The 112,782-nt window shown below is 60.4% G+C and carries 106 protein-coding genes, 2 tRNA genes, 1 pseudogene and 1 riboswitch (1 of these 110 running past the window's edge); of the genes and pseudogenes, 68 read left to right on the top strand and 41 right to left on the bottom strand.

All coding sequences use genetic code 11. From position 1 onward, the window contains the following. The 4 genes from AC07NR_RS17225 to gap all read right to left on the bottom strand — a co-directional run. A protein-coding gene (locus tag AC07NR_RS17225) for a TonB-dependent receptor (protein ID WP_495079031.1) crosses the window boundary here: on the bottom strand, nt 1–397 show its beginning. Its footprint begins 2,189 nt before the window's first position; the window shows 397 of its 2,586 coding nt (coding positions 1–397); it begins with the start codon at nt 395–397; the stop codon falls past the left edge of the window. A 122-nt stretch (nt 398–519) separates the two neighbouring features. Next, nucleotides 520–1,485, bottom strand: a complete 966-nt coding sequence (locus AC07NR_RS17220) for a FecR family protein (RefSeq protein WP_495079030.1) — start codon at nt 1,483–1,485, stop codon at nt 520–522. Nucleotides 1,486–1,609: 124 nt separating this feature from the next. Then, on the bottom strand, nt 1,610–2,128 hold the full coding sequence (locus AC07NR_RS17215) for an RNA polymerase sigma factor (protein ID WP_495079029.1): 519 nt from the start codon (nt 2,126–2,128) through the stop codon (nt 1,610–1,612). A 119-nt stretch (nt 2,129–2,247) separates the two neighbouring features. After that, nucleotides 2,248–3,249 carry a type I glyceraldehyde-3-phosphate dehydrogenase gene (gap, locus tag AC07NR_RS17210; protein ID WP_085709648.1) on the bottom strand — a complete coding sequence of 334 codons (1,002 nt, stop codon included), beginning with the start codon at nt 3,247–3,249 and terminating at the stop codon, nt 2,248–2,250. 221 nt (nt 3,250–3,470) lie between these two features. Here gap and edd point away from each other — a divergent pair, with 221 nt between their 5' ends. The 11 genes from edd (at nt 3,471) to AC07NR_RS17155 (ending at nt 16,724) form a co-directional block, all read left to right on the top strand. Continuing rightward, nucleotides 3,471–5,297, top strand: coding sequence for a phosphogluconate dehydratase (edd, locus tag AC07NR_RS17205; protein ID WP_064598951.1), 1,827 nt, complete (start codon nt 3,471–3,473; stop codon nt 5,295–5,297). Further along, on the top strand, nt 5,294–6,250 hold the full coding sequence (locus AC07NR_RS17200; protein ID WP_408986061.1) for a glucokinase: 957 nt from the start codon (nt 5,294–5,296) through the stop codon (nt 6,248–6,250). The genes edd and AC07NR_RS17200 overlap by 4 nt, the downstream gene beginning before the upstream one ends. A 79-nt stretch (nt 6,251–6,329) precedes the next feature. After that, nucleotides 6,330–7,061 (top strand): response regulator, encoded by a 732-nt coding sequence (locus tag AC07NR_RS17195; protein ID WP_025112821.1) that lies wholly within the window; start codon nt 6,330–6,332, stop codon nt 7,059–7,061. 31 nt (nt 7,062–7,092) lie between these two features. After that, complete coding sequence (locus AC07NR_RS17190) at nt 7,093–8,520, top strand: ATP-binding protein (RefSeq protein ID WP_162803532.1); 1,428 nt, start codon at nt 7,093–7,095, stop codon at nt 8,518–8,520. Between the two features lie 105 nt (nt 8,521–8,625). Continuing rightward, nucleotides 8,626–9,885, top strand: coding sequence for a D-mannose isomerase (locus AC07NR_RS17185; RefSeq protein WP_495079028.1), 1,260 nt, complete (start codon nt 8,626–8,628; stop codon nt 9,883–9,885). Between the two features lie 118 nt (nt 9,886–10,003). Then, the gene (locus AC07NR_RS17180) at nt 10,004–11,305 is read left to right on the top strand and encodes an ABC transporter substrate-binding protein (protein ID WP_085709652.1); all 1,302 of its coding nucleotides are present in this window, start codon (nt 10,004–10,006) and stop codon (nt 11,303–11,305) included. A 93-nt stretch (nt 11,306–11,398) separates the two neighbouring features. Continuing rightward, complete coding sequence (locus AC07NR_RS17175; RefSeq protein ID WP_085709653.1) at nt 11,399–12,307, top strand: carbohydrate ABC transporter permease; 909 nt, start codon at nt 11,399–11,401, stop codon at nt 12,305–12,307. Further along, nucleotides 12,300–13,145 (top strand): carbohydrate ABC transporter permease, encoded by an 846-nt coding sequence (locus AC07NR_RS17170; RefSeq protein WP_085709654.1) that lies wholly within the window; start codon nt 12,300–12,302, stop codon nt 13,143–13,145. The genes AC07NR_RS17175 and AC07NR_RS17170 overlap by 8 nt, the downstream gene beginning before the upstream one ends. Nucleotides 13,146–13,147: 2 nt before the next feature. Next, nucleotides 13,148–14,308 (top strand): ABC transporter ATP-binding protein, encoded by a 1,161-nt coding sequence (locus AC07NR_RS17165; RefSeq protein ID WP_495079027.1) that lies wholly within the window; start codon nt 13,148–13,150, stop codon nt 14,306–14,308. 95 nt (nt 14,309–14,403) lie between these two features. Then, nucleotides 14,404–15,753 (top strand): carbohydrate porin, encoded by a 1,350-nt coding sequence (locus AC07NR_RS17160; RefSeq protein WP_085709656.1) that lies wholly within the window; start codon nt 14,404–14,406, stop codon nt 15,751–15,753. A gap of 116 nt (nt 15,754–15,869) precedes the next feature. Continuing rightward, complete coding sequence (locus tag AC07NR_RS17155) at nt 15,870–16,724, top strand: D-hexose-6-phosphate mutarotase (RefSeq protein WP_119427879.1); 855 nt, start codon at nt 15,870–15,872, stop codon at nt 16,722–16,724. Between the two features lie 41 nt (nt 16,725–16,765). Here the strand turns inward: AC07NR_RS17155 and AC07NR_RS17150 are convergent, their stop codons facing one another. Next, on the bottom strand, nt 16,766–17,626 hold the full coding sequence (locus tag AC07NR_RS17150) for a MurR/RpiR family transcriptional regulator (RefSeq protein ID WP_169842436.1): 861 nt from the start codon (nt 17,624–17,626) through the stop codon (nt 16,766–16,768). A gap of 226 nt (nt 17,627–17,852) precedes the next feature. Here AC07NR_RS17150 and zwf point away from each other — a divergent pair, with 226 nt between their 5' ends. The 4 genes from zwf to AC07NR_RS17130 all read left to right on the top strand — a co-directional run bounded on the left by zwf (nt 17,853) and on the right by AC07NR_RS17130 (nt 21,618). Next, a complete protein-coding gene (gene zwf / locus AC07NR_RS17145; RefSeq protein WP_085709658.1) occupies nt 17,853–19,319 on the top strand; it encodes a glucose-6-phosphate dehydrogenase in 1,467 nt (488 codons plus the stop codon). Beyond that, entirely contained in the window at nt 19,306–20,019 is a 714-nt protein-coding gene (gene pgl / locus AC07NR_RS17140; RefSeq protein ID WP_495079026.1) for a 6-phosphogluconolactonase, read from the top strand. Before zwf ends, pgl begins: the two co-directional genes overlap by 14 nt. Before the next feature lie 17 nt (nt 20,020–20,036). Next, nucleotides 20,037–20,702, top strand: coding sequence for a bifunctional 4-hydroxy-2-oxoglutarate aldolase/2-dehydro-3-deoxy-phosphogluconate aldolase (locus AC07NR_RS17135; RefSeq protein WP_495079025.1), 666 nt, complete (start codon nt 20,037–20,039; stop codon nt 20,700–20,702). 199 nt (nt 20,703–20,901) lie between these two features. Next, on the top strand, nt 20,902–21,618 hold the full coding sequence (locus AC07NR_RS17130; RefSeq protein ID WP_495079024.1) for an intradiol ring-cleavage dioxygenase: 717 nt from the start codon (nt 20,902–20,904) through the stop codon (nt 21,616–21,618). Here AC07NR_RS17130 and AC07NR_RS17125 read toward each other — a convergent pair. Next, nucleotides 21,615–22,796, bottom strand: coding sequence for an aminotransferase class V-fold PLP-dependent enzyme (locus tag AC07NR_RS17125; protein WP_495079023.1), 1,182 nt, complete (start codon nt 22,794–22,796; stop codon nt 21,615–21,617). The two genes, AC07NR_RS17130 and AC07NR_RS17125, sit on opposite strands and share 4 nt — an antisense overlap. A gap of 24 nt (nt 22,797–22,820) precedes the next feature. Next, on the bottom strand, nt 22,821–23,057 hold the full coding sequence (locus AC07NR_RS17120) for a DUF3820 family protein (protein ID WP_032891009.1): 237 nt from the start codon (nt 23,055–23,057) through the stop codon (nt 22,821–22,823). A 204-nt stretch (nt 23,058–23,261) separates the two neighbouring features. Here AC07NR_RS17120 and AC07NR_RS17115 point away from each other — a divergent pair, with 204 nt between their 5' ends. Further along, nucleotides 23,262–23,729: a ferritin-like domain-containing protein gene (locus AC07NR_RS17115; RefSeq protein WP_085709662.1), complete on the top strand. Its 468-nt coding sequence runs from the start codon at nt 23,262–23,264 to the stop codon at nt 23,727–23,729. A 57-nt stretch (nt 23,730–23,786) separates the two neighbouring features. Here the strand turns inward: AC07NR_RS17115 and AC07NR_RS17110 are convergent, their stop codons facing one another. Then, nucleotides 23,787–24,257 (bottom strand): MaoC family dehydratase, encoded by a 471-nt coding sequence (locus AC07NR_RS17110; protein ID WP_003227420.1) that lies wholly within the window; start codon nt 24,255–24,257, stop codon nt 23,787–23,789. 42 nt (nt 24,258–24,299) lie between these two features. Then, nucleotides 24,300–25,244, bottom strand: coding sequence for an alpha/beta hydrolase (locus tag AC07NR_RS17105; RefSeq protein WP_495079022.1), 945 nt, complete (start codon nt 25,242–25,244; stop codon nt 24,300–24,302). A gap of 249 nt (nt 25,245–25,493) precedes the next feature. Here AC07NR_RS17105 and fadD2 point away from each other — a divergent pair, with 249 nt between their 5' ends. Both fadD2 and fadD1 read left to right on the top strand, forming a co-directional pair. Continuing rightward, complete coding sequence (gene fadD2, locus AC07NR_RS17100; protein ID WP_423204158.1) at nt 25,494–27,182, top strand: long-chain-fatty-acid--CoA ligase FadD2; 1,689 nt, start codon at nt 25,494–25,496, stop codon at nt 27,180–27,182. A gap of 345 nt (nt 27,183–27,527) precedes the next feature. Continuing rightward, nucleotides 27,528–29,225 carry a long-chain-fatty-acid--CoA ligase FadD1 gene (fadD1, locus tag AC07NR_RS17095; protein ID WP_114885024.1) on the top strand — a complete coding sequence of 566 codons (1,698 nt, stop codon included), beginning with the start codon at nt 27,528–27,530 and terminating at the stop codon, nt 29,223–29,225. Nucleotides 29,226–29,273: 48 nt separating this feature from the next. Here fadD1 and AC07NR_RS17090 read toward each other — a convergent pair whose 3' ends face one another. After that, nucleotides 29,274–29,651, bottom strand: a complete 378-nt coding sequence (locus AC07NR_RS17090) for a hypothetical protein (RefSeq protein ID WP_007951149.1) — start codon at nt 29,649–29,651, stop codon at nt 29,274–29,276. A gap of 198 nt (nt 29,652–29,849) precedes the next feature. Between AC07NR_RS17090 and AC07NR_RS17085 the strand changes: the two genes are divergently transcribed. The 3 genes from AC07NR_RS17085 (at nt 29,850) to def (ending at nt 31,710) form a co-directional block, all read left to right on the top strand. Continuing rightward, a complete protein-coding gene (locus AC07NR_RS17085; RefSeq protein ID WP_114885023.1) occupies nt 29,850–30,041 on the top strand; it encodes a CsbD family protein in 192 nt (63 codons plus the stop codon). A gap of 176 nt (nt 30,042–30,217) precedes the next feature. Beyond that, nucleotides 30,218–31,168 carry a YihY/virulence factor BrkB family protein gene (locus AC07NR_RS17080; RefSeq protein ID WP_085709666.1) on the top strand — a complete coding sequence of 317 codons (951 nt, stop codon included), beginning with the start codon at nt 30,218–30,220 and terminating at the stop codon, nt 31,166–31,168. Between the two features lie 2 nt (nt 31,169–31,170). Next, on the top strand, nt 31,171–31,710 hold the full coding sequence (gene def / locus AC07NR_RS17075) for a peptide deformylase (protein WP_114885021.1): 540 nt from the start codon (nt 31,171–31,173) through the stop codon (nt 31,708–31,710). On the opposite strand, the gene AC07NR_RS17070 is transcribed toward def, so the two are convergent. Then, the gene (locus tag AC07NR_RS17070; RefSeq protein WP_134827864.1) at nt 31,711–32,130 is read right to left on the bottom strand and encodes a GNAT family N-acetyltransferase; all 420 of its coding nucleotides are present in this window, start codon (nt 32,128–32,130) and stop codon (nt 31,711–31,713) included. Nucleotides 32,131–32,455: 325 nt separating this feature from the next. On the opposite strand from AC07NR_RS17070, the gene AC07NR_RS17065 reads away from it, so the two are divergent. The 6 genes and pseudogenes from AC07NR_RS17065 to AC07NR_RS17040 all read left to right on the top strand — a co-directional run bounded on the left by AC07NR_RS17065 (nt 32,456) and on the right by AC07NR_RS17040 (nt 37,717). Further along, nucleotides 32,456–33,397, top strand: a complete 942-nt coding sequence (locus AC07NR_RS17065) for a fatty acid desaturase (RefSeq protein WP_495079021.1) — start codon at nt 32,456–32,458, stop codon at nt 33,395–33,397. Between the two features lie 7 nt (nt 33,398–33,404). Beyond that, nucleotides 33,405–34,196, top strand: a complete 792-nt coding sequence (locus AC07NR_RS17060; RefSeq protein ID WP_495079020.1) for a phosphate/phosphite/phosphonate ABC transporter substrate-binding protein — start codon at nt 33,405–33,407, stop codon at nt 34,194–34,196. 127 nt (nt 34,197–34,323) lie between these two features. Continuing rightward, complete coding sequence (locus tag AC07NR_RS17055; protein WP_495079019.1) at nt 34,324–34,869, top strand: sigma-70 family RNA polymerase sigma factor; 546 nt, start codon at nt 34,324–34,326, stop codon at nt 34,867–34,869. Beyond that, nucleotides 34,866–35,879 carry an ABC transporter substrate-binding protein gene (locus AC07NR_RS17050; RefSeq protein ID WP_495079018.1) on the top strand — a complete coding sequence of 338 codons (1,014 nt, stop codon included), beginning with the start codon at nt 34,866–34,868 and terminating at the stop codon, nt 35,877–35,879. Before AC07NR_RS17055 ends, AC07NR_RS17050 begins: the two co-directional genes overlap by 4 nt. Before the next feature lie 518 nt (nt 35,880–36,397). Beyond that, nucleotides 36,398–37,168, top strand: a pseudogene (locus tag AC07NR_RS17045) (PAS domain-containing protein); the annotation flags it as partial. Between the two features lie 9 nt (nt 37,169–37,177). Further along, nucleotides 37,178–37,717, top strand: coding sequence for a methyl-accepting chemotaxis protein (locus AC07NR_RS17040; RefSeq protein WP_371320920.1), 540 nt, complete (start codon nt 37,178–37,180; stop codon nt 37,715–37,717). A gap of 59 nt (nt 37,718–37,776) precedes the next feature. Here AC07NR_RS17040 and AC07NR_RS17035 read toward each other — a convergent pair whose 3' ends face one another. The 3 genes from AC07NR_RS17035 to AC07NR_RS17025 all read right to left on the bottom strand — a co-directional run bounded on the left by AC07NR_RS17035 (nt 37,777) and on the right by AC07NR_RS17025 (nt 40,486). Next, entirely contained in the window at nt 37,777–38,343 is a 567-nt protein-coding gene (locus AC07NR_RS17035; protein ID WP_495079017.1) for a hypothetical protein, read from the bottom strand. Nucleotides 38,344–38,495: 152 nt separating this feature from the next. After that, nucleotides 38,496–39,920 carry an MFS transporter gene (locus AC07NR_RS17030; RefSeq protein ID WP_495079016.1) on the bottom strand — a complete coding sequence of 475 codons (1,425 nt, stop codon included), beginning with the start codon at nt 39,918–39,920 and terminating at the stop codon, nt 38,496–38,498. 125 nt (nt 39,921–40,045) lie between these two features. Next, nucleotides 40,046–40,486 (bottom strand): PACE efflux transporter, encoded by a 441-nt coding sequence (locus tag AC07NR_RS17025; RefSeq protein ID WP_085709676.1) that lies wholly within the window; start codon nt 40,484–40,486, stop codon nt 40,046–40,048. Nucleotides 40,487–40,607: 121 nt separating this feature from the next. Here AC07NR_RS17025 and AC07NR_RS17020 point away from each other — a divergent pair, with 121 nt between their 5' ends. Next, on the top strand, nt 40,608–41,480 hold the full coding sequence (locus AC07NR_RS17020) for a LysR family transcriptional regulator (RefSeq protein ID WP_495079015.1): 873 nt from the start codon (nt 40,608–40,610) through the stop codon (nt 41,478–41,480). 118 nt (nt 41,481–41,598) lie between these two features. Here AC07NR_RS17020 and AC07NR_RS17015 read toward each other — a convergent pair whose 3' ends face one another. Next, on the bottom strand, nt 41,599–42,003 hold the full coding sequence (locus AC07NR_RS17015; RefSeq protein WP_495079014.1) for a hypothetical protein: 405 nt from the start codon (nt 42,001–42,003) through the stop codon (nt 41,599–41,601). A gap of 110 nt (nt 42,004–42,113) precedes the next feature. Next, complete coding sequence (gene gntR, locus AC07NR_RS17010) at nt 42,114–43,145, bottom strand: HTH-type transcriptional regulator GntR (protein ID WP_065259320.1); 1,032 nt, start codon at nt 43,143–43,145, stop codon at nt 42,114–42,116. A gap of 216 nt (nt 43,146–43,361) precedes the next feature. On the opposite strand from gntR, the gene AC07NR_RS17005 reads away from it, so the two are divergent. Then, on the top strand, nt 43,362–43,895 hold the full coding sequence (locus AC07NR_RS17005) for a gluconokinase (protein ID WP_085730316.1): 534 nt from the start codon (nt 43,362–43,364) through the stop codon (nt 43,893–43,895). Between the two features lie 82 nt (nt 43,896–43,977). After that, on the top strand, nt 43,978–45,330 hold the full coding sequence (locus AC07NR_RS17000) for a GntP family permease (RefSeq protein ID WP_119427898.1): 1,353 nt from the start codon (nt 43,978–43,980) through the stop codon (nt 45,328–45,330). Between the two features lie 63 nt (nt 45,331–45,393). Here AC07NR_RS17000 and alaC read toward each other — a convergent pair whose 3' ends face one another. After that, the gene (gene alaC, locus AC07NR_RS16995) at nt 45,394–46,602 is read right to left on the bottom strand and encodes an alanine transaminase (RefSeq protein ID WP_114885004.1); all 1,209 of its coding nucleotides are present in this window, start codon (nt 46,600–46,602) and stop codon (nt 45,394–45,396) included. Nucleotides 46,603–46,741: 139 nt separating this feature from the next. Between alaC and AC07NR_RS16990 the strand changes: the two genes are divergently transcribed. The 3 genes from AC07NR_RS16990 to AC07NR_RS16980 all read left to right on the top strand — a co-directional run bounded on the left by AC07NR_RS16990 (nt 46,742) and on the right by AC07NR_RS16980 (nt 48,774). Next, the gene (locus AC07NR_RS16990; RefSeq protein ID WP_495079013.1) at nt 46,742–47,404 is read left to right on the top strand and encodes a LysE family translocator; all 663 of its coding nucleotides are present in this window, start codon (nt 46,742–46,744) and stop codon (nt 47,402–47,404) included. Nucleotides 47,405–47,473: 69 nt separating this feature from the next. Next, nucleotides 47,474–47,968 (top strand): GyrI-like domain-containing protein, encoded by a 495-nt coding sequence (locus AC07NR_RS16985; RefSeq protein WP_096818199.1) that lies wholly within the window; start codon nt 47,474–47,476, stop codon nt 47,966–47,968. Nucleotides 47,969–48,285: 317 nt separating this feature from the next. Continuing rightward, nucleotides 48,286–48,774, top strand: a complete 489-nt coding sequence (locus AC07NR_RS16980; protein WP_085709682.1) for a GNAT family N-acetyltransferase — start codon at nt 48,286–48,288, stop codon at nt 48,772–48,774. 5 nt (nt 48,775–48,779) lie between these two features. On the opposite strand, the gene AC07NR_RS16975 is transcribed toward AC07NR_RS16980, so the two are convergent. Both AC07NR_RS16975 and AC07NR_RS16970 read right to left on the bottom strand, forming a co-directional pair. Then, nucleotides 48,780–49,385, bottom strand: a complete 606-nt coding sequence (locus tag AC07NR_RS16975; RefSeq protein WP_495079012.1) for a pyridoxamine 5'-phosphate oxidase family protein — start codon at nt 49,383–49,385, stop codon at nt 48,780–48,782. A 17-nt stretch (nt 49,386–49,402) separates the two neighbouring features. Further along, entirely contained in the window at nt 49,403–49,888 is a 486-nt protein-coding gene (locus tag AC07NR_RS16970; protein WP_114884996.1) for a GNAT family N-acetyltransferase, read from the bottom strand. Between the two features lie 142 nt (nt 49,889–50,030). On the opposite strand from AC07NR_RS16970, the gene AC07NR_RS16965 reads away from it, so the two are divergent. Genes AC07NR_RS16965 through AC07NR_RS16955 form a run of 3 tightly spaced genes read left to right on the top strand, consistent with a single transcriptional unit; the run spans nt 50,031 to nt 52,078 of the window. Beyond that, complete coding sequence (locus AC07NR_RS16965) at nt 50,031–50,456, top strand: YybH family protein (RefSeq protein ID WP_114884994.1); 426 nt, start codon at nt 50,031–50,033, stop codon at nt 50,454–50,456. A 40-nt stretch (nt 50,457–50,496) separates the two neighbouring features. Then, nucleotides 50,497–50,841, top strand: a complete 345-nt coding sequence (locus AC07NR_RS16960; protein ID WP_007951101.1) for a YciI family protein — start codon at nt 50,497–50,499, stop codon at nt 50,839–50,841. Next, a complete protein-coding gene (locus AC07NR_RS16955) occupies nt 50,834–52,078 on the top strand; it encodes an RNA polymerase sigma factor (protein WP_495079011.1) in 1,245 nt (414 codons plus the stop codon). Before AC07NR_RS16960 ends, AC07NR_RS16955 begins: the two co-directional genes overlap by 8 nt. Before the next feature lie 10 nt (nt 52,079–52,088). Here the strand turns inward: AC07NR_RS16955 and AC07NR_RS16950 are convergent, their stop codons facing one another. Next, nucleotides 52,089–52,814, bottom strand: coding sequence for an SDR family oxidoreductase (locus AC07NR_RS16950; RefSeq protein ID WP_495079010.1), 726 nt, complete (start codon nt 52,812–52,814; stop codon nt 52,089–52,091). A gap of 111 nt (nt 52,815–52,925) precedes the next feature. Here AC07NR_RS16950 and AC07NR_RS16945 point away from each other — a divergent pair, with 111 nt between their 5' ends. Then, nucleotides 52,926–53,762 (top strand): LysR family transcriptional regulator, encoded by an 837-nt coding sequence (locus AC07NR_RS16945; protein ID WP_495079009.1) that lies wholly within the window; start codon nt 52,926–52,928, stop codon nt 53,760–53,762. Nucleotides 53,763–53,857: 95 nt separating this feature from the next. Here AC07NR_RS16945 and AC07NR_RS16940 read toward each other — a convergent pair whose 3' ends face one another. Next, nucleotides 53,858–54,712 (bottom strand): LysR family transcriptional regulator, encoded by an 855-nt coding sequence (locus AC07NR_RS16940; protein WP_495079008.1) that lies wholly within the window; start codon nt 54,710–54,712, stop codon nt 53,858–53,860. A gap of 88 nt (nt 54,713–54,800) precedes the next feature. Between AC07NR_RS16940 and AC07NR_RS16935 the strand changes: the two genes are divergently transcribed. Then, nucleotides 54,801–55,238: a multidrug/biocide efflux PACE transporter gene (locus AC07NR_RS16935; protein WP_495079007.1), complete on the top strand. Its 438-nt coding sequence runs from the start codon at nt 54,801–54,803 to the stop codon at nt 55,236–55,238. A 59-nt stretch (nt 55,239–55,297) separates the two neighbouring features. On the opposite strand, the gene AC07NR_RS16930 is transcribed toward AC07NR_RS16935, so the two are convergent. Further along, nucleotides 55,298–56,053, bottom strand: coding sequence for an SDR family NAD(P)-dependent oxidoreductase (locus AC07NR_RS16930; RefSeq protein WP_114884982.1), 756 nt, complete (start codon nt 56,051–56,053; stop codon nt 55,298–55,300). A gap of 120 nt (nt 56,054–56,173) precedes the next feature. On the opposite strand from AC07NR_RS16930, the gene AC07NR_RS16925 reads away from it, so the two are divergent. Then, nucleotides 56,174–57,070 (top strand): LysR family transcriptional regulator, encoded by an 897-nt coding sequence (locus tag AC07NR_RS16925; protein ID WP_495079006.1) that lies wholly within the window; start codon nt 56,174–56,176, stop codon nt 57,068–57,070. A gap of 53 nt (nt 57,071–57,123) precedes the next feature. On the opposite strand, the gene AC07NR_RS16920 is transcribed toward AC07NR_RS16925, so the two are convergent. Further along, on the bottom strand, nt 57,124–58,737 hold the full coding sequence (locus AC07NR_RS16920) for an inorganic phosphate transporter (RefSeq protein WP_134827847.1): 1,614 nt from the start codon (nt 58,735–58,737) through the stop codon (nt 57,124–57,126). A 108-nt stretch (nt 58,738–58,845) separates the two neighbouring features. Further along, nucleotides 58,846–59,868 (bottom strand): transporter, encoded by a 1,023-nt coding sequence (locus AC07NR_RS16915; RefSeq protein ID WP_305833414.1) that lies wholly within the window; start codon nt 59,866–59,868, stop codon nt 58,846–58,848. A gap of 276 nt (nt 59,869–60,144) precedes the next feature. Here AC07NR_RS16915 and AC07NR_RS16910 point away from each other — a divergent pair, with 276 nt between their 5' ends. After that, on the top strand, nt 60,145–61,767 hold the full coding sequence (locus AC07NR_RS16910; protein ID WP_495079005.1) for a methyl-accepting chemotaxis protein: 1,623 nt from the start codon (nt 60,145–60,147) through the stop codon (nt 61,765–61,767). A gap of 112 nt (nt 61,768–61,879) precedes the next feature. After that, entirely contained in the window at nt 61,880–62,323 is a 444-nt protein-coding gene (locus tag AC07NR_RS16905) for a hypothetical protein (protein WP_495079004.1), read from the top strand. A gap of 60 nt (nt 62,324–62,383) precedes the next feature. On the opposite strand, the gene AC07NR_RS16900 is transcribed toward AC07NR_RS16905, so the two are convergent. Then, nucleotides 62,384–62,689, bottom strand: a complete 306-nt coding sequence (locus AC07NR_RS16900; RefSeq protein WP_065259299.1) for a PepSY domain-containing protein — start codon at nt 62,687–62,689, stop codon at nt 62,384–62,386. Between the two features lie 153 nt (nt 62,690–62,842). On the opposite strand from AC07NR_RS16900, the gene AC07NR_RS16895 reads away from it, so the two are divergent. Further along, complete coding sequence (locus AC07NR_RS16895) at nt 62,843–63,721, top strand: sterol desaturase family protein (protein ID WP_495079003.1); 879 nt, start codon at nt 62,843–62,845, stop codon at nt 63,719–63,721. A 1-nt stretch (nt 63,722) separates the two neighbouring features. Here AC07NR_RS16895 and AC07NR_RS16890 read toward each other — a convergent pair whose 3' ends face one another. Continuing rightward, nucleotides 63,723–64,406 carry a helix-turn-helix domain-containing protein gene (locus AC07NR_RS16890; RefSeq protein WP_305833411.1) on the bottom strand — a complete coding sequence of 228 codons (684 nt, stop codon included), beginning with the start codon at nt 64,404–64,406 and terminating at the stop codon, nt 63,723–63,725. Further along, nucleotides 64,406–65,533: a glycerophosphodiester phosphodiesterase gene (locus tag AC07NR_RS16885; RefSeq protein ID WP_495079002.1), complete on the bottom strand. Its 1,128-nt coding sequence runs from the start codon at nt 65,531–65,533 to the stop codon at nt 64,406–64,408. The genes AC07NR_RS16890 and AC07NR_RS16885 overlap by 1 nt, the downstream gene beginning before the upstream one ends. A 215-nt stretch (nt 65,534–65,748) precedes the next feature. Here AC07NR_RS16885 and AC07NR_RS16880 point away from each other — a divergent pair, with 215 nt between their 5' ends. Then, complete coding sequence (locus AC07NR_RS16880; RefSeq protein ID WP_495079001.1) at nt 65,749–66,075, top strand: DUF2025 family protein; 327 nt, start codon at nt 65,749–65,751, stop codon at nt 66,073–66,075. A 62-nt stretch (nt 66,076–66,137) separates the two neighbouring features. Here AC07NR_RS16880 and AC07NR_RS16875 read toward each other — a convergent pair whose 3' ends face one another. Both AC07NR_RS16875 and AC07NR_RS16870 read right to left on the bottom strand, forming a co-directional pair. Further along, on the bottom strand, nt 66,138–66,452 hold the full coding sequence (locus tag AC07NR_RS16875) for an antibiotic biosynthesis monooxygenase family protein (RefSeq protein WP_305833410.1): 315 nt from the start codon (nt 66,450–66,452) through the stop codon (nt 66,138–66,140). After that, nucleotides 66,449–67,156, bottom strand: coding sequence for a CTP synthase C-terminal region-related (seleno)protein (locus tag AC07NR_RS16870; protein ID WP_305833409.1), 708 nt, complete (start codon nt 67,154–67,156; stop codon nt 66,449–66,451). The genes AC07NR_RS16875 and AC07NR_RS16870 overlap by 4 nt, the downstream gene beginning before the upstream one ends. 15 nt (nt 67,157–67,171) lie before the next feature. Between AC07NR_RS16870 and AC07NR_RS16865 the strand changes: the two genes are divergently transcribed. After that, nucleotides 67,172–68,113 (top strand): LysR family transcriptional regulator, encoded by a 942-nt coding sequence (locus AC07NR_RS16865; RefSeq protein ID WP_495079000.1) that lies wholly within the window; start codon nt 67,172–67,174, stop codon nt 68,111–68,113. On the opposite strand, the gene AC07NR_RS16860 is transcribed toward AC07NR_RS16865, so the two are convergent. The 4 genes from AC07NR_RS16860 to AC07NR_RS16845 form a co-directional block, all read right to left on the bottom strand. Then, nucleotides 68,114–68,644 (bottom strand): DUF1003 domain-containing protein, encoded by a 531-nt coding sequence (locus AC07NR_RS16860; protein ID WP_495078999.1) that lies wholly within the window; start codon nt 68,642–68,644, stop codon nt 68,114–68,116. It lies immediately after the preceding gene. A 60-nt stretch (nt 68,645–68,704) separates the two neighbouring features. After that, a complete protein-coding gene (locus AC07NR_RS16855) occupies nt 68,705–70,024 on the bottom strand; it encodes a methyl-accepting chemotaxis protein (protein ID WP_192552220.1) in 1,320 nt (439 codons plus the stop codon). 184 nt (nt 70,025–70,208) lie between these two features. Then, on the bottom strand, nt 70,209–71,261 hold the full coding sequence (locus AC07NR_RS16850; protein ID WP_495079203.1) for a diguanylate cyclase: 1,053 nt from the start codon (nt 71,259–71,261) through the stop codon (nt 70,209–70,211). Nucleotides 71,262–71,406: 145 nt separating this feature from the next. Continuing rightward, nucleotides 71,407–72,015: a TetR/AcrR family transcriptional regulator gene (locus AC07NR_RS16845; RefSeq protein ID WP_085709705.1), complete on the bottom strand. Its 609-nt coding sequence runs from the start codon at nt 72,013–72,015 to the stop codon at nt 71,407–71,409. Between the two features lie 215 nt (nt 72,016–72,230). On the opposite strand from AC07NR_RS16845, the gene AC07NR_RS16840 reads away from it, so the two are divergent. Further along, nucleotides 72,231–73,283: an MBL fold metallo-hydrolase gene (locus AC07NR_RS16840; protein WP_495078998.1), complete on the top strand. Its 1,053-nt coding sequence runs from the start codon at nt 72,231–72,233 to the stop codon at nt 73,281–73,283. A 37-nt stretch (nt 73,284–73,320) separates the two neighbouring features. On the opposite strand, the gene AC07NR_RS16835 is transcribed toward AC07NR_RS16840, so the two are convergent. Together AC07NR_RS16835 and AC07NR_RS16830 are read right to left on the bottom strand one after the other, a co-directional pair. Continuing rightward, a complete protein-coding gene (locus tag AC07NR_RS16835; RefSeq protein WP_495078997.1) occupies nt 73,321–73,632 on the bottom strand; it encodes a helix-turn-helix domain-containing protein in 312 nt (103 codons plus the stop codon). Between the two features lie 93 nt (nt 73,633–73,725). Beyond that, the gene (locus tag AC07NR_RS16830; RefSeq protein WP_495078996.1) at nt 73,726–74,493 is read right to left on the bottom strand and encodes an AraC family transcriptional regulator; all 768 of its coding nucleotides are present in this window, start codon (nt 74,491–74,493) and stop codon (nt 73,726–73,728) included. A gap of 112 nt (nt 74,494–74,605) precedes the next feature. Here AC07NR_RS16830 and AC07NR_RS16825 point away from each other — a divergent pair, with 112 nt between their 5' ends. Together AC07NR_RS16825 and AC07NR_RS16820 are read left to right on the top strand one after the other, a co-directional pair. After that, complete coding sequence (locus AC07NR_RS16825; RefSeq protein WP_495078995.1) at nt 74,606–75,421, top strand: sulfite exporter TauE/SafE family protein; 816 nt, start codon at nt 74,606–74,608, stop codon at nt 75,419–75,421. A 102-nt stretch (nt 75,422–75,523) separates the two neighbouring features. Continuing rightward, nucleotides 75,524–76,660 (top strand): hypothetical protein, encoded by a 1,137-nt coding sequence (locus AC07NR_RS16820; RefSeq protein ID WP_423204139.1) that lies wholly within the window; start codon nt 75,524–75,526, stop codon nt 76,658–76,660. A gap of 3 nt (nt 76,661–76,663) precedes the next feature. Here the strand turns inward: AC07NR_RS16820 and AC07NR_RS16815 are convergent, their stop codons facing one another. After that, a complete protein-coding gene (locus AC07NR_RS16815; RefSeq protein ID WP_495078994.1) occupies nt 76,664–77,650 on the bottom strand; it encodes a hypothetical protein in 987 nt (328 codons plus the stop codon). A 175-nt stretch (nt 77,651–77,825) separates the two neighbouring features. On the opposite strand from AC07NR_RS16815, the gene AC07NR_RS16810 reads away from it, so the two are divergent. Next, complete coding sequence (locus AC07NR_RS16810) at nt 77,826–78,917, top strand: HNH endonuclease (RefSeq protein ID WP_248742496.1); 1,092 nt, start codon at nt 77,826–77,828, stop codon at nt 78,915–78,917. Nucleotides 78,918–79,054: 137 nt separating this feature from the next. Here the strand turns inward: AC07NR_RS16810 and AC07NR_RS16805 are convergent, their stop codons facing one another. From AC07NR_RS16805 to AC07NR_RS16795, 3 genes are all read right to left on the bottom strand, one after another. Then, nucleotides 79,055–79,588: a BRO-N domain-containing protein gene (locus tag AC07NR_RS16805; protein ID WP_248742752.1), complete on the bottom strand. Its 534-nt coding sequence runs from the start codon at nt 79,586–79,588 to the stop codon at nt 79,055–79,057. Nucleotides 79,589–79,935: 347 nt separating this feature from the next. Beyond that, nucleotides 79,936–81,183 (bottom strand): ribonucleotide-diphosphate reductase subunit beta, encoded by a 1,248-nt coding sequence (locus tag AC07NR_RS16800; RefSeq protein WP_085709714.1) that lies wholly within the window; start codon nt 81,181–81,183, stop codon nt 79,936–79,938. Nucleotides 81,184–81,725: 542 nt separating this feature from the next. Continuing rightward, nucleotides 81,726–81,986: a DUF2790 domain-containing protein gene (locus tag AC07NR_RS16795; RefSeq protein ID WP_085709715.1), complete on the bottom strand. Its 261-nt coding sequence runs from the start codon at nt 81,984–81,986 to the stop codon at nt 81,726–81,728. 393 nt (nt 81,987–82,379) lie between these two features. On the opposite strand from AC07NR_RS16795, the gene acs reads away from it, so the two are divergent. The 7 genes from acs (at nt 82,380) to argR (ending at nt 90,136) form a co-directional block, all read left to right on the top strand. After that, nucleotides 82,380–84,335 carry an acetate--CoA ligase gene (acs, locus tag AC07NR_RS16790; RefSeq protein WP_119427931.1) on the top strand — a complete coding sequence of 652 codons (1,956 nt, stop codon included), beginning with the start codon at nt 82,380–82,382 and terminating at the stop codon, nt 84,333–84,335. A 557-nt stretch (nt 84,336–84,892) separates the two neighbouring features. Next, complete coding sequence (locus tag AC07NR_RS16785) at nt 84,893–85,666, top strand: ABC transporter substrate-binding protein (protein ID WP_065261786.1); 774 nt, start codon at nt 84,893–84,895, stop codon at nt 85,664–85,666. 91 nt (nt 85,667–85,757) lie between these two features. Beyond that, nucleotides 85,758–86,447, top strand: coding sequence for an ABC transporter permease (locus AC07NR_RS16780; RefSeq protein ID WP_065261785.1), 690 nt, complete (start codon nt 85,758–85,760; stop codon nt 86,445–86,447). Beyond that, a complete protein-coding gene (locus AC07NR_RS16775) occupies nt 86,444–87,142 on the top strand; it encodes an ABC transporter permease (protein WP_085709717.1) in 699 nt (232 codons plus the stop codon). The genes AC07NR_RS16780 and AC07NR_RS16775 overlap by 4 nt, the downstream gene beginning before the upstream one ends. A 1-nt stretch (nt 87,143) precedes the next feature. Further along, nucleotides 87,144–88,256, top strand: a complete 1,113-nt coding sequence (locus AC07NR_RS16770) for a succinylglutamate desuccinylase/aspartoacylase family protein (RefSeq protein WP_248739131.1) — start codon at nt 87,144–87,146, stop codon at nt 88,254–88,256. A 23-nt stretch (nt 88,257–88,279) separates the two neighbouring features. After that, complete coding sequence (locus tag AC07NR_RS16765; protein ID WP_003227281.1) at nt 88,280–89,044, top strand: ABC transporter ATP-binding protein; 765 nt, start codon at nt 88,280–88,282, stop codon at nt 89,042–89,044. Nucleotides 89,045–89,155: 111 nt separating this feature from the next. Continuing rightward, on the top strand, nt 89,156–90,136 hold the full coding sequence (gene argR / locus AC07NR_RS16760; RefSeq protein WP_085709719.1) for a transcriptional regulator ArgR: 981 nt from the start codon (nt 89,156–89,158) through the stop codon (nt 90,134–90,136). A gap of 50 nt (nt 90,137–90,186) precedes the next feature. Here the strand turns inward: argR and AC07NR_RS16755 are convergent, their stop codons facing one another. Beyond that, entirely contained in the window at nt 90,187–97,929 is a 7,743-nt protein-coding gene (locus AC07NR_RS16755; RefSeq protein ID WP_495078993.1) for a dermonecrotic toxin domain-containing protein, read from the bottom strand. Between the two features lie 304 nt (nt 97,930–98,233). Here AC07NR_RS16755 and AC07NR_RS16750 point away from each other — a divergent pair, with 304 nt between their 5' ends. The 7 genes from AC07NR_RS16750 to astE all read left to right on the top strand — a co-directional run bounded on the left by AC07NR_RS16750 (nt 98,234) and on the right by astE (nt 105,941). Continuing rightward, nucleotides 98,234–99,454, top strand: coding sequence for an aspartate aminotransferase family protein (locus AC07NR_RS16750; protein WP_085709721.1), 1,221 nt, complete (start codon nt 98,234–98,236; stop codon nt 99,452–99,454). Nucleotides 99,455–99,585: 131 nt separating this feature from the next. Beyond that, entirely contained in the window at nt 99,586–100,605 is a 1,020-nt protein-coding gene (aruF, locus tag AC07NR_RS16745; RefSeq protein WP_059404897.1) for an arginine/ornithine succinyltransferase subunit alpha, read from the top strand. Nucleotides 100,606–100,656: 51 nt separating this feature from the next. Further along, a complete protein-coding gene (astA, locus tag AC07NR_RS16740) occupies nt 100,657–101,682 on the top strand; it encodes an arginine N-succinyltransferase (protein WP_027612638.1) in 1,026 nt (341 codons plus the stop codon). After that, a complete protein-coding gene (gene astD, locus AC07NR_RS16735) occupies nt 101,679–103,148 on the top strand; it encodes a succinylglutamate-semialdehyde dehydrogenase (RefSeq protein WP_495079202.1) in 1,470 nt (489 codons plus the stop codon). The genes astA and astD overlap by 4 nt, the downstream gene beginning before the upstream one ends. 73 nt (nt 103,149–103,221) lie before the next feature. Then, nucleotides 103,222–104,568, top strand: coding sequence for an N-succinylarginine dihydrolase (astB, locus tag AC07NR_RS16730; RefSeq protein ID WP_305833393.1), 1,347 nt, complete (start codon nt 103,222–103,224; stop codon nt 104,566–104,568). 59 nt (nt 104,569–104,627) lie between these two features. After that, nucleotides 104,628–104,918, top strand: a complete 291-nt coding sequence (locus AC07NR_RS16725; RefSeq protein ID WP_011335531.1) for a hypothetical protein — start codon at nt 104,628–104,630, stop codon at nt 104,916–104,918. Nucleotides 104,919–104,930: 12 nt separating this feature from the next. Then, entirely contained in the window at nt 104,931–105,941 is a 1,011-nt protein-coding gene (gene astE, locus AC07NR_RS16720; RefSeq protein WP_305833392.1) for a succinylglutamate desuccinylase, read from the top strand. A gap of 45 nt (nt 105,942–105,986) precedes the next feature. Here the strand turns inward: astE and AC07NR_RS16715 are convergent, their stop codons facing one another. Then, nucleotides 105,987–106,496, bottom strand: coding sequence for a 6,7-dimethyl-8-ribityllumazine synthase (locus tag AC07NR_RS16715; protein WP_305833391.1), 510 nt, complete (start codon nt 106,494–106,496; stop codon nt 105,987–105,989). A 102-nt stretch (nt 106,497–106,598) separates the two neighbouring features. Further along, nucleotides 106,599–106,770, bottom strand: a riboswitch (FMN riboswitch). Nucleotides 106,771–106,967: 197 nt separating this feature from the next. On the opposite strand from AC07NR_RS16715, the gene ltaE reads away from it, so the two are divergent. The 6 genes from ltaE (at nt 106,968) to AC07NR_RS16685 (ending at nt 112,782) form a co-directional block, all read left to right on the top strand. After that, on the top strand, nt 106,968–107,972 hold the full coding sequence (gene ltaE, locus AC07NR_RS16710; protein ID WP_248739128.1) for a low-specificity L-threonine aldolase: 1,005 nt from the start codon (nt 106,968–106,970) through the stop codon (nt 107,970–107,972). Between the two features lie 146 nt (nt 107,973–108,118). Next, nucleotides 108,119–110,743 carry an alanine--tRNA ligase gene (gene alaS / locus AC07NR_RS16705; RefSeq protein ID WP_495078992.1) on the top strand — a complete coding sequence of 875 codons (2,625 nt, stop codon included), beginning with the start codon at nt 108,119–108,121 and terminating at the stop codon, nt 110,741–110,743. A gap of 90 nt (nt 110,744–110,833) precedes the next feature. After that, nucleotides 110,834–112,075, top strand: a complete 1,242-nt coding sequence (locus AC07NR_RS16700) for an aspartate kinase (protein ID WP_007951048.1) — start codon at nt 110,834–110,836, stop codon at nt 112,073–112,075. Between the two features lie 187 nt (nt 112,076–112,262). Next, entirely contained in the window at nt 112,263–112,451 is a 189-nt protein-coding gene (gene csrA / locus AC07NR_RS16695) for a carbon storage regulator CsrA (protein WP_002554426.1), read from the top strand. 62 nt (nt 112,452–112,513) lie between these two features. Then, a tRNA-Ser gene (locus AC07NR_RS16690) sits at nt 112,514–112,604 on the top strand. A 107-nt stretch (nt 112,605–112,711) separates the two neighbouring features. Beyond that, nucleotides 112,712–112,782, top strand: a tRNA-Arg gene (locus AC07NR_RS16685).

Raw genomic sequence — 112,782 nt, 5'->3', positions numbered from 1 at the left:
CGCTGATGGTCACCTGGTCGAGGTTGAGTGCGCCGCTGTTGTTGCGTTTTTCCAGCACGACGTTGTTGTTGCTCAGCTTGCGGAAGCTCAGGTTGGTCCCCACCAACAGGCGCTCCAGAGCTTTTTCCGGTGGCAGCGAGCCGCGCACGCCCGGCGACGACACGCCTTGACCCAGTTCTGCCGGCAAGCCCACCTGCCAGCCCGTGACGGTGGTAAACGCGTTGAGTGCCGACACCAGCGGTTGCTGGCCGATGGCGAACGAGTAATCGCCCATGTTGCGTGCCGGCTGCTCGGTGGCGGCCATCAACGGCGCAGTGCCGGCCATCAGGATGGCGGCGGTCAGCAACGACAGTACGCGGGAAGGGGAAGAAGTCTGGCGGGTAAGGCGTGAGGACATCGATAGCGCTCCGTGTCGCACGAATCTTTATAGGTGCTGATTCGCGTCCGAAGATGCGAATCAATTGCATTGGCTATAACGAGACGAACGAGCTTCGGCTATCGAGTAAAAATAATTCTCATTTAGTTCAGAATCACCAGCGCCGGGAATTCCTGAAGCTTGGCCGAGGTGATGTGAGCGAGCGAGCGCACCACGTCCAGCGGCTGGTCGAGGCGGTAATTGCCGGTGACGGCGACGTCGGCCAGGTGTTCGTTGGTGTTGATGATGAACCCCGGATAGTAGCGGCGCAGTTCCGCCAGCACCTGGTTCAACGGGCAGTTTTCGAAGATCAGCCGACCCTGCACCCACGCCAGATCGGTGGCGGCGTCGACCTTGGCCGGGCGGTCGAAACCATTGGGGCCGATGCGGATGCTTTCCCCGGCGGACAAACGCACCCGGGCATCGTCACGGGTCGCACGCAGATCGACATCGCCACGCTGCACTCGAACCTGCGCCACGCCATCCAGATAACGCACGGCGAACGCGGTGTCGCGCACGCTGGCCTTCACCGGCCCGGCGTCGATTTCCAGCGGCTGGCTGCGGCTGGCCGGGATCTCGAAAAACGCTTCGCCCTGATACAGGCGTGCAACCCGCTGTCGATCGTTGATCGTGCTGGAAAAGGCGGAATTGGTGTTGAGCAGGACTTTCGAACCGTCCTCAAGCTGCAAGCGTTGCCGCTCGCCGACCACGGTCAGGTGATCGGCCTGCAGACGCATCGGCAGGTTGCTGAAGCTGAACAGACCGAGAATCAGCACCGCAGCGGTGGCCAGCGGTTTCCAGTGCGGGCGCAGGCGTGTGAGGACGGAGACTTTCTTCGGTCTGGCCGCGAGGTTCTGCGCGCACTGGGCGATCTGCGGGCCGTCCCAGATCGCCTGGGCCTTGGCGAATGCCTGGGCGTTCAACGGATCGGCCGCCAGCCAGGCATGAAACTGCCGGGTCTGCTCCTCGTCCGGGCTGCCGAGCACGATGAGCCAGTCCAGAGCCTGGTCCATTGCGTTGGCGGCGTCCTGCGCCGTGTCGGGCGAAGGAGGGCGGTGGGTGTCCGTCACGGTGTTTCCTCGGCAGTGTCTGTGCACGGCTGTTTTTTTAGTGAAGCGTAAAAGTCGGGCAAGGGTAACAAAGGCCGATGATCAGTGCAGTCGATCCTGTCGTTTACCGAAAAGGCCTACGGCATCAGTCCCCATTCAAGCGCTCGGCGACACCGATGCAAATGGTCATGATCAATTTGAGTTCTTTCTGCACCGTGCTGAGAGAGACGCTCAGCTTTTCGGCGATTTCCTGATAGCTGTGCCCGTGCAGGCGGCTGAGGATGAAGATTTGCTGCTGACGGGGGCTGAGTTCACCGAGGCTCACGTTCAAGCGCTCCAGCAATTGTTCGGCGTGGGCGGCGTCTTCGGCGCTGCTGGCGGGGGCGGCGACGCTGTGCACTACGTCCTGCGGCACGTCGTCGACCATGGTGCGTGAGTGGATCTTGCGCGCACGCAAATGGTCCAGCGCCAGGTTGCGCGCGGTCTGGAAGACAAAGGGTTCAAGGTGATCGATGGCCCGTTCGCTCAGCGCCCGGGTGACGCGCAGGTAGGTTTCCTGCAACAGGTCTTCGGCGGTGCTGTGGTTGTTGACCATTCGTTCCAGCGTTCGCAGCAGTGAAGTGCGCTGGGCGAGGAAAACGTGATTGAACTGCGACTGACTCACGGGAGGACCTGATCCATTTCGAGCGAATGATAATGCTTATCATCCGCCCGAGTGGTCAAGTGTTGATTTGTCAAAGGTTGGTAAAGCCACTACCCGCCTTCAAATCGGCAGCAGCGGTTTTATTCCGCGTTGCACAGCGCCAGGCAGTTATCGAGCATGCGGTTGGAGAAGCCCCACTCGTTGTCGTACCAGGCCAGCACTTTCAGCAGTTTGCCGCTGGATTTGGTGTGGTTGGCGTCGAAGATCGACGACAGCGGGTTGTGGTTGAAGTCGCTCGATACCAGCGGCAGGGTGTTGTAGCCGAGGATTTTCGAGTGCTGGCTGGCGGCTTTCATCAGTGCGTTGACTTCATCGGCCGAGGCTTCGCGTTTCAACTGAACCGTCAGGTCAACCAGCGACACATTGATCACCGGCACGCGCACGGCCATGCCGGTCAGCTTGCCTGCCAGTTCCGGCAACACCAGGCCCACGGCTTCGGCAGCGCCGGTCTTGCTCGGGATCATGTTCTGTGTGGCGGAACGGGCGCGGTACGGGTCGGTGTGATAGACGTCGGTCAGATTCTGGTCGTTGGTGTAGGCGTGAATGGTGGTCATCAGACCGCTTTCAATGCCCAGTTCGCGGTGCAGCACCTGGGCCACCGGGGCCAGGCAGTTGGTGGTGCACGAGGCGTTGGAAATGATCTGGTGCGACTGGCGCAGGATGTCGTGGTTCACGCCATAAACGACGGTGGCATCGGCGCCTTTGGCCGGGGCCGAGATGATGACTTTGCGCGCACCGGCAGTAATATGCGCGGCGGCTTTGGCCCGGTCGGTGAACAGGCCGGTGCATTCGAACACCACATCAATCTTTTCCGCAGCCCATGGCAGTTCGGCAGGGTTGCGGATGGCGCTGACCGAAATGCGGTCACCGTTGACGGTCAGACTCTCGTTGTCATGCGCAACTTCGGCATCGAACGTGCCGTGAACGGTATCGTATTTGAGCAAGTGCGCATTGATCGCGCTGTCGCCCAGATCGTTGATGGCGACGATCTGCAAATCCTGTCGATAGCCTTGGGTATACAGTGCGCGCAGGACATTACGGCCGATGCGGCCAAAACCATTGATTGCGATTCGAAGAGTCATTGAACAGCGCCGCCGTCGTTTTGTTGTTGGAATTACAAGATTATTCGCATAAAAATAGAAAACAAGCCTTTTTAGTGGCAATATTTTGTTTTATCTACAACGAGTGACCTGAATCAACTGGTCCGAATGGTCAAGGAAACCGCCCGTCATCCCACACGTGCGGGCGCTTTGGTCAGCATAGACAATCAGGTCGCCACATCCGTTAGCCTGGAGTTCTACACATGCATCCCCGCGTTCTTGAGGTCACCGAACGGCTTATCGCCCGCAGCCGCGCCACGCGTCAGGCTTACCTTGCGCTGATTCGCGGCGCTGCAACCGACGGGCCGATGCGCGGCAAGCTGCAATGCGCCAACTTCGCCCACGGCGTGGCCGGCTGTGGCAGCGAAGACAAGCACAGTCTGCGGATGATGAACTCGGCGAACATCGCGATTGTTTCGTCTTACAACGACATGCTTTCGGCGCACCAGCCGTACGAAGTCTTCCCGGAACAGATCAAGAACGCCTTGCGCGAAATCGGTTCGGTCGGCCAGTTCGCCGGCGGTACGCCTGCCATGTGCGACGGCGTGACCCAGGGCGAGCCGGGCATGGAACTGAGCCTGCCGAGCCGCGAAGTGATCGCGATGTCGACGGCGGTGGCGCTGTCCCACAACATGTTCGACGGCGCGCTGATGCTCGGCATCTGCGACAAGATTGTGCCGGGGCTGATGATGGGTTCGTTGCGTTTCGGTCACTTGCCGACGATTTTCGTGCCGGGCGGGCCGATGGTCTCGGGGATTTCCAACAAGGAAAAAGCCGACGTGCGGCAGAAGTACGCCGAAGGCAAGGCGACCCGCGAAGAGCTGCTGGAATCGGAAATGAAGTCCTACCACAGCCCGGGCACCTGCACCTTCTACGGCACCGCCAACACCAACCAGTTGCTGATGGAAGTCATGGGCCTGCACTTGCCGGGCGCTTCTTTCGTCAACCCGAACACGCCGCTGCGCGAGGCCCTGACCCGCGAAGCCGCGCATCAGGTCACGCGCCTGACCAAACAGAACGGCAACTTTCTGCCGATCGGCGAAATCGTCGACGAGAAGGCGCTGGTCAACTCGATCGTCGCGCTGCACGCCACCGGCGGCTCGACCAACCACACCCTGCACATGCCAGCCATCGCCATGGCGGCGGGCATTCAACTGACCTGGCAGGACATGGCCGACCTCTCCGAAGTCGTGCCGACCCTGAGCCACGTCTATCCGAACGGCAAGGCCGACATCAACCACTTCCAGGCGGCGGGCGGCATGTCGTTCCTGATCCGCGAACTGCTGGAAGCCGGCCTGCTGCACGAAGACGTCAACACCGTGCTCGGCCACGGTTTGAGCCAGTACACCAAGGAACCATTCCTCGATAACGGCAAACTGGTGTGGCGCGAAGGCCCGACCGACAGCCTCGACGAAAACATCCTGCGTCCGGTGGCTCGTGCGTTCTCGGCAGAGGGCGGCTTGCGGGTAATGGAAGGCAACCTCGGTCGCGGCGTGATGAAGGTGTCCGCCGTGGCGCTGGAAAACCAGATCGTCGAAGCACCGGCCATGGTGTTCCAGGATCAACAGGATCTGGCCGACGCTTTCAAGGCCGGTTTGCTGGAGAAGGATTTCGTCGCGGTGATGCGCTTCCAGGGCCCGCGTTCCAATGGCATGCCGGAACTGCACAAGATGACGCCGTTCCTCGGCGTGCTGCAGGATCGCGGCTTCAAGGTCGCGCTGGTGACGGACGGGCGCATGTCCGGCGCCTCGGGGAAAATCCCGGCGGCGATCCACGTCAGCCCCGAAGCTTATGTCGGCGGCGCTTTGGCTCGCGTGCAAGAGGGCGATATCATCCGCGTCGATGGCGTCAAAGGCACCCTGGAACTCAAGGTGGACGCCGCCGAATTCGCAGCGCGCGAACCCGCCAAAGGCCTGTTGGGCAACAACATCGGCAGCGGCCGCGAACTGTTTGGCTTCATGCGTTTGGCCTTCAGCTCGGCAGAGCAGGGCGCCAGCGCCTTCACTTCTGCCCTGGAGACGCTTAATTGAAACTGGCTTTGGTCGGTGACATCGGAGGCACCAACGCGCGGTTCGCGTTGTGGAAAGATCAGCAGCTCGAATCGGTGCAGGTGCTGGCCACGGCCGACCATGCCAGCCCGGAAGAGGCGATCAGCCTCTACCTGAGCGGGCTCGGCCTGGCACCGGGCGCCATCGGTTCGGTGTGCCTGTCGGTGGCGGGTCCCGTGAGCGGCGATGAATTCAAGTTCACCAACAACCACTGGCGGCTGAGCCGCAAGGCGTTCTGCCAGGCGTTACAGGTCGAGCAGTTATTGCTGATCAACGACTTCTCCGCCATGGCACTGGGCATGACCCGTTTGCAGCCCGGCGAATTCCGCGTGGTCTGCGAAGGCGAGCCGGAACCGTTGCGTCCGGCGGTGGTGATCGGTCCGGGCACCGGGTTGGGCGTCGGCACTTTGCTCGATCTGGGCGAAGGCCGGTTTGCCGCGCTGCCGGGGGAGGGCGGTCACGTCGATCTGCCGCTGAGCAGCCCGCGTGAAACCCAGCTCTGGCAACACATCCACAACGAAATCGGCCACGTCAGCGCGGAAACCGCGTTGAGCGGCGGTGGCCTGCCTCGGGTGTACCGGGCGATCTGCGCGGTGGATGGCCACGAGCCAAAACTCGACACGCCGGAAGCGATCACCGCAGCCGGCCTCGCCGGTGACCCGATTGCTCTGGAAGTGCTGGAGCAGTTCTGCTGCTGGCTCGGTCGCGTGGCCGGCAACAATGTGCTGACCACTGGCGGTCGTGGTGGGGTGTACATCGTGGGTGGCGTGATTCCGCGCTTTGCCGATTTCTTCCTCGAAAGCGGTTTCGCCCGCAGCTTCGCCGACAAGGGCTGCATGAGCGATTACTTCAAGGGGATTCCGGTGTGGCTGGTGACGGCACCGTACTCGGGTCTGGTCGGTGCAGGAGTGGCGCTCGAACAATCCGGTAAATGAACATTCCCACGCCGAGCGTGGGAACCCTCGGCACATCAGGCATAATCCGCCCAATTCCAACAACAAGGATGCCTTCGAAGTGAGTTCAGTCAACAAGTCGATTTTGTTGGTCGATGACGACCAGGAGATACGCGAGTTGCTGGAAACCTACCTGACCCGCGCGGGTTTTCAGGTACGGGCCACGGCCGACGGTGCCAGTTTCCGCCAGGCGCTGAACGAGGCGCCGAGTGATCTGGTGATCCTTGATGTGATGCTGCCCGATGAAGACGGCTTCAGCCTGTGCCGCTGGGTGCGCCAGCATCCGCGTCAGGCCCAGGTGCCGATCATCATGCTCACCGCCAGTTCCGACGAGGCCGATCGGGTGATCGGTCTGGAGCTGGGCGCCGACGACTACCTCGGCAAACCTTTCAGCCCCCGCGAACTGCAAGCCCGGATCAAAGCCCTGTTGCGCCGTGCCCAGTTCGGCCAGGAACGCAGCGGCAGCGAAGTGCTGGCCTTCGACGAGTGGCGACTGGACATGGTCAGCCATCGGCTGTTTCACACCGACGGCGAGGAAGTGATTCTGTCCGGCGCCGACTTCGCCTTGCTCAAGCTGTTCCTTGATCACCCCCAGGAAATCCTCGACCGCGACACCATCGGCAACGCCACCCGTGGCCGCGACCTGATGCCCCTCGATCGTATCGTCGACATGGCCGTCAGCCGCTTGCGCCAGCGTCTGCGCGATACCGAAAAACCGCCACGGCTGATCCGCACCGTGCGCGGCAGCGGCTACCAACTGGCAGCCAATGTGGTTGCCGGCAATGGTCACTGAGTTCCTGCGCAACACCGCGCGCAAAGTGCCGATGCCCCGTTCGCTGCTCGGGCGGATGCTGCTGCTGACGTTGCTGGCGGTGTTGTTCGCCCAGACCTTGTCCAGCGTGATCTGGGTTTCTCAGTTGCGCGCGACCCAGCTCGAAGGCCTGGTCACCAGCGCCCGCAGCCTGGCCCATTCGATGACCGCCAGCGTCAGTTATTTCCGCTCGTTGCCGGTGGCCTATCGACCGTTGGTGCTCGATCAGTTGCGCAGCATGGGCGGCACGCGGTTTGTGGTGACGCTGAATGACAAACCGCTCGGCATGGAGGTGTTGCCGGTTACACCGCGCAAGGCGGCGGTGCTTCAAGCGGTGGATGAGGTGCTGCGTCAGTCCCTGGGCCAGGACACCGACATTCTGGTGACCTTCGTCAGCCCCGATGACCTGCGTATCTTCAACGCCGGGTTGAAACTCGACGAGCTGCCACGCTCCTGGGCGCATTACGCGCTGACCCTGGAACCGGTGAATCCGCCGGTGCTGGTGACCCAGATCCAGTTGGCGCCCGGTGAATGGCTGTACATCGCCTCGCTGTTGCCCGAGCCCTACACCAGTCTTGAAGAGCAGGGCCTGCCGACGCAGCAGGTGTGGTTCATCGTGTTCACCAGTGGATTTCTGCTGTTGTTCATCGGCCTGCTGGTGCACTGGCAGAGCCGGCCGCTCAAGCGTCTGGCGCGGGCGGCGCGGGACTTGTCGCTGGGCGCCGACGTCGAGCCGGTGGCCGAGGGTGGTGGCAGCGAAGTCGTGGAAGTGGGCCGCGCCTTCAACACCATGCGCGAGCGCATCAGCCGTTACCTGACCGAGCGCAGCCAGTTGTTCAGCGCGATTTCCCACGATCTGCGTACGCCGATCACTCGTCTGCGTCTGCGGGTCGAACTGCTGGAAGACGAACAGCTGCAAACCAAGTTCGGCCGCGACCTGGATGAGCTGGAGCTGCTGGTCAAAGGCGCGCTGCAATGCGTCAAAGACACCGACATCCACGAAAACATCGAGCCGGTGGATCTGAACCATGTGCTCGACTGCCTGGTGGAGCCGTATCTGGCGCCCAACGGCAATGGCCGCGTGACCCAGCAGGGACGGGCGCTGGCGGCGTATCCGGGCAAGCCATTGGCGCTCAAGCGCTGCATCGGCAACCTGATCGACAATGCGCTGAAGTATGGGCAGAACGCCCATCTGCATATCGATGATGACGAGAGTGCGTTCGTGCTGCATGTCGACGACGAAGGGCCTGGTGTGCCGGAGCAGCGGCTGGAGCAGGTGTTCGAACCGCACTTTCGGCTGGCGGGGCAGCAGCAGGGCTACGGTCTCGGTCTGGGTATCGCCCGCAACATTGCTCATAGTCATGGGGGGGAAGTGACGTTGCAGAATTTGCGTGAAGGTGGGTTGCGCGTGACTCTGCAATTGCCGCGTTCGGCGGATTGATCTGAATGTCACCGTCCGGTGACAAAACCCGTCCCCTTCGTTACAAGCCAACCCCGGCCCGTTGTTTAGACTGCCCGCAGTCATAACAACAAAAAAAGGCCTTCCATGGATCACTTCAATCCGGGCTTCAGCAGTTGGCTGAATGCCCCTGCCCACCAGCAATGGCTCGCCGACGAAGGCCTGCGCCTGCTGGCATTTGCCAAGGCTTCGCGACTGCCCGAAGGCTTCGGCAATCTCGATGAGCGCGGCCAGCTCCAGGCCGGCGCGCAAGCCGAAACCATGAACACCGCGCGCATGACCCACAGCTTCGCCATGGCCCACATTCAGGGCCTGCCGGGTTTCGCCGAGCTGGTCGATCACGGCATTGCGGCCCTGCGTGGCCCGTTGCGTGATGCACTGCATGGCGGCTGGTTTGCCGTCGCCGAGCACCGCGACGACAACACCGGCAAGAACGCTTATCTGCATGCTTTCGTGGCCCTCGCGGCCAGTTCCGCCGTGGTCGCCCAGCGTCCCGGCGCGAAGGCATTGCTGGATGACGCCATCGACATCATCGACACCTATTTCTGGAGCGAAGAAGAGGGCGCCCTGCGCGAATTTTTCAATCGTGACTGGAGTGAAGAAGAAGCCTATCGCGGCGCCAACAGCAACATGCACGCCACCGAAGCGTTCCTCGCGCTGGCCGATGTCACCGAAGACCCGCGCTGGCTGGTGCGTGCGCAGCGCATCGTCGAGCGGGTGATTCACGGTCACGCCGCTGCCAACGACTATCTGGTGATTGAGCATTTCGACCGAAACTGGCAGCCGCTGCGTGAATACAGCCATGACAATCCCGCCGACGGATTTCGCCCCTACGGCACCACGCCGGGCCACGGTTTCGAGTGGGCGCGGCTGTTGCTGCACCTCGAAGCGGCGCGGGTCCAGGCCGGCATGCTCACGCCGGGCTGGCTGGCCACCGATGCGCAAAAGCTGTTCGAGAACAACTGCCGGCATGGCTGGGACGTCGATGGCGCCCCGGGCATCGTCTATACCCTCGACTGGGACAACAAGGCCGTGGTGCGCCATCGCCTGCACTGGACCCACGCCGAAGCCAGCGCTGCCGCCAGTGCGTTGCTCAAACGTACCGGCGATGCGCAGTACGAATCCTGGTACCGGCTATTCTGGGAATTCTGCGAAGCGAATTTCATCGACCGCTGCGACGGCAGCTGGCATCACGAACTCGATCCGCAGAACCGTCCAAGCGCCGATATCTGGGCGGGTAAACCGGATCTGTATCACGCCTGGCAGGCGGTGCTGATCCCGCGTCTGCCGCTGGCGCCGAGCATGGCGACTGCGCTGGCACAGTTGTCCCGGCCCGTTCCTGTGTAACCATGCGGTGACATTTGCGCGTCCCTTCGTTACCTGCGAGGGGAAACGTCCTGTTTAAACTCGTGTGCAGCGCAAGCACCAGACTTGCATGCATAACAACAAGAAAGGTACATCTCAGATGAATGCGATTTCTCGCCTCGCTACTGTCATTTCTGTCGCCTCCCTGTTCCCGCTCGCTGTGCTGCCCCTGAGTGTTTCCGCTGCCGAATCCAAAGGTTCGGTGGAAGTCGTGCATTGGTGGACGTCCGGTGGCGAAAAAGCCGCCGTCGATGTGCTCAAGGCACAAGTGGAAAAAGACGGTTTCACCTGGAAAGACGGCGCTGTCGCCGGTGGTGGCGGTGCGACTGCCATGACCGTGCTGAAAAGCCGTGCCGTCGCCGGCAACCCGCCGGGCGTGGCCCAGATCAAAGGCCCCGACATCCAGGAATGGGCGTCCACCGGTCTGCTCGACACCGACGTGCTGAAGGACGTTTCCAAGTCCGAGAAGTGGGACAGCCTGCTCGACAAGAAAGTCTCCGATACCGTGAAGTACGACGGTGATTACGTGGCCGTGCCGGTGAACATTCACCGGGTGAACTGGCTGTGGATCAACCCGGAAGTCTTCAAGAAAGCCGGTATCGCCAAAGCCCCGACCACCCTCGAAGAATTCTACGCCGCCGGCGACAAGCTGAAGGCTGCGGGCTTCATCCCGCTGGCCCACGGCGGTCAGCCTTGGCAGGACAGCACCGTGTTCGAAGCGGTCGTGCTGTCGGTGATGGGTGTTGATGGTTACAAGAAAGCCCTGGTCGATCTGGACAACGCTGCCCTGACTGGTCCGGAAATGGTCAAGGCGCTGACCGAGCTGAAGAAAGTCGCGACCTACATGGACGTCGACGGCAAAGGCCAGGACTGGAACCTGGAAGCGGCCAAGGTCATCAACGGCAAGGCCGGCATGCAGATCATGGGTGACTGGGCCAAGTCCGAATGGACCGCCGCCAAGAAAGTCGCCGGCAAGGACTACGAGTGCGTAGCCTTCCCGGGCACCGACAAGGCGTTCACCTACAACATCGACTCGCTGGCCGTGTTCAAGCAGAAGGACGCGGGCACCGCGGCCGGTCAGCAGGACATCGCCAAAGTCGTGCTGGGTGAAAACTTCCAGAAAGTCTTCAGCATCAACAAGGGCTCGATCCCGGTGCGTAACGACATGCTCGCCGACATGGGCAAGTACGGTTTCGACTCCTGCGCCCAGACCGCTGCCAAGGACTTCCTGGCAGACGCCAAGACCGGCGGCCTGCAGCCGAGCATGGCGCACAACATGGCGACCACGCTGGCCGTACAGGGTGCGTTCTTCGATGTCGTGACCAACTTCATCAACGACCCGAAAGCCGACCCGGCCGATGCTGCGAAGAAACTCGGCACCGCCGTCAAGGCTGCCAAGTAACACCGGCGTAGAGCAGCTGCCAGCTTCAAGTCGCGCATCGGCTTGAGGCTGGCAGCTTGCAGCGGTCCTTCATCTTTTTTACTGGATCTTCCCATGAGTTCTGTTGCTGTGTTCAGCAAGGCCTCGCCGTTCGACGCATTGCAGCGCTGGCTACCGAAACTGGTGCTGGCGCCGAGCATGTTCATCGTTCTGGTGGGCTTCTATGGCTATATCCTCTGGACGTTTGTCCTGTCGTTCACCACATCGACCTTCCTGCCGAACTACAAGTGGGCAGGTCTGGCGCAATACGCGCGGCTGTTCGACAACGACCGCTGGTGGGTGGCGAGCAAGAACCTGGCCGTGTTCGGCGGCATGTTCATCGCGATCACTCTGGTGATCGGCGTGACGCTGGCGATTTTCCTCGATCAGAAAATCCGTCGCGAAGGCTTCATCCGCACCATTTACCTCTATCCGATGGCGCTCTCGATGATCGTTACCGGTACTGCGTGGAAATGGCTGCTCAACCCGGGCATGGGCCTGGACAAATTGCTGCGGGACTGGGGCTGGGAAGGCTTCCGTCTCGACTGGCTGATCGACCCGGATCGCGTGGTGTATTGCCTGGTGATCGCGGCGGTCTGGCAAGCTTCGGGCTTCATCATGGCGATGTTCCTCGCCGGTCTGCGTGGCGTTGATCAATCGATCATCCGTGCCGCACAGATCGACGGCGCGAGCATGCCGCGCATCTACTGGAAAGTGGTGCTGCCAAGCCTGCGTCCGGTGTTCTTCAGTGCGGTGATGATTCTGGCGCACATCGCGATCAAGAGCTTCGACCTGGTGGCGGCCATGACGGCCGGCGGCCCGGGTTATTCCTCCGATTTGCCGGCGATGTTCATGTACTCGTTCACGTTCAGCCGTGGACAGATGGGCATGGGCTCGGCCAGTGCGATTCTTATGCTCGGTGCGATCCTAGCGATCATCGTGCCTTACCTGTACTCCGAGCTGAGGACCAAGCGTCATGACTAGTCTCGCCTCCAAACCGGCCATCAGCCTGAGTCGCATCGCGATCTACGCGGTGCTGATCCTCGCGGTCCTGCTATATCTGGTACCGCTGGTGGTCATGTTGTTGACCAGCTTCAAGACCCCGGAAGACATCTCCACCGGCAACCTGCTGAGCTGGCCGACCGTGGTCAGCGGCATCGGCTGGGTGAAAGCCTGGGCCACCGTTGACGGCTACTTCTGGAACTCGATCAAGATCACCGTTCCGGCCGTGATCATCTCCACCGCCATCGGTGCGTTGAACGGCTATGTGCTGTCGTTCTGGCGCTTCAAGGGTTCGCAGCTGTTCTTCGGTCTGCTGCTGTTCGGTTGCTTCCTGCCGTTCCAGACCGTGCTGCTGCCGGCGTCGTTCACCCTCGGCAAGATGGGCCTGGCGAGCACCACTACCGGCCTTGTGTTCGTGCACGTGGTCTACGGCCTGGCGTTCACCACGCTGTTTTTCCGTAACTACTACGTGAGTATTCCGGATGCGCTGATCAAGGCTGCACGCCTGGACGGTGCCGGGTTCTTCACGATCTTCCGCAGGATCATCCTGCCGATGTCGACGCCGATCATCATGGTCTGCCTGATCTGGCAGTTCACCCAGATCTGGAACGACTTCCTGTTCGGTGTGGTGTTCTCCAGCGGTGATTCGCAACCGATCACGGTGGCGTTGAACAACCTGGTCAACACCAGCACCGGGGCCAAGGAATACAACGTGGACATGGCGGCGGCGATGATCGCCGGGCTGCCGACCCTGCTGGTCTATGTGGTCGCAGGCAAGTATTTCGTGCGCGGGCTGACGGCCGGCGCAGTCAAGGGGTAATCATGGCTACGCTCGAACTTCGCAATGTAAACAAGACCTACGGTGCCGGCCTGCCGGACACCCTGAAGAACATCGAACTGTCGATCAAGGACGGTGAGTTCCTGATCCTCGTCGGGCCTTCGGGCTGCGGCAAGTCGACCCTGATGAACTGCATCGCCGGCCTGGAAACCATCACCGGCGGCGCGATCATGATCGGTGACCAGGACGTCAGCGGCATGAGCCCGAAAGACCGCGACATCGCCATGGTGTTCCAGTCCTACGCGCTGTACCCGACCATGAGCGTGCGCGAGAACATCGAGTTCGGTCTGAAGATCCGCAAGATGAGCCAGTCGGCCATCGACGAAGAAGTCGCCCGCGTGGCCAAGCTGCTGCAGATCGAGCACCTGCTCAATCGCAAGCCGAGCCAGCTCTCCGGTGGCCAGCAACAGCGCGTGGCGATGGGCCGTGCCCTGGCGCGTCGTCCGAAGATCTATCTGTTCGACGAACCGCTGTCCAACCTCGATGCCAAGTTGCGCGTCGAGATGCGCACCGAAATGAAACTGATGCACCAGCGCCTGAAAACCACCACGGTCTACGTGACCCACGACCAGATCGAAGCGATGACCCTGGGCGATAAAGTGGCGGTGATGAAGGACGGGATCATCCAGCAGTTCGGTACGCCGAAAGAGATCTACAACGACCCGGCCAACCTGTTCGTCGCGAGCTTCATCGGTTCGCCGCCGATGAACTTCATCCCGCTGCGCCTGCAACGCAAGGACGGCCGTCTGGTGGCGCTGCTCGACAGCGGCCAGGCCCGTTGCGAGCTGCCGATGGCGATGCAGGACGCCGGTCTTGAAGATCGCGAAGTGATCCTCGGCCTGCGTCCGGAGCAGATCGCTCTGGCGAACGGCGAGGGCAACGGCCTGCCGAGCATCAAGGCTGAAGTGCAGGTCACCGAGCCGACCGGTCCGGACACCCTGGTGTTCGTCAACCTCAACGACACCAAGGTCTGCTGCCGTCTGGCGCCGGATGTGGCGCCGCAGGTGGGCGAAACCCTGACCCTGCAATTCGATCCGTCGAAAGTGCTGCTGTTCGACGCCAAGAGCGGCGAGCGCCTGGGGGTTGCCGGTCTGCCGAAGACTGAAGCGCACAGCGCCAACGTCGCTCAGTTCAAGGGTCGGTAAGAAATCAATGCGGGAGTGGGCGCGCCCATTTCCGCAGGGGATGTAAACCGCGTTGGAAAAAAACAGTTAATAACAATAAAGACGAGGATGTAGGGATGAAAAAGAAACACGTCAATGCCCGGTTGATCTGCCAAGTGTCAGCCGCGGCCGCATTGGTCATGGCCGGCAATGCCATGGCCGCCGATGCATTCAGCTCCGATTCCAAGTGGATGACGGGCGACTGGGGTGGCGAGCGGACCAAGCTGATCGAGCAAGGCATCGACATCAAGGCCGACTACGTTGGGGAAATGGGCGCCAACCTGCATGGCGGCTACAACGACGACAAGACCGGCCGCTACAGCGACCAGTTCGGTCTGGGCGTGGCGCTGGACCTGCAAAAACTCTGGGGCTGGGACAACACTCAGGCCAAGATCCAACTGACCAACCGTAACGGTCAGAACATTTCCAACGACCGCGTTGGCGACCCGCGTGCCGGCACCTTGTCTTCCTCGCAGGAAGTCTACGGTCGTGGCCACATGGTGCGTCTGACTCAACTGTGGATTCAGCACCAGTTCTTCGACAACAAGCTCGACGTCAAGGCCGGTTACTTCGGTGAAGGCGAAGACTTCAACACCTTCCCGTGCGAATTCCAGAACCTGGCGTTCTGCGGCTCGCAAGTCGGTAACTGGGCGACCAACATCTGGTACAACTGGCCCGTCAGCCAGGCCGCGATCCGTGTGAAGTACAACATCAACGACGAGCTCTACGCGCAGATCGGTGCGTACAACCAGAACCCGTCGCAGCTGGAACACGGCAACGGCTTCAAGCTCAGCGGCAGCGGCACCGCCGGTACGGTGCTGCCGGTCGAGCTGGTCTGGTCGCCGAAGGTCAACAGCCTGCCGGGCGAATACCGCGTCGGTTACTACAAGAGCACGGCTGATGCCGCCGACGTCCGTGAAGACATCAACGGCAACGACGCAGCAACCACCGGCAATGCCTACCGCACCCACAGCAGCAAGCACGGCTACTGGTTCGTTGCGCAACAGCAACTCACCAGCCACAACGGCGACGCTTCCCGTGGTCTGAACATCGCGGCCAACGCCACGTTCCACGACAAGGACACCAACTTCATCGACAACTACCAGTCGGTGATGTTTGTCTACAAAGGCCCGTTCGACGCCCGTCCGAAGGATGACGTCGGCATCGGCGCGGCGCGTATCCACGTCAACGACGACGTGAAGAAAAACGCCGAGCTGTTGAACGCCTCCAACGGTGTTTCGGACTACGACAATCCGGTGTTCTCGCCGATTCGCGAGACCGAATACAACTACGAGATCAACTACGGCTTCCACGTTACCAACTGGCTGACTGTGCGTCCGAACCTGCAATACATCACTCACCCGGGTGGCGTGGATCAAGTGGACAACGCTTTGGTCGCTGGCCTGAAAATTCAGTCTACGTTCTAACGCGTCTGCGATAAGCTCCTCTCTATGTGCGCATATTTGCGGACAGCCCAGGCTGTCCGCTTTTTTTTGGAAAGGGGTGTCGCAGCCCATGAAAGTTGAATCTGGAACCGTGGCCCATGCATGAGCATCCGCTGCAACGCTTCTTCAAATCCTTGCGCGAACGACCGGTGTTCGCCTGGGAGCGCTATCAGATGCGCGATGTGCTGGTGATCGACCATCCGCTGTGTCAGGCGGTGTTCAGTCGTCAGGGTGCGCAGTTGCTGCACTTTCAGCCGCGCGGACAAAAGCCGTGGTTGTGGTGCGCGGCGAAGTGGCCGCACGTCGGCGCGATCCGTGGCGGTGTGCCGGTTTGCTGGCCGTGGTATGGCCGTCATCCGAGTGAAAACGCATGGCCGTCCCACGGCTGGGCGCGATTGCTGGACTGGAAACTGCTCGACAGCAGCACCGCCGATGACGGCGTGCGCCTGCACTGGCAATTGCAGCTGTGCGACTGGCAGGTGGACCTGCACGCGCACCTGGGCGAACGCATGGAACTGCGCCTGAGCACCGAGCATCAGGACGACATGCCGTGCCAGTTGAGCCAGGCTTTGCACGCTTACTGGCGTATTGGCGACGTGAGTGAGATAGCGCTGTCTGGGCTCGAAGGGGCGCAGGGTTACGACCAGTTGAACCGTGAAGTCTGTCAGCAGGAAGGCGAGTTGCGGGTCGACGGCGGCTGTCAGCGCGTGTTCCAGCACGACGGCGAATTACAGCTCAAGGATCACGCCTGGCAGCGCGAGCTGTGCATCGATACCGGTGACAGCGCGGACACGGTGGTCTGGCATCCGGGGGCGCGGCCGTTGCTGGGCGTGACCTGGGATGAAATCTCGGAATTTGTCTGTGTTGAAGCGGCGGCGGGGGGCACCGACAGCCTGCATCTGGCACCGGGGGAGAAGGCGCATTTGAGTTTGCAGGCTTGGGCTGCTGCTTAGTCATTGCTCCCACGCGCAAGCGTGGGAGCAATCAGCGCGAACTAGTTGAACTCGTCACCCACCGGATACCGGCTCGCATTCAAACTCTCTTTGATCTTGCGCAAATGCGGCTGGAAATCCACCCCGCGACGCAAGGTCATCCCCGTCGCCAGCACATCCAGCACCGTCAACTGAATGATCCGCGAGGTCATCGGCATATAGATGTCGGTGTCTTCCGGTAGCGGAATATTCAGGCTCAGGGTACTGGCCTTGGCCAGTGGCGAGTTCTCGGCGGTCAGGCCCAGTACCGAAGCGCCATTCTCCCGGGCGATACGCGCTACTTCCACCAGTTCGCGGGTGCGGCCGGTGTAGGAAATGATCACGAACAGCTCACCGGTGTGCGCCACCGAAGCAATCATCCGCTGCATCAGCACATCGGCGTGGGCTGTGACGGCCAGGTTGAAGCGGAAGAACTTGTGCTGCGCGTCCAGTGCCACCGGGGCCGAGGCGCCGAGGCCGAAGAAGTGGATCTGCCGGGCCTGGATCAACAGGTCGACGGCGCGGCTGATCAGGTTCGGGTCCAGTGCCTGGCAGGCGCTGTCGAGCGAGGCGATGGCGCTGCCGAAAATTTTCTGTGTGTAGGCTTCAGGATTGTCATCAGCTTCCACTGCACGGCTGACATACGCCGCGCCGCTGGCCAGGCTCTGGGCCAGTTGCAGCTTGAGTTCGGGGTAGCCGCTGACGCCGAACGAACGGCAGAAACGGTTGACCGTCGGTTCACTGACCGAAGCGGCCTGGGCGAGGGCGGCGATGCTGAAGCGGGTGGCCTGCTGTGGGTTGAGCAGGATCACTTCGGCGACTTTGCGTTCGGCCTTGTTCAGCTCTTCAAGGCGACTCTGGATCTGTTCCAGTAAATTTCGCACGCGGTCCATAAGAATTCCTAGATTCACCGGCGCCGATAAGCGCGCGGCTATGCAAATTGGGCCTTTGATGTGGCCCGTGACGGTGGCCTATCCTACTGATGGCTCCGACCGACCACCACTCGGAATCTGTATTTTGCGAAAATGTTGTGGTTATTACTACATTTTCCCTTGAGTGATGCCTTGAAAAAAGGTATTTGTAGCTTAACTTGATAAAAGAACAAACATCATGCCTTCGATTACGGTTGAACCGTGCACCTTCGCCTTGTTCGGCGCCCTGGGCGATCTGGCCCTGCGCAAGCTGTTTCCTGCCCTTTATCACCTGGATGGCGCCGGCCTGCTGCACGAGGACACGCGTATTATCGCGCTGGCCCGTGAAGAAGGCACCGAGCAGCAGCACATGGCATTCATTGCTGCCGAACTGCGCCGCTATGTGGGCAAGGAACTGGACGAGGCCGTGGCCGAGCGCTTTCTCGCACGCCTGACCTACCTGCACGTCGACTTCCTCAAGGCTGAAGATTACGCGGCGCTGGCCGAACTGGCCGGCACCAAACAACGCATGATTGCCTACTTCGCCACCCCGGCGGCGGTGTACGGTGCGATCTGCGAGAACCTGGCGAAAGTCGGTCTGGCCGAAAACACCCGCGTGGTGCTGGAAAAACCGATCGGCTCGGACCTCGAATCCTCGCGCAAGGTCAACGACGCCGTGGCGCAGTTCTTCCCGGAGAACCGTACCTACCGCATCGACCACTACCTGGGCAAAGAGACGGTACAGAACCTGATCGCCCTGCGTTTCGCCAACAGCCTGTTCGAAACCCAGTGGAACCAGCATTACATCTCCCACGTGGAAATCACCGTGGCCGAGAAGGTCGGCATCGAAGGCCGCTGGGGCTATTTCGACAAGGCCGGCCAACTGCGCGACATGATCCAGAACCACCTGCTGCAACTGCTTTGCCTGATCGCCATGGACCCGCCGGCCGACCTGTCCGCCGACAGCATCCGCGACGAAAAGGTAAAAGTGCTCAAGGCCCTGGCGCCGATCAGCCCGGAAGGCCTGACCACTCAAGTGGTACGCGGTCAGTACATTGCCGGCCACAGCGAAGGCAAGTCCGTACCGGGCTATCTTGAAGAGCCGAATTCCAATACCCAGAGCGACACCGAAACCTTCGTCGCCCTGCGTGCCGACATCCGCAACTGGCGCTGGGCCGGCGTGCCGTTCTACCTGCGCACCGGCAAGCGCATGCCGCAGAAGCTGTCGCAGATCGTCATCCACTTCAAGGAACCGTCGCACTACATCTTCGCCCCGGAGCAGCGCCTGCAGATCAGCAACAAACTGATCATCCGCCTGCAGCCGGACGAAGGCATTTCCCTGCGGGTGATGACCAAGGATCAAGGCCTGGACAAGGGCATGCAGCTGCGCAGCGGCCCGTTGCAACTGAATTTCTCCGACACCTGGCGCAGCGCGCGGATCCCCGACGCCTACGAGCGGTTGTTGCTGGAAGTGATGAACGGCAATCAGAACCTGTTTGTCCGTAAAGATGAAATCGAAGCCGCGTGGAAATGGTGTGACCAGTTGATCGCCGGGTGGAAAAAATCCGGTGATGCGCCCAAGCCGTATGCGGCCGGGTCGTGGGGGCCGATGAGCTCCATTGCATTGATCACGCGGGACGGGAGGTCGTGGTATGGCGATATCTGATGTGAAACTGCCCGTGGGCGTGAATGCCCACGAGTTCAAGAGCCCGGTGTTGCTCGCTGAAGGCCTGGCGCTGAATGTCGCCAAACAGTTGAGCGACGCACTGGCGGCGCGCGGCAACGCGGTACTGGTGGTGTCCGGCGGTCGCAGCCCGGTGGCGTTTTTCCAGCACCTGGCCAAGCAGGAACTGGACTGGTCGAAGGTCGTCGTGACCCTGGCTGACGAGCGCTGGGTGCCGGTCGAACACGCCGACAGCAATGCCGGCCTGCTCAAGCAGTATCTGCTCAAGGGCCCGGCGGCCAAGGCGCAGTTCCTCAGCCTTTACAGCGCGGCGGCCAACGTCGAGCAGGCTGCGGAGCAGGCCGATCGGTTGCTCGCCGAGTTGCCGCCCATCGACGTGCTGGTGTTGGGCATGGGCGATGACGGTCACACCGCGTCGTTGTTCCCGGACAGTCCGAACCTGGCTGAAGCCCTGCAAGCCGATGGTACCCGTCGCTGCTGGCCGATGCTGGCGCCGAGCGTGCCGCGTCAACGCCTGACCATGAGCCGGGCGCTGCTGGCTTCGGCGAAGCACAAGATTCTGTCGATTTCCGGTCAGTCGAAACTGACCACCCTGAATGCCGCACTGGCATCCAACGACGTCGCCGCCATGCCGGTTCGCGCGTTTCTGCAACCTACGTTAGAGATTTACTGGTGCCCATGAGCCAAGGAACAGCCGCTATGACAACCCCATCCCCGACCGTTTCCATGGCGGACAAAGTTGCCCTGATCGACAGCCTCTGCGCCAGGGCGCGGATCCTGCCGGTGATCACCATCGCCCGTGAACAGGACGTGCTGCCGCTGGCCGACGCCCTGGCCGCCGGTGGTCTGACCGCGCTGGAAGTGACCCTGCGTTCGCAGTTTGGCTTGAAAGCAATCCAGATCCTGCGCGAACAGCGTCCGGAGCTGGTGACCGGTGCCGGCACCGTACTCGACCGCAACATGCTGGCTGCGGCCGAAGCGGCCGGTTCGCAATTCATCGTCACCCCGGGCATCACCCGTGACCTGCTGGAAGCCAGCGTTGAAAGCCCGATCCCGCTGCTGCCGGGCATCAGCAACGCCTCCGGCATCATGGAAGGCTATGGCCTGGGTTATCGCCGCTTCAAGCTGTTCCCGGCTGAAGTCAGCGGCGGAGTGGCGGCGATCAAGGCCCTCGGCGGCCCGTTCGGCGAAGTGAAATTCTGCCCGACCGGCGGCGTAGGCCCTGCCAACATCAAGAGCTACATGGCGCTGAAAAACGTCATGTGCGTGGGCGGTAGCTGGATGCTCGATCCGGAGTGGATCAAGAACGGCGACTGGGCCCGCATCCAGGAATGCACCGCCGAGGCTCTGGCGCTGCTGGACTGATGTTTTTGAAATAGTTTTTTCCCGACACTTCGTTGTGTGTTCTACGGCTTTAACGGTGCGCTTGGTCGGTGCACCGTTTTTTTTTGCCCGCCAAAACCTTCGTTATCTCGCGATACGTTATCTGGAGATACATAGTTACCGCACCTGGCTTGGCGTGTGGCGTTAACCTGCGTTCATCTTATGGAAGAGAGAACGCCTCATGGACAACCAGCCTTCAGCGCCATCGGTTTATCAACTGGCCCCCGAGCAAGTCGCCGGGCCCTATTTTCGCAATCCCAAACTGCTGCGCCGCAACATCAGCGAAGGCGCCGAGGGCTTGCCTTTGCTGCTGCGCCTGACCATCGTCGATGCCATGACCGCCGAACCGGTCAGCGGCGCCTTGGTGGATATCTGGCACTGCAACGCACGTGGTGCTTATTCCGGGTGGAGCCGGGTCAACCCGGATCTGGAAGTCGACGTTGAAGACATCGGCTCGATCCCGCGAACCGACGATGACACTTACCTGCGTGGCGGCCAGTTCAGCGATCACAAGGGCAGGGTGCGCTTCACCACGATCTATCCGGGGTTTTATGCCGGACGTGCCCTGCACATTCACGTGGCGGTGCGCATCGTTGCCGGCAACGAATACCTGGACGAGCGCAATGTGGCCTGGATCGGGCAGCTGTACTTTCCCGAGGTGGTTTCTCGCGGGGTGCTCAACGCCAAGGCCTATCGCGGGCGCGGCTCGGCGCCGGTGTGCAACAACGACGATATCTATTACGCCAACATGGGCGGGGAAGCCTCGACCCTGACCGTATGGCCGATTGGCCGCGACTCCCACGAGGACGGTTACTTCGGCCACCTCACGATCGGCATCGACACCTTTGCGGTGTCGTCGCAGATCAAACCCGAGGACTTCGACAAGTACACGGTTTAACGCAGTTCATTCAGCGCCAGAATCAGCGACTGAATCTCCGCCGCCGTGGTGGTCAGCGACGGCGTAATGCGGATGCATGGCCCGCAGGCTGCGCCGTTGCGCACCACGGTGAACAGGTTGTAGTCGTTGAGCAGGCGTTCGACCATCGCCTGCTGGTCGGCATGCCGGGTAAAGCGCATCGAGGTGATGCCGCAATACAGACGCGGATCGTCCGGGGTGGTGACCTCGATGCCCGGCAGGTTGCGTACGGCGCTGACCCACAGGTTGCGCAGGTAGTTCACCCGTGCACCCTTGGCCGCCGCGCCACCGAGCGCACGGTGTTCCTCGAACACCAGCGGCAGGGTCATCAGTGCCGGAATGTTCGGCGTGCTGTAGGGCGTGCGCGAGCGAATGTCGTTGAGCGGGAAATGCATCTCGCCCATGTCCGGATCGATGTCGGCCAGACGCTGCGGAGCGATATACAGAAAGCCCAGGGTCAGCGGCGAGCCGATCCATTTGTGCAGGTTGTATCCGGCGAAGGCGATGCCCAGCGCTTCCAGATCGAACTCCATCTGGCCGAGGGCGTGGGCGCCGTCGAGGATGATATCGACGCCATGTTCCCTGGCCAGCGCGGCGATCGCCTGCACCGGCATCACAAGTCCGGTGCGGTGGGTGACGTGGGTCAGCGCCATCAGCTTGAGTTTTGGATGGCGAATGAACGCTTCACGATAAGTCGCTAGCAGACTGTCGAAGCTGGCCGGGTGCGTGTGTTCGATCTCGATCACCTCGACCCCGCGATGGCGGGCCAGCCAGCGCATGGCGCCCTTGACCGTGTCGTATTCCAGATCGCAGATCAGCACCTGATCGCCAGGCTCCAGGCGGTTGTAGTTGCGGATCAGCGACTGCAGGCCGGCAGTGGCGTTATGGGTGAAGGCGATGCTTTGTGCACGGACGCCGATCATCTCGGCCAGTTGCGCGCGGATGTCGAGGCTGTCGTGCTGTTCGAAGCGTTGGCGCACGTAGATCGAGTTGCTGTTGTTGATCTGTTCGATATGGCGCTGGTAGTCCTCGACCACGGTGCGCGACATGCGCCCGAAGTAGCCGTTTTCCAGGTTTACGGGGCCGGGATGGCGGTCGTAACGGTCGGCGAAGGTTTGCCAGAAGGCTTCGTCTCGGGCGCGGCGGGTGTTATCGGGCATGGTCGACTCGGATCAGGATGCGCCTCAGTGGCGCGGGGCGGGTTTGCCATGTTTGGTGCGCAGCGGTTCCAGCAGCTCCGACAGGCCGTTGTGATCGATTTCCTGCATCAGCGCCAACAGGCCGCCGAGTTCGCCGTGGGGGAAGCCTTCCCGGGCGAACCAGTTCAGGTACGGGCCGGGGAGGTCGGCGATGATCCGTCCCTTGTACTTGCCGAAGGGCATTTCGCGGGTGATCAGCAGTTCGAGTTTTTCGGGGTTCATCGCAAGGATCGTCTGAGTTCGTAACAGTCTGGAAAATACAGGCATTCTGCATGCAGGCCAAATGACAGATCATGCAAATAACAGGCATACAGATTTCTGCTTTGTTTGTAACTTATTGAAAATTAACAAATAAATACTTTTTAAGAAGCTGGCACGACCACTGCAACACTCCTTGCATCTTTCACCCACGCAAGGAATTGAAAAATGACTGACATGAATAAAGAAGCCATCTCCGTCCTCAACGACCTGATCGAAACCAGCAAGGACGGTCAGGAAGGGTTCAAGACCTGCGCTGAAGACATCAAGCACCCGGAACTGAAAACCCTGTTCGTGAAACGCTCCGCCGACTGCGCTACCGCCGCTGCCGAGTTGCAGGCGACCGTGCGTTCGATGGGCGGTGATCCGGAAACCTCCACCAGCGTCAGCGGTGACCTGCATCGTCGCTGGGTCGACGTCAAAGCCATGTTCACCGGCAAGGATGAAGAAGCCGTACTCAACGAAGCCGAGCGCGGCGAAGACCACGCGCTGAAGGCCTATCGGGAAGCGATCGAGAAGATCAACAAGCACAACCTGGTCGGCATTCGTGATCTGGTCGAGCGCCAGTACCACGGCGTGCAACGCAATCATGATCAGGTGAAAGCGCTGCGCAATCAGGCGCGTGCCCGCTCGTAAGCGATCAACGTCCACAAAAAACGCCAGCTAGTCTGGCGTTTTTTATGTCGAGGACAATCAGCCGATGCTGATGGCCGGCAAGGTCGGCAGGGTAACGGTCTGTTGCTTGCGCGGCGCCAGAATCTCGGCTTCACCGTCCACGACCAATTCATCGCGCTGGTTGAATACGCGAGTGGCAATACGTACGCGGAACTTCGGCAGTTTCTCGAGGATTTCCAGGCGCACGGTCAGGGTATCGCCGATCTTCACCGGCTTCTGGAAGCTCATTTGCTGGCCGATATAAATGGTGCCCGGCCCAGGCAGCTCGCACGCCACTGCCGCACTGATCAGCGCGCCGCTGAACATACCGTGGGCGATGCGTTCCTTGAACATGCTGGCGGCGGCGAACTCGGCGTCCAGGTGCACCGGGTTGTGATCGCCGGACATCGCGGCGAACAGCTGAATGTCGCGCTCCTCGACGGTCTTGCTGTAGCTGGCGGTCTGGCCGACTTCGAGGGCTTCGTAAGGGATGTTGGTAACCTGGGTCATCGGTATCGGTTCCTGTGACGGATTAAATGAATCCACAAAAAATTATTCGCTGCGGTGCGGACGGGGATGGCTCAGCGCCTGGTCGATCCAGGCCAGCACATCGGCGGTCACTTCGTCGCGGTTGGTCTCGTTGAACAATTCGTGCCGCGCCTGCGGGTAGATCTTCAGTTGCAGGTTCTGGCTGCCGGCCGAGCGCAAGGCATTGGCCAGATCAGTCAGACGCTTGCCTTCACTCACCGGATCACATTCGCCGCCAATCACCAGCAGCGGCAGGCCCGGGTCGATCTGGGCGAGATTGGACGCTTTGCTGATTTGCTGCAACCCGCCGAGCAGGTCGATCCATAGCTGGTTGGTGCAGCGAAAGCCGCACAGCGGATCGGTGGCGTACTTGTCGACTTCGGCCGGATCGCGACTCAGCCAGTCAAACGCGGTGCGTGCCGGTTTGAATTTGTTGTTGAACGAGCCGAACGACAGCCATTCGATAAGCGCACTGCGACCCTTGGCGCCCTGGCGCAGTTTTTCGAACCGGGCGATCTGCCGGGCCGCGCGATACAGCGCAACCGGCTGGAAATTCGAGCTGCTGAGAATCGCGCCGTGCAGGCTGGCGCTGTGATGCAGTAAATAAGCCTGCGCGATGTAGCTGCCCATGCTGTGCCCCAGCAGCACGATCGGCACGCCGGGATGGCGCTGGCCGATGTGCTGGTTGAGGTTCGCCAGATCACCGACCACCTTGCACCAGCCATCGTCGTCGGCGAAATGCCCGAGCGTCCCATGATCGGCAGTTTTGCCATGGCCGCGCTGATCGGGTGCATACACACCGTAGCCTTCGGCGCAGAACGATTCGGCCAGTCGCGCGTACCGACCGCTGTGCTCGGCCATGCCGTGGGCCAGCAGAATCACCGCCTTCAGCGGCGCGTTCGGCAGCCACTGGTTGACGAAGAGGCGGCTGCGGTCACTCGCGTCCAGCCAGAAAGTGTCGTGGATCATGGCGATTCCTTTTGCGGCATGCTTTTGTTGCAGGGGATTGCAGAGATTGCATTGTATAGCGCGTCCGATCAGCTCACGCCACGGCAGGAAGATTCACACGATCAATGAGGACGCTGCCCATATTTGCCTGAATGACCATAGCTGCTAGTGTCCGTGAAGCCCCGCTTTTTGCTTTCGGCTTTTTCAAGGACAAGAGAAAAATGACAGCGAAGCGGCCCCGGATCGGCTCAGGTAAAGAGGACAAGAACAATGCAACCTGATTTCTGGAATGACAAACGCCCGGCGGGCGTACCCCTGGACATCGACGCGAATGAGTTCAAGTCGGTGATCGAGGTGTTCGAGCGTTCCTGCAAGAAATTCGCTGATCGCCCGGCGTTCAGCAACATGGGCGTGACCCTGACCTACGCCGAGCTCGAGCGCCAGAGCGCCGCGTTCGCCGGTTACCTGCAAGCCCACACTGATCTGGCGCCGGGGGATCGCATCGCGGTGCAGATGCCCAACGTCCTGCATTATCCGATTGCCGTGTTCGGTGCCCTGCGCGCCGGGCTGATCGTGGTCAACACCAACCCGCTGTATACCGCGCGGGAGATGCGTCACCAGTTCAAGGACTCAGGTGCCCGGGCGCTGGTGTACCTGAACATGTTCGGCCAGAAAGTCCAGGAAGTGCTGCCGGACACCGATATCCAGTACCTGATCGAAGCGAAGATGGGCGACCTGATGCCCACCGCCAAGGGCTGGCTGGTCAACACCGTGGTCAGCAAAGTGAAGAAAATGGTGCCGGCGTACTCGTTGCCACAGGCGATTTCCTTCAAGAGCGCGTTGCGCATGGGCCGGGGCCTGGGTATCAAGCCGTTGAAGGCCGGCCTGGACGACATCGCCGTGCTGCAATACACCGGCGGCACCACCGGCCTGGCCAAGGGCGCGATGCTCACCCACGGCAATCTGGTAGCGAACATGCAGCAGGTGCGCGCCTGTCTTGGTCAGTTCGGCAGCGACGGTCAGCCGTTGTTGCGCGAAGGCCAGGAAGTGATGATTGCGCCGTTGCCGCTGTACCACATCTATGCCTTCACCGCGAATTGCATGTGCATGATGGTGTCCGGCAACCACAACGTATTGATCACCAACCCGCGTGACATCGGTGGCTTTATCAAGGAGTTGAAAAACTGGAAGTTCTCGGCGCTGCTGGGGCTCAACACCCTGTTCGTCGCGCTGATGGATCATCCGGACTTCAAGACGCTGGATTTCTCCACGCTCAAACTCACCAACTCCGGCGGCACCGCGCTGGTCAAGGCCACCGCCGAACGCTGGGAGCAGCTCACCGGTTGCCGCATCACCGAAGGCTACGGCCTGACCGAAACCTCACCGGTGGCCTGCACCAACCCGTACGGCGAACTGTCGCGAATCGGTACGGTCGGCCTGCCGGTGCCGGGCACCCGATTGAAAGTCATCAATGACGACGGCGTCGAGCAGCCTTTGGGCGAGCGCGGCGAACTGTGCATCAAGGGCCCGCAGATCATGAAGGGCTACTGGCAGAAACCCGAGGCCACCGCCGAAGTGCTGGATGCCGAGGGCTGGTTCAAGTCCGGCGACATTGCGGTGATCGACCCGGACGGTTTCGTGCGCATCGTCGACCGCAAGAAAGACATGATCATCGTCTCCGGTTTCAACGTGTACCCGAACGAAATCGAAGACGTGGTGATGGCCCATCCGAAAGTCGCCAACTGTGCGGTGATCGGTGTGCCGGACGAGCGTTCCGGGGAAGCGGTGAAGCTGTTTGTGGTGGCGCGGGAAACCGGGGTCAGCCTGGAAGAGCTGAAGGCCTACTGCAAAGAGAATTTCACCGCGTACAAGGTGCCGAAACACATCGTGCTGCGTGAGTCGTTGCCGATGACGCCTGTCGGGAAGATCCTGCGCAGAGAGTTACGCGATATCGCCTAAAAGAACTGCGCTTCGCGCAATCGCGAGCAGGCTCGCTCCCACCGGTTCGCTGATGATCCTGTGGGAGCGAGCCTGCTCGCGATTTTTTGTTTACAGACCCCGGAAACCGGGACTTTCAAGGTGTTATAGGATTTTTGCTCTAAAATGACTGCCAGTAGTTCTTGAGTCATGAAAATGACTGTAGGGGCCGCTTTTGGCTCTAGTCGACCCTTGGCAAAGCTGCTACTCTCGGCGCGCTTTGTGACTTCTCGGCCTTGTAAAAAGCCAGACTCACCAATAAACAAACACCAATAATAATCGCATCAAATGCGGTGCTGAATTCGCGTTGCTGAGGAGTGGGCTTCCATGATCGAAGACTTTTGGAAGGATAAGTACCCCGCTGGAATTGCTGCCGACATCAATCCAGACGAGTACCCGAATATTCAGGCAGTGTTGAAGCAATCCTGCCAACGCTTCGCCGACAAACCGGCGTTCAGCAACCTGGGCAAGACCATCACCTACGGTGAACTGTACGAATTGTCCGGTGCGTTTGCCGCTTATCTGCAACAGCATACCGATTTGCAGCCCGGTGATCGAATCGCCGTGCAACTGCCCAACGTGTTGCAGTACCCGGTCGCCGTCTTCGGTGCCATCCGTGCCGGGCTGATCGTGGTCAATACCAACCCGCTGTACACCGCGCGGGAAATGGAACACCAGTTCAATGACTCCGGTGCCAAGGCGCTGGTGTGCCTGGCGAACATGGCGCACCTGGCCGAAGCCGTGGTGCCGAAAACCGGCGTCAAACACGTCATCGTCACCGAAGTCGCCGACCTGCTGCCGCCGCTCAAGCGTCTGCTGATCAACAGCGTCATCAAGTACGTGAAGAAAATGGTTCCGGCCTATCACCTGCCAAAAGCCGTCAAGTTCAACGACGTGCTGAGCAAGGGCCAGGGCCAGCCGGTCGCCGAAGCCAACCCGAACAGCGGCGACGTCGCTGTGCTGCAATACACCGGCGGCACTACCGGCGTGGCCAAGGGCGCGATGCTCACCCATCGCAACCTCGTCGCCAACATGCTGCAGTGCAAGGCGCTGATGGGCTCCAACCTCAATGAAGGTTGCGAGATCCTGATCACTCCGCTGCCGCTGTACCACATCTATGCGTTCACCTTTCATTGCATGGCGATGATGCTGATCGGCAACCACAACATCCTGATCAGCAACCCGCGCGACCTGCCGGCGATGGTCAAGGAACTGTCGAAGTGGAAGTTCAGCGGTTTCGTCGGTCTCAACACGCTGTTCGTGGCCCTGTGCAACAACGAAGGTTTCCGCAAGCTGGATTTCTCGGCGCTGAAAGTCACCCTGTCCGGCGGCATGGCCCTGCAACTGGCCGCCGCCGAGCGCTGGAAAGCGGTCACCGGTTGCCCGATCTGCGAAGGCTACGGCATGACCGAAACCAGCCCGGTGGCCACGGTCAACCCGATCCAGAACATCCAGATCGGCACCATCGGCATTCCGGTGCCGTCGACCCTGTGCAAAGTCATCGACGACGCCGGTGTCGAGCAGCCGCTGGGCGAAATCGGCGAGCTGTGCGTCAAGGGTCCGCAAGTGATGAAAGGCTACTGGCAGCGTCAGGAAGCCACCGACGAGATGCTCGACAGCGAAGGCTGGCTGAAAACCGGCGACATCGCGGTGATCCAGCCGGACGGCTACATGCGCATTGTCGATCGCAAGAAAGACATGATCCTGGTCTCCGGTTTCAACGTGTACCCGAACGAGCTGGAAGACGTGCTGGCGACCCTGCCGGGCGTGTTGCAATGCGCGGCCATCGGCATTCCGGACGAGAAATCGGGCGAAGCGATCAAGATCTTCATCGTCGCCAAGCCAGGCGTCACGCTGACCAAGGAAACGGTGATGGAGCACATGCGCGCCAACGTCACCGGCTACAAGGTGCCGCGTTCGGTGGAATTCCGCGATGCGCTGCCGACGACCAACGTCGGCAAGATCCTGCGCCGCGAACTGCGCGACGAAGAGCTGAAGAAGATCAAGGCCAAGAGCGCCGCATAAAACAAAAAGCCCCGCAGATGCGGGGCTTTTTGTTGAAGCAGGAATCGCTTACTGACGGAACGGCGCGAAGTTCACATTGGTGCCTGCCGGGCGCATGTCCTGCAGGTACGAGTCCTTGTCGGCGCTCAGTTCCAGGCTCAGGGCTGCCTTGCGTTTGCCTTCGTTGCGGATCACCAGACCTTCGAGTTTCTCGCGCAGAAACACCGTCGGCACTTTCAGGTGCAGCAGTTCGTCGGTGGCCGGGGTGTGCATCAACAGGTGAATCCACTCGTACTGACCGATGGCCAGACGCGACACCGGCAAGTCGAACCACCAGATGTTGCGGTTGCGGTTCAGTTCGGCGAAGTGGCAGTTGTTGGTGCCGAGCACGGCACCGCCCAGTTCCTGGTTGCGACGGGCGATGGCCTGCTTTTTATCGAGTTTCATAACATTCCTGCGGGATCGGTTCTGTGGCGCCTGGCGCCCTTATGGTGGGCATTCTCGGGGCAATGCTCGCAAACATAAAGCGCAACCTGCACACCGCGACGAAATGAAGCCCTGAAAATAAATGAAACTTGGCGCAAACCGGGCCAGTCAATCATTACGTACTGACTTTTCCCCTTCAATGCACCAAGGAGAAACACCATGAGTAGCACAGGCGATAAAGTAAAAGGCATGGCCAACGAAGCGGTCGGCAACGTCAAGCAGGGTATCGGTAAAGCCACCGACAACACCAAACTGCAAGCCGAAGGCAAACTGCAAGAGAAGAAAGGCGAGGCCCAGCAAGCGGTGGGCAAAGCCAAGGACGCGATCAAAAAAGGCGTCGACAAGGCTTGATCCAGCCTTGAACGAAACACCGAAGCGGCCATCCAAGGATGGCCGTTTTTGTGTGTCGTTCACATGCAGTCACGGATCACAGTGTTTCAGAGTCGCCAAGTAGGCTACTTTGATGAGAGAAAACGGCCCCTGAGTCGCCACGACTTCAACCTGTTTTGCGGCGAAAGGAGACGCGAATGATTTTCCCCGACATGAAAGGCCTGCCCCTGCACCGGGTCATCGTGCGTACCGTCACCGAGTTCATGGAAGACGAGATGTCGACCTATGCCTCGGCACTGGCCTACCAGATGCTGTTCTCGCTGTTCCCGTTCATTCTGTTCCTGATTGCCCTGATCGGTTTCCTGCACCTGCCGGACTTCTTTTCCTGGCTGCGCCTGCAATCGGAATTGGTGTTGCCGCCCCAGGCCCTGGAGCAGGTCAACCCGGTGATCGACCAATTGCAACAGTCCAAGGGCGGTCTGCTTTCCGTGGGTATCGTCATCGCCCTGTACACCGCGTCCGCCGGCGTGCGGCTGATGATGAGCGCGATGAACGCCGCCTACGACGTGGTCGAGGGCCGGCCGATCTGGAAGCGTTTCCCGCTGTCGATTTTCTACACCGTCGGCATCGCCGGCATGCTGCTGGCCGCTGCCGCGCTGATGGTGCTGGGGCCGCAAGTGATGGGCTGGATTGCCGGGCAGTTCGGGCTGGAAGATTTCATCGTCACCGTGTGGACCATCGCTCGCTGGCCGGTGATCGTGATCCTGATGATGGTGGCCGTCGCGTTGATCTACTACGTGATGCCCGACGTCAAACAGGAATTCCGCTTCATCACCCCGGGCTCGGTACTGGCGGTGGTGGTGTGGATCGTCGCGTCCCTGGGCTTCGCGTTCTACGTCAAGACGTTCGCCAACTACAACGCCATGTATGGCAGCATCGGTGCGATCATCGTGCTGCTGCTGTATTTCTACATTTCCGCCGCGGTGCTGTTGCTGGGGGCGGAGATGAATGCGGTGATCGAACACATGTCCAGCGAGGGCAAGGACCCGGGCGAGAAAGTCCCCGGCGAACTCGATGAGCATCCCAAACAACACGTTTCCGGCCTGGGGCGCGATCAGTCGCTCAAGCCGAACACTGACGAAGCCTGACCATGATCCGTGAAATCCTGAAGATGGGCGACGAGCGCCTGCTGCGCATTGCCCCGCCGGTGCCCGCCGAAATGCTCGACAGCCCGGAGCTGTGGCAACTGATCGACGACATGTTCCAGACCATGGAAAGCGTCGGCGGTGTCGGCCTGGCCGCGCCGCAGATCGGTGTCGACCTGCAACTGGTGATCTTCGGCTTCGAGCACAGCGAGCGTTACCCGGACGCCGAAGCCGTGCCGCAGACGATCCTGATCAATCCGCTGATCACGCCGCTCAGTCCGTTGATGGAGGAGGGTTTTGAAGGTTGCCTGTCAGTGCCCGGCCTGCGGGGCGCGGTGGATCGTTATCAGCAGATCCGCTACGAGGGTGTCGATCCCAAAGGGCAGCCGATTGTGCGTGTGGCCTCGGGGTTCCATGCAAGGGTGGTGCAGCACGAGTGCGATCACCTGATCGGGCGGTTGTACCCGTCGCGCATCACCGATTTCAGCAAGTTCGGTTTTACCGAAGTGATGTTCCCGGATCTCGATCCCAACGCTGACGATTGATCAGCCAGTGCGCGGCGCCAGTTCCATGGCAATCATCGGCTTGCTCCGCGCATAACGGCTCAAGCGCTCGGCCATCGCCTGGGGCAGGGCGGGGTCGAAGGTGAAGCCGCGCCGCTCGTAGAAACCGCGCAGGTCCGGGTGGCAGAACAGCCACACCGGCGCCTCCACATCTTTCACCGCCGCCGCGATCAACTGCGCGGCAATGCCTTGTTCGCGGCAGGCCGGATCAACGAACAACCCGGTCAGCCAATGCCCGCCGAACACCGGCCGCAGGCACAGCGCAGCCACGATCTCCTCGCGCCGCGCCACCCACAACTGCGCCTCGCGCACCGCTTTCATCGACGATTGATGCTGGCGGTAGAACTTGTTCATCAAAGGCCAGGACAGGTCGTCGAGCTGGCTGTAACGGGTGTCGGTCATGAATCGGACTGCCGGTGCAAAAGTCGCGGATTATAAAACAACGTACTCGCCGGGATAGGTGTATACCTGATCCCACATCCCCTTCAGAGGAGTTCGCATCATGTCCAAAGGTATGGATTCGAAGAAAGCCGCGAAGAAGAAACCGGCCAAGACCGCTATAGAGAAACGCCATGAGAAAAGGGCGAAGAAAGTCGACATTTTTGGCCATTGATACCGTTCCTCGGGAGCCCGTTTTTCGGGCTCCTTTCTTCTCTGCAAAAAATAATCTGCAAGATTCTCCGCTGCCGTTGCACAGAACGATCAGACCTTCGTTCCGAGCCACGCCATGCCCCACTATTTCGACGATGCCCATCGCCAACAGATCGAAACCCTGCGCCAACGCTTCACCGCCCGCACCGACTGGCCGACCTGGCTGTTGCTGATTGGCGTGTACGCCGGTTGGTTCGCGATTGTGCTGGGCAGCGAACGGCTGGGCCTCTGGTGGAGCACGCTGCTGCTGATTCCGTTGCTGGTGTTGTGGCTGTCGGTGCAGCACGAATTACTCCACGGTCATCCAACGCGCTGGACCTTCGTCAACAAAGTCCTCGGCTACGCGCCGTTCGCCGTGTGGTATCCCTACACGCTCTATCGCGACAGCCATCTGCAGCACCATCGCGACGAAGACCTGACAATCCCCGGCCTCGACCCCGAAAGCCGTTACCTGAGCGCCGAGCGCTGGCAGGGCAGTTCGCTGTTCGAACGCAGCCTGCACTGGCTGAACAAGACCGTGCTCGGCCGATTCATCCTCGGCGCACCGCTGGCATTGATGGCGCTGGCCGGTGAAGAACTGCAACGCCTGAAAAACGGTGAACGCCAGGCCTGGCTGATGTGGCTGACCCACGGTGCCCTGACTGTGCTGATGCTGGTGTTCATCGCCCGCTACAGCGTATTTCCGGTCTGGCATTACCTGCTGCTGATCAGCATCCCGGCGCTGTCGATTGCCATGGTCCGCTCCTACTATGAACACCGGCCGCACACACAACCGGAGCAACGCACCGTGCTCAACGAAGCCGGATGGCCGTGGCGCTGGCTGTTCCTGAACCTGAATTTCCATCTGGTGCACCACGATTTGCCGAAGCTGGCGTGGTATGACTTGCCCAAGGCCTACCGCATGCGCCGGGAGCAATGGATCGAACGCAGCGGCGGATTTCTGGTGCAGGGTTATGGGCAATTGTGGCGCCGGCACGGCATCAAGCCGATCGACAGTCCGCAGCATCCATTCATTTGAGGTCAGCATGTCGTCAGGTTACGCAGAGCTGTTGATGTACATCGCCCCCGAGCCGATCCGCGCGGCGAACGAGCAGTGGCTGGCGCGGATTCTCGAACACCTGGGCCGTTCGCGGCTCAGTGCCGAAGGCTTGTCGCTGCGGGATCTCTGGCTGTCGCCACAATTGGTGCTAACCCAGACCTGCGGCTATCCGCTGATGACCGCGTTGCGCGGGCAGGTCAGGCTTGTCGGCCGTCCGCGCTACGAATTGCCGGACGCCACGGCCGGCAATCATTGCAGCCTGATCCTCGCCCGCACCGATGATCCGCGCCGCAGTCTGGGAGAGTTCTTCGACAGTCGCGGGGTGATCAACAGCGAAGACTCCAACAGCGGCATGAACCTGTTGCGCCAGCGCCTGGCACCGTTGCAACGGGACGGCCATTTTTTCGCTTCGGTCGGCCTCAGTGGCGGTCACCGCGAGAGCCTGCGCTGGTTGCGCGAAGACCTTGCCGATCTGGCGGCCATCGACAGCGTGACCTTTGCGTACCTGGCGCAACACGCACCCGAAGAGGTCAGCGGCTTGCGGGTGGTGGCGCGCAGTGCGTTCAGCCCGACCTTGCCCTTCATCACTGCTTCCAGCACGACGGACCCGCAGATCGAGCACCTGCGCCGGGCCATGAACCGCAGCCTGCAAGACTTGCCGGATGTGGCCCGTGTCCTCGGTTTGCCCGAAGTCCTGCCGGCCAGCGAAAGCGATTACCTCGTCCTGCTGGACTACCAGCGCGAGGCCGAGGAACTGGGTTATGGCCGCTTGCGCTAGCGGCTTCAGATAATTCACAAATGGAATATAAAAATTCTTTTTAAGTATTTTTAACGCATAAGGCACCTTGCTAGGATCGCGCCACCGGACGACCGGACATTCAGCGACCCTTGACCAAGGAGCCCCCATGTCCGGCGCCGACACATCCCATCGCAATCATGTGAACACGTTGTTTCGCGACCATTACCAATGGTTGTGCACACGCCTGCGTCGGCAATCGAACGATGCAGCCAGCGCCGAAGACATCGCCGCCGAAACCTTCGCGCAGTTGCTCGAAGCACCATGCCTGACCGCCATCCGCGAACCCCGCGCCTTGCTTACCACCATCGCCCAGCGGCTGCTGTATGAGCGCTGGCGGCGGGGCGATCTGGAGCGTCGGCATCTGAATCAACTGCAGCAAAGTGACCTCGATCACTCGCCGTCTCCCGAAGAACTTGCCGATCTGTCGCAGTGCCTCAAGCATCTGGACCGAACGCTCCAGCGCCTGCCGGGCAAGGTGCGCTCGACCTTTCTGCTGGCCCGCATCGACGGCCTGACCTACCCGCAAATCGCCGCCGAACTGGGTATCTCCCAGCGTTCGGTGAGCATGTACATGACCCGTTCCCAGGCCCTGTGCAACCGCCACAGCGCCAACCAAATCCTGATTTCCTCCCAGAACAAGAGGTCCGCATGAGATCGATCAAAACCCTGCTCGGCAGTTCGCTGCTGGCCCTGACCCTGACGGCCGGCCACGTTGTCGCTGCGGAATCAAAAGCGCCGATCCACTTCGGTGACATCACCTGGGAAAGCGGCAGTTTCATCACCGAAGTGCTGCGCCTGATCGTCGAGAAAGGTTACGGCTACCCGACCGACACACTGCCGGGCAGCACCGTCAGTCTCGAAGCGGCACTGGCGAAAAACGACATTCAAGTGATCGGCGAAGAGTGGGCCGGGCGCAGCCCGGCATGGGTCAAGGCCGCCGCCGAGGGCAAGGTGTTCGGCCTCGGTGACACCGTGAAGGGCGCCACCGAAGGCTGGTGGGTGCCGGAGTACGTGATCAAGGGCGACCCCGAGCGCGGGATCAAACCGCTGGCACCGGAGCTGAAATCGGTGGCCGACCTGCCGCGCTACAAGGATGTATTCAAAGACCCGGAAGATCCGAGTCGCGGGCGCTTCCTCAACAGCCCGACCGGCTGGACCTCGGAAATCGTCAACAGCCAGAAGCTCAAGGCGTATGCGCTGAACGACAGCTTCGTCAACTTCCGCACCGGTTCCGGCGCGGCGCTGGATGCCGAGGTGGCGTCGTCGATCAAGCGCGGCAAGCCAGTGCTGTTCTACTACTGGTCGCCGACGCCGCTGCTCGGCCGCTTCAAACTGGTGAAGCTGGAGGAGCCGCCGTTCGACGCCGAAGCCTGGAAAACCCTGGCCGATGCCAACAACCCCAACCCGAAAGGCACCCGCTCGATGCCGGCGAGCCTGGCGATTGGCGTGTCGGCACCGTTCAAGGCGCAGTATCCGGAACTGGTGACGTTCTTTGAGAAAGTCGATTTGCCGATTGATCTGCTGAACCAGACCCTGGCCGGGATGAGCGAAAAGCGCCAGCAGCCACGTCAGGTCGCCGAAGCGTTTCTGCGTGATCAACCACAAGTGTGGAAATCGTGGGTGCCGGGTGAAGTGGCGAACAAAGTCAGCGGAAGTCTGTAGTTCTTTTCCGATAATGGTGTCGTTTCAAAAGTTGCCATTGCGAGTCGGTCGCAATGGCAACAAACATCCCGCCCGCTGAACCGATTCTTGTCCGTTTTTTGTCCTTAATCCCCGTGGTACTGGCCGACTAGTGGCCTTGCGCAAGGCTTTGCGCTGTCTATGCTCACACGTAACTAACTATGTCGACCGCCATCCAAAGCGCCTCGACAGCAATCGGTTAGCCGAGAACAAAGCTGCCAGAGTGCGCAATCCAAGGCACCGACACTTAACCGGCAAGGAGCATGTTTTTTAAATGGAAGTTCTTCTACACGTTAGGAATGGCCCGTTCGCGGGCTATCAAGAGAAGGATGTCTTGATTAGAGCGTCGCTGCATGGACTCTTTGATTAATCATCGTTTATCACCTGACAACTTCCTCCCGTGGAGGAATGCGTGTGCCTGTTCTGTGGAACGTAGTGGTGGATTCTGAAAGACCTGAACTTTCATCAAATCAAAAGACCGCGCTCAAGGTGATAGAGACATGTTCAACCTACATCACAAGGCTGACCTGCAGGAAATCGAACGCTTCAGCTGTGCCCTGACCGAAGCCAATGCCAAGCTGGAGGCGATCAGCCGTTCGATGGCGATGATCGAATTCACTCCCGACGGGATCGTGCTGGATGCCAATGACAACTTCTGCAAGACCATGGGCTACAGTGCCGAGGAAGTACGCGGCAAACATCACCGGATCTTTTGTGAGGAAGAGTTCTATCGCAGCGAGGAGTACGCCAAGTTGTGGCGTGACCTGGCCCGTGGCGAACCGCTCAGCGGGACCTTCCTGCGCCTGAACAAGCGTGGCCAGGAGATCTGGCTGGAAGCGAGTTACATGCCGGTGTACGGCCCGGACAAACAAGTCCGAAGTGTGATCAAAGTAGCGTCGGACATTACCGCGCGAGTGAACAAGGAAAAAGAAGAGGAAAGCATGCTCGCGGCCATCAGCCGTTCGATGGCGGTGATCGAGTTCACCCCGGAAGGCAATGTGATCTCGGCCAACGACAATTTCCTCAAGACCATGCAGTACTCGCTCAACGAAATTGTCGGCCATCACCACAGTCTGTTCTGTCACCGTGCCGAAGCCGAGTCGGCGCAGTACAAGGCGTTCTGGGCTTCGCTCAATCGCGGCGAATATCACTCGCACCGCTTCGAACGCAAGAACAAGTCCGGGCAGACCGTGTACCTCGAAGCCTCGTACAACCCGCTGTTCGACGCCAAGGGCCGCCTGTACAAAGTGGTGAAGTTCGCCAGCGATATCACCCACCAGATGACCACTTTGCAGACCGCTGCGGAATCGGCCCACAGCACCTCGGTACAAAACGACGCCTGCGCGCAAAAAGGCTCACAGGTCGTGCAGCAAACGGTGCAGATCATTCAGGACATTTCCCGCGACCTCAACGAAGCGGCGCTGAGCATCGATGCGGTGAGCAAGCAGTCGGACATCATCGGCACCATCGTCCAGACCATTCGCGGGATTGCCGACCAGACCAACCTGCTGGCACTCAACGCGGCCATCGAAGCGGCGCGGGCCGGCGAGCACGGACGTGGTTTTGCGGTGGTGGCGGATGAGGTGCGCAGCCTTGCGGCGCGGACCAGTCAGGCGACCCTGGAGATCGTCGATGTGGTGCGCAAGAACCACGAGTTGTCACTGAGTGCGGTGTCGAGCATGCAGTCGAGCCTGAGCCGCACCGGGCTCGGGGTGGAACTGGCGAACGAGGCGGGGGATGCGATCCGCGAGATTCAGCAGGGCTCGCGGCACGTGGTGGATGCGATCAGCCAGTTCAACGAGACGTTGCAGTTGAACTGACGGCTTTACGGCTGAAAAAAAGGATCCCCTCGGGGATCCTTTTTTCATTGCGCCGTTCGTTAGAGCGAAGCGAGGAACTTGTCTGCCGACTGGTCGCTGATCTTGACCGAGTTGGCGTCTTGTTTGTTCTGCTTCTCGGCCTCGGCCAGCTTCATCTTGTCCTGCAGGCGATCGGCGATCTCCTTGCCGATGGCCAGTTGTTTCTCCGGCGGCATGGCTTTGATGTCGTCCTCGGTCAGACCCATTTCCTTCAGGATACTGTCGCGCAGGCGCTGTTCCGGCGACTTGCTCATGTAGTCCTTGAATTCGTCCGTGGCGGAGGTGCCGGCGGTCTTGGTCGACGTGGCATCGGTCGCTTGCAGGTTTACACGCGTCTTGGCGAACGCCTCGTCGACGTTGTCGCTGATGCGCGTGGCTTCGCTGACTTGCTGGGTGGCCAGTTGCGTGGCCGAGCTTTGCACCTGATTGGTGGCTTCGGTGGTTTGCGCCTGCGCCTGGTTCTGCAGGGTTTGCAGCATGGCGCCGTGAAGCCCGCCTTGCAGACCGGCCGCCGCCGTGGCGGTTGCGTCATCGGTGATGCGCTTGGGCAGATGAATCAGATCCGCTTGTTTCGAGCTGACCAACATGATGGAGGACCTTGTGGTAATTGCTGTCGGCGGTAAAGCAGCAATTACCGTGCCGTCAGAATAAGTCCCGTGAATTCAGCAGGTTAATGAATTTCCAGTTTTCAGAAGCGGTCATCCTTTGCCGTCCGGCGGCAGAAGATGACCGTTGCCCGTCAGCGATGAGCGATGTTTTCCAGCGCAAGATTGCGGGTGCGGGGCCCGAAGTAACCGATGGTCAACATCACGATCAGCATGCTGGCAACGATGAATGCCAACACGCCCGGCGTGCCGAAGTGGTCGAGGAACAGACCGATCAACAGGCTGCTGAACACCGTCGACAAGCGACTGAACGAATAGCAGAACCCCACCGCCCGGGCGCGGATGTTGGTGGGGAACAGTTCGCTCTGATAGGAGTGATAACTGAAGCTCAGCCAGGCGTTGCAGAAGGTGATCATCACGCCGCAGAAGATCAGGCCGAAGGCGCTGGTCTGCAACGCGAACAAGGTGCCGAAAGTCATGGCGCCGAGGGCCGAGCCGACGATCTGCCACTTGTTCTCGAAACGGTTGGCAAATTTGACGAACAGCAACGGCCCGAGCGGGTAGGCGAGGGTGATGATGAACGCATACATCAGGCTGTGAGTGACACTGACGCCCTGACCGGAGAGCAGCGCCGGCAGCCAGTTGCCGAAGCCGAAGAAGCCGATGGCCTGGAAGATGTGGAAGACGATCAGCATCAGCGCGCGGCGGCGGTATGGTGGTTGCCAGATATCGGCAAAACGGCCCTTGCCTTCGACATCCACGGCTACCGCTTCCGGTGCGTCCAGTGGTTGACGGTGATCTTTCTCGCAGCGTGCCTCGATACCGTCGAGAATCCGGTTCGCCTCATCGAAACGGCCATGCTGGGCCAGCCAGCGCGGCGACTCCGGCAGGCGTTTGCGCAGCCACCAGATGAACAATGCAAACACCGCACTCGCCAACACCACCCAGCGCCAGCCGGATATTCCGAACGGCGCCTGCGGCACCAGCCACCACGACATCAATGCCACCGCCGGCACCGACAGGAACTGCACGAAAAACGCGAAGGCAAACGCCGAACTGCGCATGCGCTTGGGCACCAGTTCCGAGAGGTAGGCGTCGATGGTCACCAGTTCGATGCCGAGGCCGATGCCCACCAGAAAACGCATACAGATGATCCCCAGCGCCGAACTCTGCATGCCCATCAGCACCGTGGCCACGGTGTACCAGACCAGCGCGAAGGTGAAGATCGCCCGCCGCCCGAAACGATCCGCCAACGGACTGAGCAGACTGGCACCGAGAAACAGCCCAAGGAAGGTCGCCGAGGCGAACGCGGCCTGATCGGAGAAACCGAACACGCCCTGATTGCCGGTGGCGAAGATGCCGTCACGGATCAGCCCGGGGCTGATGTAGGCGGTCTGGAACAGGTCGTAGAGTTCGAAGAAACCACCAATCGACAGCAACGCCACCAGCCGCCAGATCGTGGCGACTGCCGGCAGGCGGTCGATGCGGGCGGAAATCTGTGCGGCGCGTATCGGGTCGATGCCGTCGCGTTGCGCGGCGGCGGGGGCGTGTGCAGTCATGGGCCGATCCATTTTTTTATGATGGAAAAGCTTAGCCTGCTATCGGAAATCAAGGATTGCTTATATCGGCGGCTTACGCGGGAAAACCGCCGATTTCTTGCAATATCCGCTTACCAATCAGCGATTCATGCTGCGGGTGCCGGATCCGGCAGCGCCGAGGCCGGCAAACCGAACACCTTATCGAACAGCCAGTTGAAGGCGAAGGTGTAGCAAGGGATGAACACGATCAGCGCCAGATCCAGCAGAAAGGCCTGCACCAGACTGATATTCATCCACCAGGCGATCAGCGGAATCAGGAACACGATCAGCGTCAGCTGAAAGCCGACGGCGTGGGCGATGCGGCGTTTGACCGTGCGTGTGCGCGAGACCTGACGGCTTTCCCAGCGCTCGAACAGCGAGGTGTAGATGAAGTTCCAGGTCACGGCGATGGTGGTGATGATCACCGCCAGCGGACCGGTGCTGCCGGGCGAGGTGCCGGACAACAGGGCCAGGCCGAGGGCCGAGAAGGTCATGCCGATCACTTCATAGAGCGATACATAGACCAGTTTGCGTTTGACGCCTTGCATGGGGAATTGCCTCTTTCTTGCGACTGGTGGCCAGCGGGGCTGGCGAAGGCGACGAAAGATAGCTTCAATGGGGATGACAGAAAAAGTCAGCAGCTTTCAGTTTTATTGATAGGTAGATGATGTGAATTTCAACAGCGAAAGCATCGAGCTGTTTCTGGCCGTGATCGAGCGCGGTTCTTTTTCCGCCGCTGCCAGGGCGTTGGGCAAAGTCCCGTCGGCGGTGAGCATGGCCATCGGCAATCTGGAAGCCGAACTCGGCTATCCGCTGTTCGACCGCAGTCACCGCGAACCGCAACCCACGGCGATGGCGCTGTCGCTGGTGCCCCATGCGCGACTGATCGCCGATCAGCTCAAGCAATTGCAGGTGCATGCGGTGCAGCTGTCGTTGGGGCTGGAGAGCAAGTTGTCGATTGGCGTGGCGACGGATATCGATCGTCGACGGTTGTTGGCGGCGATCAAGGAGATCAACGAGCGTCATCCGCTGCTCGACATCGAAGTGCTGACCGCGCCGCAGGATGACGTGCTGGCGATGCTTCACAGTGGCCGGGTCAGCGTGTGCCTGGCGTTCGCCGGGTTGAGCGTGAACGTGCTGGAGCGCTTTCAGTTTGTCGGCAGTGAACGGATGATCGCCACGCTGGCGGCGGACAGTCCGCTGTTGCAGGGACAGGATCTGTTTCTCGAAGATCTGGTGCATGTGCGGCAGATCGTCGTCGGCAGTCGCGACTTGCCGATCAGCGAAACCCGGCCGCTGGTGGCTGAATCCCACTGGCGCACCGACAGTCTGGAGACGGCGCTGGAGATGGTCGAGGCGGGGCTGGGCTGGGGCAATTTTCCGCTGTCGGTGGTGCAGCCTTGGCTCGATAGCGGACGATTGAAACGGCTGAATTTCCGCAACATCGAAAACGGGCTGGTACTGCCGGTGCATGCGGTGTGGCTCAAGAGCCAGCCGTTGCAGAAGGGGGCGCTGGCTCTTGTGGAGTTACTCGGTAGCTAATACGTGGCTATATTCCAAGGAGACTACAGCGACTCTCAAGAGCAATCGCCCCACAGAAAGAGGGCGTTTGCCTGGATTACTTGCGAAGAGAATTACGAAGTCGGCGGGTCCACATAGCCTAGATATTCGTGAGAGAGAATTTTGCGCGAATGATGGCATTCTTCGTCGGATTTGCGGCGTCTTGGGCGGTAAATTCAATTTCACCGCTTGCCGATTTCTTGATATCTACTGCGCTTAGAGTGATTTTGCCCGATACCGCATTCCAGGAACTGTCGCCCGGTTTTCCTGTGTTGTAAAAAGCGGACGCGCCGGCACCAATCGGGAAAACACCAGGGTTGATAGCGCCTGACAAATCACACTGAAGCCCTTGTTCTGGTTGTGTTGAACCCGGTACGAACCCGGCAACGCTCAGCGTGCCGGTTGCAAAATCGAGATAGAGGGTGGTGAAGTCGAGGGATATCTCTGTGCCGCCGTTTTCCTGGATTTTCGCGTTGAAAGTTCCCGTAGCGTTTGATTTTTTCATGATCACATCCTTGGTGAATAAGGGAGGGCGCGTCGTTGATCAACGCGGCAGCCACATGATTCTCCCCGCTCAGAATGCTGTCTACTGTCAGAACTTACAGGTGGCACCTATCAGGTGCTCTCGCGGATCTTAAGTTCGAAGCCCATATCCTCGACCGGCCGCGCCACGCTGTTGCCGGCCATCAATGTCAGCATCTGCTCCGCCGCACGCCGGCCGATGGCCTCGCGCGGGGTGTTGATGCTGCTGAGGCGCGGCACCATGTGCTCCGACATCGGCAAGTCATTGAAGCCGAGGATCGCCACCTGCTCGGGAATCCGGATCCCGTTGCGCAGCGCCTCGAGCAGGGCGCCCTGAGCCAGGTCGTCGTTGCCGAAGAAGATCGCATCGACGTCCGGATGTGCCGCCAGCAGTTGCAGGAACAACTCGCCGCCCAGTCCTACGGACGAAGAACGCGGGGTCAGCACTTCCAGATCCGGGTCGTAGCGACCGGCCTTCTGCAGTGCCTTGCGAAAGCCTTCACCGCGCAGCAGGGTGCGCTGATCGAGCTGCGCGCCGATGTAGGCCAGGCGCTTGCGGCCACGGGACAGCAAATGCTCGGCGGCGGTTTCCCCGGCGCTGAGTTGGGAGAAGCCGACGCAATTCACACCGGCGGCACTGTCCAGCTCCATCATGTACACGCAGGGAATGTTGCTGGCCTCGATCATCCGCCGCGAGGTTTCGGTGCGGTCGAAGCCGGTCAGCAGAAGGCCACGTGGCTGATAGGCCATGTAGTTGCGCAGCAGGTTTTCTTCTTCATCCCGGGAGTAGTGGAAGTTGCCGATCAGCACTTCGAAGCCCTTGGGCGTGAGCACCCGATGAATGGCTTCCAGGGTGTCGATGAACAACAGGTTGGCCAGCGAAGGCACCAGCACCACCACCGAATGGCTCTGGGCCGAGGCCAGGGCGCGGGCGGCGGGGTTGACCACGTAGTTGAGTTCCAGCGCGGCTTTTTGCACTTTTTCCACCAGTTCGGTGGCGACGGTACTGACCCCGCGCAGGGCGCGCGAAGCCGTAATCGGACTGACCCCGGCCAGCCGGGCGACTTCATTAAGGGTGGGACGGCCGGTGGTGCGGGTGTTTTTATCGTTTTTAGGGGTGGTCATCGGGCGGCTTGCCAAACAAAAATCAAGGCACTAAGGTAGCGCTGTCCTTATGCAGCTGCAAATGCGTGAGCGAGGTCCTGCCTGATCCTCGCTTTTTGGCGTTGGGACAAAACCTGCTGCAACCCAAAAAAACGACAAGAAGGCGTCGGCAACTTCTGCCTGTGCACTAGAGTCATAGCTAGCAAAGGTAGCGCTGTCTGCGCGCTGAGGTGTTACATGAATCATCCCATCACCGCCCTGGTCATCATGGGCGTTGCCGGTTGCGGCAAGACGTGCGTCAGCGAGGCCCTGTGCCAATTGAGCGGCGCCACTGCCATTGAAGGCGATACTTTCCATCCGGCCGCGAACATCGAAAAGATGAGCGCGGGGATTCCCCTGAACGACGAAGACCGCGCCGGCTGGCTCGACAGCCTGTGCGATGAGCTGCGTCGTGTTGACGCTCTGGGCGAACGCCCGGTGCTGACCTGCTCGGCCCTCAAACACATTTACCGCGAACGTCTGCGCAGCGCCTTGCCGGGCCTGGGCTTCGTGTTCCTCGAATTGACGCCTGAAGTCGCCGCCGACCGCGTGTCCCATCGCCCGGGCCACTTCATGCCGGCGACGCTGATCGAAAGCCAGTTCGCCACCCTCGAATCGCCGGTAGGCGAGCCGTTGACCCTGGCCCTGAACGCTTCGATCCACAGCGTTGAAGAACTGGCGTCGCAAGCCCACGTCTGGTGGCAGGCCCATGGCCTGAAACAGGCGGTATGAGTGTGATTGTGAAGACAGCGCTGTCCTTTCGACTTCTGATTAACCCGCTTTAATAACAACAACAAACCAGGAGACACCCCCAATGTTTGGCATGTCCCATGACGCCTACCTGCTGCTTGATGCAGTAGTCACGGTGATCGGGCTTATCGTCCTGATCACCAAGTTCAAGATTCACCCCTTCATTGCCCTGACCATCGCCGCCGCGTTTCTCGGCCTGACGTCCGGCATGCCGATCGGCACCATCATCAAGGCGTTCCAGGACGGCTTCGGTGGCGTGCTCGGTTTCGTCGGCATCATCCTCGCGCTGGGCACCATGCTCGGCAAGATGATGGCCGAATCCGGCGGTGCCGATCAGATCGCCCAGACCTTGATTCGCGCCTTCGGCAAGGACAAGGTCCAGTGGGCGATGATGTTCGCCGCGTTCCTGGTGGGCATTCCGCTGTTCTTCGAAATCGGCTTCGTGCTGCTGATTCCGCTGGTGTTCATCGTCGCTCGCCGCACCGGTGTGTCGATCATCAAGATCGGCATCCCGCTGCTCGCCGGCCTGTCCGCCGTGCACGGTCTGGTGCCGCCGCACCCGGGCCCGCTGCTGGCCATCGGCGTGTTCGGTGCCGACATCGGCAAGACCATTCTCTACGGCCTGATCGTCGCGCTGCCGACCGCCATCATTGCCGGTCCGATCTTCGGTACGTTCATCGCCAAGCACATTCCGGGCACGCCGAATCAGGAACTGGTCGATCAACTGGCCCGTGAAACCGATTCGACCAAGCTGCCAAGCTTCGGCATCACCCTGGTCACCGTGCTGCTGCCGGTGTTCCTGATGCTGCTGAAAACCTTCGCTGACGTGGCGCTGCCGGACGGTCATTTCTTCCGCACCTGGATGGACATGATCGGTCACCCGATCTCGGCGCTGCTGCTGGCGTTGCTGCTGTCGCTTTACACCTTCGGCCATAAGCAGGGCATCGGTTCCCAACAGATGCTCAAGTGGCTGGATGCGAGCCTGGCACCCACCGCCGCGATCATTCTGATCATCGGCGCTGGCGGCGGCTTCAAGCAGATGCTGGTGACCAGCGGCGTGGGCGACGTGATCGGCCACATGGCGGTCAGCGCGCAGATTTCGCCGATCCTGCTGGCGTGGCTGGTGGCGGCGGTGATCCGTATCGCGACCGGTTCGGCCACCGTGGCGACCATTACAGGCGCGGGCATCGTGGTGCCGGTGGTCGGGATGATCCCGGGTGTGAACCGCGAGTTGCTGGTGCTGGCCACCGGTGCCGGTTCCCTGATCCTGTCCCACGTCAACGACGCCGGTTTCTGGCTGGTGAAGCAGTACTTCAATATGACCGTGGCCGAGACCTTCAAGACCTGGACAGCGATGGAAACCATCCTGTCGGTGGTCGGCCTGGGCTTCATTCTGTTGCTGTCGCTGTTCGTATAACGGCGAATCGCAGGCACAAAAAAACCGCAGCGATGCGGTTTTTTTGTGGGCGACATTTGCGAGTTACTTGGTGCCCAGGCCATCCGCCCGGAACATGCCGCGAATCCCGCGTACTGCCTGACGAATCCGGTCCTGGTTCTCGATCAGCGCGAAGCGCACGTGGTCGTCGCCATACTCACCGAATCCGACACCCGGCGAGACGCAGACCTTGGCCTCGGCCAGCAGTTTCTTGGCGAATTCCAGCGAACCGAGGTGCGCGTAGGCTTCGGGAATCTTCGCCCAGACGTACATCGAAGCTTTCGGGTTCTCGACCATCCAGCCCAGCTCATGCAGGCCCTTGACCAGCACGTTGCGGCGCTGGCGATACTGCTCGGCGATGTCGCGCACGCATTGCTGATCGCCTTCCAGCGCGGCAATCGCGGCCACCTGCAGCGGGGTGAAAGTGCCGTAGTCGTGGTAGCTCTTGATCCGCGCCAGGGCGCTGACCAGCTCCGGGTTGCCGACCATGAAACCGATGCGCCAGCCCGCCATGTTGTAGCTCTTGGACAGGGTGAAAAACTCCACCGCGATGTCCTTGGCGCCCGGCACCTGCATGATCGACGGGGCTTTCCAGCCGTCGTAGACGATGTCGGCGTAGGCCAGGTCGTGCACCACCAGCACGTCGTACTGTTTGGCGAGGGCGATCACCCGCTCGAAGAAATCCAGCTCCACGCACTGCGCGGTCGGGTTGGACGGGAAGCCGAGGATCATCATCTTCGGCTTCGGGATCGAGCCGCGAATCGCCCGTTCCAGCTCATCGAAGAAGTCCACGCCCGGCACCAGTGGCACCGACCGCACTTGGGCTCCGGCAATCACGGCACCGTAGATGTGAATCGGGTAGCTCGGGTTCGGCACCAGCACGGTGTCGCCCTGATCCAGGGTCGCCAGCATCAGGTGCGCCAGGCCTTCCTTGGAACCGATGGTGACGATGGCTTCGCTTTCCGGGTCGATGTCGACCTCGTAGCGGTCCTTGTACCAGTTGGAAATCGCCCGACGCAGGCGCGGAATGCCCTTGGACGTGGAGTAACCGTGGGTGTCTTCGCGTTGTGCAACCTGCACCAGTTTTTCAACGATGTGCGGCGGCGTGGCGCCGTCGGGGTTGCCCATGCTCAAGTCGATGATGTCTTCGCCACGACGTCGGGCGGCCATCTTCAGCTCGGCAGTGATGTTGAAAACGTAAGGGGGGAGTCGATCTATGCGCGCAAAGCGGCGCGGCGAACCTTGTTCAGCCATTGTTGCCTCGGATAACGTAAGCGCCCGGAACCGTCCGAGCGACGCTGGTCACTGCGGTGACCTGTGGCGGAAGATAAGGGCAGCGATGGCAGACTGTCCAGCGTGCACGACAACAATTTTTTCCCAAGGAAAACGGTCAATGGAATTCACCAGCGGCTTCTTGCTGAGCCTTTCGCTGTGCCTGGACATCGGCGTGGCCAACATCGCGATGATCACCCTGGCCATGCAACGCGGCTACTTTCAGGGTTTTGCCCTGGGCCTCGGCACCTGCGTCGGCGACCTGATTTACGCGGTGCTGGCGCTGGCCGGAATGACCGTTCTGCTGCAATACGAAACCGTGCGCTGGGTGCTGTGGATCGGCGGTTCGGCGCTGCTGATCTACTTCGCGGCGAAGATGATCTATTCGGCGATCCACCACGAAGCGCAACTGGCGGCGACGGCCGAAGTCGGCCAGAACTCCCATCGCAAGGAATTCTTCCGCGGGATCTTTCTCGCCATGTCGTCGCCGAGCGCCATCCTCTGGTTCGCGGCAGTGGGCGGCACGTTGATCGCCCGATCCGGTGGCGGTGGCCCTCTGAGTTCGGCGCTGTTCCTTGGCGGTTTCCTGTGTGCCGGTCTGCTGTGGTCGGCGGGCCTGTGCTTCGCGGCTAGCCATGGCGGCAAGTTTCTGGGCGACAAGCTGTTGCGCTACTCCTACATGGCATCTGCAGCGATCTTCTGCTATTTCGCGGTCTACGTGATCGTATCCGGTTACAACGAATTCGTCGGCTCCGGCGCCGCCGAAGCGCTGCATACGCTGTAAATGTGCGAATCGGGTTTGGCTTCTATACTCCCAGCCGAACCCACTTTTTTCGTTCCAAGGAGTCGAGTCATGGATGAGCAAAAACGCGTCGAAGTGGCTGAACCTCGCTTCGAACATGGACACTTCCTGCTGATTGCAGGTTTTCGCGATCGCTTTACCAAAGAGACCGTCCAGGACATCCCTGCGCTGTGGGAAAAACTGATCCCGCACATCGGAAATATTCCGGGGCAGAAGGGTGAAGTGACCTACGGCGTCTGCAGCAATTTCGACGGCAACGGCGGTTTCGATTACATGGCCGGGGTCGAGATCAGGAAGCTGGACGACTTCCCGCAGGAAAAGTATCCGTGGATCGAAATCCTCCCGCGCCAGTACGCGGTGTTCGAGCACAAGGGTTCGCTCGACCTGCTGCCGCAGACCATCGAGTACATCTACAAAACCTGGCTGCCGGCCTCCGAATACAAGGGCCTCAACGCCCCGGAGCTGGAACGCTACAGCGCCGATTTCAATCCGAAAACCAATACCGGCAAGCTGGAAATCTGCGTCCCGGTCGAAAAGAAAACTTGATGAACGACCGGCAGCGCGAACCCGCTTCGCGCTGCCGATCAAGCCTTACTTGCCCTTGATCCGTCGTGCCCGCAACAGGTCGATGCCCAGGGTAATGAAGCCGAAGAAGCTGATGCCCAACACCATCAACAAACCGATTTCCACGCTGCTCATAAGTTGTTTCCCCTTCGGGTGATCAGAGACAGTGCTCAGGAATAGACCGTCCCGAATCCGAAGAAAAGCGCTTATACGCAGGCTTTACGCCGCCCGTGCGGATCGATATGAACACCTTATTCCTTTATCCTTGGCAGCCCTGTTTTCACTGATTTCGAGCCGCCATGAACACCGTCATCCGCCACGTCACCGCCGCCGATCTGGATCGCTGCTACGCCATCGAAACCCTCGCCTATGAAGGCGACGAAGCCGCGACCCGTGAGAAGATCGCCACGCGTATCGCCACCTGGCCGGACGGTTTCATTGTCGCCGAGGTGGACGGGCAGGTGGCCGGCTTCATCAACTCCGGCGCGGCGTTTGACGTGCAGATGTCCGACGAGGCGTTCAAGGAGCTGATCGGCCACGACCCGGCCGGGCCGAACGTGGTGATCATGTCGGTGGTGGTGCACCCGGATTATCAGGGCCTGGGTCTGGCCAAGCGCTTGCTGGGCGAATTCATCGAGCGCATGCGCGCCCAGGGCAAGGCGACAATTCACCTGATGTGCAAGGAACGGCACATCCCGCTGTACGCCGGATTCGGTTTTGCCTACATCAAACCGTCCGAGTCCGACCACGGCGGGATGGCGTGGCATGAGATGATTCTGACGCTGTAAAAACCTCAGTAGAGCGTTTCACGCACCCGCGTCGGGGCCTCGCGATCATAGGCCTCGGCATCAAACTGCCCATCATTCAGCCGCTTGTGAAACGCGCCCGCCGTCGGCAGCGCCGAGCGCGGAAGATGGGTTTGCGGATTCCATGCATCCGATCGCACAAACGCTTTCGAGCAATGGAAGAACGCTGCCTCCACCGTCACCAGCAACACCGTGCGCGCCGGTTTGCCGTTGACCGCGAAGCTTTCCAGCAACTCCGGATCAGCGCTGATAGTTGCGGTGCCGTTGACCCGCAACGTCTCGCCAATCCCCGGAATGATGAACAGCAGCGACACCCGTGGATCGTGCAGCACGTTGCGCAAGGTATCGATGCGGTTGTTGCCCGGACGGTCCGGCAAAGCCAGGGTGCGTTCGTCGATGATTCGCACAAACCCCGGCGCGTCGCCACGCGGCGAACCGTCGATGCCATCGGCGCCCACCGAACTGACAATCACCAGCGGCGAGACCCGGACCATCGCCTGATAGTCCTCGTTGAGAAAGCCGATCTGCTTGCGCACTGCCCGCTCGTGGGGCAGTCCGTAAATGGCTTCCAGCGCTTCGATTGAATCGATCATCGTTGCTCCCTCGACGATTAGAAGAACAGGCCCATGCGCCGCTCGTAACCGATGCGACCCTTGTACGCTTCGCCGCTGTCGACGAAACCGTACCTGGCGTACAGCGCAATCGCGGCGTCGTTGTCGGCGTCCACCGACAGTTCCAGCCCTTTGATCTCCGGCCAGGCCTGACGCGCAACGTCCGGCAACGCCAGCAGACAGGCCTTGCCATAACCCTTGCCCTGGGCGCGGTGATCGACCTGCAATGCATGCAGGGTTGCGCTGTGCTCATCGGCCCATTCCGGCAACACCGGCGGGCGCTTGAGCAGCAGGAATGCCACCGGCACCTCTTCGGCGAGCAGCGCAAAACCTTTCACGCCGGGGCCGGGTTTCGACAGCAGCGTGTGCAGGGCGCCGTGGATGTCGCCGGAGAACTTGATCTGCTCGGCGTGGATTTCAATGGCCTCGACCTGCTGGCGTTGGGTGGCGTTCAGGCTTTCGTAAGGCACGAGTCGGGCTGACACGGGAATTTCCTTTTTCCTACAAAGATGAGTCCCGGATTCTAGCGATTTTGTCTTCTTCGGAATTTTTTTGTTTCAGCTGTCGATCCGGCCAGTCGCCGAACGACAAAGGGTGTCTTCACAACAAAAAACAGGGAGAAAACCCATGAGTACGCAAGCGCAGATTCAAGCCATCATCGACACTTACCGTCAGGCCGTCATGACCAAGGACGTGGAAAAGGTCATGACCCTTTACGCCGACGACATCCTCTCGTTCGATGCGATCAAGGCCCTGCAATTCAAGGGCAAGGAGGCCTACCGCGCCCACTGGGTGGCCTGCATGGAAATGTGCCCCGGCCCGCACATTTTCGAGTTCCACGAAATCGCCATCGAGACCGGCGACAACATCGCCTTCGCCCACTGGGTCGCCAACTGCGGCGGCACCAATGACAAGGGCGAAACCCAGAGCTGCTGGATGCGCGCCACCGCCTGCTATCGGCTGGTCGGCGGAGCGTGGAAAATTGCCCATGAACACTGGTCGGCACCGTTCGATCCGATGACCGGCTCGACGCTGTTCGATGCGAAACCCTGATCTTCAGCCATAGTTGATCCGTCCGATTCAGGAGAACGCCATGAAGTATTTATGCCTGGTCTACAGCGATGAGCGCCTGCTGCATTCGTCGCCCGACAGCCCGGAAGACGCCGAGTGCTGGGCCTACGCCGAGTCGATCCAGGGCAGCGGGCGGATGGTCGCCGCCGAAGCGCTGGAGTCGGTGCAGACCGCCACCACGGTGCGCATGCGCAACGGCAAGTTGTCGATCACCGACGGCCCGTTCGCCGAGACCAAGGAGCAGTTGGCCGGTTTCTACCTGATCGACGCGCGGGACCTCAATGAAGCGATCCAGGTCGCCGGCAACATTCCGGCGGCCCGGGTCGGCAGTGTTGAAGTGCGTCCCGTGCGGCAGTTGAATGTCTGAGGTCGCGGCCCGGGTCGCGCAGGTCTATCGCGAAGACTCGCGGCGGATCCTCGCGACCCTGATCCGTCTGCTTGGCGATTTCGACCTCGCCGAAGAAGCCTTGCACGAGGCGTTCTTCGTCGCGGTCGAACGCTGGCAGCAGGATGGCGTGCCGGACAATCCACGGGCGTGGCTGGTGTCCACCGGGCGCTTCAAGGCCATCGACGTGTTGCGCCGCCGCGCACGGTTCAAGGCCTCGCAGCCGTTGCTGCTGGCGCAACTGGAAGAGCTGGAACAGTCCGAATGGGACGTTGAAGACGTGGAAGACGATCGCCTGCGCCTGATCTTCACCTGCTGCCACCCGGCGTTGGCGGCGGACGCGCAAGTGCCGCTGACCCTGCGCGAAGTCTGCGACCTCACCACTGAAGAAATCGCCCGGGCATTTCTCTCGGCCCCGGCGGCAATTGCCCAGCGCATCGTGCGGGCCAAGGCGAAGATCCGCGACGCGAAAATCCCCTATCAAGTCCCGAGCCTGAACGAATTGCCCGAGCGCCTCGATAGCGTGTTGCGGGTGATTTATCTGGTGTTCAACGAAGGCTATTCGGCGTCCGGCGGCGCCCAGGTGACCCGCGAGGATTTGACCCGTGAGGCGATTCGTCTGGGGCGTCTGCTGCTGGAGTTGTTGCCGGACCCTGAAGTCATGGGCTTGCTGGCATTGATGTTGTTGCATGAGTCGCGGCGTTCGGCTCGGTCGACGCCAAACGGTGAGTTGATTCTGCTGGATGATCAGGATCGCGGATTGTGGAATGCCGAGCTGATTGCCGAAGGCTGTGAACTGGTGGAGCGGGCGCTGACCACCGGACGCTTCGGGCCGTACTGCCTGCAAGCGGCGATTGCGGCAGTGCACGCCGAAGCACCGACGGCCGGGGAGACGGACTGGGAACAGATCGTCGGGCTGTATGACGTGTTGCTGCAGGCGGTGCCTTCGCCGGTGATCGAGTTGAACCGGGCGGTGGCGGTGGCCAAGCGTGATGGGGCGTTGGCGGGGTTGACCTTGATCGAAGGAATTCTGGAGCGCGGGGAATTGCAGGATTACCACCTGGCGCATTCGGCGCGGGCGGAGTTTTGTCGGCAGCTGGGGCGGGTTGAGGAGGCGAGGGTGGCTTACCGGCGAGCCTTGGAACTGACCCGGCAGGAGCCGGAACGCAGGTTTATCGAAGGACGATTGCAGGAACTCACTCCGAGCAATCGCCCTTGAAAAAATGGGATCAGGCCTGTTGGCGCGTAGCAGCCATCACAATCTCTCGAATACAAACCCCCTGCGGCTGCCCATACGCATAAGCAATCGCCGTCGCCACATCCTCGGCGCTCAGCACCGTGCCGCCCATGTCCTGCTTCCAAGCCTGATACCCGGTCTTGATCGCCTCATCCGTGGTGTGGCTCAACAATTCGGTTTCCACCGCGCCCGGCGCAATCGTGGTCACCCGCACGTTATGCGGCGACAGCTCTTCACGCAGATTTTCCGACAATCCATGCACCGCAAACTTGGTGCCGACATACGCCACATGGTTCGGGAAGGTCTTGCGCCCGGCCACCGAGCTGACGTTGATAATGGTGCCGTGCTTGCGCTCGATCATCCCGGCAACCACCGCGTGCACGCCATTGAGCAGGCCCTTCACGTTGACGTCGAGCATCTGGTCCCACTGCGCCGGATCCTGTTTGCTCATCTCGCCCAACAGCATCACCCCGGCGTTGTTGATCAGCGCGTCGGCCGGGCCGAACTGCGCTTCGGCCTCGGCCACAGCGGCCAGCAACGCGGTGCGGTCGGTGATGTCGACGCGGCGGCTGAGGGTGTTCGGCAGGGCCAGCGCTTCGAGGCGTTCGATGCGCCGCGCCAGCAACAAAAGCGGATGGCCGGCAGCGCTCAAGCGGCGGGCGGTGGCTTCGCCGATGCCCGAGCTGGCGCCGGTGATGATGATCAATGGCTTGCCCATGGTTGGACTCCTGAGATAAGAAAAACAAATAACCAGATTCGTGACGCAGTATATTTAGCCCGCTGAAAGCTGAAAAATGCCTTATTTCTCTGTCTGCCATCGGAATCTCCTATGGATATCCGCCATCTCAAAGCCTTCCTCGCGGTGTTCGAGGAACGCAACATCACCGCCGCCGCGCAACGGCTGTTCATCAGTCAGCCCACGTTGTCGGTGACCATCAAACAGCTGGAAGAAGAACTCGGCGCGACGCTATTCGTGCGCCAGCCCCGTGGTGTGGAAGTCAGCGACGAAGCGCGACTGCTGTACCCGCAGGCGCGGCGGATGGTGGCCGAATCCGAGGCGTTGAGCCGGATGTTTCGCGGCCGCGAAAACCGCGCGCCGCTGACCCTCGGCATTGAGGGCGACATCGCCGCCAGCCACATCGAAGCTTTCGTGCGCACGGCCCATCAGGCATTACCCAATCTGCTGCTGACGCTGAAAGAGGGCTGTCACGGCGATGGTCGGCTGGCGGTCGAGGAAATGTGCTGCGAGGACGAGCTGTTCCTTCCGTTGTGGGAAGAGTCCTATGTGATGGCGCTGCCCCTCGATCACCCGATGGCCAACGCGCAGGCAGGCTGGGCACCGATCGAGGACTGGATCACCTGTCCGCAGCATCCGTCTCATCAGCGGTTGATGGCGCTGTACGGGCGCTCGCCGGAAGCGGTGGCGGGGCATGCCGGTTCACTGCAACAGGCGTTGCACATGGTGGCGGCAGGTGTCGGCGTGGCGATGTTGCCGCAGTCGCTGGTGAGCGGGCATGAGCGAATCGTGGTGCGAGCGCTGCACCTGCCCGCGCCGACCCGGCGGGTGGGGTTGTGTTATGCGGCGCAGGCGCTGGAATTGCCGGCGATGCGCGGGTTGCACGAGTATTTTCAGGTGAACCGCCCGGTCGATATTGCAGCGGCCTGAGCGGCCGCCATCGCCAGCAGGCTGGCTCCCACGCCGGGTGTGTGTTGTTCACAAATCATCTGTGGGAGCTAGCCTGCTAGCGATTGAGGGCACCGCTATTCCAGCATCTTGCTCAGCAACCAGCTCCCCGCCGGCCCCGGCGGGTACAGCCGCGACCACAACGCGTCGACGAACACCGGTTTTGGCCAGCCGCGCACGTTCAGTTCCACCAGCGAGTCATTGCCGAAATGCTCCACCAGCCAGCGCGGCAGTGGTGCCCAGCCGAAGCCTTTCTGGGCCATCTCCAGCAGCATCAGATAACTCGGCGCCGACCACACCCGGCCTTTGCCGCGACTGTCATAGGGATTGACGATGGTGGCCAGACGCAGCTCGCGATGCTGTTCAAGGACTGTTTGATCGACGGATTCCAGCGCTGCCAACGGATGGTTTCGGCCGACGAACAGGGCGATTTCAGTACGCTCGGCGACGGTCGCGGTCGCCAGATCCGGCGGGTAGTTGTCCTGCATCTCGGCGAATGCCAGATGCGCCCGACCGCGTTGCACCAGTTCGATCAGGTCATCGCACTCGGCGATCAGGCATTCCAGCTCCAGATCCGGGTAGCGCTGCTCGAAGCCCACCAATGCGGCTTCGAAACGATCGGACTGATAAGTGTCGGAAATCGCCACCGTGAGTTTCGGCTCGACGCCTTGAGCCAATTGCCGGGCGGTCATTTCCAGACGGCTGGTGGCGGACAGAATCGCCTCGGCCCGTTGCAGCATCACGTGGCCGGCCGGGGTCAGGGTCGGTTTGCGGCTGCTGCGGTCGAACAGCACCAGGTCCAGGTCGATTTCCAGACTGGCCACCGCCGCACTCACCGTCGACTGACTGCGCCCAAGTTTGCGCGCCGCCGCTGAAAATGAGCCTTGAGTCGCCGCTTGGACAAACGCCAGTAACACTTCCTGAGAAGCCATGAACTATCGCCTTGATCGATGGTTATTGGTTATGAAGTATCGGTATGGTGCGGGATCATGGCAACCATCTTCACAGAGGACTTCGGCCATGACTGCCAACAAATCCATCACTGAACGTATCTTCCAGGCCATCGGTTTCGAACTGCTGGCGATCCTGATCTGTACGCCGTTGCTGGCGTGGATCATGGGCAAACCGCTGGTCGAAATGGGCGCCGTCACCATTGCTATCGCGTTGCTGGCCCTGGGCTGGAACGTGGTGTTCAACGGCTTCTTCGACCGCATGCTCAAGCGCTGGAACATCGCTCACAACGCCTGGGTGCGAGTGGCGCACGCGCTGCTGTTCGAGGGCGGGCTGATCGTGATGGGCGTGCCGCTGATTGCCTGGTGGCTGTCGGTCAGTCTGTGGCAGGCGTTCCTGCTCGACATCGGCGTGCTGCTGTTCTTCCTGCCGTACACCTACATCTACCACTGGGGTTATGACGTGGTGCGCGAGCGACTGGTGATGCGCAGTCTCTGCCAGAGCTGAAAACAAAAAATCGCAGCCCTCACAGGCTGCGATTTTTTTTGTCCGGATTTTGTTCGGGCTTAGAGAAACATCCCGCCCGACGCTTCAATCCGCTGACCGTTGATCCATTGCGCCCCCGGCGACAGCAACAACGCCAGTGCGCCGCCAATGTCATCCGGCTGACCGGCACGGCCCAGCGCCGTGTTGCTGGCGACCATGGCGTTCAACGCCGAATTGTCGCGCACCGCGCCGCCGCCGAAGTCGGTTTCGATGGCGCCGGGTGCCAGGATATTCACGGCGATCTGCCGCGCACCCAGTTCCTTGGCCTGATAACGGGTCAGCACTTCCATCGCGCCTTTCATCGCCGCATAGGCCGCATAACCCGGCAGGGTGAAACGGGCCAGACCGCTGGAGATGTTGATGATTCTCCCGCCATCGTTGATCAGCGGCAGCAGTTGCTGAGTCAGGAAGAACGGCCCTTTCAACTGCACGTTCATCAGCAGGTCGAACTGCTCCGGCGTGGTGTCGGCGAAGGAGGCATGTACGCCAATCCCGGCGTTGTTGATCAGGAAATCGAAGCGCGGCTGTCCGAGTTGTTGCAGTGCCTGTTCGACCCGCACGGCGAACTCGGCAAAACCTTCGCTGCGGCCGACGTCCAGTTGCAGCATCACGGCATTGGCGCCGAGTGTTTTCAGTTCTTCGACCAGCGATTGCGCTTCATCGGCGCGGCTGTTGTAGGTGCCGATGATGTCCACGCCTTGCGCGGCGAGGTGCAGGGCGGCGTTCTTGCCGAGGCCACGGCTGGCGCCGGTGATCAATGCGATTTTGCGGTTCATGGGATTTCCTCGAGAGCAGTGACGGTTGATGCAGCAAAGTTTATTTATCCGCTGTGGGGTGATAAACAGACTGAAACCGGAATCACTGGTCGGTCATGCCGAACAATCAACAGGTGGCCCATGAACAAACTGGAATTGCTGCGCACCTTCGTCCGGGTCAGCGAATTGTCGAGTTTCACGATGGCAGGGGAGAGTCTGGGGCTGCCGCGTTCGACGGTGTCCGAGCAGGTGCAGGCGCTGGAAGCCCTGCTCGGCACACGCCTGTTGCAACGCACCACGCGCCGGGTGCAGGCGACTCAGGACGGCCTCGCGCTGTATGAGCGCAGCAAGGATCTGCTGTCGCACATGGACGAAATCGAGAACCTGTTCCGTCAGGACGAAGCGTCGCTGACCGGACGGATCCGGGTCGATATGCCGAACATTCTGTCGCGGCGGCTGATCATGCCGAAGCTGCCGGAATTCATGGCCCGGCATCCGAACCTGGAACTGGAAATCAGCAGCACCGATCGCCGGGTCGACTTGCTCGCCGAAGGCTTCGATTGCGTGGTGCGCATCGGTGCGCAGCCCGATCAGTCGGTGGTGGCGCGGCATCTGGGGGACTTCAGCATGATCAACTGCGCCAGCCCTGCGTATCTCGAGCGTTACGGCGTGCCGCAGACGCTTGAGGATCTGGCGCAGCATCGGCTGGTGCATTACGTCGGTGTGCTGGGTTCGCGTTCGGAAGGGTTTGTTTACGAGCAGGACGGGCAGGTCCATCGCATACCGATGGCCGGCAGCGTGACGGTGAACAGCACCGATGCCTATGAGTCGGCGTGTCTTGGGGGATTTGGCCTGATCCAGGTGCCGCGTACCGGGATGAATACCTATCTGGACACCGGTGAGGTGGTGACGGTACTGCCGCAATACACCGCGCCGGCGATGGGCATTTCACTGCTGTACGCGAGGCAGCGGCATCTGCCGTTGCGGGTGCGGGTGTTCATGGACTGGCTGGGGGATTTGATCCGCTCGACGCTCTGATTTCCGCCGCAAATCCCTGTGGGAGCAAAGGCTCTCACAGGGATTCGGATCGATCAGAAGATCTGGGTGAACAGCCAATACAGACTGCCCGACAGCAGAATCGCCGCCGGCAACGTCAGCACCCACGCCATCAGCAGATTGCGGATGGTCTTCATCTGCAGGCCGCCACCGTTGGCGACCATGGTCCCGGCCACGCCCGAAGACAACACATGAGTGGTCGACACCGGCAGGCCGAACATGTCGGCGGCGCCGATGGTCAGCATCGCCACGGTTTCCGCCGACGCGCCCTGGGCGTAGGTCAGGTGGGTCTTGCCGATCTTCTCGCCGACCGTGACCACGATCCGTTTCCAGCCGACCATGGTGCCCAGCCCCAACGCAATCGCCACGGCGATCTTCACCCACAGCGGAATGAACCGCGTGGCGTTGTCGATCTGCTGCTTGAATAATTGCAGTTTGCCGGTGGTGTCGGCGTCGAAGGTGCCGACCTTGTTCTTGTCCATCAGGCGAATGGTTTCGCTGGCCAGGTACATGTCGTTACGCACGTTGCCCATGGCCTCGGCCGGGACTTTCGACAGCGAACCGTAGCCTTTCACTTCTTCACCGATATGGCCGGTCAGCGCGGCGAGGGCCGGGATCAGTTGCGGCGTGGCTTCCTTGCTGCGCACGTAATCCGAAAGCACCGGACGCGGATCGGCCGGGGCCGGCAGCGGGGCGCTTTTCACCAGCGCCTGCTGGGTGACTTCGGCCACCGCCGCGAACTGCAGCGTTTGATCGGCAGGCATGGTGCGGTTCAGCGCGTAGGCCATCGGCAAGGTGCCGACCAGAATCAGCATGATCAGGCCCATGCCTTTCTGGCCGTCGTTGGAACCGTGGGCGAAGGACACACCGGTGCAGGTGGCGATCAGCAGACCGCGAATCCACCACGGCGGCGGGGTGTTGCCTTCCGGGGCCTTGTACAGCGAACGATTCTTCACGAACGCACGCAGCGCCAGCAGCAACAGCGCCGCGCAACCGAAACCCACCAGCGGCGACAGCAGCAACGCGTAACCGATTTTGGTCGCCTGGGCCCAGTCCACGCCGCTGGTGCCGTCGCGACCGTGCATCAGGGCATTCGCCACGCCAACGCCGATGATCGAACCGATCAGCGTGTGCGACGACGAGGCCGGCAGGCCCAGCCACCAGGTGCCGAGGTTCCACAGAATCGCGGCGATCAGCAGGGCGAAGATCATCGCGAAACCGGCGGACGAGCCGACCTGCAGAATCAGTTCCACCGGCAACAGCGCGATGATGCCGAACGCCACTGCACCGCTCGAAAGCAACACACCGAGGAAGTTGAAGAAACCCGACCAGACCACGGCCACATTCGGCGGCAGCGAGTGGGTGTAGATCACCGTGGCCACAGCGTTGGCGGTGTCGTGGAAACCGTTGACGAACTCAAAGCCCAGCGCAATCAGCAGTGCCACGCCGAGCAGCAGGAACGGCGTCCAGGTGGTGACCACCGTGCCGAGTTCGTGCATGTCGTGCATCAGGCTGTAGGCCGTAAACAGCATTCCCATGGCCAGTACGGCGAAGAACACCACGTAAGTGAAGGGGCCGGTTTTCTTGTCGAGCGCCGGCCTGCCGCTGGAAGCGGGGGCCGGGCTGGCGGTCAGGGAGGGAGTAGCCATGGGAGGACAATCCTGAGCGAGGGAAGGAGTGTCGCCCATGATCGTTGCTAAATATTACAGAGAGACTGCGGCAGATCAGTGTTCGGTGGATTAGCCGCGCCGCCGGTCCTAATAATCCCCGCGTTTGCGAAACGCCCAGCGCCCGGCAATCACGGTGAACGTGGCCACCAGCGCCACCAGAATCCAGAACCCTTCCGGATCGGTGGCCAGCGGCACGCCGCCGACGTTCATGCCGAAGAAGCCGGCGATGATGTTGATCGGCAGCGCCAGCACCGTGACCACGGTCAGGGTGAACAGCGTGCGGTTGCTCTGCTCGTTGAGGTTGGCGGCGATCTCTTCCTGCAACAGCTTGATCCGCTCGCCGAGGGCTGTAAGGTCGTTGATGATCAGCGCAAACTCCTCGGTGGACTTGCGCAGCTCCTTCACGTCTTCCTTCTGCAACCAGGGCGGCGGCCGGTTGAGCAGGCGCAGCAGCGAGCCCGGCTCCAGCGCCAGCAGCCGTTGCAGGCGCACCAGCACCCGACGGTTGGCGCCGAGTTCGGCACGGTTGGTCGACAGCCGCGAGGACAGCAACTCGTCCTCGACCTGATCGACGCTCATACTGGTCTTGCGCACGATCTGCGTCAGGACTTCGCCCTGGTCGCGCAGCAGGTGCACGAGCAATTCCGACGGCGAGCGAAAGCACTCGCCGGCCTTCACCGACGAACGCAGTTTGTCCACCGAGTGCAGCGGTTGCAGGCGCGCACTGACGATCAGTTTGCTGCGCACGCAGACCCACAGCGTCGACACGTCCGACGACACCATGCTGCTGAGGTTGAACACCACGTCGTTGACCACCGCCAGCAACGCCGAATCGACATGCTCGATGCGGGTCGAGCGCGAACCCTCGTGCAGCGCCTCGAAAAATTCCTGGGGCAATTGCAGATGACTTTTCATCCAGCGCTCGCACGCGGCATGTGCGAGGTTCAGGTGCAGCCAGAGGAATTCGTCGCTGTCGCTGTCGTCCTGCAGGCAGCGCAGGGCAGTCGCCGAATCCACTTCGCGCCCGCGCTCGCCCGGGCGAAAACGGAAGCCGTAAAGCAGGCCAAACAGATCAGGATCGCGATGGCTGATATCCAGGCTGTGGTTCATGAAGTCTCGCTGCAAGAAAGGCGTCTGTTGCGGGATTTGCAGATTCACCTGAGCCGCATCATTGCAATGCAGTGTGACGTTTTGGTGACGGTGAAATGACGTCAAAATCAATGCCTTACCGGCGGTCGGAATTTTCTCAAGAAGTGCTCTGGCACGCCGATCACGCATGAGTTAGGTTGCGCGCCTTCGGCCATGAGCCAAGGTCCGCCGACACGGATGTCCGGCCACAATTCACGCCTAGTCGGGCGTGCCTCATCCCTGTCCCGAGTACCTGCGATGCTGCAAAAATCCCTGAGAGCGCAAATTCTCGCCCTGCTGAGCGGCAGCCTGCTGGCGATGCTGTTGATCGCGCTGGCCTGCTTTCATTTCCTGTCCAACGGCGTGCAAAGCTACAGCCAGTTGATCGCCGGTCCCTTGCACACCTCGCAACTGATCGACGAAGCCAACCTGCAATTCAAGGTGCAGGTCCAGGAGTGGAAAAACGTCCTGCTGCGCGGCAAGCAACCGGCAGATCTGGCCAAGTACTGGGGCCAGTTCGAAGACCGTCAGCGCGATGTGCAGAACATCCTCGGTGAACTGGCCAACCAGAAAGGCCTCGAGCCTTCGCTGAAAACCCGCATCGAACGTCTGCGTGAAGAACATCGCCTGCTCGGCAGCGCGTACCAGAAAGGTCGCGATGCCTACGTAGCCGCCGGTGCCGATCCGACGGCGGGCGACGTGGCGGTCAAAGGCGTTGACCGCGCCGCCAGTGACCAGATGAGCGAGCTGGTGGCCGAGCTGCGCAAGCAGGGCACCGAGCAGTCGGCACTGATCAGCGCCAGCGCCGATCGCACCGTGATGCTGGGGATTCTGGTGATGCTCGCGTCCGGTCTGTTGATCGGTCTGCTGAGCCTGTGGCTGGTCAACCGCAACCTGGTCGAACCGATCCGCAAACTCATCGACTACGTCACTCAGTTGAGCAAGGGCCGTCTGGTCGAGCGTGTGGCCAGCGACCGTCAGGACGAACTGGGCAATCTGGCCGCCGCGGCCAACACACTGCGCGATTTCCTCGCCGAAACCTTCAACCATCTGCAGCGCAGCGCCAAGGATCTGGACAGTGCCAGCGGCGAGTTGAACGCCATCGCCACCGTGATGGCCGGCGGCACCAACGAGCAGTTCAACCGCACCGATCAGGTGGCCACGGCAATGAACGAAATGTCCGCCACCGCTCAGGAAGTCGCCCGTCATGCGGCCGATGCGGCGCGCGCTGCCGACGATGCCGACCAGTCCGCCCAGCAGGGCGAGAAAGTCATGCAGAGCACCATCCACAGCATCACCCAGATGCGCGGCGAAATCGCCAACACCGCCACGGTGATCCGTCGTCTGGAAGCCGACAGCGGGCGCATCGGCAAGGTGCTGGAAGTGATTCGCGGCATCGCCGAGCAGACCAACCTGCTGGCGCTCAACGCGGCCATCGAAGCGGCCCGTGCCGGTGAAGCCGGGCGTGGTTTTGCGGTGGTGGCCGACGAAGTACGTAACTTGGCGCAGCGTACGGCGGAGTCGATCATCGAGATCAACCAGATCATCCAGAGCGTGCAGACCGGCGCGGTGGATGCGGCCCTCGCCATCGACAGCGGCCAGACCCGCAGCGATGAAAGCGTCGAGCAAGTGACTCAGGCCGGCGCCATGCTCGAGCGCATCACCCATGCGGTGGAAGCGATTCGCGACATGAACCGCCAGATCGCCACCGCCGCCGAAGAGCAGACCTCGGTCGCCGAAGACATCTCGCGCAACCTGACCGAGATCACCTCGATCGCCAGCACTAACCTCGACAACGTGCAGCGCACCGAAAGCGCCAGCCAGAACCTGCACGGCCTCTCCGGCCAACTCAACGACGTCACCGCTCGCCTGAGCGTCTGACCCGCCAGCGACTGTGTACCGGCCCGGTTACCGAGTCGGTACACAGTCGATCTCAATTTCATGTGTGCATCGCCGATGGCCGGTTATTCATAACCGTCATTGGAGATTTCCCATGGTCAGCATCACGTCTGTTTCGATCAATCAGACCGTCACCACACCTACCAGCAAAACCTCGATTGCCGACACGGGCGACGATACATCGACCACAGCAGCGGCCAGTACCGGTGTGAAGGCTGACACCAGCAAAGTGGCGGCGGGCGGCGGTGCTGCACCATCGGGGGACAGCAGCTCCAGCAGCGATGAATCGGATACGGTAAAAGAGCTGCGCAAGCAGATCGCCGAGCTGCAAAAGCAATTGCAGGAACAACAACAGGCGCTGCAAGCGGCTCAGGCGAAGCAGGAAAGCCAGGACGCCAAGGCTGCGGATGTTGCGGCTGCGCAATCGCAGATCGCGACGACGTCCGCTTCGTTGCAGACGGCGACGGCGGCGTTGTTGGCGGCGTTGCAGCAATCTGATTCGAGTACGTCGGGGGCGTTGGTCAGTACTTCTGCATAAGTCGCAGACACAAAAAAGCCGCACGATCCGAAAATCGTGCGGCTTTTTCGTATGGGGCAATCAGTGATCCTGCTTGTTGCTCAGGACCTTGCCTGTTGCTGCATCCAGATCCACGTCCCATTCCTTGCCATCGGCAGTACGCAGTTCGACTTCGTACTCATAGCCGTTGAAATGGTTGTCCAGGTCGGTGTCGACGATGGTCGCGCCCGGGTGCAGGGCCAGGGCAATCTTGTTCAGCTCTTCCAGTGGCTTGATCTTGCCGGATTTGACCAGCTCAGGGATCTGATCGACACGAACGTCAGCCTGGGCCAGGCCAGCGGTGAGGGTCAGGGCGGCAGCGGTAAACAGGGCAGTCAGGGTTTTCATCGGTTATTCCTTTGGGTGATTCGTTCAAGTGAGTTCAGGTTAGTCACCGCAACTTAATTCACCCTTAAAAATCGCCGCCGGTGTTTGCGTCGTTTGTTCAATCGCCGTTCGCGGGCAACTTTCATGCTCGGCCTTCGATCAAGGGAGGTGGACATGAAACGCATTTTTTCGTGGTTGTACGCGCCGTTGTTTTGGCTTGGATTTATTGGCGGTGGGATTGGGTTGGCGGGGTATTCGCTGCTGTGGTTGATGCCGTTGTTTGGTTTGGCATTGGCGGTGTCGTTCGCCGCCGAATGGGTGCTGCCGTATGAAGTGAACTGGAATCGCCCGGCCGGTGATCGTCGTCGCGACATGCTGCACGCGCTGGTCAACGAAGCGCTGAACGCCATCGGCCTGTTGGCATTGCCGGGGCTGGTGACGCTGCTGGCGATTGACGGTGCTTGGCCGTCGAACTGGCCGTTGTGGCTGCAAGTCGGCCTGGCGATTTTCATCGCCGATGCGGGCGTGAGCCTGATGCATTACGCCAGCCACCGGGTGCCGTGGATGTGGCGGTTGCACGCGATTCATCACAGCGTCGAGCGGCTCTACGGGTTCAACGGTTTGATGAAGCATCCACTGCATCAATTGCTGGAAGCGACGGCGGGATTGTTGCTGTTGCTGGTGCTGGGCATTCCTTCCGAGGTGGCGGTGTTGCTGGCGTTCGCCATTGCGATCCAGTTGTTGCTGCAGCATTCGAATGTGGACATGCGCGTCGGCCCGTTGCGCTGGATTTTCGCCTGGGCGCCGCTGCATCGCTTTCATCACATGAAGTACGGGCGCGCCGGTGACGTCAATTTCGGGCTGTTCTTTACCTTGTGGGACTGGCTGCTGGGAACCGGTTTTTACACTGAGCAATACCGGATCGGCGAGGGCGACCTGGGCATCGGCAGTCGTCCGGATTTTCCGCGTGACTATGTGGCGCAGTTGCTCGATCCATTCGAACCGGCAACGCTGGGCAAGGAACCGAAAGTGCCGGACGGCTTGCGACGTTGACTCAGTCCAGCAAGCGCAATTCGATGTGCTGCAACGCCTGACGCGCAGTGACGCCGAAGAGTTTTTTCAGGCTGCGGGAGAAGTGCGCCGAGTCGGCAAACCCGGCGGCGTGGGCGGCGTCGGTCACCGGACTGCCGGCGATTATTGAAGCCATCGCCAGTCGCAATCGTCGCCACAACACAAGTCGCCGCACCGGCAAACCGACCTGGCTGACGAACAATCGCTGCAACTGACTCATGGACACGTGCGCAGCATCGGCCACGGCACTGGCGGCGACTTTGCTCGACAGTGAGGCATCGACAGTGGCGAGGGCGCGTTCGATTCGCGGGTCATTCAGCGGGCGTCGTGGGCATTGGCCAATGGCGTGATCCAATGCCGACATCGACAGCTCACTGTCGAACAGCGCGTCGCGCAGCACTTGGGCGTCAAACCGCAACGGTTCGGCATACACGGTGAACACGGGATCCGGCGCCTCGACAATCGCATGGCGAATCTGGGACGTAATCACCAGTCGGGAAGTGGTGACGGGGTTGTCCTCGACCAGCACAGTCACTGGCCGGTCAGGCGCAAGAATCAGTTGATGCGCATAGTGGGAGTGGGGCGCAGTGCGCCCCGACATCCCGTGGATCAGGCCATGGTCGTGCCCCAGCCAGAGGCGGCCTGTCCACGGGGTGTCCGGTTGCATCAGAAACCGTTGTTCTTCAACACCTGATCCACACTGGCGGCGGCCGGGCGTTTGTAGAACTTCAGCAGTTCGCTGGCGCGGTTGGTGAAGATGCCGTCGACGCCGGCAGCCATGACTTTCTCGTAGTCCACCGGCTCATCGACGGTGTAGACGTGCACCAGCAGGCCCTTGTCGTGGGTGTACTTGTTCATCCATGGCTGCACCAGATCCGAATAGCTCTGATCGCCGCCTTGGGTCAGCTTGGCCGAAGGACCGGTGCCGATGGCGCCCTGGGCCTTGGCGTAGTCGATCCATTGCTTGAATTCAGCTTCGGATTTCGGCTCTTGCTTGCCGTAGAAAACGTTCTTGTCCTTCTCGCCGGACTCGGCAAAGGTCACCTTGGATTTCGGCTCGATGCTGCCTTCGCCGACCCACAGCAACAGGATCTTCGGCACCTGCGGCATTTCCTTTTGCAGCAGTTCGAGGCTGTTTTTCTCGAAGGTCTGCAGGATCACCTTGCCGTTGCTTTCGCCGACGCTGGCGACGTTTTTCGCCGGTTTGGCGCCGGCCGGAATCAGCAGGCCGCGGGCCTGGAGTTTTTCCTTCAGGTCATGCTCGATACCCGGGAACAGTTGCGGTTCCTTGGTTTCGATGTACAGGCCCGGCTTGTGCTGCGGGTTGGCCTGGGCGATGTCGATGATTTCGTCCAGGGTCAGAATCTGCAGGCCGACGTAGGAAGGACGCGCGCGATCCGGGTAGGCTTTGTTGTACCAGCTGCCGGCGTCGAGGGTTTTCAGTTCGGCCATGGTGAAGGCGTTGGCCGGGCTGTCCTTGCGATCCGGGAACTTGGTGGCGACGTCGGTGGTGCGTTGCAGGTTGTTGTCGTGCAGGGCGAACAGCACGCCGTCCTTGCTGCGCTGCAGGTCCATTTCCAGGTAGTCGGCGCCGAGGTCCCGGGCCAGTTTGTAGGAGGCTGCGGTGGATTCCGGTGCGTCGAAAGAGGCGCCACGGTGGGCGATCACCGCCGGGTGCGGAATGCCCTCGGAGGCAGCGAGTGCAACAGGGCTTGGCTGGGCGGCGGCATGGGCCTGGCCGAGGCCGAGCATCAGGCTCAGCAGCAGAGCGCTTTTGGTAAACGTGGCGGGCATGTCGAGGTCCTTTCGCAGGTATTTTCGAAGATGTCCCTTTTAGCAACTCAAACGAAAACGTGCTATCGCAAGACCGACATAAACGTACTGAAAGCGAAAATTTCCGCACTTTTGTGCGTTTGTTTGCAGTACGCTTGGCCACGGCAACCACCCCGGCAGAGGGTGTGCCTCAATGCCCTGCGTGTAAACCTTCGATCACTCTTGTGAGGTTTACCATGCGCATCACATCCCAACTCATCTGCCAGGCGGCCGACGACCTCAAGGGCTTTGTCGGCCTCAACCGCAAGACCGGCCAGTACATCGTACGTTTCAGCGAAGATTCGTTCGGCATGGAGGTGGCCGATGACGGCATCATTCCCGCCAGCGAATTCGTCTGGGCCCCCGCGACGGAACAGACCATGACGCTGAAGCGCGAGCTGATCCAGTTGCTGCTCGATCAGCACATCGACGACCGGATCAACATCACCGAACCGTTGCGCGTTTATATGAGCAAGCGTGAAGTGCCGGAGATTGAGGCGGTGCGCAGTCTGGTGAAGGACTGAGGCTTTTCGGTAATTCATTTGCCGCCATCGCCGGTCTGCTGGTGATGGCGGCCGATCAGCCCTCACTTTCCGAACCGATACTCCCGCTCAACCCGACACACCCGCGTATGAAACGCCGAATACCACTCGGCCCGCCCACGCGCCTGAATCACCCGGTGCTCCGGGTGCTCGCGCCAGGCCAGAATCGCCGCCTCGCTCTCCCAATACGAAATCGTAATCCCCATCCCGTCCGCGCCCCGGATCGAATCGATGCCGAGAAACCCCGGTTGCCCGGCCACCAATTGCATCATGTGCTCGGACGCCTCGGCGTAGCCGTTGTCGCCTTCGGTGCGGGTCGAGGTGAAAATCACGGCGAAACACTCAGTGTCCGGTTTCATCGAGGTTGCTCCGCGCAGGCTTCGACAAACGCGCGCACCAATGGCGGCAATTGCCCTTTGAGTGCGGCACGTTCTGGCTGAAACAACGTCGCGACAAAGAACACATGGTTTTTCAGTTCGATGGCGCGCAGATCGCCTGCCGAATCGTGGCCCACGGCGTGCAGGTCATGGGTCAGCAATTCCCGTTCGAACTGCGGATTCACACCAAAACGGCAGCGATAGCCTTCACGGATCTCGGACGTTTCGTACGCCTTGGCGATCAACGAACCGGACACCAGATGAATGCTGTCCACCGCTTCCACCAGTGAGCAGGTCAGTGGCGAGAGCACCGCGCGGCTGGAATCGGGTGAGGTTTCGCCGTGCTCGGCATCGGCCCAGCCCAATACGTTGCGGGAAAACTCCAGCACCGCATGTTGAAAACCGCCGCAGGTGCCGAGGAACGGTCGCTGCTGTTCGCGAGCAAAACGGATGGCCCGCAGCGCGCCAGCTTCACTTTTGTAAGGGCTGGCCGGGACGCACCAGAAACCGTCGAAGCCGTCGAGCGGTGTGTCGAGGTGAATCCGGTCTGTGGCCAGCCACTCGAAATCCACGGGTCGGCGAATGTGTTCTGCCGCCATGCCGAGGGCAACGGGGATGGCTTGATGGGCGGTGACTTGTGGATCGTAGTCACCGATCAGGGCGATGCGCAGGGCTCTGGATTCCATGAGTACTCGCTGTGCTTGTTGAGGGATGACGCTCACTATAGATTGGCGTTCACGCACTCAATATGGGCGTTTCCCCAAGTGATTAATGCAGCGACGCACTATCGACTCGACTTCCCGGATCTGGCGCTGATTCTCGCTCTGGTGCGCGGCGGCTCGCTGGCCCGGGCCTCGCAGCTGCTGAAGGTCGATGTGTCGACCGTGTTCCGCGCCGTGCGCCGACTGGAAGCCGCACTCGGTCAGCAACTGTTCGAAAAAAGCCGCGCCGGCTACCTGCCCACCAGCCTTGCGCAGACCCTGGCGGAGCAGGCCGAACGCGCCGAGCAGGCACTGGAAGCGGCGCGCATCGGTGTGGAGCAGGGTGGTGAAGTGGTCAGCGGCACGGTGCGCCTGACCTGTACCGATTCGGTGCTGCAAGGTCTGCTGCTGCCGGCGCTGGAGCAGTTCATGCCGAACTACCCGGCGCTGACCATCGAGCTGAGCACCTCCAATGATTTCGCCAACCTCAGCCGCCGCGATGCCGACATCGCCCTGCGCCTGACACGCACACCACCGGAGCATCTGGTCGGACGGGAACTGGCGAAGATTTCCTACCGGGTCTGTGCCAGTGAGCGTTATCTGCAAAACATCGATGCATCCGATCTGATCGCCATGACCTGGATCGCCCCGGACGATTTCCTGCCCGATCACCCGACCGTGGTCTGGCGCCGCCAGCACTTGCCCGGCGTGACACCGGGCTATCGCTGCAACAGCATGCTGTCGGTGACGGAACTGGTGCGTGCCGGGCTCGGCGTCGCGGCGTTGCCGGACTTTCTGATCACCGAAGGTCTGCAAGCCTTGAGCGAACCGCTGCACGGCTACGACACCGCACTGTGGCTGCTGACCCGGCCGGACTGCCGCGCGTTGCGCTCGGTGGTCACGCTGTTCGATGAACTGGGGCGGGCGCTGCGTTTGCCGTGATCAGGCCTGCGGGTTCTGGCGCATGTGATCGTGCAGCTCGCGGGTCAGGCCTTCGATGCGCTCGGTGAGGTTCTTGGTCATTTCGGTGAGCCGGGTGTTCTGCTCCAGCAGCTCCAGCAACTGCGCGGTGTTCTTCGCGGCCTGGACCTGACGCTCGGAATTGGCCACGGCCAGGGCTTCCCGGTGCTGCGCGTCGGCGTCCGATTGCGCTTTGTCCCGCGCGGCCTGACGGGTCTGGGCCAGCAGAATCAGCGGTGCGGCATAGGCCGATTGCAGGCTGAACGCCAGGTTCAACAGGATGAACGGATAGACGTCGAAGGTCGTGACGCCAAACATGTTCAGGCAAACCCACAGCACCACGATCAGGGTTTGCGCGCCAAGAAAGGTCGGCGTACCGAAGAATCGCGCAAACGCCTCGGCGCGCAGGGCGAACTTGTCGTTGCCGAAGGTTGTGTTGAGGTGGGCGTGAGGGCGGTGGAAGCGCAGGTGATCGACAGACGCGGCGGGGGATTCGTTTTTTTCGGTGGTCATGACGGACTCGGCAGGGCTTGGGACGTTGAATCACTATAGCCCTGCGTCGCCCGTGTCGGCCTATCCGGGCGCACGCTCGTTGGCGAACATGCTCACCGCGTCCACGGCTTCGCTGGCGCCATCGCGAATCTGCAGAATCACCGTCCCCGCCTGATCCGCCAGCTCGACGCCTTGGGCCGCGCGACCACGGGTGCCATCCATGCTTTTGATGGCCTGACGGGTTTCGCTCTGGATCAGGCCGATCATGTTGGAAATCTCCGCCGTCGAACCGCTGGTGCGGGCCGCCAGTTGCCGCACTTCATCGGCCACCACCGCAAAACCACGTCCTTGCTCACCAGCCCGCGCCGCCTCGATTGCCGCGTTGAGCGCCAGCAGGTTGGTCTGGTCGGCAATCGCACGGATGGTGTTGACGATGGCGGTGATCTGCTCGGAGCGCTCGCCGAGCTGGGCAATCAGGGTCGACGACTCGGCGATGTCATCGGCAATTTCGCGCATTTCGCTGGCCGCTTGCTGAATGACTTGTGTGCCTTGCTCGGCGACTTTTCGGGTGGCGACCGAGATGTGATAAGCGGCGCTGGCGCTGCGGGCATCCTGCTCGTGCTGCTCGACCCGGGCGGTGACGTCCGAGGCGAATTTCACCACTTTGCACAGGCGCCCGGCGGCGTCGTACACCGGGTTGTAATTGGCTTCCAGCCAGACAGTTCGCCCGTGTTTGTCGATGCGCTCGAACTGCCCGTGGAAAAACTCGCCCTGATTGAGCCGGCGCCAGAAGTCCTGGTAGGCGCTGCTGTTGACCAGATGTGCGGGGCAGAACAAACGGTGATGTTTGCCCTTGAGTTCGGCCTGGGTGTAGCCCATGCGCGTCAGAAAATTCTGATTGGCTGTAAGAATGTTGCCGTCGAGATCGAACTCGATCACCGCCATGGCCCGGTCGATGGCCTGCAATTTGGCGTTGGCTTCGCTTTCCTGCTGCACCTTGGCGGTGACGTCCATGGCGTACTTGACCACTTTCACCACGCGGCCCGACGCATCCTTGATGGGGTTGTAACTGGCTTCGAGCCAGATCGGCCGGCCCTGGCTGTCGACGCGCTCGAAGGTGCCGGACTGGAACTGACCGTTTTTCAACTTCGACCAAAGCTCGGTGTACTGGCTGCTGCGAGCAAATTCGGGTGGGCAGAACTGGCGGTGGGACTGACCGATCACCTGTTCGGCCTTGTAGCCCGTGGTCTTCAGGAAATTGTCGTTGGCGCGCAGGACCACGGCGTCGAGATCGAACTCGATCACCGCCATGGAGCGGTCGATGGCTTCGAGCAAACCGGATTGCTCGGTGATGGTGTGTTGCAGGTCAGCGATGACGGACTGATGGCGATTGAAAAACATGCGGGGTGCGCTCCGGAAATAGGGCTGAGGTGTTGTCCCTGTTCCTGCGCTGGCCGGCCGAACGAGCTGACGACATTGGGCAATGACCACTAAAGTGCCAGCATCCAGGCTGGCGATCTGATCTTATACAAACTTATTAAACTTGTACAAGAAAGTGCGGTGTCACTTTGTCGTACAAATCCTGTCAGGCATTGGAGCGGCTCAGCGCGACGCTGATCGTGTTGCGGCCCGTATGTTTGGCGGTGTACAGCGCCTTGTCGGCATCATCCAGCCAGTGCAGCGCATCCGGGTAGGTCGGGTGAAAACGTGCCAGCCCGATACTCAGACTGACCCGCAACTCCGGCACATCGGGATGACGGTATTGGTGCAGGGACTGGCGCAGTTGCTCCATCAGCGTTTCGGCTCTGCTCAGCGGCAGATTGGGCAGGATCACGCAGAATTCGTCGCCGCCGTAACGCCCGGCCAGTTCACTTTCAGTCAGCAAGGACTTGAGTTCGCGGCTGAGTTGCTGGAGCACCGCATCGCCGACGATGTGCCCGTAGCTGTCGTTGATCACCTTGAAGTGATCGACGTCGATCAGCGCGAGGGTGGCCTGGCTGTTGTGTTCGCGGCACTGCTGGAACTTGAGGTGCAGCAGGTCTTTCCAGGCACCGTGGTTGAGCAGACCGGTCAGACTGTCAGTGCGGCTCAGGGCACTCAAGGTGCGTTTGTGTTCGGCGAGTTTGATCGCCAGCCGATAACAGACCATGCCCAGTGCCAGCGGATAAAGAGTGAGCATCGGCAGGCACGCCCAGACCTGGGTCTGCGTTGCCGTCAGGGTGAATTTGACCCCGAACAGCGACCAGCCCAGCAGCACGCCGATCAACTGGGCGAGGGCGCCGAGCAGGAACAGACGTCGGCCGCCGGCGGCGACGTTGTTCATGGTCATCATCGACAGAATGGTCACGGTGACCAGCGGGTTGAACTGGAAACATGCCGTCCAGAAACCGCCAAACACCGAGTCATAAAGCAGATTGCGGCGCTCGGCGCGGTAGGGGAAAGCCGAGCGGGTCGACCATTGATAGGCGACGTGGGGCCAGAGAAAACCGTTGAACAGCAGAATTGCCCAGAGCCACGCCGGCACATTCAATGGATACAGCGCGGCGCCGACGCTGAAGAAACCGATCCCCAATCCAATGGCACGTGGCAAATAGATACGTCTGGCGAATGACAAGCCTTTGCCGCGTTGGTTTTCCATGATGTTCTTCGCCAGATTCATTCTGAAACACTTTGCAGTGTAATTCTTCAGAGCGACCGTTCATCGGTCAATGACAGACATTGTCATTTATTCCAGCGGGAAAATTCAGTGTCCTTGTGAGCCATTTACGCGGCGCAGACGTGATCTAGAGCTGATAGCAGGCCAGGAACATGTCCAGTGCCGAATCGACCACGGCATTTTGCGTGGCGCTGTCGAGCGAGGGCTGGCCCATGGAAATCTGCGGCCAGAAGGCGAAGGATTTGAGCAGCCCCTGCACCTGATGCGCGGCGAACTCCGGATCGACCGCTTTCAACCGGCCATCTGCCTGAGCGGCGCGGATCCACACGGTCACGCTTTCCTCACGTTCGCCCATGCGCGCCACCATGTTCTGCGCACGCTCGGGCGAGTGGATCGCGGCGGCTATGGCGACCCGGGCCAGATCCATGAAATTGTCGTCCGCCATCATCTGCAGTTTGGCCAGCAGCATCGTTCGCAGTTGATCGCGCAAGGGTTGGTCGGGTTGATACGACACGGCTTGCTCGGTGCTGATCCGTGCCCACAACTGGTTGAGAATTTCGGCGAACAGCTCTTCTTTGCTGGGAAAATGGTTGTACACCGTGCGCTTCGACACCCCGGCGGTGGCCGCGATTTTGTCCATGCTGGTGACCTCGAAACCGTTGGCACGGAATTCGGAAATGGCCGCCAGGATGATGGCTTCGCGTTTGCGGTCGGTGAGGCGCGTTGGAGCTGTCATAAATTCGATTCGGCAGGAAAAAAGAGGAAATTACACTCGGCAGTTTACTTGTCATCCGGATTCATGCAACCTAGAAAGTACACCGATCAGTGTAATGTTGCGTTAATCGGTGCAACCTAAAACCAGATGTCCGGCTGATGCGTGCGTGCCTTGGCCATTTATCGTCCCACCGTGGAAAACCGTGAATTGCGCGGTTTTTCTGGAGTCATTCAGTCATGGCCAAATCAATTTCTTCCGCGGTCAGTCCTGTACCTGAAGCTTCGCGCCAGGCCGAAGGGACGTTCCGCAACCACGCGCCGGTGCAGCGCGAAGGAGTGCGCAAGATGCTGCGCATCATGTGGAACATGATCTTCCACAAACCGCGCAATACCCGACCTGCGTCGGCCATTCCCGTACAGCCACTGACCCGCGCCGACCTGATCGCCGCGCCCAATCACAGCGTCTATCGCCTCGGTCACTCGACCCTGCTGCTGAAGCTGCAGGACAAGTTCTGGATCACCGACCCGGTATTCGCCGAGCGCGCTTCGCCGGTGCAATGGGCCGGCCCGAAACGCTTCCACCAGCCACCGATCAGCATCGACGAGTTGCCACCGATCGAAGCGGTGATCCTGTCGCACAACCACTACGATCACCTCGACTACGAAGCGGTGTTGAAACTGGCAGACAAGGTCAACGTGTTCCTCACCCCTCTGGGTGTCGGTGACACGCTGGTCAAATGGGGCATCGATGCCAGCAAGATCCGCCAGTTCGACTGGTGGCAGGGCACCGAAGTCGCCGGCATCCGCTTCATCGCCACCCCGTCGCAGCACTTCTCCGGCCGTGGCCTGTTTGATGGCAACCAGACCCTATGGGCTTCGTGGGTGATCATCGACGGTGACACACGGATTTTCTTCAGCGGCGACAGCGGCTACTTCGACGGCTTCAAACGCATCGGCGAACAGTTCGGCCCGTTCGACCTGACCCTGATGGAAACCGGTGCCTACAACGTCGAATGGCCCCACGTGCACATGCAACCGGAAGAAACCCTGCAAGCCCACATCGACCTCAAGGGCCGCTGGCTGTTTCCGATCCACAACGGCACGTTCGATCTGGCGATGCATGCGTGGCATGAACCGTTTGACCGCATTCTGGCACTGGCCTGGGAGCGCAGTGTTTCCATTACCACCCCGCAAATGGGCGAGGCGTTCAACCTGGCACAACCGCAACGCGGGAATGCGTGGTGGCTGGCGGTTGAAGGGGAGAGTGAGGCGGTGGTGCAGGGGGCCTGAACACTGATACAGGTTCGCCTCCATGAGGCGAACCGGATCACTCCGCCATCGCATAATCCCCACGCACCGATTCAACTGTCGAACCACTGCTTGTCGAGCGCCCCGGCGCAAACCCCGGAAAGAACACCAACCCCTGCGCTTCAAACCGATACGTCAACGCCAGCCGCGCCGAATCCGCCACGTCCTGCTGCGCTTCGAACCGCTGGATGTCGTCTACCGAAACCCCTGCCTCCCGCGACAGTTGTTCCACGCTCCAGCCCAACATCCCTCGGGCCTGGACGCAATGAGTCGGGGTGAACTGGAAAAGGGCGATACGTTCGAGGATGAGGTTCATCGCTGAAGAGGCCATGGTGTGCTCCGGGCTCGAGAGTGCTGATGGAAAATGTACTGTGTTTTTGTACAGTTGTTTTCGGCCGGGATCAAACGCATTTTTTGATTTGCCCTAGTTCGCCGGCTCCAACCAGACGGACGGTGCCTGACCGAGGGTCCGACGGAACATCGTCGAGAACGCCGCCGGGCTGTCATAACCGAAATCCAGGGCAATCCGCGTCACCGCTTCACCCACCGCCAGGCGTGCCAGCGCCAGTACCACGCAGGCGCGCTGGCGCCATTGACTGAAACTCAGGCCGGTCTGCTGACGGAACAGTCTGTTGAAGGTGCGCAAGCTTACGTGCAGTTGATCGGCCCAATGCTGGGGGGATTGGTGGGCATTCGGCTGTTGCAGAAAGGTCTGACACAGTTCGAGCAGTCTTCCGTCAGGCGGCAGCGGGATATGCAAGGGAAGTGGCGCACTGCGCAACAACTCATGCAGCAACAAGTCGATCAGCACGCCGTCACGCCCGGTCAGGTCATAGGTCAGCGGCAGCTCCACGGCTTCCATCAACAAGTGCCGCATCAACGGCGACACACTGATCACCTGACAACGTTCACCCAGATCCACCGCCCCCGGCTCGATATACAAACTGCGAGTGCTGACCCCCAGCATCAACACCTCATGCGCCACCCCCGGCGGAATCCACACCGCCCGCTGCGGCGGCACCACCCAGTTGCCGTCATGCGTGCTGACCTGCATCACCCCGGTCGCGCCGTACAACAATTGCGCCCGCCGATGCGTATGACGTGGCAACAGATAGCCGTGGGAATAATCCGTACCGATCGCCACCACCGGGCGTGGTGTGTCATCCAGCAGATTGATCGAAACATTGCGCATCGAGCGGCACCCGGTAGTTGGCGTAAACGCAAACATTATTGGCTGACTTGCTGAAGCAGGCCAAGCGCCGCCGCTCTATCGTCGACCGCTCCCAAACAACGGACGACGCGCCATGTTCTACCTCCTGCTGACACTCTTCGGCTGCCTGACCGGCGTCACCGCCGTGCTCTTCGGCTTCGGCGGCGGCTTCGTCGTCGTGCCGCTGCTGTACCGCATGCTCACCGCCAGCCACGGCGCCGACGACCCGGTCAGCCAATCCGCCATGCACATCGCCGTCGCCACCTCGACCTGCGTGATGATCGTCAACGCCCTGGTCGCCACCGACAAACACCGCCGCGCCGGCACTCTCATTCGTGATTACCTGTGGCCCTTGGGCGGGTTCATCGGATTGGGCGCAGTCGTCGGTGCAATCGCAGCGGTGTGGGTCAGCGGCGAAGTCATCCGCTATGCCTTCATCGCTTACCTCGGCGTGACGATTGTCGATTGCCTGTTGCGACGTGGATTTCTTACTCAATCGGAAGGCGTCATCCCACGGCGATTGGGAACAGTGGAAACGTCCGGCGGTGGTGTAGGCATTGGCGCCATCGCGACCTTTCTCGGCGTAGGAGGAAGCGTCATGACCGTGCCGTTATTGCGGCGTTGCGGATTGAGCATGTCTCAGGCGACGTCGATGGCCAATCCGCTGAGCGTGCCGGTGGCGCTGGCTGGAACGCTGACGTACATGTTGATGGCGGGGTTCTACGAGACAGCACTCGGGCCATGGTTTATTGGATACGTGGATCTGCTGGCGTTTGCGGTACTGACGCTGGGCTCGATGTTGGGGATTCGACTGGCCACGCCGTGGATCGGGCGGATACCGGATCGGGTGCATGCTTGGGTGTATATCGCGCTACTCATCGTCGTGATGCTGGCCATGGCATTGAAGTAGAACCTCGATTCCTGCGTGCAACCCCGCCATAATCCGCCCCGAATTTTCCAGTGCCGGCACCCACGTCCCGGCGCAACCTCCGACTCATTCAAGGATCGATCCATGCTCAAGGGACTGTTACGCCTGGCGCCATGCGCCGTGGCGCTGTTCACACTGATTTCCACTGCTCATGCCGAAGATGGCCTGCGCGTGTTCACCGGCACATTGGGCAAGACACCGATTGTGGTTGAACTCAATACTCAACAGCCGGATGAAGTGACCGGTCGTTACTTCTACGAGAAGTACCACCGTGATTTGGCCCTCAGCGGTTCATTGCAAGAGCGTACGTTGACGCTGGTTGAAGGTAATAATCGCTACGGCAATGACGAGCCACTGCCAACGCTCAAGCTGAAATCCACCGCCAACGGTTGGCAGGGCGAATGGCAAAACCCGAAAGGCAAGAAACTGCCGGTACAACTGGTCGAGGCCAAACTTCCCGCGCCGACTGCAACGACGTTGCCCTTTATCGCCACGTTGCCGAAAGACGACCCCTACGAGTATTTGCGCCTGCAGGGGCTCAAGCTCAAACCGGGGAAAAAAGAGAACTTCATGGGTTACGACCTGCAATGGTGGGCGGAGCCTGAGTCGAAGATTTCGCTGTTCAGTGTTGAGTCCGGCTACACAAAAGAAGAGCTGCAACGCATCAACAACCACCTGCTCGGGCGGCTCTGGACTGAAGTCATCGACTATCACCGCTGCATGATGGATGGCGCGGAGTACGCCGAGTTCGATCAAGGCGCTGCCCCCGAGTTTCTCTCATCCGACGTGGTCAGCCTGGATATCTCCACAGGCTACAGCTGTGGTGGCGCCCACCCGGACTTCGGCAGTTCGCCGATCAACTTGAATGTTCACACGGGCGAACTGTTGAAGCTCAAAGACGTGCTGTGGATCGGCGAGCCCAATAGCGCAGCCAGCGAATACGACCAGATGAAAGTCATGGCGCCGTGGCTGGTCAAACAGTTCACCACGTTGTACCCGGATGAAATGAAGAAGCCGGTCGAAGACGACGGCAGTTGCGATTACACCGATGAGGGCGTCTGGGGTTATTCCAACTGGCACTTCACGCCGAAGGGAATTTACCTGGGCGCCTACTTCGCCCGTTACCAGCGCAATTGCGATAACCCCGAGTGGTCGGTGCTGCCGTACTCAGTCGTCAAGCAACACCCCGGCGCCGTCAAACTGCAACTGCCCCAGAGCTGACCATCACGCCAGACCCGGCGCTTCACGAATAATGAAGTGATCCAGGTTCTCGATATTGGCATTGAAAACCTCGAAAGGCTTTTCGGGGTTCTTCTTGCCTGGCACCTGCTTCAACTCCGGCGTCACGCCATAGAAGAAGCAGAACAACTCCTTGTCGCTTTCGATGGCGTGCTTGATCTCTTCCAGAAACGCCTTGCGCTTGCGGTAGTTGTCGATCAGCTTCTTGTTGAGATAGACGCTCACCGGATATGGCTTCTTCTTGCTGTCATCCGGTTTCTTGAACCAGACCCTGTCCTCGAAATCGATCCGGAAACTGGCGCTGTGGAAGTCCTCGATCTTCTTGATCCGGCCCCAGTAAATCAGCCCCTTGTTGTCCATCAAATATTCGATCTTCTTGAAGAACGAACTGTACGGCGCCGTATGCTCGCCAATCTTCAACGGCATACGCTTGAGCAAATCCTTGTCCGCGAAGTTCGACACAAAACACTCCACGGGGTGAGCGAAGACACTGGTCTTGTCCGGCGCCGTCTCACGACTCGGCGATTCTTTCGAGGGGGGAGCCGCCACCCGTACCGGATCATTCCGCAACACATCCGCCACCCCCGCTGGCGCGGCAGGCTTGCGCACATACTCACGGCGCGTCAGTAACAACTCCGACGGGAAATGCTCCTCCCGCCCGTCATCCGTTTCCCCATCCGCCGCCTCAACCCCCGACGCCGACGTCTTCAAACTCACATACGGACAACCCGCCACATGCTGCGTACCGGGCAGATTCTTGAAGTGCGGCGTACGCACGTAATTCACGTTCTTGGCGTTGAACGTACCCAACTCGTTGGAAGCATCGAACGCCGCACGACAGGCATCGTTGGGGCACTGGAAGTGTTCCTTCGCAGAATCGAACGCCACCGTCTCATCGAAATTGAGATCGCGAACGTCATAGATCGACAGTTTGTCGTCGAGGCTGAGGCAGTAGGCGAGGTCGAATTTCATGGTGGGGCTCGGGTCCTTGAGTGGGGGAGGGGTATTAATAGCGGGAGGTCAGTTATGGCGCACGTTTGAGCGTCTATAAATAGTGGCTTTTTGCTCTGTTACGCATTGAAACCCTTTTGCACTTTGGCGACTATAGGAATTTTCCTACAGCTAAAGTCGATAAAGGGCAGCATCCGTGGTGATCAAAGCGGTTTCGAAGGAACGAATAAACAGCGCGATGCTGGAGTTCGATCATAAATTTCGGAGTAGGCCTGAGTGGCAAAGCTGGGAAAACGACCAAGCTCATCGTTATGCCATTAATGCGGATGGTGAGCTGTATCCAACGAAGAAAATCATCTCTTTGGCGACTGGTATTGCTGTAAGCGCTTTTTCGGGCGGGCATCCAACCAACAATTACCTTAAAAAGCGAGGCTTCACCATTGTGGAACTGCCTCGCGGGGAAAGCGAGCTTGTGTTGCAGTTCACTCCGGGGGCTGTTTACGACCGAAAAACTGAAATTAATGGGCCATTCGGCGGGAGTCGGCAAAGCGGCATTGCCGCGTCAGCTATCCATCCAGTGATTTTTTTGTTCACTGGCGAGAGCGGTGAACAATATGGTTATGCCGACCGTTGTGAAGACGGCGTCTACTTTTATACCGGTGAAGGCCGACGTGGAGCGATGACTTTAACTCGTGGCAACCGTGCTATTGCTGAGCATGCTGTCGATGGCCGGGCACTGCATTTGTTTAAGTTGCTCGGCAAAGGCAAAGGTTGCGCTTACGTAGGGGAGTTTTCTTGTGCTGATATGTTCACGCGGACTCGACCGGATGTAATTGGCCAGGACCGTAAGGCAATTGTTTTTCGGCTAGTCCCGGTCGGTATCCCTGACGGAATGATTGATGAAGAGGACGAGGATAAGGCTGATCTCCCCGATTCTCTGGCTGCTGCGCGGATGGCTGCATTGGCCGCATGTAAGCTTGCAAGTGGTGGGGTAGGGCAATCTGCCTCACGTAAGATTTATCAGCGTAGCCGAAAGGTTGCGCACTACGTACTGATGCGTGCCCAGGGAGCATGTGAAAGCTGTGAGAGGCCAGCTCCATTTTTGAAAAAAGATGGCACACCCTATTTAGAGCCGCATCACGTGAATCGGCTCTCCGATGGTGGTTTAGACCACCCTCGATATGTGGCTGCAGTGTGTCCAAGTTGTCACCGGGAAATTCATTCTGGTGTGCATGGAGCATTGCTGAATCGAAGGCTGAAGCAGCGTTTGGAAGTCATAGAGGGCTAAGCGTTCCAATCATGTTTGCTTTCTTCGTACCCCTTCAACAGCCGAGGGGGGGGCCAGACCCTCGACTGATAATAAGTGGTTGTTATGAGCCCCATGCGAAGGGTTAGATCTCGCAAGCGGTCCTATAAAGATGTCACCTAGCCCATAGAGTGCTTCGAAATTTGGAGCATCTGAGCCACTCGCCGCCACCAAGGCTTAATTACAGGGGCACTCTGCTGCGGTTGATCATTCAAAAGAAACGGCATATCCCGCAGCCGAATCCAGCCTTCATCCTGCCAATGCAGCAGGCTCAACGACATCTCCGGCCAATCCAACAAGCTCAACATCGGCCGATCTGAATGCCCCGAGTGTTCTGCATCACGCAAGGCCGGCACCACCTGCTGAGTTAACCACTCCCGCAACAACCGGTTCCCTGGGACGTAGTGATACACCAGCAACGCATACACACCAGACTCGCTGAGCATCAGTTGCTTTTCGGGTTGCCGAAAATACTCAATCCACAAAACGCGACGTTGATCATTATCTAGCTTGTTGACCATGCGTTCGCACAGATGGACACCCATCAAACGACCCATATCGCGGGCGCAGAACCAAGGTTGGTTTTCGAGCAAGAGGGCGTGTAGTGCGAGGTTGTGACGCGAGAAGACTGTTACAGAAAAAGGATCGGGCATATCCATTACCTCTACGTTTAGATTTTTGGAGGGCCTGAACCCAACGTAGAGTGGACTTAAGAAATCCCAACGAGCGAGGCAGCTCCACTGACGACATGTGCGTCTGTGTGACTGACCAAGCTTTCTACGTTGGGTGTTTCTTAGGCACCTGCAATTGAGCTTAGAGGTGCTTGCAGTTGGCTTCAATGCGAAGCGGCTGTAAGTGCTGTAGGAGATTGAGCGCTGCAACGTAGGGATGGAAAAGGACAACCAGCCGCCCATAAAAAAGCCCCGATAAAATCGGGGCTTTTTGCTTTCTCAATTCAACGATTCAAGCAGCAATCGTCAAACCATGGCGAGCGAGACGATTAGTCCCAGCTCAACGCCCCACCAGTCTGATACTCAATAACCCGAGTCTCAAAGAAATTCTTCTCTTTCTTCAAGTCCATGATCTCGCTCATCCAAGGGAACGGGTTAGTAGTCCCTGGATATTCTTCTTTAAGGCCAATCTGCGACAGACGACGGTTAGCGATGAACTTCAGGTAGTCCTCCATCATCGCTGCGTTCATGCCCAGTACGCCGCGAGGCATGGTGTCGCGGGCGTATTCGATTTCCAGCTGGGTGCCCTGCAGGATCATCTGCGAAGCTTCTTCCTTCATTTCGGCGTCCCACAGGTGTGGGTTTTCGATTTTGATCTGGTTGATCACGTCGATGCCGAAGTTCAGGTGCATGGATTCGTCGCGCAGGATGTACTGGAACTGCTCGGCGACGCCGGTCATTTTGTTGCGGCGGCCCATGGAGAGGATCTGGGTGAAGCCGCAGTAGAAGAAGATGCCTTCCAGAACGCAGTAGTAGGCGATCAGGTTGCGCAGCAGTTCTTTGTCGGTTTCTACGGTGCCGGTGTTGAATTCCGGGTCGGAGATGGCGCGGGTGTATTTCAGGCCCCAGGCGGCTTTTTTCGCGACCGACGGGATCTCGTGGTACATGTTGAAGATCTCGCCTTCATCCATGCCCAGCGATTCGATGCAGTACTGGTAGGCGTGGGTGTGGATCGCCTCTTCGAACGCCTGGCGCAGGATGTACTGGCGGCATTCCGGGTTGGTGATCAGGCGGTACACGGCCAGGGCCAGGTTGTTGGCAACCAGGGAGTCGGCGGTGGAGAAGAAGCCGAGGTTGCGCATCACGATGCGGCGCTCGTCGTCGGTCAGGCCTTCCGGGTTTTTCCAGAGGGCGATGTCGGCGGTCATGTTGACTTCTTGCGGCATCCAGTGGTTTGCGCAGCCGTCCAGGTATTTCTGCCAGGCCCAGTCGTACTTGAATGGCACGAGCTGGTTGAGGTCGGCGCGGCAGTTGATCATGCGCTTTTCGTCAACGGCGACACGGGCGGCGGAGCCTTCGAGTTCGGCGAGGCCTTCGGCGACGTCGAGGGAATCCAGTGCAGCCTTGGCGCGGGCCACGGCGGCCGAGTCTTCGGCGGTCACGGCGCGGGCTTCGAGGGCGGCGGCACCGCCGGCGCTGTCGAGGCGGTCCATGTTGGCTTCGGTAGCGTGGCCGGCGTTGGCGCCTTTTACTGCTACTTCACTGTCTTCTTTGTCGAATTCGTCCCAGCTCAGCATGACGTGTCGTCTCCTGCGTGAGGGCCTGTGCCCGTGTGAAAACTGATTGGTTGGTTTTTCACACGGCCGTACAGGCCGCGTTGGATGTCGTTTTTTGCAGCGGTGCAACGCAGGCAATAAACAGAAAATTTTTACGGGTTTCCGAGAGCCTCTGACGGGCGCGAGTCAGCGTGGACGCTGCTGCGGGGCTTCAGAATGGCTTTGATCCCTGTAAGGGAATATTGCTGACCCGATTGGGCGGCATTATAGGGAAAAAAACACGGCTGTGCTGAGGCGAATCCGCGCATGGCGCGGTCGAGGAGGCTGCTTTTTCGACGAGAGCGAGGGTTTACAGGGCTTTGCCGGGGATAGATTTTTTTTCGGAAAAATCTCGCAATTGTGGATTTGCTCAAAAAACGAACAAAAAATCGCTGTTTTCACTACATGTTGTGTTTTGCAAGACCTTTTAGCGACTCCAGACACAACTGAGCCCGACCGAAGCCGGGCTGGAATCGACCCTCGATGTTGCGCTGAGCGATCCGATTCGGTGCAGTCTCAAACCATCAATTGGTGCAGCCGTTACCCATCACGCTGTAACGCAGGATGTGGCGCTGGCCTGTGGAGTCGTCGTACTCCATTTTCATCGGGACCACTTCGCAGACATTCGGAACTTCGCTCATCGATACAACTTTGGCGATGTCCAGGTGAGTGGAGTAAGTGTATTCCTCGATGGCCGGTTGTTGCTGTGCGACATCAGTCGGGACCTCGTCTGCCATGGCGGTTGCGCACAGACTGCTGAGGGCCAGAACCAATAAAGCTTTCATTTGAAATTTACCTTCTTGAGGTCGAGTGGGGTCACGCAACCTTTTTGGGGTTGCGTGTGGAACTTCATCGTTTGGTTTGTTACTTCAGAGCTGGATTAACGGCCTTCGTGGGGGCTGTAACGTTGTTAATCACTTTGCCTTGTCGGCGAGGCAGATTTTAGGGAGGCGGGGTGGGTGTAAACAGATGGGGTTTTGATAAACACCTTTGGCAGATTTGGTAACAATCGCTGCCAGGCCAGTAGATTCAAGGCCTGCGAGGTCATCGACGGCGAGCATCGGGATTATCGCCACGACCTGTAGGGGCTTGTTACTACCATCGTCGAATGGTTCTATACGGTCGCCCCGGCTACAACAGGGTCATACAAAAACAACTATTACACCGAGGTAGGAAAGATGAGTGCGGCTTCCCTGTATCCCGTTCGTCCCGAGGTTCTGGCCAATACGCTGACCGACGAGGCGACCTACAAAGCCATGTACCAACAGTCGGTCGTCAACCCTGACGGCTTCTGGCGCGAACAAGCCAAGCGCCTCGACTGGATCAAGCCTTTCACCACGGTGAAACAGACTTCGTTCGACGACCACCATGTCGACATCAAGTGGTTTGCCGACGGCACCCTGAACGTTTCCTACAACTGCCTCGACCGCCATCTGGCCGAGCGCGGCGATCAGGTCGCCATCATCTGGGAAGGCGACGATCCTTCCGAAAGCCGCAACATCACCTACCGCGAACTGCACGAGCAAGTCTGCAAGTTCGCCAACGCCCTGCGTGGCCAGGACGTGCACCGCGGCGACGTGGTGACCATTTATATGCCGATGATCCCCGAAGCCGTGGTCGCCATGCTGGCCTGCACCCGGATCGGCGCGATTCACTCGGTAGTGTTCGGCGGTTTCTCGCCGGAAGCCCTGGCCGGTCGCATCATCGACTGCCGCTCGAAAGTGGTGATCACCGCAGACGAAGGCATCCGTGCCGGCAAGAAGATTTCCCTCAAGGCAAACGTCGACGACGCGCTGACCAACCCTGAGACCAACAGCATCCAGAAAGTCATCGTGTGCAAGCGCACCGGCGGCGACATCAAGTGGAACCAGCATCGCGACATCTGGTACGAAGACCTGATGAAAGTGGCGGGCACTGTCTGCGCGCCGAAAGAGATGGGCGCCGAAGAAGCGCTGTTCATCCTTTATACCTCCGGTTCCACCGGCAAGCCGAAGGGTGTGCAGCACACAACCGGCGGTTACTTGCTGTACGCGGCCATGACTCACGAGCGCGTGTTCGACTACCGTCCGGGTGAAATCTACTGGTGCACCGCCGACGTCGGCTGGGTTACCGGTCACTCCTACATCGTCTACGGCCCGCTGGCCAACGGCGCGACCACGCTGCTGTTCGAAGGCGTGCCGAACTACCCGGACATCACCCGGGTGGCGAAGATCGTCGACAAGCACAAGGTCAACATCCTCTACACCGCGCCGACCGCAATCCGCGCGATGATGGCCTCCGGCACCGCCGCTGTCGAAGGCGCGGACGGCAGCAGCCTGCGTCTGCTCGGTTCGGTGGGCGAGCCGATCAACCCGGAAGCCTGGGACTGGTACTACAAGAACGTCGGCAAGTCCCGTTGCCCGATCGTCGATACCTGGTGGCAGACCGAAACCGGCGGCAACATGATGAGCCCGCTGCCGGGTGCTCATACCTTGAAGCCGGGTTCGGCCGCACGTCCGTTCTTCGGTGTGGTGCCGGCGTTGGTGGACAACCTCGGCAACATCATCGAGGGCGAGGCTGAAGGCAATCTGGTGATTCTCGATTCGTGGCCGGGTCAGGCGCGCACCCTGTATGGCGACCACGACCGTTTCGTCGACACCTACTTCAAGACCTTCCGTGGCATGTATTTCACCGGTGACGGCGCCCGTCGTGATGCCGATGGTTACTACTGGATCACCGGTCGCGTGGATGACGTGCTCAACGTCTCCGGCCACCGTATGGGTACTGCCGAGATCGAAAGCGCCATGGTCGCTCACCCGAAAGTCGCCGAAGCGGCGGTGGTCGGTGTGCCGCACGACATCAAGGGGCAGGGCATTTATGTCTACGTCACCCTGAAAAATGGTGAAGAACCGAGCGAGCAACTGCGCCTGGAACTGAAGAACTGGGTGCGCAAGGAGATCGGCCCGATCGCTTCGCCGGACGTGATCCAGTGGGCGCCGGGGCTGCCGAAGACCCGTTCGGGCAAGATCATGCGCCGCATCCTGCGCAAGATCGCTACCGCCGAGTACGAAGGCCTGGGCGACATCTCCACCCTGGCCGATCCGGGTGTGGTGCAGCATCTGATCGATACGCACAAGACCATGAACGTCGCGTAAGCGGCGGGTCTGAAGGCTGAAAAGCCCCGTCCGGCATTGCGCCGGGCGGGGCTTTTTGTTTTCCAATAATTATCGAATTGCTCCGTCAGCCGATTCCCACTGTTACCCGACAGCCTTCAAGTAACCGAATGTGTAACCGCCCGCCCCGCAACGGGGCAATGAGAAACGCATCGCCCCGTTTTAGAGCCTCAAAACGACCGGTGAAAAATAAGACATCACCCCGCGCTTGCCGGATTAGAAGGGTTTGCGAATAATAGGCCCGCAATTTGCAGCATAGATCGGTTCACTGTCTTTCGCTCTTGCATGAAATTGCGGAGCTGTCAATGTGCTCAAGCGGGTTTCTCGGTGCTTCTGTAATTAGTTGTCGCATTGAAGAAATATCGGCTTCGGGCCTGTCGTTAGAATGCCGATCACTCGCTCGTCGTGGCTCGCGTTGAAGCCTTCAGGGTTTGTTCGGAAATATCCCACGCACGCAGCAACCGCTTTCGTTCCACCCATTCGCATATTGGGCTGTCGCTCACTCTGCCGTTTTTGCCCTTTACCGATGGAGTCCCAAGATGAAGAAACTTGTGCTGCTTGGCGCCCTGGCACTGTCCGTGCTGTCCCTGCCGACATTCGCCGATGAAAAGCCTCTGAAGATCGGTATCGAAGCGGCTTACCCTCCATTCGCATCCAAAGCCCCGGACGGCAGCATCGTCGGTTTCGACTACGACATCGGCAACGCACTGTGCGAAGAAATGAAGGTCAAGTGCCAGTGGGTCGAGCAAGAGTTCGACGGTCTGATCCCGGCACTGAAAGTGCGCAAGATCGACGCGATCCTCTCGTCCATGTCGATCACTGAAGACCGCAAGAAGTCCGTGGACTTCACCAACAAGTACTACAACACCCCGGCCCGCCTGGTCATGAAGGAAGGCACCGTGGTCAGCGACAAACTGACCGAGCTCAAGGGCAAGAACATCGGCGTGCAGCGTGGTTCGATCCACGAGCGCTTCGCCCGTGAAGTCCTGGCTCCGCTGGGTGCCGAGATCAAGCCATACGGCTCGCAGAACGAAATCTACCTCGACGTGGCCGCCGGTCGCCTCGACGGCACCGTGGCGGACGCCACCCTGCTGAACGACGGCTTCCTGAAAACCGACGCCGGCAAAGGCTTTGCGTTCGTCGGCCCGCAGTTCACCGATGAAAAATACTTCGGCGACGGCGTAGGTATCGCGGTACGCAAGGGCGACGCCCTGAAAGACAAGATCAATACTGCCATCGCGGCCATCCGCGAAAACGGCAAGTACAAGCAAATCCAGGACAAGTACTTCGACTTCGACATTTACGGCAAGTAAAGACGTCGCTCGACCCGTCCGAAATGGCGCAAGCAACAGGATCTCTGCGGTTTGCGCCATTTTTTCATCCCAACTTTCGAGGACCTGAATCATGTTGAAAGGCTACGGGGCTGTCATCCTCGATGGCGCTTGGCTGACGCTTCAGCTCGCCTTGTCGTCCATGGCCCTGGCCATCGTTCTCGGGCTGATCGGTGTCGCATTGCGCCTGTCGCCGGTGCGCTGGCTGGCCTGGCTGGGCGATCTGTATTCCACGGTGATCCGCGGGATTCCCGACCTGGTGCTGATCCTGCTGATCTTCTACGGCGGTCAGGACCTGCTCAACCGCGTCGCCCCGATGCTCGGCTATGACGAGTACATCGACCTGAATCCGCTGGCCGCCGGTATCGGCACCCTCGGTTTCATCTTCGGTGCGTACCTGTCGGAAACCTTCCGTGGCGCGTTCATGGCGATCCCCAAAGGTCAGGCCGAAGCGGGCATGGCGTACGGCATGAGCAGCTTCCAGGTGTTCTTCCGGGTGCTGGTGCCGCAGATGATCCGTCTGGCGATTCCGGGCTTCACCAACAACTGGCTGGTACTGACCAAGGCCACCGCGCTAATTTCCGTGGTCGGTCTGCAAGACATGATGTTCAAGGCCAAGCAGGCGGCCGACGCCACCCGCGAGCCTTTCACCTTCTTCCTCGCAGTGGCGGCGATGTACCTGGTGATCACCAGTGTCTCGTTGCTGGCGCTGCGTCACCTTGAGAAGCGCTACTCGGTAGGCGTAAGGGCGGCTGATCTATGATCTTCGACTACAACGTCATTTGGGAGTCGCTGCCGCTGTACCTCGGCGGCCTGGTGACCACCCTCAAGTTGCTCGCGCTGTCGCTGTTCTTCGGTCTGCTGGCGGCGTTGCCGCTGGGCCTGATGCGCGTCTCCAAGAACGCCGTGGTCAATGGTGCGGCGTGGCTCTACACCTACGTGATTCGCGGCACGCCGATGCTGGTTCAGTTGTTCCTGATCTACTACGGTCTGGCCCAGTTCGAAGCGGTGCGTGAAAGCTTCCTCTGGCCGTGGCTGTCCAGTGCAACGTTCTGTGCGTGCCTGGCGTTCGCGATCAACACCAGCGCGTACACCGCCGAAATCATCGCCGGCAGCCTGAAGGCCACGCCGAACGGTGAGATCGAAGCGGCCAAGGCCATGGGCATGTCGCGGGTCAAGATGTACAAGCGCATCCTGTTGCCGTCGGCTCTGCGCCGGGCGCTGCCGCAGTACAGCAACGAAGTGATCATGATGCTGCAGACCACCAGTCTGGCGTCCATCGTGACCCTGATCGACATCACCGGCGCGGCCCGTACCGTCAACGCGCAGTTTTACCTGCCGTTCGAGGCGTACATCACCGCCGGCGTGTTCTACCTGTGCCTGACCTTCATCCTGGTGCGCCTGTTCAAGCTGGCCGAGCGTCGCTGGCTGAGCTACCTGGCCCCGAGGAAGCACTGATATGGAACGCATCGACCACGTTCTGCCGTGGAGCCACTTGGGCAGCGAGCGCCGGATTTCGGTGTTTCGCTTCGGGAGCGGCGAGCGCAAGGCCTACATCCAGGCCAGCCTCCACGCTGACGAACTGCCTGGCATGCGCACCGCCTGGGAACTGAAAAAACGCCTCGGCGAACTCGAAGCCAAAGGCCTGCTAAACGGCGTCATCGAACTGGTGCCGGTGGCCAACCCGCTGGGTCTTGGCCAGTTGCTGCAAGGCAATCATCAGGGGCGTTTCGAGGCCGGCAGCGGCAAGAATTTCAACCGTGATTTCGTCGAGCTCAGCGCCCCGGTGGCCGCAAAGCTTGAAGGACAACTCGGTGATGATCCGCACGCCAACATCCGTCTGATCCGTCAGGCGATGGCCGATCATCTGGCCGCATTGCCCGAGGCCAGCAGCCAGTTGCAAGGTATGCAGCGCATCCTGCTGCAACACGCCGCGACTGCCGATGTGGTGCTGGATCTGCATTGCGACTGCGAAGCCGCGCTGCACATGTACGCCTTGCCGCAGCACTGGCCGCAGTGGCGTTCGCTCGCCGCGCACCTGGATGTGAAGGTAGGTCTGCTGGCGGAAGATTCCGGCGGCAGTTCGTTCGACGAAGCCTGTTCGCTGCCGTGGCTGCGTCTGTCGCGTCTGTTCCCGGACGCGCAGATTCCCCTGGCGTGCCTGGCAACCACCGTTGAACTGGGTGGTCAGGCTGACACCACGCCTGCGCAGGCGGAGGCTTGGGCTGAAGGCATTCTGGCGTTCCTCTCCGAGCAGGGCCTGATTCGTGGCGAGTGGCCAAGCGCCGTGCGCGAACCGTGCGAAGGCATGCCGTTCGAGGGCACTGAACTGCTCCTGCCGCCGCATCCTGGCGTGGTGAGTTTTCTGCGCAAGCCCGGCGAGTGGGTTGAAGCCGGTGACAAGATTTTCGAAGTGATCGATCCGCTGTCGGATCGGGTCAGCACGGTGTGTGCTGGTACGTCCGGGGTGCTGTTTGCCATTGAGCGGCTGCGTTACGCCCAACCCGGTTTCTGGCTGGCCAAAGTGGCGGGGCGCGATGCGCTGCGCGACGGCCCTTTGCTCAACGACTGACTGTTTTTGTGAGAACCGACCGCATGTACAAACTTGAAGTCCAAGACCTGCATAAACGCTATGGCAGTCACGAAGTGCTCAAGGGCGTTTCCCTGAAAGCGGCCGCCGGCGATGTGATCAGCATCATCGGCTCCAGTGGCTCCGGCAAAAGTACTTTCCTGCGCTGCATCAACCTGCTCGAGCAGCCGCACGCGGGCAAGATCCTGCTCAACAACGAAGAGCTGAAACTGGTTGCCAACAAGGACGGCGCGCTGAAAGCCGCTGATCCGAAACAGCTGCAACGCATGCGTTCGCGCCTGTCGATGGTGTTCCAGCACTTCAACCTGTGGTCGCACATGACCGCACTGGAAAACATCATGGAAGCGCCGGTCCACGTGCTGGGCGTGTCCAAGGCCGAAGCCCGCGAGAAAGCCGAGCACTACCTGAACAAGGTCGGCGTGGCTCATCGTAAAGACGCGTTCCCTGGGCACATGTCCGGTGGCGAGCAGCAGCGTGTGGCAATCGCCCGTGCGCTGGCGATGGAACCGGAAGTGATGCTGTTTGACGAACCGACTTCGGCCCTCGACCCGGAACTGGTCGGCGACGTGCTGAAAGTCATGCAGGCCCTCGCTCAGGAAGGCCGCACCATGGTGGTGGTGACTCACGAAATGGGCTTCGCCCGTGAAGTGTCGAACCAGTTGGTATTCCTGCACAAAGGCGTCGTCGAAGAAAGCGGCAACCCGCGTGAAGTGCTGGTCAATCCGCAGTCGGAACGTTTGCAACAATTCCTCTCGGGCAGCCTCAAGTAATCGCTCCCGTTATGCACCAAATTAGGTCATGCTGCGCAGCGCGCCAGATGGTCTAATTTGGTTGCAGCCGATTTCGGTTTTTCCCTCTGTTTACGTTTCGGATCGCCCGCCATGACTGCCCATCGAATTGGTTTCCTGATTTGGCCCAGCACTAAAGCTCTGACTTTGGCGCTGGCAGAGGAGGCCTTGCGTGTTGCCCAGCGTGTGCATCCGGACGTGGTTTACGAATTGTCGTTCCTGCAGGCCGAAGCACCGACCGAAGGTGAATGGCAACTGCCCGGCGAACCCTGGGCCGGCAAACTCGAAAACTTCCAGAAACTGTTCCTGCTCGCTGACGAGCCACCGACGACTTTGGCGCCGGCACTCAGCAGCGCGCTGAAACAACTGGTGCGCGCCGGTTGTGTGATCGGTGGCCTGTCGGCCGGTGTATATCCGCTGGCGCAACTCGGTCTGCTCGACGGTTACCGCGCGGCGGTGCACTGGCGCTGGCAGGACGATTTCGCCGAGCGCTTCCCGAAAGTCATCGCCACCAGCCATCTGTTCGATTGGGATCGCGATCGCCTGACGGCGTGCGGCGGCATGTCGGTGCTCGATTTGCTGCTGGCGGTACTGGCCCGTGACCACGGTGCGGAACTGGCCGGTGCGGTTTCCGAAGAACTGGTGGTCGAACGCATCCGCGAAGGCGGCGAGCGTCAGCGCATTCCATTGCAGAACCGTCTCGGCTCCAGCCATCCGAAGCTCACCCAGGCGGTGCTGCTGATGGAAGCCAACATCGAAGAGCCGCTGACCACCGACGAAATCGCCCAGCACGTGTGCGTGTCCCGACGTCAGCTGGAACGGATCTTCAAGCAATACCTCAACCGCGTGCCGAGCCAGTACTACCTGGAACTGCGCCTGAACAAGGCCCGGCAGATGTTGATGCAGACCAGCAAGTCGATCATTCAGATCGGCCTGTCCTGCGGGTTCTCCTCGGGGCCGCATTTCTCCAGCGCCTATCGCAACTTCTTCGGCGCCACGCCGCGGGAAGACCGCAACCAGCGGCGCAGCAGCAGTCCGTTCGAACTGTCGTCGGTGCCGCCGGAGCGCGGCTGATCCTCGAATGACAGCGCCATACGTCATGGCGCTGTTGTTTCAGACACTTTTCAATCCTCCATTTCGACACTGGGACGACTGCGCACCGGCGGATGCTCGAGCACGTCGTCAATGTTCAGCGTCATGCCCGTCTCCTGGTAATAAGCCCGAATTCGCTGCATGGCTTGAGGGGAAAAGGGATTGCCGCGCAAGTCGTAGCGATCACCGACATACGCCGGTACCTCCATCAGTTCGTCCGGCATTTCGGTGATTTCATTGCCTGAAAGATCCAACTCCATCCAGTTGAAGTTGCCGAGCACCCCCTTCGGGATTTCGCGAATGCCGGTGGTGCTCAGGTCCAGATCGGTAAGCCCCTGCAAATTGCTGAGGTCGGGCGTCAGCCGGAGCGGATTGTCATGCAGGTGCAGCAGGTCAAGGCCGTCCAGGTTCGCCAGTCCGGCCACATCACGGGGTGACAGCGTGAGGTCGCATGCCGGCAGGCTCAGGGTGTTGAGCCGTTTCATCCGGAAAATGGCTTCGGGAATATTGGTCAGGCCGTAGCCTCGAATATCGATGCTGACGAGATTGGGGAATGCATCGAGGAATCGTCCGATTCGTGGCAAGTCATCATGGGTGCTTGCCAGGTACAGGTCCGAAACGTGACCGAAATCGGCACTCAGTGTCGGCAGCTCTCCAAGGATTGTCAGCCTGAAAGTGAAATCGTGATCACCCACATCCGAGCCTTCTACAGGTGTTTCACGCCAGCAAGTCAGCAACGCTTCCTTGAACTGCGCTCTGTTTTGCTCCTCCGCCAGTCGTTCATCCTGTGTGAGCGGTTGACCGTTCGAGCGTTGCTCGGGAATCTCGCTTTCCCAGGCTGCCAGATCGCCCAGCAATTGGCCGAGTTCGGCTTCCCGGCGACCCAGTTCGAGTCGACCATCGGCCAGCGAGCCTTCGAGGTGGTAGAAAAAAGCGCTGGCCTGTTCATCGCTCAGTGCCGGATAAAGCGTCTGGACGCGGGTGATATCGGTCGGCTCGGCCAGTACGCCGAGGTTTTCCCCGGTTCCGCGAAAGAAGGTCTTGATGCGCTCTCGGGTGAGCGCGTTCAGTGGATTGTTGCCGAAGTCAAAACCGTTGGTGACGGAGGCGGGCAGGTCGAAGAGCTCTGCGGGCAGTTCGGTGAGGCGATTACCGCTAAGGATTGCCGTTTCCAGTCCTGGAGCGTCCAGCAAACCTTGAGGCAGTGCCGAGACGCCGGTGCTCGAAAGGTCCAGAAACTCCAGAGACGGCAGCTTGCGGATGTCGGGCAACCGGCCCAGCGGATTGTTGTAGAGATCGAGTCTGAGCAGTTGCTTCAGCGAATGCAGTGCGGCGCTGCCCTCGTCATTCAGTACAACCCCGCAGTTGCTCAGAACCAATTGTTGCAGATCCGGCATCCCGGTCAGTGCCGACGGAATCTCAGCCAGTGCCAGGTTGCGCAGTTCAAGCGAGTCTAGACCGGTGAAGCCGCGCAGGAACTCCGTGCCGGCCCGTAGCCGGGGATTGCCGATGATCGACAGCGTCGTGACATGAGTGAAGTCTGCGCTCAAGGCTGGCAGCTCACCGATGAATTCCGGGTCCAGGTTGAGGGTGGCAGCTCTCGATTCCGGGTTTGCTGCAGACCTTTGGCGCCAGAACGCTTCGATCTCCAGGCGAAACGTCGTGCGGCTCGCGAACTCTGCGACGCGGTCGCTTTCGGTCAGTGCAAGGTTACTGCCCGGATAGCGTTCCGGGATGTCGGTTACCCATTGTTCCAGGTCCTCTTCAAGTTGCCGAAGTTCAGCCTCCCAGTGCTCAATCTGCAACCGGCCCTCATCAAGCGTTCCCTCCAGCAGGTACAGCACTCGATTGGCGTCTTCATTGTCCAGAGACGGGAACAGTTCGCGGATCCGCGCGACGTCTTCCTGTGGCATCGAAGCACCAAAGCTCTGCCTGAACTGCCGGTAACAAAGCTTGATGCGTTCGCGCATGGCGGATGACAACGGGTTGTCGGCAAGACTGATCTGCCGGGGTGGCCGCGCGTCGACTTTGAAAAGGATGTCGGGCAGTTCGCGGATCCGGTTGCGATCGAAGAAGGCAGCGAGCAGACGGGGATGATCGAACAAACCGTCGGGCAGGCTCAGAATGCCGCTGTCGGTCATGTGCAGTTGAAGCAGTGCCGGCAGGGTTTTGAGGGTAGGTGATTGCCCCAGTGGATTTCGGTTCAGGTTGAGGTACTGCAGGCTGCCAAGGGACGACAGGGTCGCCTGGCTTTGTGGGCTTAGCGTCAATCCGCAGTTTTCCAGAACCAGTCGTTCCAGGGAGGGAATGTGCAGGGCGGTCAGCGGGTTTTGCCCAAGATTGAAATTGTGAAGCTCCAGGTGGCGCAAGGCCGGGAAGGGTTGAAGAAATCCGTCAAGGGTGATCACTGCCGGGTTGCCGGTGATTGAAAGTACGCGGATGTGACTGAAGTCTGTCGTCAGACTCGGCAAGTCGCCGCTGAAGGTCAGATTGGCGACCAGTGAGTCTCCCCGCTGTCTGGGATTTTCCGGCAATCGGGCGCGCCACAGTTTTTGCATTCGTTCGGCAAACGCTGTTCTTGCCGCGTGTTCCGCGAGGAACTCCGGGGGAGTGAAGGGGCGGTGAGTGACTGGATGAGTCTGGGGAATTGCCATTTTCCATTGCGCCAGATCGGCGGTGAGTTGCTCGAACTCCGCTTTCCAGTGCCTGAGCTGTCGCCGTCCGTGCTCCAGGTCACCAGGTAATCCATAGAACACGTCACTGGCCTCTTCACGATCCAGGCTGGGAAACAGCGCCTGGGTAGCCTCGATGTCTGCCGGCTCGGCGAGTACCGCGAAATCCACGCCGGCTTCTCGGGAATGACGCTTGATCCTTTCAAGTGTGTCGTTGCTCAGCGGATTGCCTGAGAAGTCGAATCCTTCACTGGCGGAGGCGGGTATTTCAAACAAGGCTTCGGGCAGCTCGCTGATTCGATTGTCACTGACGATGGCTGTACGCAATTTCGGGTGGCCGGGCAGGCCGTCCGGAACCTGACTGATGCCGGTGCGAGAGAGATCCAGATAGGTCAGTTCTGTCAGGCCGCCGACATCGGGCGCGCTGCCCAACGGGTTGCCAGGCAACTCAAGGGATTCCAGCTCGCGCATCGAAGCCAGTGCGATCTGCAGCTCGCCTGTGAATGTCACACCGCAATTCTTCAGAAGCAGGGTCTCAAGCGCCGGCAGGCCAGTGAGTGTCTGTGGCAAACGATCAAGTGCGAAGTCGTGCAGTATCAAGCGTTTCAATCGGGGGAAGCTTTGGAAGAAGGCCGAGGTGGCACTGATCTGCTTGTTGCCGTTCAGGGACATGGCGGTGATATGACTGAAATCGGCCATCAATGTGGGCATGTCCCCCATGAACGAGGCCTGTGCCGAGAATGTGTCTGCCCTTGTCAGCGGATGTGCGGTCGAGCGGTGACGCCATAGCCGTTCAATCCGGCCGGCAAATATCTCGCGCTCGTAAAACTGACTGGCGTGTTCGCCGGGTGTCAGCATCTCTCCTGTGACCGGATTGCGATTCGGTGTGCTTCGTGACCATGTGGCCAGGTCGATGGTCAGTCGGGTGATTTCACTTTCCCAACGCTCCAGTTGGAGACGACCCTGTGCCAGCGAGCCGGGCAGGCTGTAGATCAGCTCGCTGGACTGACGATCGTTCAGGTCGGTGAACAGTGCCTTGGTGCGGTTGATATCCCCTTGCTCGGGGCGGATGCCCAGGTCGCTGCCGGTCCGGTTGAAATAGATCTTCACTTTTTCCCGGGTCGCATTGGAAAGCGGATTGTCGAAAAAATCGTACCCGGCAGTGGTCGCAGCAGGCTGTTCAAAAAAAGGCTCGGGGAGCATGGTGATCTGGTTATTGGCGAGCCATGCGCTGATAAGGCGCGGGTGACTCAACAATCCTGGCGGGACTTCGGAGATTCCGGTGCTGGACAGGTCGAGGTGAGTCAGGTTCGGCAAGGCGCCGAAATCGAACGTCGTACCCAGCGGGTTGTTGTTCAGGCTCAGTGCGGTCAGCTGGTTGAGGGATAACAGCAGCGACTGGTTTTCCTGCGTCAGGACGACACCGCAACGTTGCAGCGCCAACTGTTTCAGCTGCGGGAGGGTCGCCAGGTGCGGGGGCAGGTTGTGCAGGTTGAAATTGCGCAGATCCATGCGCACCAATCCCTGGAAATGTTCAAGAAAAGCATTCACGGCCCCCGGTCCACCGCTGCCGGCCAGCTCCAGATCGACGACATGGCTGAAGTCTGCCGTCAGCGCGGGCAGATCGCCCACGATCGGCTGGGAAAAACGCATTTCATAACCATGGAGGCCGCGCACCTCTCTGCGCCAGCAGATGCGCAGAGCGTGGGCGAACATCTGGCGATCGCGGATGGCGGCCATCCGCTGGTCGTCCGATATCCGGGCTCCGTCTGCCGGGTTGATCTCCGGGAGGTCGAACATCCATTGATTGAGGTCGCTATCGAGTTGTGCGTATTCAAGCTGGAGCCGGGACAGCTCGGCGATTGCGCCGCCCGGGTGGTTTTCAAGTCGTCGGACCATGGCGAGCCGATCGCTGTCGGACATTCTCGGGTAGACCTGTCTGATCCGGTTTTCCAGCGTGCGGGGTGCTTGCGCGGCCGGTGGGGTGTTGCGTGAGTAACCATCGGTACCCAGCAAGCGTAAGACATCCACGGCAGGTGCGGGGGCAGGTGCCGGGGCAAGGTCGGGCAAGATCGCCAGCCGCAGTTCGGTGCGGGGGAGCGGATTGTCGCGGATGGCTTGCCTGAGCTTTTCACCTTCGCCGATCTGCAGGTTCAAAGCCTGTCGTTGCGCGTCCGGCAGGGCTTGCAGAACCGCTGTGTAGAAATCGCTGGGGCCAAGCAGTTCCAGTCCCTGTTCGTCGTGTGGCTGCCAGAGCCCATCGGATTTGAGGGTCAGCACTTTCTGGATGGGGGCCTCGATGGGCCCGGTGCTGTCGAGTAATCGTCCTGCCCGGGACTGAGCGCGGACTTCAAGACGTACGTCTGTTGACCAGCCCGGTAACTGTTGAAGGCTGTGCAGGGCCAGGGTGTCGGAATCGGGGTTGCGTACCGAGGCCAGCTCAAGCCCCTCGTAGGCACGGGTGATGCGCAGTTCGTGCGTGGCCTGTTCTGTCAGGACCTGCTGCCTTTCGGGCCAGTGTCCCTGGCTGATCTCCAACAGTTCTGAACCGGTCGCCGTACTCAGCAGTTCTTCGGTGATCCTGGCGGGCAGTTGCGGTGCATGCAGAGCCACATGCCTGGCCAAGGGATCGGCGCTCTGTTGCAGCGTCTGATAGCGCGCCTCGAAAAGTGAAGGACGCTGTTGTCGGGCAAGCTGTCCAAGCATGGCTCTGAGTTTGCGGGTGCGCACATCGAGGGCGAACATCTCGCCGAACGCCTCTCCCAGCAATGTGTTGATTTCCGGTTCGCCGAGGGTCTGGAGCAGCGTTTTGAGCAAGTCACCCTCGGCAAGGCTGCCCTGGCGAATCTCTGTCAGCGGAAGTCGTCCGTCGGTCGTGGATTGCCACGCGATTTCGCCTTGCTCGTCTACAAGGCACAGCCTTTTGGTGGTCGGCCACAGATTCTGTTCCTTGAGAAGCTGGAGCTGGATCAGCGTATCGGCATTCAGATACTTCTCGGGCTTGTCGCTGGCGATAAGATCAATGAAGTCCTGCAGTTCCTGATCGATCCGAAAGCGCTGAATGCTGTCAGCCAGCAGCGGTGGCAAGCGCTCCTGGTCGACGTGCATTTTGCGCAGCGCATCCTCCGGAAAACCGCTGACCTTGAGGATCCGCTCGCGTTTTGCGGGGGAAAACACTTCGACGCTATGGCCGATGCGTTGCAATGCCGTCGCGGTGTCCCACTCGAGCGGTCGTTCAAGCTCGGTGTAGAAAGCGCCCTCGCCGTTATGGCGCACGATGGGGCGGTAGGCGTCCTCGCGGGTCGGATGCTCGATGTAAAGTTTGCCGGGATGCTCATGAGCGCTGACTTCGTAATGGCTCTGGTCGACGGGGAGCAGCCTTTTCCCTTGGTGCAAGTGCAGTCCCTGTGGGTCTGGCCCGGACCCCTTGGGTGGTTGAATCCGGCGAGCGTAGGGCTGCAGATCCGGTTTCCAGTAAAGTGTTTTGCCGTTGCGCATTTTCACGGGCTGGAACCGGTCGATCAGTGCGATGAGCTCGGCAGGCAACACTTTCGGCAGCTCCTGGACGGCGATGGCGCCGCCGATACCGAAGGCACCGAGCTGGATCAGCGATTCCAGTGCACCGAACATATGCTCGGCGACTTCTGTGCTCAGCCCCTCGGCCCAGTCGACGACCCCTTCGAACACTTCATCGAGAAACTGATAGGCCATGTACGCCATCATCATTTCGCCCAGAAAGGGGACGAAGGGCATCAGCACGAACGAGGCGATTTCAAGAATCGAAGAGGCAATCCGGCTGAAGGCGTCCCATGTCGCCCAGCGGGCGTTGCGATCGACCGTGGCCGTCGGGACTGCGATCGTTGCCGCGTCATTGAGGATCTTGTTCAGCTTTCGTTGATATAGCTGATCCAGCAGTCGGCCTTCGATGGGCGTGACGGAAAATTGCAGATTGGGCTTGTCGACGGGCGTATCCCGCCAGGCGGGCAATGGGCTGCCGGGCTCCGAAGGGTGCCATTTCACCCGGCTCAGGCGCTGCCCGAGGTCGGCGAAAAAATACCCGCGCTGGTCATGGGCCACGAAACGGCTGAAGAATTTCTGATACTCCGGGTTGCGCAACTGACGTGTCAGCTCGCGCATCATTTCTGCGGTCGAGGCGTACTCCTTGATCGGATGCTCGGGGTCGTCCGGCACATAGGCCACCACCCTGACCGGGGTGCGTGCCTGCTGTAGATCCGGCGCGAAAAGAACGATACCGGTCAGCTTCGACGACATCATGCTCAGGTCATGGCAAAGCAGTGCCTGACCATTGACTCGCATGCCTTGCAGATCGTCGAGCAAACCGCCAATCAGGCGTGCGTACAACTCGCTGACATCGCCCTTCATTTTTGCCATGTGCAGGGCGGCCTGGAGGGCGGCCTTTTCGCTGACGTTGATGCGCTGACGCAGTGCCGCGCCGGCGCCGGGGTCGTTGATAGCCAGGTTTTCTTCAAGATACGTCTTGTAGCGGGCGCCGATGTCCAGTTCCCGGCACAGGCGGGTGAACGCCGCGATGCTCAGGCGTGCCTTTATCTGCGGCAGGGTTTCGAACTGACCTGACGGTGATGGCCCGGTCGTGAAGGTCGACTCGCTGGAGTAAGCGTCAGCTTCGGTTTCGTCTTCTTCGAAATTGTGCAGTGCTGCATCGAGCAGCGACACCGTCCAGGTCCGGCTGCCGGTGGTGATCGGGAACCCGGGCGTTGTCACCGGGATGTAGAGGTGCAGGAAGGTGTTCCTGACATCCACGTCCAGACTGAATCTGCTCTTCAGTGCCTGGGTCAGGATCGGCTCGGCGTAGGCGCTGGCGTCCTGCAGATGCTCAAGCGTGCGGTCGATGGTGTTTTGCATGCTCATGCGTTGGGCGATGAGGGCTCTCAATTCAGCATGCTGCGTTTTTGGTGCTTTCTTGAGGTTGTCGGTGAGCATGCGGCGATTATGCTTCAGGGCCTGGCGGCGGGCGGCCGACGCTTTGCCGAGCCATTCCGGAAAAGCGTTTCTGAGGGGTTCGTAGTGCTCGGGGGGATTGAGCGGTGTGTGGGCTGAAGTCTGTCCGGTGGATGCCTGCATCGGGTCTGTCCATGTACGTCGGGAAGCCGTCAGCAAACCAGAGATCTCTGCAACGGATGCGGTAGATATGTATGACAGGCCGGCACATGCCAATTGATATGCTCGTGGGCCTGCTGCAATTGTCGGCGACGGTTTAAACTGCGCCTTTGCGACGCTATATGTCGCATTGCCGTAAACCCGGGAAAATCCGGGGTTTGCGCTATAAGAAGTTGTCGCTTGGCGACAAGGCCGGGCATAAAACTGTCCTTACAATCCCCCCATCGCTCGCCAGTTTCAGGCGGGTGGCCCTCATCAGGAGACTCCGATGTCCGTTGAGCACGCTGCGGTACAACGCGCCGATTTCGACCAGGTTATGGTTCCCAACTACGCGCCTGCCGCTTTCATTCCGGTGCGTGGCGCCGGTTCCCGCGTCTGGGATCAGGCCGGCCGCGAGCTGATCGACTTTGCCGGCGGCATCGCCGTCAACGTATTGGGCCATGCGCATCCGGCGCTGGTCGGTGCCTTGACCGAGCAGGCGAACAAGCTGTGGCACGTGTCCAACGTGTTCACCAACGAGCCGGCCCTGCGCCTGGCGCACAAGCTGATCGACGCCACCTTTGCCGAGCGCGTGTTCTTCTGCAACTCCGGCGCCGAAGCCAACGAGGCCGCCTTCAAGCTGGCCCGTCGTGTCGCATTCGACCGTTTCGGCACCGAGAAGTACGAAATCATCGCTGCGCTCAACAGCTTCCACGGCCGCACCCTGTTCACCGTGAACGTCGGTGGCCAGTCGAAGTACTCCGATGGTTTCGGCCCGAAAATCACCGGCATCACCCACGTGCCGTACAACGATCTGGCGGCACTGAAAGCCGCTGTTTCGGACAAGACCTGCGCGGTCGTTCTGGAACCGATCCAGGGCGAGGGTGGTGTACTGCCGGCCGAGCTGGCTTACCTGCAAGGCGCCCGTGAACTGTGCGACGCGAACAACGCGCTGCTGGTGTTCGACGAAGTGCAGACCGGCATGGGCCGTACCGGCAACCTGTTCGCCTACCAGCATTTCGGTGTGGTTCCGGACATCCTGACCAGCGCCAAGAGCCTGGGCGGCGGTTTCCCGATCGCCGCAATGCTGACCACCGAAGCGCTGGCCAAGCACCTGGTCGTCGGCACTCACGGCACCACTTACGGCGGCAACCCGCTGGCATGCGCCGTGGCCGAAGCGGTAATCGACGTGATCAACACCCCTGAGGTGCTGAACGGCGTCAACGCCAAGCACGACAAGTTCAAGACCCGCCTGCAACAGATCGGCGAGAAGTACGGCCTGTTCACCCAGGTGCGTGGTCTCGGTCTGCTGATCGGTTGCGTGCTGAGCGATGCCTGGAAAGGCAAGGCCAAGGACATCTTCAACGCCGCTGAAAAAGAAGGCCTGATGATTCTGCAGGCCGGCCCGGACGTGATCCGTTTCGCCCCGAGCCTGGTGGTTGAAGACGCGGACATCGACGCCGGTCTGGATCGCTTCGAACGTGCTGCTGCGAAACTGACTCAAGCCTGATTCATGCAAGACCGCCCGCTGCCTGTCGTCATGGACTGGCAGCGGGACAAATTTCCTGTGCCGGGCCTGCCCGGCATTTTTTTCCCGAGTCGGCGCTTTCGCCGACCTGAAGTAGAGAAAGGAGTGACACCATGCTGGTGATGCGCCCCGCGCAAATGGCTGATCTGGGCGAGGTACAGCGTCTGGCTGCGGACAGCCCGATTGGTGTCACTTCCTTGCCGGATGACGTTGAACGCCTGAGCGACAAGATCGCCGCGAGCGAAGCCTCGTTTGCCGCCGAAGTGAGTTTCAACGGTGAAGAGAGTTACTTCTTCGTCCTCGAAGACTCCGCCACCGGCAAACTGGTGGGCTGCTCGGCGATCGTCGCGTCGGCCGGTTATTCCGAGCCGTTCTACAGCTTTCGCAACGAGACCTTCGTGCACGCTTCCCGCGAGCTGAAGATCCACAACAAGATTCACGTGCTCTCGCAGTGCCACGACCTGACCGGCAACAGCTTGCTGACCAGTTTCTACGTGCAGCGCGAGCTGGTGGGTTCGCCGTGGGCCGAACTCAACTCCCGTGGCCGTCTGCTGTTCGTCGCCAGCCATCCGGAGCGCTTCGCCGATTCGGTGGTGACCGAGATTGTCGGTTACAGCGACGAGAACGGCGACTCGCCATTCTGGGACGCCATCGGTCGCAACTTCTTCGACCTGAACTACGCCGAGGCCGAGCGTCTGTGTGGCCTGAAAAGCCGGACATTCCTCGCCGAGCTGATGCCGCATTACCCGATCTACGTGCCGCTGCTGCCGGATTCCGCTCAAGAAGCGATGGGCCAGGTGCACCCGCGTGCGCAGATCACCTTCGACATCCTGATGCGCGAAGGCTTCGAGACCGATCACTACATCGACATTTTCGACGGCGGCCCGACCCTGCATGCACGCGTTTCGGGGATCCGGTCGATCGCCCAGAGCCGCGTGGTGCCGGTGAAGATTGGCGAGCCGGTCAAAGGTGCCGGGCGCCAGTATCTGGTGGCCAATGCCCAGTTGCAGGATTACCGCGCGGTATTGCTGGAACTGGATTACGCGCCGGGCAAACCGGTGACCCTGGATCTGGAAGCGGCCGAAGCCCTGGGCGTCGGTGAAGGTGCCAGCGTGCGCCTGGTGGCGGTTTAACGCCTTAGCGAGTTTCACGGGTGGCCACGGCGGCCCGTTTGAGGAGATAGCATGATTGTTCGTCCCGTACGCAGCAGCGATTTGTCCGCTCTGATCGACCTGGCCCGCAGCACCGGCACCGGCCTGACCACCTTGCCGGCCAACGAAGAGCGCCTGACTCACCGGGTTGGCTGGGCCGAGAAGACCTTTCGCGGTGAAGCCGGCCGTGGCGACGCGGACTACCTGTTCGTGCTCGAAGACGATAACGGACGTGTGGTGGGGATTTCCGCCATCGCCGGCGCCGTCGGTCTGCGTGAGCCTTGGTACAACTTCCGCGTCGGCCTGACCGTCAGCGCCTCGCAGGAGCTGAACATCTATCGCGAGATCCCGACGCTGTTCCTGGCCAACGACCTGACCGGCAACTCCGAGCTGTGCTCGCTGTTCCTGCACGCTGATTACCGCACAGGCCTCAACGGCCGCATGCTGTCCAAGGCGCGGATGCTGTTCATCGCCGAATTCCCGGAACTGTTCGGCAACAAGATCATCGCCGAGATGCGCGGCGTATCCGATGAAGCGGGCCGTTCGCCGTTCTGGGAAAGCCTGGGCCGTCACTTCTTCAAGATGGAATTCAGCCAGGCCGATTACCTGACCGGCGTAGGCAACAAGGCGTTCATCGCCGAACTGATGCCGAAATTCCCGCTGTACACCTGCTTCCTGTCGCCGGACGCACGCAACGTCATCGGCCAGGTGCATCCGGACACCGAGCCGGCGCTGGCGATGCTCAAGAGCGAAGGCTTCAGCTATCAGGGTTACGTCGACATCTTCGACGCCGGTCCAGCCATCGAATGCGAGACCAGCAAGATTCGCGCGGTGCGTGACAGCGAGGCGCTGGTGCTGGCCATCGGCACGCCGGGCGACGACGCCACGCCGTTCATCATCCATAACCGCAAACGCGAAGACTGCCGCATCACGGCTGCGCCGGCCCGTCTGGCCGCCGGTACGCTGGTGGTCGATCCGCTGACCGCCAAACGTCTTCAACTCAACGCTGGCGATCAGGTTCGCGCCGTGGCGTTGTCCGCTGCCCGGGAGTCGAAATAATGAATTCGCTATACATCGCAGGTGAGTGGCTGGCCGGTCAGGGGGAGGCCTTTCAATCGCTGAACCCGGTGACCCAGCAAGTGCTGTGGTCAGGGGAGGGCGCCACTGCCGCTCAGGTCGAGTCGGCCGTGCAGGCTGCGCGTCAGGCGTTCCCGGGCTGGGCCCGTCGGACGCTCGAAGAGCGCATCAGTGTGCTCGAGGCGTTCGCCGCTGCGCTGAAAAACCACGCCGACGAACTGGCCCGCACCATCGGTGAGGAAACCGGCAAGCCGTTGTGGGAAGCCGCGACCGAAGTCACCAGCATGGTCAACAAGATCGCGATCTCGGTGCAGAGCTACCGCGAACGTACCGGCGAGAAGAGCGGCCCGCTGGGCGACGCCACCGCCGTGTTGCGTCACAAGCCCCACGGCGTGGTCGCGGTGTTCGGCCCTTACAACTTCCCCGGCCATTTGCCGAACGGCCACATCGTGCCGGCGCTGCTGGCCGGCAACAGCGTGTTGTTCAAACCGAGCGAGCTGACCCCGAAAGTCGCCGAGCTGACGGTCAAGTGCTGGATCGAAGCCGGTCTTCCGGCTGGTGTGCTGAACCTGCTGCAAGGCGCTCGTGAAACCGGTATCGCTCTGGCGGCGAATCCGGGCATCGACGGTCTGTTCTTCACCGGTTCGAGTCGTACCGGCAATCACCTGCACCAGCAGTTCGCCGGTCGTCCGGACAAGATTCTTGCGCTGGAGATGGGCGGCAACAACCCGCTGGTGGTCGATCAGGTCGCCGACCTCGATGCCGCGGTGTACACGATCATTCAGTCGGCGTTCATTTCCGCCGGTCAGCGTTGCACCTGCGCCCGTCGTCTGCTGGTGCCGCAAGGCGCGTGGGGCGACAGCCTGCTCAAGCGTCTGGTGGAAGTCAGCTCGACCATCGAGGTCGGCGCGTTCGATCAGCAGCCGGCGCCGTTCATGGGCTCGGTGGTTTCCCTCGGCGCGGCGAAAGCGTTGATGGATGCCCAGGCGCATCTGCTGGCCAACGGCGCAGTGTCGCTGCTGGCGATGACTCAGCCGCAGGCGCAGTCGGCGCTGCTGACTCCGGGCATCGTTGATGTGACGGCGGTTGCCGATCGCTCCGACGAAGAACTGTTCGGCCCGTTGCTGCAAGTGATCCGCTACGCCGATTTCGCGGCGGCGATTGCCGAAGCCAACGACACCGCGTTTGGCCTGGCCGCTGGCCTGCTGTCGGATTCCGAAGAACGCTACCAGCAGTTCTGGCTGGAAAGCCGTGCCGGTATCGTCAACTGGAACAAGCAACTGACGGGGGCTGCGAGCAGCGCGCCGTTCGGCGGTGTGGGCGCTTCGGGCAACCACCGCGCCAGCGCCTATTACGCGGCGGATTACTGTGCGTACCCGGTGGCCTCGCTGGAAACCCCGAGCCTGGTGATGCCGGCGGCCCTCACGCCTGGCGTGAAGATGGCGTGAGGCGCGTCGCGCCTCGATTGCACTCATTTGTTATTTGATGCCTATAAAAACAGATTCTCGTGGAGCCTCGCTGATGAAATCCTTTGAAGTCAATTTTGACGGTCTAGTGGGGCCGACCCATAACTACGGTGGTCTGTCCTACGGCAACGTTGCGTCCCAGAGCAACAGCCAGCAGTCCTCGAATCCGAAGGAAGCGGCGCTGCAAGGCCTGGCGAAAATGAAAGCGCTGATGGAAATGGGCTTTCAGCAGGGCGTTCTCGCACCCCAGGAACGTCCGGACGTGGCCGCTCTGCGCCGTCTGGGTTTCAGCGGCACCGATGCCCAGGTGATCGAGCGCGCCGCAAAAGAAGCGATGCCGCTGCTGGTCGCCAGTTGCTCGGCGTCGAGCATGTGGGTGGCCAACGCAGCCACGGTCAGTCCGAGTGCCGACACCGCCGATGGTCGCGTGCACTTCACCGCTGCCAACCTGAACTGCAAATACCACCGCAGCATCGAGCACCCGACCACCAGTCGCGTGCTGGGTGCGATGTTTGCCGATCAACAGCACTTCGCTCACCACGCCGCGTTGCCGGCGGTAGCGCAGTTCGGCGACGAAGGCGCAGCGAACCACACGCGCTTCTGCCGTGAGTACGGTGAGGCCGGTGTCGAGTTCTTCGTGTTCGGTCGCAGTGCGTTCGACACCCGTTACCCGGCGCCGCAGAAATACCCGGCGCGCCAGACCCTCGAAGCATCGCAAGCAGTCGCCCGTTTGCACGGTCTGCGTGATGACGGCGTGGTCTACGCGCAGCAGAACCCGGCGGTGATCGATCAGGGCGTGTTCCATAACGACGTGATCGCGGTGGGCAACGGCGAGGTGCTGTTCTATCACGAGGACGCGTTCCTCGACACCGAGCAGATGCTGGCCGAGCTGCAAGCCAAACTGGCCAAGGTCGGCGGCAAGTTCCAGTCGGTCTGCGTGCCGCGTTCGGCGGTCACCGTGGATGACGCGGTGCGTTCCTACCTGTTCAACAGCCAGTTGCTGTCGCGCCCTGATGGTTCGATGTTGCTGATCGTGCCGGAAGAGTGCCGTGGCAACGAGCGCGTGTGGAACTATCTGCAAGGCCTGACCAGCTCCGGCGGCCTGATCCGCGAAGTGAAGGTCTTCGACCTCAAGCAAAGCATGCAGAACGGCGGTGGCCCGGCGTGTTTGCGACTGCGCGTCGCGCTCAACGAAACCGAACTGGCGGCCGTCAACCCAGGGGTTATCATGACCGCCCCGTTGTACGGTTCGTTGACCGCATGGGTTGAAAAGCACTATCGCGACCGTCTGAGCGAAAGCGATCTGGCGGATCCGCAATTGCTGCTTGAATGCCGGACGGCACTGGATGAACTGACGCAAATCCTTAAACTGGGCGCGGTTTATCCATTCCAGATCAATTGATGACCGGTGCGCCGCTTCGTCGCGACGCACGGTTCCATCTCCCCAAGAGAGCGTAAAACATGAGCGATTCCCTGCAGCTGATCCTTGAAGACACCGACGGCACGCAACTGCAAACGTCCTGCACCCGCGTCGCGGTCATGTGGCAAGGCAAAGAGCTGTGGATCCAGCAGGACGGCCGCGGCCAATTGCTGATCGGCGTGGACGTCGAAGAAGGCGACGAAGAGTACGCCAACCTGCTGCTGCGCCCATTGGCGACTAATCTGGTAAGTCTGCAACTGGAGATGGAACCGGCGGACCTCGGCGACGATGACGGTCACGTGCACGGCCCGGATTGCAACCACGACCACTAAGGAAACCGCTCTATGCTCGCCCTCGGCAAACTGCTTGAACTGACCCTCGCCGGCCGCGAACCGGCGGAGAAGACTCAACTGACTGTCGAAGGCGTGCGCATGCGCTGGCTGAGCGAGGGTGCGCTGGAAGTCCGGCCACCCGAAGCGCGCGACAACGGCCTGGACCTGTTGCTGTCGGCAGGCATCCACGGCAACGAAACGGCACCGATCGAATTGCTCGACCGGCTGCTGCATGACATCGCCCGCGGCGACCTGAAGCCGCGCGCACGCATTCTGTTCCTGTTCGGCAACCCGGAAGCGATTCGCAAGGGCGAGCGTTTCATCGAACAGGATGTCAATCGGCTGTTCAACGGCCGTCACGAACAAAGCAGCGGTTCCGAAGCCCTGCGCGCCTGCGAGCTGGAACGCCTGGCCGCGAGCTTCTTCAGCGTGCCGGATCGTCAGCGACTGCACTACGACCTGCACACGGCGATTCGCGGTTCGAAGATCGAACAGTTTGCGTTGTATCCGTGGAAGGAAGGGCGCCAGCACTCGCGCCTTGAACTGGCCCGCCTGCGCGCCGCCGGCATGGAGGCGGTGCTGTTGCAGAATAAACCGTCGATCGTCTTCAGTTCCTACACCTACGACAAGCTCGGTGCCGAGTCCTTCACCCTGGAACTGGGCAAGGCGCGGCCGTTCGGGCAGAACGCCGGGGTCAATGTGTCGCTGCTGGAAACCCGTCTGAAGCAGATCATCGAAGGCACTGAGCCTGAGATGGTCGAGCAGGGCCTGGACGGTCTGCAACTGTTCAGCGTGGCCCGGGAAATCATCAAGCACAGTGACTCGTTCCGCCTGAACCTGCCGGCGGACATCGAAAACTTTTCGGAACTGGATGTGGGTTATGTGCTGGCCGAAGATCTGGCCAATACCCGCTGGATCATCGAAGAGCAGGGCGCGCGGATTATTTTCCCGAACCCCAAGGTCAAGAACGGCCTGCGGGCGGGCATTCTGATCGTGCCGACCACTGACGAAAATCTCGCCTGAAACTGAATCTCCCCCACGCAGCGCGCGGGGGAGATCGTTATTGCATCAGACCGCTACAGCGCGCGGCTCGGTGCGGCGCAATGCACGCACTTTCTGCAGTGTATCCGCGCAAGTCTTCGCCGCTTCCTGACCCTTGTGCACGAAATGCTCGAAGAAGAACTTGTAGTGTTCTTCGCCGGCATGGAAGTGGTGCGGGGTCAGGGATACCGAGAACACCGGCACTTCGGTTTCCAGCTGAACCTGCATCAAGCCGCTGACCACCGACTGGGCGACGAACTCGTGACGGTAGATCCCGCCGTCTACCACCAGGGCGGCGGCAACGATACCGGCATAACGACCGGTCTTGGCCAGCAGTTTGGCGTGCAGGGGCATTTCAAAGGCGCCGCCGACTTCGAAGAAATCGATGTCCGATTCCTGATAACCCTGGGCGATCATTTCGGCGAGGAAGCCTTTACGGCTCTGATCGACGATTTCCTTGTGCCAGCAGGCCTGGATGAACGCGACGCGCTCGCCGTGAGGGTGTTTGTTTTTGCTGTCGATAGCGGTGGGTTGCATGTTCTGACTCCTGTTTGTGTGAAAAACAGGGCGTTATGAATCGAAAGGGATTCAAGGGTACGCACGCTCGCGCGAACGCGGCGGACGGCCCTTTGGCGTCAATCCCGTTCTCTCTTCATCCGGACTGTGACCGTCGGCCCCGGAATCACACCGGGTCTGCTGACCTTGCCGCCGTTCACGGTTTTTGCCGTGCCTGACACCAAGCGCTCGCGGGCTATGCGCATTGCGCGCAATTACCGCCGGTGGGGAGTTGCACCCCGCCCTGAGAACGTTTCGCCGCCCTTTATCGGGCGGCGCAGCGTTTTTATCACAGATTGCCGGGCTGTGCATTGCGCCTTTGTGATGATTGCCATCGGATTTTTCGGAGCGTGGAAACGACTTTTCCTTGCGCAAGGGTTGATTAATCCGCGCCATGCCCGCAGTAATTCCTCTACGAAAAGGGATTTCCCCTGCTGACCAGAGGCCAGGTTCATGAGCGTTATCGATCTTCGCAGCGACACCGTCACCCAACCGACTCCCGCCATGCTGGACGCGATGACCCGTGCCGACACCGGTGACGACGTGTATGGCGAAGATCCGACGGTCAATCGTCTGGAAACCGAACTGGCAAAACGGTTGGGTTTTGCCGCCGCGCTGTTCGTGCCGACCGGCACCATGAGCAACCTGCTGGGCTTGATGGCCCATTGCGAACGCGGTGATGAATACATCGTCGGGCAGCAGGCGCATACCTATAAGTACGAGGGCGGCGGCGCAGCGGTGCTCGGCTCGATCCAGCCGCAGCCGCTGGAAGTGCAGGCCGATGGCTCGCTGGACCTGGATCAGGTGGCAGCGGCGATCAAGCCTGATGATTTCCACTTCGCCCGCACCCGCCTGCTGGCACTGGAAAACACCATGCAGGGCAAGGTGTTGCCGATGGAGTATCTGGCCCGGGCGCGTCAGTTCACTCGGGACAATGGCCTCCAGTTGCATCTGGACGGTGCGCGGCTATACAACGCGGCGGTCAAGCTCGGGGTCGATGCCCGTGAGATCACGCAGCACTTCGATTCGGTATCGGTGTGCCTGTCCAAAGGCCTCGGCGCGCCGGTCGGTTCGGTGCTTTGCGGTTCGGCCGAGTTGATCGGCAAGGCGCGGCGCCTGCGCAAAATGGTCGGCGGCGGCATGCGTCAGGCCGGATTGCTGGCGGCGGCGGGGTTGTATGCGCTGGATCACAACGTCGAGCGACTGGCGGATGACCATGCCAACGCGCAGTTTCTGGCTGAAGGCCTGCGCGAGGCCGGTTTCACCGTCGAGCCGGTGCAGACCAACATGGTTTACGTGCAGATGGGCGACCGTGCCGAGGCGATCAAGGCGTTTGCCGCCGAGCGCGGGATTAAACTGAGCGCTGCCGCCCGTCTGCGGATGGTCACGCACATGGACGTCAATCGCTCGCAAATCGAGCAAGTGATCGCGACATTCGTCGAGTTTTCGCGCAAGTGACAGCGTTAGCCCCTCAATTGACCGTTTCTATCGTATAAACACGCTGTACCCCGCGCGCAGGGCCGATATAATGCGGCCCTTTGCCGTCGTTTCGTCTGTTGACGTTTCGTACAGGCCTTTGGCCGCAGCCTCCGTGGAAGAACCTAATGAAAAGCGCAGAAATCCGTGAAGCCTTCCTTCGCTTCTTCGAAGAGCAAGGCCACACCCGTGTAGCCTCCAGCTCTTTGATTCCGGGCAACGACCCAACCCTGCTGTTCACCAACGCGGGGATGAACCAGTTCAAGGACTGCTTCCTGGGCCAGGAAAAGCGCGCGTACACCCGCGCCGTCTCCAGCCAGAAATGCGTGCGCGCCGGCGGCAAGCACAACGACCTGGAAAACGTCGGTTACACCGCCCGTCACCACACCTTCTTCGAAATGCTGGGTAACTTCAGCTTCGGCGATTACTTCAAGCGTGATGCCATCACCTACGCCTGGAACTTCCTGACCTCCGAGAAGTGGCTGAACCTGCCGAAGGAAAAGCTGTGGGTCACCGTCTACGCCAGCGATGATGAGGCCTACGACATCTGGACCAAGGAAGTCGGTGTGCCGGCCGAGCGCATGGTGCGTATCGGCGACAACAAGGGCGCGCCATACGCTTCCGACAACTTCTGGACCATGGGCGATACCGGCCCGTGCGGTCCTTGCACCGAGATTTTCTACGATCACGGCGCCGACATCTGGGGCGGCCCACCGGGCTCGCCAGAAGAGGACGGTGACCGTTACATCGAAATCTGGAACAACGTGTTCATGCAGTTCAACCGCACTGCCGATGGCGTGTTGCACCCGCTGCCAGCGCCGTCGGTGGACACCGGCATGGGCCTGGAGCGGATCAGTGCCGTACTCCAGCACGTTCACTCGAACTATGAAATCGACCTGTTCCAGAGCCTGCTGGCCGCTTCGGCCAAGGCCATCGGTTGCAGCAATGACAATCAGGCGTCCCTGAAAGTCGTGGCTGACCACATCCGTTCCTGCGGCTTCCTGATTGCCGACGGCGTGCTGCCGTCCAACGAAGGCCGTGGCTACGTGCTGCGCCGGATCATCCGTCGCGCCTGCCGTCACGGCAACAAGCTGGGCGCCAAGGGCAGCTTCTTCTACCAGATCGTTGCCGCTCTCGTGGCCGAGATGGGCGAAGCATTCCCGGAGCTGAAATCCCAGCAGGCGCACATCGAGCGCGTACTGAAAGCCGAAGAAGAGCAATTCGCCAAGACCCTGGAGCAGGGCCTGAAAATCCTCGAGCAGGATCTGGCCGAACTCAAGGGCGACGTGGTTCCAGGCGACGTAGTGTTCAAACTCTACGACACCTACGGTTTCCCGATGGACCTGACCGCGGACATCGCCCGCGAGCGCAGCCTGACCATCGACGAAGCCGGTTTCGAGCGTGAAATGGAAGCCCAGCGCGTCCGTGCACGTTCCGCCAGCTCCTTCGGCCTGGACTACAACAGCCTGGTCAAGGTTGATGTCGATACCGAATTCACCGGCTACCACGCTACCAGCGGTTCGGCGAAAGTCGTTGCTCTCTATAAAGATGGCCAGTCCGTGGACGTCTTGAGTGAAGGGCAGGAAGGCGTTGTGGTGCTGAACCAGACCCCGTTCTACGCCGAATCCGGCGGCCAGGTCGGTGATTGCGGTTACCTGCAGGCCGGCAACAGCCGTTTCGACGTGCGCGACACCACCAAGACCGGCGGCGCATTCCTGCACCACGGTGTGCTGGCGTCGGGCAGCCTGATCGTCGGCGCGCCGGTGGAAACCCACGTCGAAGCCGACGTGCGTCACGCCACTTCGCTGAACCACTCGGCCACGCACTTGCTGCATGCAGCGTTGCGCAAAGTGCTGGGCGATCACGTTCAGCAGAAAGGCTCGCTGGTCGACAGTCAGCGCCTGCGTTTCGACTTCAGTCACTTTGAAGCGATCAAGCCTGAGCAGATCAAGGCTCTGGAAGACATCGTCAACGCCGAAATCCGCAAGAACTCCGCCGTTGAAACCGAAGAAACCGACATCGAAACCGCCAAGCAGAAAGGCGCCATGGCGCTGTTCGGCGAGAAGTACGGCGACAACGTGCGCGTGCTGAGCATGGGTGGCGATTTCTCCGTCGAGCTGTGTGGCGGTATCCACGCCAACCGTACCGGCGACATCGGCCTGCTGAAAATCATCAGCGAAGGCGGTGTGGCATCGGGTGTGCGTCGTATCGAAGCGGTCACCGGCGCTGCGGCGCTGGCTTACTTGAACGCTGCTGAAGAACAACTCAAGGAAGCGGCCAGCCTGGTCAAGGGCAGCCGCGAAAACCTGATCGACAAGCTGTCGGCTGTACTGGAGCGCAACCGCGCGCTGGAGAAGCAGCTCGAGCAGTTGCAGGCCAAGGCCGCTGCTGCCGCCGGCGACGATCTGTCGGCTTCGGCTGTGGACGTCAAAGGCGTGAAGGTTCTGGCCGTGCGTCTGGATGGTCAGGACGGCAAGGCGCTGCTGGCGCTGGTCGATCAGCTGAAAAACAAACTCGGCCGCGCAGTGATCCTGCTCGGCAGTGTCCATGAGGAAAAGGTCGTACTGGTTGCAGGCGTGACCAAGGACCTGACTGGCCAACTCAAAGCCGGTGATTTGATGAAACAGGCTGCTGCGGCAGTGGGCGGGAAGGGCGGTGGTCGTCCGGACATGGCGCAGGGCGGCGGTGTCGACGCCGGCGCTCTGGATGGCGCTCTGGCGCTGACCGTTCCATTCGTCGAGCAGGGTTTATAAGACGGTCTGTCGGGCCCGCAGTCTAGTGGCGGGCCCGGCGGCTGTTCGAGTGATTATTGGGCGCCCTTCATGGGCAGAGGCGGCTTTGAAATGGCTTTGATCGTACAGAAATTTGGAGGCACCTCGGTCGGCACTGTCGAGAGAATCGAGCAGGTCGCCGACAAGGTTAAGAAATTCCGCGATGCCGGCGATGACCTGGTGGTTGTGCTGTCTGCAATGAGCGGCGAAACCAACCGTCTGATCGATCTGGCCAAGCAAATCAGTGGCGAAGATCAACCGGTTCCACGTGAACTGGACGTGATCGTCTCCACCGGTGAGCAGGTGACGATCGCCCTGTTGGCCATGGCGCTGATCAAGCGCGGTGTGCCGGCGGTGTCGTACACCGGCAACCAGGTGCGGATCCTGACGGACAGTGCGCACAATAAAGCGCGTATCTTGCAGATTGATGACCAGAAGATTCGCGGTGATCTGAAGGCCGGTCGTGTGGTTGTGGTCGCCGGTTTCCAGGGCGTCGACGAGCACGGCAACATCACGACCCTGGGTCGTGGCGGTTCCGACACCACCGGCGTGGCGCTGGCCGCTGCGTTGAAGGCTGACGAATGCCAGATCTACACCGACGTCGATGGTGTCTACACCACCGACCCGCGTGTGGTATCGGTTGCTCAGCGTCTGGACAAGATCACGTTCGAAGAGATGCTGGAAATGGCCAGCCTCGGTTCCAAGGTGCTGCAGATCCGTGCCGTGGAGTTTGCCGGCAAGTACAACGTTCCGCTGCGCGTACTGCACAGCTTCAAGGAGGGTCCGGGCACCCTCATTACTATTGATGAAGAGGAAACCATGGAACAGCCGATCATTTCCGGCATCGCTTTCAATCGCGATGAAGCCAAGCTGACCATCCGTGGCGTGCCAGACACCCCGGGCGTGGCGTTCAAGATTCTCGGCCCGATCAGTGCCGCGAACATCGAAGTCGACATGATCGTGCAGAACGTCGCGCACGATAACACCACCGACTTCACCTTCACCGTGCACCGCAACGACTACCAGTCCGCGCAGACCGTGCTGGAAAACACCGCTCGCGAGATCGGTGCCCGTGAAGTCGTCGGTGACACCAAAATTGCCAAGGTCTCGATCGTCGGCGTCGGCATGCGTTCCCACGCAGGCGTGGCCAGCCGCATGTTCGAATCCCTGGCGAAAGAAAGCATCAACATTCAGATGATCTCGACTTCGGAAATCAAGGTTTCCGTTGTGATCGAAGAGAAGTACCTGGAACTGGCCGTGCGCGCCCTGCACACGGCTTTCGAACTGGATGCTCCGGCCCGTCAGGGCGAGTAATCCTGGTCAATGAAGGGCGCGGTCTGACCGCGCCCTTTATTTTTTGAATGGCGCGAGCCCTGAACTGTTCTTTTGCTCGCGCTGGTCAATACTCAGGCATGTAGGGCTACGATCGCTCCGGTTGTAGGTCGGGTGCCTTTTTTTTGCAGACTGTTGTCCCTGAAATGATTCGCGTGAGGAGAAAGGTATGCTGATTCTGACTCGTCGGTGCGCAGAAAGCCTGATTATCGGTGATGGCGAAATCACCGTGACCGTGCTCGGCGTCAAAGGAAATCAAGTGCGTATCGGCGTCAACGCCCCGAAAGAGGTCGCCGTGCACCGTGAGGAAATCTACCTGCGTATAAAGAAAGAGAAGGACGAAGAACCAAGTCATTAATTTTTATTGATTTTTATGTTTGCAAACGGGGAAAAGGTTGGTTAAGATACGCCCCGTGTTGCGGAGAGCTGGCCGAGTGGCCGAAGGCGCTCCCCTGCTAAGGGAGTACACCTCACAAGGGTGTCGGGGGTTCGAATCCCCCGTTCTCCGCCATTATTTGCTTAGTACGTTGTAATCTGGCTTTTTCTGTAAGTTGTTGAAATTAATAGAAAAAGTGGTTGGAATAGAGATTAGACGGGCTATAATGCGGCGCAACAAATGCACTCGTAGCTCAGCTGGATAGAGTACTCGGCTACGAACCGAGCGGTCACAGGTTCGAATCCTGTCGAGT

The organism is Pseudomonas sp. GW821-FHT09C09 (assembly GCF_059418105.1).
The sequence above is the reverse complement of the archived record's forward strand: the minus strand, read 5'-3'. Positions and strand labels throughout refer to the sequence as shown.

Bases quoted from the DNA above. Each gene is read 5' to 3' on its own strand.
- AC07NR_RS17110 (WP_003227420.1), bottom strand. From the start codon at position 24,257: ATGACCCAGGTTACCAACATCCCTTACGAAGCCCTCGAAGTCGGCCAG.
- AC07NR_RS16895 (WP_495079003.1), top strand. From the start codon at position 62,843: ATGAAACGCATTTTTTCGTGGTTGTACGCGCCGTTGTTTTGGCTTGGA.
- AC07NR_RS16785 (WP_065261786.1), top strand. From the start codon at position 84,893: ATGAAGAAACTTGTGCTGCTTGGCGCCCTGGCACTGTCCGTGCTGTCC.
- AC07NR_RS17130 (WP_495079024.1), top strand. From the start codon at position 20,902: ATGGACAACCAGCCTTCAGCGCCATCGGTTTATCAACTGGCCCCCGAG.
- AC07NR_RS17030 (WP_495079016.1), bottom strand. From the start codon at position 39,920: ATGACTGCACACGCCCCCGCCGCCGCGCAACGCGACGGCATCGACCCG.
- AC07NR_RS17080 (WP_085709666.1), top strand. From the start codon at position 30,218: ATGATTTTCCCCGACATGAAAGGCCTGCCCCTGCACCGGGTCATCGTG.
- AC07NR_RS16800 (WP_085709714.1), bottom strand. From the start codon at position 81,183: ATGCTGAGCTGGGACGAATTCGACAAAGAAGACAGTGAAGTAGCAGTA.
- AC07NR_RS17105 (WP_495079022.1), bottom strand. From the start codon at position 25,244: ATGATCCACGACACTTTCTGGCTGGACGCGAGTGACCGCAGCCGCCTC.
- astE (WP_305833392.1), top strand. From the start codon at position 104,931: ATGCTCGCCCTCGGCAAACTGCTTGAACTGACCCTCGCCGGCCGCGAA.
- AC07NR_RS16700 (WP_007951048.1), top strand. From the start codon at position 110,834: ATGGCTTTGATCGTACAGAAATTTGGAGGCACCTCGGTCGGCACTGTC.
- AC07NR_RS17115 (WP_085709662.1), top strand. From the start codon at position 23,262: ATGACTGACATGAATAAAGAAGCCATCTCCGTCCTCAACGACCTGATC.
- gap (WP_085709648.1), bottom strand. From the start codon at position 3,249: ATGACTCTTCGAATCGCAATCAATGGTTTTGGCCGCATCGGCCGTAAT.
- astB (WP_305833393.1), top strand. From the start codon at position 103,222: ATGAAATCCTTTGAAGTCAATTTTGACGGTCTAGTGGGGCCGACCCAT.
- AC07NR_RS17190 (WP_162803532.1), top strand. From the start codon at position 7,093: ATGCCCCGTTCGCTGCTCGGGCGGATGCTGCTGCTGACGTTGCTGGCG.
- AC07NR_RS16985 (WP_096818199.1), top strand. From the start codon at position 47,474: ATGGATGAGCAAAAACGCGTCGAAGTGGCTGAACCTCGCTTCGAACAT.
- AC07NR_RS16850 (WP_495079203.1), bottom strand. From the start codon at position 71,261: ATGGAAAACCAACGCGGCAAAGGCTTGTCATTCGCCAGACGTATCTAT.
- AC07NR_RS16770 (WP_248739131.1), top strand. From the start codon at position 87,144: ATGGAACGCATCGACCACGTTCTGCCGTGGAGCCACTTGGGCAGCGAG.
- csrA (WP_002554426.1), top strand. From the start codon at position 112,263: ATGCTGATTCTGACTCGTCGGTGCGCAGAAAGCCTGATTATCGGTGAT.
- AC07NR_RS16715 (WP_305833391.1), bottom strand. From the start codon at position 106,496: ATGCAACCCACCGCTATCGACAGCAAAAACAAACACCCTCACGGCGAG.
- AC07NR_RS16965 (WP_114884994.1), top strand. From the start codon at position 50,031: ATGAGTACGCAAGCGCAGATTCAAGCCATCATCGACACTTACCGTCAG.
- AC07NR_RS16960 (WP_007951101.1), top strand. From the start codon at position 50,497: ATGAAGTATTTATGCCTGGTCTACAGCGATGAGCGCCTGCTGCATTCG.
- AC07NR_RS16845 (WP_085709705.1), bottom strand. From the start codon at position 72,015: ATGACAGCTCCAACGCGCCTCACCGACCGCAAACGCGAAGCCATCATC.
- AC07NR_RS16880 (WP_495079001.1), top strand. From the start codon at position 65,749: ATGCGCATCACATCCCAACTCATCTGCCAGGCGGCCGACGACCTCAAG.
- AC07NR_RS17175 (WP_085709653.1), top strand. From the start codon at position 11,399: ATGAGTTCTGTTGCTGTGTTCAGCAAGGCCTCGCCGTTCGACGCATTG.
- acs (WP_119427931.1), top strand. From the start codon at position 82,380: ATGAGTGCGGCTTCCCTGTATCCCGTTCGTCCCGAGGTTCTGGCCAAT.
- AC07NR_RS16775 (WP_085709717.1), top strand. From the start codon at position 86,444: ATGATCTTCGACTACAACGTCATTTGGGAGTCGCTGCCGCTGTACCTC.
- AC07NR_RS16805 (WP_248742752.1), bottom strand. From the start codon at position 79,588: ATGCCCGATCCTTTTTCTGTAACAGTCTTCTCGCGTCACAACCTCGCA.
- AC07NR_RS17055 (WP_495079019.1), top strand. From the start codon at position 34,324: ATGTCCGGCGCCGACACATCCCATCGCAATCATGTGAACACGTTGTTT.
- AC07NR_RS16830 (WP_495078996.1), bottom strand. From the start codon at position 74,493: ATGCGCAATGTTTCGATCAATCTGCTGGATGACACACCACGCCCGGTG.
- alaS (WP_495078992.1), top strand. From the start codon at position 108,119: ATGAAAAGCGCAGAAATCCGTGAAGCCTTCCTTCGCTTCTTCGAAGAG.
- AC07NR_RS16890 (WP_305833411.1), bottom strand. From the start codon at position 64,406: ATGCAACCGGACACCCCGTGGACAGGCCGCCTCTGGCTGGGGCACGAC.
- edd (WP_064598951.1), top strand. From the start codon at position 3,471: ATGCATCCCCGCGTTCTTGAGGTCACCGAACGGCTTATCGCCCGCAGC.
- AC07NR_RS17040 (WP_371320920.1), top strand. From the start codon at position 37,178: ATGACCACTTTGCAGACCGCTGCGGAATCGGCCCACAGCACCTCGGTA.
- fadD2 (WP_423204158.1), top strand. From the start codon at position 25,494: ATGCAACCTGATTTCTGGAATGACAAACGCCCGGCGGGCGTACCCCTG.
- AC07NR_RS17065 (WP_495079021.1), top strand. From the start codon at position 32,456: ATGCCCCACTATTTCGACGATGCCCATCGCCAACAGATCGAAACCCTG.
- AC07NR_RS16920 (WP_134827847.1), bottom strand. From the start codon at position 58,737: ATGGCTACTCCCTCCCTGACCGCCAGCCCGGCCCCCGCTTCCAGCGGC.
- AC07NR_RS17005 (WP_085730316.1), top strand. From the start codon at position 43,362: ATGAATCATCCCATCACCGCCCTGGTCATCATGGGCGTTGCCGGTTGC.
- AC07NR_RS16940 (WP_495079008.1), bottom strand. From the start codon at position 54,712: ATGGCTTCTCAGGAAGTGTTACTGGCGTTTGTCCAAGCGGCGACTCAA.
- argR (WP_085709719.1), top strand. From the start codon at position 89,156: ATGACTGCCCATCGAATTGGTTTCCTGATTTGGCCCAGCACTAAAGCT.
- AC07NR_RS16935 (WP_495079007.1), top strand. From the start codon at position 54,801: ATGACTGCCAACAAATCCATCACTGAACGTATCTTCCAGGCCATCGGT.
- AC07NR_RS17035 (WP_495079017.1), bottom strand. From the start codon at position 38,343: ATGTTGGTCAGCTCGAAACAAGCGGATCTGATTCATCTGCCCAAGCGC.
- AC07NR_RS16860 (WP_495078999.1), bottom strand. From the start codon at position 68,644: ATGACCACCGAAAAAAACGAATCCCCCGCCGCGTCTGTCGATCACCTG.
- alaC (WP_114885004.1), bottom strand. From the start codon at position 46,602: ATGGCTGAACAAGGTTCGCCGCGCCGCTTTGCGCGCATAGATCGACTC.
- AC07NR_RS16915 (WP_305833414.1), bottom strand. From the start codon at position 59,868: ATGAACCACAGCCTGGATATCAGCCATCGCGATCCTGATCTGTTTGGC.
- def (WP_114885021.1), top strand. From the start codon at position 31,171: ATGATCCGTGAAATCCTGAAGATGGGCGACGAGCGCCTGCTGCGCATT.
- AC07NR_RS17085 (WP_114885023.1), top strand. From the start codon at position 29,850: ATGAGTAGCACAGGCGATAAAGTAAAAGGCATGGCCAACGAAGCGGTC.
- AC07NR_RS16950 (WP_495079010.1), bottom strand. From the start codon at position 52,814: ATGGGCAAGCCATTGATCATCATCACCGGCGCCAGCTCGGGCATCGGC.
- AC07NR_RS16835 (WP_495078997.1), bottom strand. From the start codon at position 73,632: ATGGCCTCTTCAGCGATGAACCTCATCCTCGAACGTATCGCCCTTTTC.
- AC07NR_RS17170 (WP_085709654.1), top strand. From the start codon at position 12,300: ATGACTAGTCTCGCCTCCAAACCGGCCATCAGCCTGAGTCGCATCGCG.
- AC07NR_RS16815 (WP_495078994.1), bottom strand. From the start codon at position 77,650: ATGAAATTCGACCTCGCCTACTGCCTCAGCCTCGACGACAAACTGTCG.
- fadD1 (WP_114885024.1), top strand. From the start codon at position 27,528: ATGATCGAAGACTTTTGGAAGGATAAGTACCCCGCTGGAATTGCTGCC.
- AC07NR_RS16780 (WP_065261785.1), top strand. From the start codon at position 85,758: ATGTTGAAAGGCTACGGGGCTGTCATCCTCGATGGCGCTTGGCTGACG.
- AC07NR_RS16925 (WP_495079006.1), top strand. From the start codon at position 56,174: ATGAACAAACTGGAATTGCTGCGCACCTTCGTCCGGGTCAGCGAATTG.
- AC07NR_RS16955 (WP_495079011.1), top strand. From the start codon at position 50,834: ATGTCTGAGGTCGCGGCCCGGGTCGCGCAGGTCTATCGCGAAGACTCG.
- AC07NR_RS17180 (WP_085709652.1), top strand. From the start codon at position 10,004: ATGAATGCGATTTCTCGCCTCGCTACTGTCATTTCTGTCGCCTCCCTG.
- AC07NR_RS17155 (WP_119427879.1), top strand. From the start codon at position 15,870: ATGCATGAGCATCCGCTGCAACGCTTCTTCAAATCCTTGCGCGAACGA.
- zwf (WP_085709658.1), top strand. From the start codon at position 17,853: ATGCCTTCGATTACGGTTGAACCGTGCACCTTCGCCTTGTTCGGCGCC.
- AC07NR_RS17060 (WP_495079020.1), top strand. From the start codon at position 33,405: ATGTCGTCAGGTTACGCAGAGCTGTTGATGTACATCGCCCCCGAGCCG.
- AC07NR_RS16930 (WP_114884982.1), bottom strand. From the start codon at position 56,053: ATGAACCGCAAAATCGCATTGATCACCGGCGCCAGCCGTGGCCTCGGC.
- AC07NR_RS16840 (WP_495078998.1), top strand. From the start codon at position 72,231: ATGGCCAAATCAATTTCTTCCGCGGTCAGTCCTGTACCTGAAGCTTCG.
- aruF (WP_059404897.1), top strand. From the start codon at position 99,586: ATGCTGGTGATGCGCCCCGCGCAAATGGCTGATCTGGGCGAGGTACAG.
- AC07NR_RS17050 (WP_495079018.1), top strand. From the start codon at position 34,866: ATGAGATCGATCAAAACCCTGCTCGGCAGTTCGCTGCTGGCCCTGACC.
- AC07NR_RS16750 (WP_085709721.1), top strand. From the start codon at position 98,234: ATGTCCGTTGAGCACGCTGCGGTACAACGCGCCGATTTCGACCAGGTT.
- AC07NR_RS16905 (WP_495079004.1), top strand. From the start codon at position 61,880: ATGGTCAGCATCACGTCTGTTTCGATCAATCAGACCGTCACCACACCT.
- AC07NR_RS17000 (WP_119427898.1), top strand. From the start codon at position 43,978: ATGTTTGGCATGTCCCATGACGCCTACCTGCTGCTTGATGCAGTAGTC.
- AC07NR_RS17135 (WP_495079025.1), top strand. From the start codon at position 20,037: ATGACAACCCCATCCCCGACCGTTTCCATGGCGGACAAAGTTGCCCTG.
- AC07NR_RS16765 (WP_003227281.1), top strand. From the start codon at position 88,280: ATGTACAAACTTGAAGTCCAAGACCTGCATAAACGCTATGGCAGTCAC.
- AC07NR_RS17120 (WP_032891009.1), bottom strand. From the start codon at position 23,057: ATGAACCCCGAAAAACTCGAACTGCTGATCACCCGCGAAATGCCCTTC.
- AC07NR_RS16795 (WP_085709715.1), bottom strand. From the start codon at position 81,986: ATGAAAGCTTTATTGGTTCTGGCCCTCAGCAGTCTGTGCGCAACCGCC.
- AC07NR_RS17090 (WP_007951149.1), bottom strand. From the start codon at position 29,651: ATGAAACTCGATAAAAAGCAGGCCATCGCCCGTCGCAACCAGGAACTG.
- pgl (WP_495079026.1), top strand. From the start codon at position 19,306: ATGGCGATATCTGATGTGAAACTGCCCGTGGGCGTGAATGCCCACGAG.
- AC07NR_RS16900 (WP_065259299.1), bottom strand. From the start codon at position 62,689: ATGAAAACCCTGACTGCCCTGTTTACCGCTGCCGCCCTGACCCTCACC.
- ltaE (WP_248739128.1), top strand. From the start codon at position 106,968: ATGAGCGTTATCGATCTTCGCAGCGACACCGTCACCCAACCGACTCCC.
- AC07NR_RS16910 (WP_495079005.1), top strand. From the start codon at position 60,145: ATGCTGCAAAAATCCCTGAGAGCGCAAATTCTCGCCCTGCTGAGCGGC.
- AC07NR_RS17015 (WP_495079014.1), bottom strand. From the start codon at position 42,003: ATGAAAAAATCAAACGCTACGGGAACTTTCAACGCGAAAATCCAGGAA.
- AC07NR_RS17185 (WP_495079028.1), top strand. From the start codon at position 8,626: ATGGATCACTTCAATCCGGGCTTCAGCAGTTGGCTGAATGCCCCTGCC.
- AC07NR_RS16975 (WP_495079012.1), bottom strand. From the start codon at position 49,385: ATGATCGATTCAATCGAAGCGCTGGAAGCCATTTACGGACTGCCCCAC.
- astA (WP_027612638.1), top strand. From the start codon at position 100,657: ATGATTGTTCGTCCCGTACGCAGCAGCGATTTGTCCGCTCTGATCGAC.
- AC07NR_RS16820 (WP_423204139.1), top strand. From the start codon at position 75,524: ATGCTCAAGGGACTGTTACGCCTGGCGCCATGCGCCGTGGCGCTGTTC.
- AC07NR_RS16725 (WP_011335531.1), top strand. From the start codon at position 104,628: ATGAGCGATTCCCTGCAGCTGATCCTTGAAGACACCGACGGCACGCAA.
- AC07NR_RS16980 (WP_085709682.1), top strand. From the start codon at position 48,286: ATGAACACCGTCATCCGCCACGTCACCGCCGCCGATCTGGATCGCTGC.
- AC07NR_RS16870 (WP_305833409.1), bottom strand. From the start codon at position 67,156: ATGGAATCCAGAGCCCTGCGCATCGCCCTGATCGGTGACTACGATCCA.
- AC07NR_RS17165 (WP_495079027.1), top strand. From the start codon at position 13,148: ATGGCTACGCTCGAACTTCGCAATGTAAACAAGACCTACGGTGCCGGC.
- AC07NR_RS16990 (WP_495079013.1), top strand. From the start codon at position 46,742: ATGGAATTCACCAGCGGCTTCTTGCTGAGCCTTTCGCTGTGCCTGGAC.
- AC07NR_RS17070 (WP_134827864.1), bottom strand. From the start codon at position 32,130: ATGACCGACACCCGTTACAGCCAGCTCGACGACCTGTCCTGGCCTTTG.
- AC07NR_RS17125 (WP_495079023.1), bottom strand. From the start codon at position 22,796: ATGCCCGATAACACCCGCCGCGCCCGAGACGAAGCCTTCTGGCAAACC.
- AC07NR_RS16825 (WP_495078995.1), top strand. From the start codon at position 74,606: ATGTTCTACCTCCTGCTGACACTCTTCGGCTGCCTGACCGGCGTCACC.
- AC07NR_RS16945 (WP_495079009.1), top strand. From the start codon at position 52,926: ATGGATATCCGCCATCTCAAAGCCTTCCTCGCGGTGTTCGAGGAACGC.
- AC07NR_RS16875 (WP_305833410.1), bottom strand. From the start codon at position 66,452: ATGAAACCGGACACTGAGTGTTTCGCCGTGATTTTCACCTCGACCCGC.
- gntR (WP_065259320.1), bottom strand. From the start codon at position 43,145: ATGACCACCCCTAAAAACGATAAAAACACCCGCACCACCGGCCGTCCC.
- AC07NR_RS16855 (WP_192552220.1), bottom strand. From the start codon at position 70,024: ATGTTTTTCAATCGCCATCAGTCCGTCATCGCTGACCTGCAACACACC.
- AC07NR_RS16885 (WP_495079002.1), bottom strand. From the start codon at position 65,533: ATGCCCGCCACGTTTACCAAAAGCGCTCTGCTGCTGAGCCTGATGCTC.
- AC07NR_RS17025 (WP_085709676.1), bottom strand. From the start codon at position 40,486: ATGCAAGGCGTCAAACGCAAACTGGTCTATGTATCGCTCTATGAAGTG.
- AC07NR_RS17160 (WP_085709656.1), top strand. From the start codon at position 14,404: ATGAAAAAGAAACACGTCAATGCCCGGTTGATCTGCCAAGTGTCAGCC.
- AC07NR_RS16755 (WP_495078993.1), bottom strand. From the start codon at position 97,929: ATGCAGGCATCCACCGGACAGACTTCAGCCCACACACCGCTCAATCCC.